This window comes from Streptomyces sp. NPDC050315, assembly GCF_040655775.1.
Classification (GTDB): Bacteria; Actinomycetota; Actinomycetes; order Streptomycetales; family Streptomycetaceae; genus Streptomyces.
Genome location: NZ_JBFAKN010000010.1, coordinates 230,045 through 333,990, shown reverse-complemented (window position 1 = coordinate 333,990; position 103,946 = coordinate 230,045). Strand labels below are relative to the sequence as shown.

The 103,946-nt window shown below is 72.1% G+C and carries 78 protein-coding genes and 1 tRNA gene (1 of these 79 cut by a window edge); 54 read left to right on the top strand and 25 right to left on the bottom strand.

Features of this window, described 5'->3' with window-relative positions:
• Positions 1 to 185 precede the first annotated feature (185 nt).
• Together AB0I82_RS32310 and AB0I82_RS32305 are read left to right on the top strand one after the other, a co-directional pair.
• Positions 186 to 872, top strand: a complete 687-nt coding sequence (locus AB0I82_RS32310; protein WP_363260984.1) for a DegT/DnrJ/EryC1/StrS family aminotransferase — start codon at positions 186 to 188, stop codon at positions 870 to 872.
• A gap of 116 nt (positions 873 to 988) precedes the next feature.
• A tRNA-Thr gene (locus tag AB0I82_RS32305) sits at positions 989 to 1,061 on the top strand.
• A gap of 110 nt (positions 1,062 to 1,171) precedes the next feature.
• On the opposite strand, the gene AB0I82_RS32300 is transcribed toward AB0I82_RS32305, so the two are convergent.
• Entirely contained in the window at positions 1,172 to 3,820 is a 2,649-nt protein-coding gene (locus tag AB0I82_RS32300) for a SpoIIE family protein phosphatase (protein WP_363260983.1), read from the bottom strand.
• A gap of 280 nt (positions 3,821 to 4,100) precedes the next feature.
• On the opposite strand from AB0I82_RS32300, the gene AB0I82_RS32295 reads away from it, so the two are divergent.
• The 10 genes from AB0I82_RS32295 (at position 4,101) to AB0I82_RS32250 (ending at position 19,309) form a co-directional block, all read left to right on the top strand.
• On the top strand, positions 4,101 to 9,599 hold the full coding sequence (locus AB0I82_RS32295; RefSeq protein WP_363260982.1) for a HAMP domain-containing protein: 5,499 nt from the start codon (positions 4,101 to 4,103) through the stop codon (positions 9,597 to 9,599).
• Between the two features lie 253 nt (positions 9,600 to 9,852).
• Positions 9,853 to 10,536 (top strand): response regulator, encoded by a 684-nt coding sequence (locus tag AB0I82_RS32290; protein WP_363260981.1) that lies wholly within the window; start codon positions 9,853 to 9,855, stop codon positions 10,534 to 10,536.
• 192 nt (positions 10,537 to 10,728) lie between these two features.
• On the top strand, positions 10,729 to 13,512 hold the full coding sequence (locus tag AB0I82_RS32285; RefSeq protein ID WP_363260980.1) for a DNA translocase FtsK: 2,784 nt from the start codon (positions 10,729 to 10,731) through the stop codon (positions 13,510 to 13,512).
• Positions 13,513 to 13,726: 214 nt separating this feature from the next.
• The gene (locus tag AB0I82_RS32280) at positions 13,727 to 14,530 is read left to right on the top strand and encodes a helix-turn-helix domain-containing protein (RefSeq protein ID WP_363260979.1); all 804 of its coding nucleotides are present in this window, start codon (positions 13,727 to 13,729) and stop codon (positions 14,528 to 14,530) included.
• A 149-nt stretch (positions 14,531 to 14,679) separates the two neighbouring features.
• Positions 14,680 to 16,176 carry a 30S ribosomal protein S12 methylthiotransferase RimO gene (gene rimO, locus AB0I82_RS32275; protein ID WP_363260978.1) on the top strand — a complete coding sequence of 499 codons (1,497 nt, stop codon included), beginning with the start codon at positions 14,680 to 14,682 and terminating at the stop codon, positions 16,174 to 16,176.
• Positions 16,173 to 16,865, top strand: coding sequence for a CDP-diacylglycerol--glycerol-3-phosphate 3-phosphatidyltransferase (gene pgsA, locus AB0I82_RS32270; protein ID WP_363260977.1), 693 nt, complete (start codon positions 16,173 to 16,175; stop codon positions 16,863 to 16,865). The genes rimO and pgsA overlap by 4 nt, the downstream gene beginning before the upstream one ends.
• Before the next feature lie 119 nt (positions 16,866 to 16,984).
• Positions 16,985 to 17,473, top strand: coding sequence for a nicotinamide-nucleotide amidohydrolase family protein (locus tag AB0I82_RS32265; protein WP_363261007.1), 489 nt, complete (start codon positions 16,985 to 16,987; stop codon positions 17,471 to 17,473).
• 109 nt (positions 17,474 to 17,582) lie between these two features.
• Positions 17,583 to 17,966 (top strand): helix-turn-helix transcriptional regulator, encoded by a 384-nt coding sequence (locus AB0I82_RS32260; protein WP_363260976.1) that lies wholly within the window; start codon positions 17,583 to 17,585, stop codon positions 17,964 to 17,966.
• Positions 17,967 to 18,151: 185 nt separating this feature from the next.
• Complete coding sequence (locus AB0I82_RS32255; RefSeq protein WP_363260975.1) at positions 18,152 to 18,622, top strand: DNA starvation/stationary phase protection protein; 471 nt, start codon at positions 18,152 to 18,154, stop codon at positions 18,620 to 18,622.
• A 378-nt stretch (positions 18,623 to 19,000) separates the two neighbouring features.
• A complete protein-coding gene (locus AB0I82_RS32250; RefSeq protein WP_363261006.1) occupies positions 19,001 to 19,309 on the top strand; it encodes a hypothetical protein in 309 nt (102 codons plus the stop codon).
• 55 nt (positions 19,310 to 19,364) lie between these two features.
• Here AB0I82_RS32250 and AB0I82_RS32245 read toward each other — a convergent pair whose 3' ends face one another.
• The gene (locus AB0I82_RS32245; protein ID WP_363260974.1) at positions 19,365 to 20,186 is read right to left on the bottom strand and encodes a DNA-formamidopyrimidine glycosylase family protein; all 822 of its coding nucleotides are present in this window, start codon (positions 20,184 to 20,186) and stop codon (positions 19,365 to 19,367) included.
• 136 nt (positions 20,187 to 20,322) lie between these two features.
• Entirely contained in the window at positions 20,323 to 25,032 is a 4,710-nt protein-coding gene (locus tag AB0I82_RS32240; RefSeq protein ID WP_363260973.1) for an ATP-dependent helicase, read from the bottom strand.
• Positions 25,033 to 25,132: 100 nt separating this feature from the next.
• On the opposite strand from AB0I82_RS32240, the gene AB0I82_RS32235 reads away from it, so the two are divergent.
• The 3 genes from AB0I82_RS32235 to AB0I82_RS32225 are packed head-to-tail and all read left to right on the top strand — an operon-like array spanning position 25,133 to position 27,115.
• A complete protein-coding gene (locus AB0I82_RS32235; RefSeq protein ID WP_363260972.1) occupies positions 25,133 to 26,023 on the top strand; it encodes an AraC family transcriptional regulator in 891 nt (296 codons plus the stop codon).
• A gap of 46 nt (positions 26,024 to 26,069) precedes the next feature.
• Positions 26,070 to 26,810 (top strand): AzlC family ABC transporter permease, encoded by a 741-nt coding sequence (locus AB0I82_RS32230; RefSeq protein WP_363261005.1) that lies wholly within the window; start codon positions 26,070 to 26,072, stop codon positions 26,808 to 26,810.
• Positions 26,807 to 27,115 (top strand): AzlD domain-containing protein, encoded by a 309-nt coding sequence (locus AB0I82_RS32225; protein ID WP_363260971.1) that lies wholly within the window; start codon positions 26,807 to 26,809, stop codon positions 27,113 to 27,115. The genes AB0I82_RS32230 and AB0I82_RS32225 overlap by 4 nt, the downstream gene beginning before the upstream one ends.
• 79 nt (positions 27,116 to 27,194) lie before the next feature.
• Here the strand turns inward: AB0I82_RS32225 and AB0I82_RS32220 are convergent, their stop codons facing one another.
• Together AB0I82_RS32220 and AB0I82_RS32215 are read right to left on the bottom strand one after the other, a co-directional pair.
• A complete protein-coding gene (locus AB0I82_RS32220; protein WP_363260970.1) occupies positions 27,195 to 28,535 on the bottom strand; it encodes an MFS transporter in 1,341 nt (446 codons plus the stop codon).
• On the bottom strand, positions 28,532 to 29,977 hold the full coding sequence (locus tag AB0I82_RS32215) for an alkyl sulfatase dimerization domain-containing protein (RefSeq protein WP_363260969.1): 1,446 nt from the start codon (positions 29,975 to 29,977) through the stop codon (positions 28,532 to 28,534). The genes AB0I82_RS32220 and AB0I82_RS32215 overlap by 4 nt, the downstream gene beginning before the upstream one ends.
• Before the next feature lie 200 nt (positions 29,978 to 30,177).
• Here AB0I82_RS32215 and AB0I82_RS32210 point away from each other — a divergent pair, with 200 nt between their 5' ends.
• Positions 30,178 to 31,428 carry a helix-turn-helix domain-containing protein gene (locus tag AB0I82_RS32210; protein WP_363260968.1) on the top strand — a complete coding sequence of 417 codons (1,251 nt, stop codon included), beginning with the start codon at positions 30,178 to 30,180 and terminating at the stop codon, positions 31,426 to 31,428.
• On the opposite strand, the gene AB0I82_RS32205 is transcribed toward AB0I82_RS32210, so the two are convergent.
• On the bottom strand, positions 31,407 to 32,330 hold the full coding sequence (locus tag AB0I82_RS32205; protein ID WP_363260967.1) for a hypothetical protein: 924 nt from the start codon (positions 32,328 to 32,330) through the stop codon (positions 31,407 to 31,409). The two genes, AB0I82_RS32210 and AB0I82_RS32205, sit on opposite strands and share 22 nt — an antisense overlap.
• A gap of 79 nt (positions 32,331 to 32,409) precedes the next feature.
• Between AB0I82_RS32205 and AB0I82_RS32200 the strand changes: the two genes are divergently transcribed.
• From AB0I82_RS32200 to recX, 4 genes are all read left to right on the top strand, one after another.
• Positions 32,410 to 32,604 carry a DUF3046 domain-containing protein gene (locus AB0I82_RS32200; RefSeq protein ID WP_030260651.1) on the top strand — a complete coding sequence of 65 codons (195 nt, stop codon included), beginning with the start codon at positions 32,410 to 32,412 and terminating at the stop codon, positions 32,602 to 32,604.
• 157 nt (positions 32,605 to 32,761) lie between these two features.
• Positions 32,762 to 34,003 (top strand): AI-2E family transporter, encoded by a 1,242-nt coding sequence (locus AB0I82_RS32195; RefSeq protein WP_363261004.1) that lies wholly within the window; start codon positions 32,762 to 32,764, stop codon positions 34,001 to 34,003.
• Between the two features lie 212 nt (positions 34,004 to 34,215).
• Positions 34,216 to 35,337 carry a recombinase RecA gene (recA, locus tag AB0I82_RS32190; protein WP_363260966.1) on the top strand — a complete coding sequence of 374 codons (1,122 nt, stop codon included), beginning with the start codon at positions 34,216 to 34,218 and terminating at the stop codon, positions 35,335 to 35,337.
• A gap of 75 nt (positions 35,338 to 35,412) precedes the next feature.
• Positions 35,413 to 35,994, top strand: coding sequence for a recombination regulator RecX (recX, locus tag AB0I82_RS32185; RefSeq protein WP_363261003.1), 582 nt, complete (start codon positions 35,413 to 35,415; stop codon positions 35,992 to 35,994).
• A 130-nt stretch (positions 35,995 to 36,124) separates the two neighbouring features.
• On the opposite strand, the gene AB0I82_RS32180 is transcribed toward recX, so the two are convergent.
• The 8 genes from AB0I82_RS32180 to AB0I82_RS32145 form a co-directional block, all read right to left on the bottom strand.
• Positions 36,125 to 36,508, bottom strand: coding sequence for a rhodanese-like domain-containing protein (locus AB0I82_RS32180; protein ID WP_363260965.1), 384 nt, complete (start codon positions 36,506 to 36,508; stop codon positions 36,125 to 36,127).
• Positions 36,505 to 36,978, bottom strand: coding sequence for a cysteine dioxygenase (locus tag AB0I82_RS32175; protein ID WP_363261002.1), 474 nt, complete (start codon positions 36,976 to 36,978; stop codon positions 36,505 to 36,507). The genes AB0I82_RS32180 and AB0I82_RS32175 overlap by 4 nt, the downstream gene beginning before the upstream one ends.
• Before the next feature lie 308 nt (positions 36,979 to 37,286).
• Positions 37,287 to 37,373, bottom strand: coding sequence for a putative leader peptide (locus AB0I82_RS32170; protein WP_351599523.1), 87 nt, complete (start codon positions 37,371 to 37,373; stop codon positions 37,287 to 37,289).
• A 71-nt stretch (positions 37,374 to 37,444) separates the two neighbouring features.
• Entirely contained in the window at positions 37,445 to 39,325 is a 1,881-nt protein-coding gene (locus tag AB0I82_RS32165) for an FAD-dependent monooxygenase (protein WP_363260964.1), read from the bottom strand.
• Positions 39,326 to 39,538: 213 nt separating this feature from the next.
• Complete coding sequence (locus AB0I82_RS32160; RefSeq protein WP_363260963.1) at positions 39,539 to 40,477, bottom strand: amino acid ABC transporter permease; 939 nt, start codon at positions 40,475 to 40,477, stop codon at positions 39,539 to 39,541.
• The gene (locus AB0I82_RS32155) at positions 40,474 to 41,121 is read right to left on the bottom strand and encodes an amino acid ABC transporter permease (protein ID WP_363260962.1); all 648 of its coding nucleotides are present in this window, start codon (positions 41,119 to 41,121) and stop codon (positions 40,474 to 40,476) included. The genes AB0I82_RS32160 and AB0I82_RS32155 overlap by 4 nt, the downstream gene beginning before the upstream one ends.
• 125 nt (positions 41,122 to 41,246) lie before the next feature.
• Entirely contained in the window at positions 41,247 to 42,155 is a 909-nt protein-coding gene (locus AB0I82_RS32150; protein ID WP_363260961.1) for a glutamate ABC transporter substrate-binding protein, read from the bottom strand.
• Positions 42,156 to 42,210: 55 nt separating this feature from the next.
• Positions 42,211 to 42,996 (bottom strand): amino acid ABC transporter ATP-binding protein, encoded by a 786-nt coding sequence (locus tag AB0I82_RS32145; RefSeq protein WP_363260960.1) that lies wholly within the window; start codon positions 42,994 to 42,996, stop codon positions 42,211 to 42,213.
• A gap of 309 nt (positions 42,997 to 43,305) precedes the next feature.
• Here AB0I82_RS32145 and AB0I82_RS32140 point away from each other — a divergent pair, with 309 nt between their 5' ends.
• Positions 43,306 to 44,025: a response regulator transcription factor gene (locus AB0I82_RS32140; RefSeq protein ID WP_363260959.1), complete on the top strand. Its 720-nt coding sequence runs from the start codon at positions 43,306 to 43,308 to the stop codon at positions 44,023 to 44,025.
• Between the two features lie 15 nt (positions 44,026 to 44,040).
• A complete protein-coding gene (locus tag AB0I82_RS32135; RefSeq protein WP_363260958.1) occupies positions 44,041 to 45,471 on the top strand; it encodes a HAMP domain-containing sensor histidine kinase in 1,431 nt (476 codons plus the stop codon).
• Between the two features lie 29 nt (positions 45,472 to 45,500).
• Here AB0I82_RS32135 and AB0I82_RS32130 read toward each other — a convergent pair whose 3' ends face one another.
• On the bottom strand, positions 45,501 to 46,496 hold the full coding sequence (locus AB0I82_RS32130; RefSeq protein ID WP_363260957.1) for a TAXI family TRAP transporter solute-binding subunit: 996 nt from the start codon (positions 46,494 to 46,496) through the stop codon (positions 45,501 to 45,503).
• A 116-nt stretch (positions 46,497 to 46,612) separates the two neighbouring features.
• Here AB0I82_RS32130 and AB0I82_RS32125 point away from each other — a divergent pair, with 116 nt between their 5' ends.
• The 4 genes from AB0I82_RS32125 (at position 46,613) to AB0I82_RS32110 (ending at position 52,303) form a co-directional block, all read left to right on the top strand.
• Positions 46,613 to 47,071 (top strand): MarR family transcriptional regulator, encoded by a 459-nt coding sequence (locus tag AB0I82_RS32125; RefSeq protein WP_351589861.1) that lies wholly within the window; start codon positions 46,613 to 46,615, stop codon positions 47,069 to 47,071.
• Positions 47,068 to 49,908, top strand: a complete 2,841-nt coding sequence (locus AB0I82_RS32120; protein ID WP_363260956.1) for an FUSC family protein — start codon at positions 47,068 to 47,070, stop codon at positions 49,906 to 49,908. Before AB0I82_RS32125 ends, AB0I82_RS32120 begins: the two co-directional genes overlap by 4 nt.
• Before the next feature lie 93 nt (positions 49,909 to 50,001).
• Positions 50,002 to 51,489, top strand: coding sequence for a tRNA (N6-isopentenyl adenosine(37)-C2)-methylthiotransferase MiaB (gene miaB, locus AB0I82_RS32115; protein ID WP_223735444.1), 1,488 nt, complete (start codon positions 50,002 to 50,004; stop codon positions 51,487 to 51,489).
• 94 nt (positions 51,490 to 51,583) lie between these two features.
• A complete protein-coding gene (locus tag AB0I82_RS32110; RefSeq protein WP_363260955.1) occupies positions 51,584 to 52,303 on the top strand; it encodes a class III extradiol dioxygenase subunit B-like domain-containing protein in 720 nt (239 codons plus the stop codon).
• A 97-nt stretch (positions 52,304 to 52,400) separates the two neighbouring features.
• On the opposite strand, the gene AB0I82_RS32105 is transcribed toward AB0I82_RS32110, so the two are convergent.
• Positions 52,401 to 52,688, bottom strand: a complete 288-nt coding sequence (locus tag AB0I82_RS32105) for an antitoxin (protein ID WP_363260954.1) — start codon at positions 52,686 to 52,688, stop codon at positions 52,401 to 52,403.
• 171 nt (positions 52,689 to 52,859) lie between these two features.
• Here AB0I82_RS32105 and miaA point away from each other — a divergent pair, with 171 nt between their 5' ends.
• From miaA to hflX, 6 genes are all read left to right on the top strand, one after another.
• Entirely contained in the window at positions 52,860 to 53,810 is a 951-nt protein-coding gene (gene miaA, locus AB0I82_RS32100) for a tRNA (adenosine(37)-N6)-dimethylallyltransferase MiaA (protein WP_363260952.1), read from the top strand.
• Positions 53,811 to 53,989: 179 nt separating this feature from the next.
• The gene (locus AB0I82_RS32095; protein ID WP_363260951.1) at positions 53,990 to 54,634 is read left to right on the top strand and encodes a hypothetical protein; all 645 of its coding nucleotides are present in this window, start codon (positions 53,990 to 53,992) and stop codon (positions 54,632 to 54,634) included.
• Positions 54,635 to 54,706: 72 nt separating this feature from the next.
• Complete coding sequence (gene dapF, locus AB0I82_RS32090) at positions 54,707 to 55,597, top strand: diaminopimelate epimerase (RefSeq protein ID WP_363260950.1); 891 nt, start codon at positions 54,707 to 54,709, stop codon at positions 55,595 to 55,597.
• Positions 55,598 to 55,812: 215 nt separating this feature from the next.
• Complete coding sequence (locus tag AB0I82_RS32085) at positions 55,813 to 58,158, top strand: HD domain-containing protein (protein WP_363260949.1); 2,346 nt, start codon at positions 55,813 to 55,815, stop codon at positions 58,156 to 58,158.
• A 158-nt stretch (positions 58,159 to 58,316) separates the two neighbouring features.
• Complete coding sequence (locus AB0I82_RS32080; RefSeq protein ID WP_363260948.1) at positions 58,317 to 59,864, top strand: M1 family metallopeptidase; 1,548 nt, start codon at positions 58,317 to 58,319, stop codon at positions 59,862 to 59,864.
• 205 nt (positions 59,865 to 60,069) lie between these two features.
• Entirely contained in the window at positions 60,070 to 61,569 is a 1,500-nt protein-coding gene (gene hflX / locus AB0I82_RS32075; protein ID WP_363260947.1) for a GTPase HflX, read from the top strand.
• 84 nt (positions 61,570 to 61,653) lie between these two features.
• On the opposite strand, the gene AB0I82_RS32070 is transcribed toward hflX, so the two are convergent.
• Positions 61,654 to 62,868, bottom strand: a complete 1,215-nt coding sequence (locus tag AB0I82_RS32070; protein ID WP_363260946.1) for a hypothetical protein — start codon at positions 62,866 to 62,868, stop codon at positions 61,654 to 61,656.
• 382 nt (positions 62,869 to 63,250) lie between these two features.
• Here AB0I82_RS32070 and AB0I82_RS32065 point away from each other — a divergent pair, with 382 nt between their 5' ends.
• The 5 genes from AB0I82_RS32065 to AB0I82_RS32045 all read left to right on the top strand — a co-directional run bounded on the left by AB0I82_RS32065 (position 63,251) and on the right by AB0I82_RS32045 (position 71,864).
• The gene (locus tag AB0I82_RS32065) at positions 63,251 to 64,657 is read left to right on the top strand and encodes a diaminobutyrate--2-oxoglutarate transaminase family protein (RefSeq protein ID WP_363261001.1); all 1,407 of its coding nucleotides are present in this window, start codon (positions 63,251 to 63,253) and stop codon (positions 64,655 to 64,657) included.
• Positions 64,658 to 65,055: 398 nt separating this feature from the next.
• On the top strand, positions 65,056 to 66,960 hold the full coding sequence (locus tag AB0I82_RS32060) for an IucA/IucC family protein (RefSeq protein ID WP_363260945.1): 1,905 nt from the start codon (positions 65,056 to 65,058) through the stop codon (positions 66,958 to 66,960).
• A 54-nt stretch (positions 66,961 to 67,014) separates the two neighbouring features.
• Positions 67,015 to 67,806, top strand: coding sequence for a GNAT family N-acetyltransferase (locus AB0I82_RS32055; protein ID WP_363260944.1), 792 nt, complete (start codon positions 67,015 to 67,017; stop codon positions 67,804 to 67,806).
• Between the two features lie 103 nt (positions 67,807 to 67,909).
• Positions 67,910 to 69,784 (top strand): IucA/IucC family siderophore biosynthesis protein, encoded by a 1,875-nt coding sequence (locus tag AB0I82_RS32050; RefSeq protein WP_363260943.1) that lies wholly within the window; start codon positions 67,910 to 67,912, stop codon positions 69,782 to 69,784.
• A 76-nt stretch (positions 69,785 to 69,860) separates the two neighbouring features.
• The gene (locus AB0I82_RS32045; protein ID WP_363260942.1) at positions 69,861 to 71,864 is read left to right on the top strand and encodes an ATP-dependent DNA helicase; all 2,004 of its coding nucleotides are present in this window, start codon (positions 69,861 to 69,863) and stop codon (positions 71,862 to 71,864) included.
• A gap of 154 nt (positions 71,865 to 72,018) precedes the next feature.
• Here AB0I82_RS32045 and lexA read toward each other — a convergent pair whose 3' ends face one another.
• Positions 72,019 to 72,810 carry a transcriptional repressor LexA gene (gene lexA, locus AB0I82_RS32040; protein WP_031057317.1) on the bottom strand — a complete coding sequence of 264 codons (792 nt, stop codon included), beginning with the start codon at positions 72,808 to 72,810 and terminating at the stop codon, positions 72,019 to 72,021.
• A gap of 540 nt (positions 72,811 to 73,350) precedes the next feature.
• Between lexA and nrdR the strand changes: the two genes are divergently transcribed.
• Together nrdR and AB0I82_RS32030 are read left to right on the top strand one after the other, a co-directional pair.
• Positions 73,351 to 73,872: a transcriptional regulator NrdR gene (gene nrdR / locus AB0I82_RS32035; RefSeq protein WP_030260734.1), complete on the top strand. Its 522-nt coding sequence runs from the start codon at positions 73,351 to 73,353 to the stop codon at positions 73,870 to 73,872.
• 120 nt (positions 73,873 to 73,992) lie between these two features.
• Entirely contained in the window at positions 73,993 to 76,869 is a 2,877-nt protein-coding gene (locus AB0I82_RS32030; protein ID WP_363260941.1) for a vitamin B12-dependent ribonucleotide reductase, read from the top strand.
• Positions 76,870 to 77,002: 133 nt separating this feature from the next.
• Here the strand turns inward: AB0I82_RS32030 and AB0I82_RS32025 are convergent, their stop codons facing one another.
• Entirely contained in the window at positions 77,003 to 77,539 is a 537-nt protein-coding gene (locus AB0I82_RS32025) for a TerD family protein (RefSeq protein ID WP_363260940.1), read from the bottom strand.
• Between the two features lie 185 nt (positions 77,540 to 77,724).
• On the opposite strand from AB0I82_RS32025, the gene AB0I82_RS32020 reads away from it, so the two are divergent.
• On the top strand, positions 77,725 to 78,330 hold the full coding sequence (locus tag AB0I82_RS32020) for a YdbC family protein (protein WP_363260939.1): 606 nt from the start codon (positions 77,725 to 77,727) through the stop codon (positions 78,328 to 78,330).
• 29 nt (positions 78,331 to 78,359) lie between these two features.
• Here the strand turns inward: AB0I82_RS32020 and AB0I82_RS32015 are convergent, their stop codons facing one another.
• Positions 78,360 to 79,016, bottom strand: a complete 657-nt coding sequence (locus AB0I82_RS32015) for a TetR/AcrR family transcriptional regulator (RefSeq protein ID WP_363260938.1) — start codon at positions 79,014 to 79,016, stop codon at positions 78,360 to 78,362.
• A 195-nt stretch (positions 79,017 to 79,211) separates the two neighbouring features.
• On the opposite strand from AB0I82_RS32015, the gene AB0I82_RS32010 reads away from it, so the two are divergent.
• From AB0I82_RS32010 to AB0I82_RS31995, 4 genes are all read left to right on the top strand, one after another.
• Complete coding sequence (locus AB0I82_RS32010; protein ID WP_363260937.1) at positions 79,212 to 79,871, top strand: histidine phosphatase family protein; 660 nt, start codon at positions 79,212 to 79,214, stop codon at positions 79,869 to 79,871.
• A 10-nt stretch (positions 79,872 to 79,881) separates the two neighbouring features.
• Positions 79,882 to 80,796 carry an ADP-ribosylglycohydrolase family protein gene (locus tag AB0I82_RS32005; RefSeq protein ID WP_363260936.1) on the top strand — a complete coding sequence of 305 codons (915 nt, stop codon included), beginning with the start codon at positions 79,882 to 79,884 and terminating at the stop codon, positions 80,794 to 80,796.
• Between the two features lie 329 nt (positions 80,797 to 81,125).
• Positions 81,126 to 81,827: a ribonuclease HII gene (locus AB0I82_RS32000; protein WP_363260935.1), complete on the top strand. Its 702-nt coding sequence runs from the start codon at positions 81,126 to 81,128 to the stop codon at positions 81,825 to 81,827.
• Positions 81,828 to 81,893: 66 nt separating this feature from the next.
• Positions 81,894 to 82,547 (top strand): hypothetical protein, encoded by a 654-nt coding sequence (locus AB0I82_RS31995; RefSeq protein ID WP_363260934.1) that lies wholly within the window; start codon positions 81,894 to 81,896, stop codon positions 82,545 to 82,547.
• Positions 82,548 to 82,667: 120 nt separating this feature from the next.
• Here AB0I82_RS31995 and AB0I82_RS31990 read toward each other — a convergent pair whose 3' ends face one another.
• The 4 genes from AB0I82_RS31990 to AB0I82_RS31975 form a co-directional block, all read right to left on the bottom strand.
• Positions 82,668 to 83,321, bottom strand: coding sequence for a hypothetical protein (locus AB0I82_RS31990; RefSeq protein WP_363260933.1), 654 nt, complete (start codon positions 83,319 to 83,321; stop codon positions 82,668 to 82,670).
• A gap of 375 nt (positions 83,322 to 83,696) precedes the next feature.
• Complete coding sequence (locus AB0I82_RS31985; protein ID WP_363260932.1) at positions 83,697 to 85,868, bottom strand: RecQ family ATP-dependent DNA helicase; 2,172 nt, start codon at positions 85,866 to 85,868, stop codon at positions 83,697 to 83,699.
• A 56-nt stretch (positions 85,869 to 85,924) separates the two neighbouring features.
• Positions 85,925 to 86,791, bottom strand: a complete 867-nt coding sequence (locus AB0I82_RS31980; RefSeq protein ID WP_363260931.1) for an isocitrate lyase/phosphoenolpyruvate mutase family protein — start codon at positions 86,789 to 86,791, stop codon at positions 85,925 to 85,927.
• A 93-nt stretch (positions 86,792 to 86,884) separates the two neighbouring features.
• Positions 86,885 to 87,874 (bottom strand): DMT family transporter, encoded by a 990-nt coding sequence (locus tag AB0I82_RS31975; RefSeq protein ID WP_363260930.1) that lies wholly within the window; start codon positions 87,872 to 87,874, stop codon positions 86,885 to 86,887.
• Between the two features lie 224 nt (positions 87,875 to 88,098).
• Between AB0I82_RS31975 and AB0I82_RS31970 the strand changes: the two genes are divergently transcribed.
• From AB0I82_RS31970 to AB0I82_RS31940, 7 genes are all read left to right on the top strand, one after another.
• Positions 88,099 to 89,559, top strand: coding sequence for a DUF4192 domain-containing protein (locus AB0I82_RS31970; protein ID WP_363260929.1), 1,461 nt, complete (start codon positions 88,099 to 88,101; stop codon positions 89,557 to 89,559).
• 113 nt (positions 89,560 to 89,672) lie between these two features.
• A complete protein-coding gene (locus tag AB0I82_RS31965; RefSeq protein WP_363261000.1) occupies positions 89,673 to 91,751 on the top strand; it encodes a glycogen debranching N-terminal domain-containing protein in 2,079 nt (692 codons plus the stop codon).
• A gap of 48 nt (positions 91,752 to 91,799) precedes the next feature.
• Positions 91,800 to 92,564: an NUDIX hydrolase gene (locus AB0I82_RS31960; protein WP_030260778.1), complete on the top strand. Its 765-nt coding sequence runs from the start codon at positions 91,800 to 91,802 to the stop codon at positions 92,562 to 92,564.
• Positions 92,565 to 92,898: 334 nt separating this feature from the next.
• Positions 92,899 to 95,157: an ATP-binding cassette domain-containing protein gene (locus AB0I82_RS31955; RefSeq protein ID WP_363260928.1), complete on the top strand. Its 2,259-nt coding sequence runs from the start codon at positions 92,899 to 92,901 to the stop codon at positions 95,155 to 95,157.
• A 230-nt stretch (positions 95,158 to 95,387) separates the two neighbouring features.
• Positions 95,388 to 96,362, top strand: a complete 975-nt coding sequence (locus tag AB0I82_RS31950) for an FCD domain-containing protein (protein ID WP_363260927.1) — start codon at positions 95,388 to 95,390, stop codon at positions 96,360 to 96,362.
• 661 nt (positions 96,363 to 97,023) lie between these two features.
• A complete protein-coding gene (locus AB0I82_RS31945) occupies positions 97,024 to 98,583 on the top strand; it encodes an RNA polymerase sigma factor (RefSeq protein WP_363260926.1) in 1,560 nt (519 codons plus the stop codon).
• Between the two features lie 136 nt (positions 98,584 to 98,719).
• Positions 98,720 to 99,547, top strand: coding sequence for a serine protease (locus tag AB0I82_RS31940; protein ID WP_363260925.1), 828 nt, complete (start codon positions 98,720 to 98,722; stop codon positions 99,545 to 99,547).
• A 248-nt stretch (positions 99,548 to 99,795) separates the two neighbouring features.
• Here AB0I82_RS31940 and AB0I82_RS31935 read toward each other — a convergent pair whose 3' ends face one another.
• On the bottom strand, positions 99,796 to 100,026 hold the full coding sequence (locus AB0I82_RS31935; RefSeq protein WP_003981845.1) for a hypothetical protein: 231 nt from the start codon (positions 100,024 to 100,026) through the stop codon (positions 99,796 to 99,798).
• Positions 100,027 to 100,459: 433 nt separating this feature from the next.
• On the opposite strand from AB0I82_RS31935, the gene AB0I82_RS31930 reads away from it, so the two are divergent.
• The 3 genes from AB0I82_RS31930 to AB0I82_RS31920 all read left to right on the top strand — a co-directional run.
• On the top strand, positions 100,460 to 102,580 hold the full coding sequence (locus tag AB0I82_RS31930; protein ID WP_363260924.1) for a DNA topoisomerase IV subunit B: 2,121 nt from the start codon (positions 100,460 to 100,462) through the stop codon (positions 102,578 to 102,580).
• A 239-nt stretch (positions 102,581 to 102,819) separates the two neighbouring features.
• On the top strand, positions 102,820 to 103,296 hold the full coding sequence (locus AB0I82_RS31925; protein WP_363260922.1) for a DUF485 domain-containing protein: 477 nt from the start codon (positions 102,820 to 102,822) through the stop codon (positions 103,294 to 103,296).
• Between the two features lie 32 nt (positions 103,297 to 103,328).
• Positions 103,329 to 103,946, top strand: partial view of a cation acetate symporter gene (locus AB0I82_RS31920; RefSeq protein WP_363260999.1) — the 5' portion only. Its footprint extends 999 nt past the window's final position; the window shows 618 of its 1,617 coding nt (coding positions 1-618); it begins with the start codon at positions 103,329 to 103,331; the stop codon falls past the right edge of the window.

Sequence of the window (103,946 nt, the reverse complement as noted above, 5' to 3'; positions counted from 1 at the left end):
GAAGCTAAGCCTTTCCGCGCCGATGGTACTGCAGGGGGGACCCTGTGGGAGAGTAGGACGCCGCCGAACAATTCTTCAGCTCCGGTCCCTGAACCTTCTGGTTCAGGGACCGGAGCTTTTTTGTTTTGCCGTTGCAGTGCAGCGCGTCACCTGCCGTTCACGTTCGGCCGCCAGCATCCGGAGGCATGGGGACAAGTGGAACGCTTGAGTCGCTCGAGTCGGCCGGTATCGGCACCGGCGACGAGGTCGTGGTGCCGGCGTTCGGCAACGCCGAGGTCACCGAGGCCGTCGTGCGCGCCGGAGCCGCACCGGTCTTCGCCGACATCGACCCGGACACCTACTGCATCGACCCGGCCGCCGTGGCCGACGTACTGACCTCCAGGACCGCCGCCGTCATCGCCGTGCACCGCTTCGGACAGCAGGCCGACCTGGCCAGGCTGCAGGAGCTGGGAGCGCGCCACGGGCTGCTGGTGCACGGCGCCGAGGAGCCCGGCGCGGCGCCCAGTGGGGCCGAGCAGCGGCGGGCGTACGCCACGTACTTCGACGGGCGGCTGCGCGGCGTCGTGACGCCCACGGAGCGGGCGCCGCACACGTACGAGCAGTACGTGGTCCGGGTCCCGGGCAACGGTCGGCCGGACCGCGACGCCTTCGCGCGGACGCTGCGGGCCAAGGGTGTGGCCTGCCGGGTGCCCGTGCCGGTGCCGGTGTACCGGATGCCGGCGCACCGGCGGGACCTGCTGCTGCCGCAGACGGAGCGGGCGTGCGACGAGACGCTGGCGCTGCCCGTAGCGGGAGCGCTGACCCGCCGTGAATTGCAGCGCGTCGTGAGCGCGTGCAATGCGCTCGGGGGGCTTCTCCAGCCGGCGTTCTGAGGCCGCCGCGAATACCCGGTGCCGGGTAATTCCGATTTATGCGGCGGGCTGGCCGGGGCGGCCAGCGGCGATTCGAACCATCGTCTGTGATCGGGTATAGTTAAACCCGTCGACGCGCCCCAATAGCTCAGTCGGCAGAGCGTCTCCATGGTAAGGAGAAGGTCTACGGTTCGATTCCGTATTGGGGCTCTGACGAGAAAAGGCCCCCGCCACTGGCGGGGGCCTTTTGCGTATCCGCGGCAGGGGCGAAAGGAGAGGGGCCGAGGAAAACCTCGGCCCCTGGGATTACGGCTCTGGGATTACGGCGTCACGCTCTCGTGCACCGCCTCCGGCACCCGCATGGCGAGGATGGCCATGTCGTCCGAGGCGGGCTCGGCGGCGAAGCGCTCCACGGTGCGCAGGATGCGGGCGGCGACGGCGCCGGCCGTGAGGCCCGTACAGGTCGTCAGGACGTCGGCCAGGCCGTCGTCGCCGAGCATCCTCGTGCCCTCGCGCCGCTCCGTGACGCCGTCGGTGACGCAGAGGAGGACGTCGCCCGGGTCGAGGGTGACGGTCTGTGCGTACAGCTCCAGGTCTTCCATGACGCCCAGCAGCGGCTGCGGTTCGGCGGCGGGTTCGACCGTGCCGTCCTGGCGCAGCCGCAGGGGCAGCGGATGGCCCGCGCAGACGACCTTCAGCACGGCGCTGCCGTCGCGCTGGGGCCACAGTTCGCCGTAGAGGAGCGTGAGGAAGCGGCTGCGGGCGCCCTCGTCGAGGATCGCGGCGTTCAGGCGCTCCAGGACGGCGGGGCCGCCGAAGCCCTCGCGGGCGAGCAGGCGCAGCGCGTGCCGGGCGAGGCCCGTGACGGCCGCGGCTTCCGGGCCCGTACCGCAGACGTCGCCGATGGCGAAGCCGTACGCGCCGTCGCGGATGGGGAAGAGGTCGTAGAAGTCGCCGCCGACCTCGTTGCCCTCGCCGGCCGCGCGGTAGATGACCTCGACCTCGACGCCGGGGACGTCGGGCAACTCCGGGGGCAGCAGGCTGCGCTGGAGGGACTGGCTGATGGCCGTGCGCTCCGAGTACAGGCGCGAGTTGTCCAGGGCGAGCGCGGCCCTTCGGGAGAGGTCCTCGGCGAGTTCGAGGATTTCCTGGCGGAAGTGTTCCTCGGTGGGCTTGCCGAGGGTGAGCATGCCGATGACGCGGTTACGGGCGACGAGCGGCAGTACGACGGTCTCGCCGCCGACCGCGGCGGCGGTGGCGAGCGTGGCACCGGGGCCGCTGGAGGGGCGTGCGGAGGCGCCCAGGCCGAGGCTGCGCAACGAGGTGCGCAGGGCGGCGTCGTGGGCCGCGTCTCCTGGGGCGCTCCATACGCGGGCCCCAGGGGTGGGCACCGGCTCCGGAGGTGCGACCTTCTGGAGCAGGGTCTTGAGGCCGTCGATGCGGTCCTCGTCCTCGTGCAGCACGAAGGAGAGTTCGGGCTCGGACGCCTGGTCGGCGACGGTGTACACGGCGCACCAGGCGGCGAGCGTGGGGACCGTCATCTGGGCCATGAGGGCCAGCGTCTGATTGCGGTCCAGGGTGCCGGCGAGCAGGTCGGAGGCCTCGACGAGGAAAGAGAGGGAGCCGCGGCGGAGCCGTTCGAGCTCGGTGAGACGGGCGCGTTCGACGGCGAGCGCGATGCGGTCGGCGGCGAACTGCAGGCGCAGCGCCTCTTCGTTGGTGTACCGGCCGGGGGCCTCGGCCGCGACGCCGAGGGAGCCGGTGAGCCGGCCCTCGACCTTGAGCGGGACCGTGACGACCGAGCGCATGCCCGTACCGGAGAGCAGCGGGACGGCGCCCTGTACGGCCGTCAGGTCCTCGTGGACGGCCGGCATACGGGCCGAGCCGTAGCGGCCGCTGCCGGCCTCCACGGGGACGCGAGCGAAGCGCTGACGGGCGGAGGGCAGCCCCGTGGAGGCGCGTACCTCCAGCTCGGTCTCGTCGTCGGTCGCCAGGAGGAGGTACGCGGCGTCGCCGTCGAGCATGTCGCGGGCGCGTTCGACCGTGCGCTGCAGGAGGCCGTCGAGGTCGTCGGGGGCGGGGGAGCCGATGAAGACTTCGAAGGGGTCGGCGGGGCCGTGGCCCTCGGACTGCTGGGCGGAGGAGTCCGCCGGGGTGCGCGGCGGGCTCTGGAGGACGGCGCGCTCGTGGTCGCGGACCAGGAGGCAGACCGTGGAGGGCTCGCCGTCGGCGTCGCGCACCCGTAGGTGCGAGGCGTACACGGGGACGACGCGGCCGTCGGCGCCCCTTATGCCGTAGCTGCCCTCCCAGCGGGAGAGCTGGAGGGCTTCGGCGATGCCGGTGCCCGTACCTGGGGTGTGCGGCCAGGCCGCGAAGTCGGTGAGGGGCTTGCCGATCACCTGTTCGGGCGCATAGGCGAAGAGTTCCTGTGCGTCCTCGTTCCAGGAGCTGAGGCAGCCGCCGCGGTCGATCTGGACGACGGCGACGCGGACCCGGTGCTCGGCGACGGGGAGCGCGTCCGCGGGGAGCGCGGGGCCGGCGGACCGGGTGCCGGCCGGGCGCTCGGGCAGGTCGAGCTGGAACCAGACGTGCTTCTGGGAGGGGGTGTACTCCACGCCCCAGCGCGTGGCCAGGGCGCCGCACAGGAGCAGTCCGCGGCCGCCCTCGCGGTCCGGGTGGGCGAGCGCCTGTCCGGAGCTCTGTACGGGCACCTCGCGCTCCGGATAGCGGTCGGCGACCTCGATCCGGACGCCGGTGTCGGTGCGGAGACAGAGCACGTCGGCGGCGGTGCCGGCGTGTACGACGGCATTGGTGACCAGCTCGCTGGTGAGGACGACGGCGTCGTCGATGATGTCGCCGTGGCCCCAGCCCTGGAGGGTGTCGCGCACGAAAGCCCGGGCCGTGGCGACCGAGCGCCCTACCGGCTCGAAGGTGGCAGCGGCCCGCGCGGTGATCACTGGTCTCCTCATGCGTGTGTCGGTGATCTGCTCCCCCATAGTCGCGGCGCCCCTCCGAATGCCCGTCGTGCTCGCGCCACCGCACCGGCCGTGCGGGTGGACAGCCGGAGCCCAGGGTACTTACCTTCGACGCCCGCATGGATGCCGGTCACGTGTGTTTCCCGCCCCGGGCTCGCCACGGACGGTATGCGATGCTGCCGAACTGTTATGGCCTGGTTGGGCCATGGTGAAACACTGGGAAGGCTTCAAGAGAAGGCCCGGGTAGAACGGTCGACCCTGCGGGAGGGACACGGTGGAGTCTGGCGGAGCGGCGCGGGGTGCAAGCACGCGCGCGAAAGGCGGACGCTCCCGCAACAACGGGACGACCGAGGTGGACACGGCGGCGCTGAACCGCCTGCTGTCCGCTCTCGTGTCGATGCGGGACGGGAACTTCCGCAAGCGGCTGACCGTCTCCGGCGACGGGATCATGGCGGAGGTGGCGGCCGTCTTCAACGAGGTCGCCGACCGGAATCTGCACCTCACGGGCGAGCTGGCCCGGGTGCGGAGGGTCGTGGGACGTGAGGGAAAGCTCACAGAGCGGCTGGAAGTGGGGGCCTGCGAGGGCTCCTGGGCAGCCGCGATCGACGCGTCCAACGCGCTCGTGGACGACCTCGTACGGCCGGTCTCCGAGGTGGGCCGGGTGCTGTCCGCGGTGTCCGAGGGCGACCTCGAGCAGCGCATGGACCTGCGGACGCGGAGCAGTGACGGGACGACGGCGCACCCGCTGCGGGGCGAGTTCCTGAAGGTCGGCCGCACGGTGAACGGGCTGGTGGACCAGCTCTCGGCGTTCACCGACGAGGTCACCAGGGTCGCCAGTGAGGTCGGTACGGAGGGCAAGCTCGGCGGTCAGGCCCGGGTACGCGGAATGTCCGGTTCGTGGAAGGACCTCACGGATTCGGTCAACACGATGGCCTCCCGGCTCACCGCTCAGGTACGTGACATTGCTCTCGTCACGACCGCGGTGGCCAAGGGTGATCTCTCCAGAAAGGTCACCGTCCACGTCGCGGGCGAGATGCTGGAGCTGAAGAACACCGTCAACACGATGGTGGACCAGCTCTCGTCCTTCGCCTCCGAGGTCACGAGGGTGGCCAGGGAGGTCGGTACGGAGGGCGAGCTCGGCGGCCAGGCGGGGGTGCCGGGCGTCGCGGGCGTCTGGAAGGACCTGACCGATTCGGTCAACCTGATGGCCGGCAACCTCACGGCCCAGGTGCGCGGGATCGCGCAGGTGACGACGGCGGTCGCCAACGGCGACCTGTCCCAGAAGGTCACGGTGAGCGCGCGCGGCGAGGTCGCGCAGCTGGCCGACACGATCAACACGATGACCGAGACGCTGCGCACGTTCGCGGACGAAGTGACGCGGGTGGCGAACGAGGTCGGCGCCGAGGGCCAGCTGGGCGGTCAGGCGCAGGTGCCGGGCGCGGCCGGTACGTGGAAGGACCTCACCGACTCGGTGAACAACGCGTTCCGCAACCTGACGGGTCAGGTGCGGGACATTGCGCAGGTCACGACGGCGGTGGCCAATGGTGATCTGTCGCAGAAGGTCACGGTCGACGTCTCCGGCGAGATGCTGGAGCTGAAGAACACCGTGAACACGATGGTGGACCAGCTGTCCTCCTTCGGTGCCGAGGTCACCAGGGTGGCCCGGGAGATCGGTGTCGAGGGTGAGCTGGGCGGTCAGGCCCAGGTGCCCGGTGCCGCCGGTACGTGGAAGGACCTCACCGACTCGGTGAACACGGCCTTCCGGAACCTCACCGGCCAGGTCCGCAACATCGCGCAGGTCACGACGGCGGTGGCCAATGGTGATCTGTCGCAGAAGGTCACCGTCGACGTCTCCGGCGAGATGCTCCAGCTGAAGAACACCGTGAACACCATGGTGGATCAGCTGTCCTCGTTCGCGGACCAGGTCACGCGGATGGCCAGGGACGTGGGTACGGAGGGCCGGCTGGGCGGTCAGGCCCAGGTTCCGGGTGTGAGCGGTACGTGGAAGGAACTGACCGACTCCGTCAACTTCATGGCGGGGAACCTCACATCGCAGGTGCGGCAGATCGCGCAGGTGACGACAGCGGTCGCCCGGGGTGACCTGTCGCAGAAGATCGACGTCGATGCGCGCGGCGAGATCCTGGAGCTGAAGAACACCATCAACACGATGGTCGACCAGCTCTCGGCGTTCGCGGAGCAGGTGACGAGAGTCGCCCGCGAGGTGGGTACGGACGGCCGGCTGGGCGGTCAGGCGCAGGTGCCGGGCGTGGCCGGTGTGTGGCGCGACCTGACCGATTCGGTGAACGGTATGGCGGGCAACCTGACCGCTCAGGTCCGTAACATCGCCCAGGTCGCGACCGCGGTGGCCCGCGGTGACCTCTCCCAGAAGATCGACGTGGACGCCCGCGGCGAGATCCTGGAGCTCAAGAACACCCTGAACACGATGGTGGACCAGCTGTCCTCCTTCGCCGAGCAGGTGACCCGGGTGGCCCGCGAGGTGGGTACCGAGGGCATCCTGGGCGGCCAGGCCGAGGTCCAGGGGGTGAGCGGTACCTGGAAGGACCTCACCCAGTCCGTGAACGGCATGGCGAACAACCTGACCTCTCAGGTGCGCAACATTGCCGAGGTCACCACCGCGGTGGCCCGCGGTGACCTGTCCAAGAAGATCACCGTTGACGCCAAGGGCGAGATCCTCGAACTGGTCACCACCGTGAACACCATGGTCGACCAGCTCTCCGACTTCGCCGAGCAGGTGACCCGGGTCGCCCGTGAGGTGGGTACGGAAGGCCAGCTGGGCGGCCAGGCCCGGGTGCGGGACGTCACCGGCATCTGGAAGGACCTCAGCGACAACGTCAACCTGATGGCCAACAACCTGACCAGCCAGGTGCGGAACATCTCCCAGGTCGCGACGGCGGTCGCCAACGGCGACCTGACCAAGAAGGTCACGGTCGAGGCGCGCGGCGAGGTCGCGACCCTGGCCGACACGGTCAACACGATGGTGACGACGCTGTCGTCGTTCGCCGACGAGGTGACGCGCGTCGCCCGTGAGGTGGGCACCGACGGCATCCTGGGCGGCCAGGCGCGGGTGCCGGGCGTCGCCGGTACGTGGAAGGACCTCACCGAGTCGGTGAACTCGATGGCGTCCAACCTGACGGGCCAGGTGCGGAACATCGCGATGGTCACGACGGCCATCGCCAAGGGTGATCTGACCAAGAAGATCGACATCGATGCCCGGGGCGAGATCCTGGAGCTGAAGACGACGATCAACACGATGGTCGACCAGCTGTCGTCCTTCGCCGAGCAGGTCACGCGGGTGGCCCGTGAGGTGGGTACGGACGGTCAGCTGGGCGGTCAGGCGCAGGTGCGTGGCGTGGCCGGTACCTGGAAGGACCTGACCGAATCGGTGAACGAAATGGCGGGGAACCTGACCCGTCAGGTGCGCGCGATCGCCGCCGTCGCCGCGGCGGTGACCCTCGGCGACCACAACGTCCGTATCGACGTGGACGCGGCCGGCGAGATCCTGGAGCTCCAGGACAACGTCAACACGATGATCGCCACGCTCCGCGAGACCACGCTCGCCAACGAGGAGCAGGACTGGCTGAAGGGCAACCTCGCCCGTATTTCCGGTCTGATGCAGGGCCGGCGCGACCTCAAGGATGTCGCGAAGCTCATCATGAGCGAGCTGTCGCCCGCGGTCTCCGCGCAGCACGGCGCGTTCTTCCTCGCGACGTCGGCCGACGACAACCAGGAGATCGGCGCGGACGGCGGCGAGGCGGGCGACTACGAACTGCGGCTGACGGGCTCGTACGGCTATTCGATGGGTGAGATGCCCACCACCTTCGTACCGGGCGAGACGCTCATCGGCACCGCGGCGGAGGAGAAGCGCACCATCCTGGTGGAGAACGTGCCGGCGGGATACCTGAAGATCTCCTCCGGGCTGGGCGAGGCGCCTCCGGCGAACGTGATCGTGCTGCCCGTGCTCTTCGAGGACAAGGTGCTGGGCGTCATCGAGCTGGCGTCGTTCCAGCCGTTCACGCAGATCCAGAAGGACTTCCTCAGCCAGATCGCGGAAATGATCGCGACCAGCGTCAACACGATCTCGGTCAACACCAAGACGGAGATCCTGCTGAGCCAGTCCCAGGAGCTGACCGAGCAGCTCAAGGAGCGCTCGGCGGAGCTGGAGAGCCGGCAGCGCGCGCTGGAGCTTTCCAACTCCGAGCTGGAGGAGAAGGCGGAGCAACTGCGCAAGCAGAACCGCGACATCGAGGTGAAGAACACCGAGATCGAGGAGGCGCGGCAGGTCCTGGAGGAGCGCGCCGAGCAGCTCGCGGTCTCGATGCGGTACAAGAGCGAGTTCCTCGCGAACATGTCGCACGAGCTGCGTACGCCGCTCAACTCCCTGTTGATTCTGGCCAAGTTGCTGGCCGACAACGCCGAGGGGAATCTTTCGCCGAAGCAGGTGGAGTTCGCCGAGACGATCCACGGCGCGGGCTCGGACCTGCTCCAGCTGATCAACGACATCCTGGACCTGTCGAAGGTCGAGGCGGGCAAGATGGACGTCAGCCCGACCCGGATCGCGCTGGTGCAGCTGGTGGACTACGTCGAGGCGACGTTCCGGCCGCTGACCGCGGAGAAGGGCCTGGACTTCTCGGTACGGGTCTCCCCGGAGCTGCCCGCGACGCTGCACACCGATGAACAGCGCCTCCTTCAGGTGCTGCGCAACCTGCTCTCCAATGCGGTGAAGTTCACCGACTCCGGAGCGGTGGAGCTGGTCATCAGGCCGGCCGGCGCGGACGTCCCGATGGCCATCCGCGAGCAGCTCCTGGAGCACGGCGCGCTGCGCGACGCGGACGCCGACATGATCGCCTTCTCGGTGACGGACACCGGCATCGGCATCGCGTCCAGCAAGATGCGGGTCATCTTCGAGGCGTTCAAGCAGGCGGACGGCACGACGAGCCGGAAGTACGGCGGTACGGGCCTGGGCCTGTCCATCAGCCGCGAGATCGCGCGGCTCCTGGGCGGCGAGATCCACGCGGCCAGTGAGCCGGGCCGCGGCTCGACCTTCACGCTGTACCTCCCGTACAACCCGGGCGGGCTGCCGCCGCAGGGCTACCCGCAGCTGGTCGCGGGCGGCTTCGCGATGGACGCGGAGGCGCACGACGCGGAGATCGCCGAGCAGGAGGCGGCGGCGCACCGTGCGGCGGAGGAGGAGGCGACCACTCCGGACGCCGCGGTCTCCGGCCTCAACCGCCGTCGCAGGCGCGGCCTTTCGGGTGCGGCGCCGCGGCCCGCGCTGCCCGGCGGGCCGACTGTCGCGCAGCCGCCGCAGTCCGCGGACGAACCGTGGCTGGGCAGCGGACAGGACCTGGTGGCGCAGCCCTCCGAGGGCGGCGCGTTCCAGGGCGAGAAGGTGCTGATCGTCGACGACGACATCCGCAACGTCTTCGCGCTCACCAGCGTCCTGGAGCAGCACGGCCTCTCGGTGCTGTACGCGGAGAACGGCCGTGAGGGCATCGAGGTGCTGGAGCAGCACGATGATGTGACAGTGGTGCTGATGGACATCATGATGCCGGAGATGGACGGTTACGCCACGACCGCGGCGATCCGCCGGATGCCGCAGTTCGCCGGCCTGCCGATCATCGCCCTGACGGCCAAGGCCATGAAGGGCGACCGGGAGAAGAGCATCGAGTCCGGGGCTTCCGACTATGTGACGAAGCCGGTGGACACCGACCATCTGCTCTCCGTGATGCAGCAATGGATGCGCGCGGAGTGACAGGGCGTGTACGGAGAGGCCGGATCTTCGCCCATATGCTGACTCCCTGTGGTCGTGCACGTGTGGGAGCACGGTATTCGGGGAACCTTCTGGTCTCCCGCTGCGTTTCTGCTACGTGCACGGTGACATAGCGGTGACAGGGTGTGGCGACAGGCGGGGTGCGGCTACCATGACCGGCACAAGTACGGGCGGCATGACGGAGCCGTCCCCTGGGGCGGCGTCCGGTGGAGTGCCGGGGCGAGGAGGACGGGCCATGGTGCAGAAGGCCAAGATCCTCCTGGTCGATGACCGGCCGGAGAATCTGCTGGCGCTGGAGGCGATCCTCTCTGCGCTCGATCAGACGCTGGTGCGGGCATCGTCCGGGGAGGAAGCGCTCAAGGCGCTGCTCACCGACGATTTCGCGGTGATTCTGCTCGATGTGCAGATGCCGGGGATGGACGGGTTCGAGACCGCGGCGCACATCAAGCGCCGTGAGCGGACGCGCGACATCCCGATCATCTTCCTCACGGCGATCAACCACGGCCCGCACCACACCTTCCGCGGCTATGCGGCGGGTGCGGTGGACTACATCTCCAAGCCGTTCGACCCCTGGGTGCTGCGCGCCAAGGTCTCGGTCTTCGTCGAGCTGTACATGAAGAACGTCAAGCTCCGGGAGCAGGCGTCGCTGCTGCGGCTGCAGCTGGAGGGCGGTCAGCCGGCCGGCGACGAGGACGCCAAGGAGGCGGCGGGGCTGCTCGCCGAGCTCTCCGCGCGGCTGGCGGCCGTCGAGGAGCAGGCCGAGGCGCTGTCCAAACAGCTGGACGAGTCGGCGGACGCCGCCGCCGTGGCGACGGCCGCGCATCTGGAGCGGAAGCTGACCGGACTGCGCCGCGCGCTGGACGCCCTGGAGCCGGGCACGGGCAACAGCGACACGCCGTCCGTCCCGTCGCAGAACTGACGGCGCGGCGCCGGGTGTACGGCGCCGGCGCCGCCCCGCCGCGGAGCTGACCCGGCAGCAGCTTCCCGCGCTGTCCCGGGTGTTGGGCCTCAGGGCGGGCCAACCGCCCATATGGCGCGTTGGTTACGACACGAACGGGTGAAGGCCCGAGCGCCCGTGTCACCCCGGGGTGTCGCCTGTAACCTCGTCACCATGGCCTCACGTACGTCCGGCAAGGGTTCCCAGAGCACGGCGGGCCCCTCGAAGCAGCGCGCCGGGCGCCCCGGGGGCGCCGCCAAGAAGACCGCGGCGAAGCCGCCCGCCGCCAAGAAGGCACCGGCGAAGAAGGCGCCGCCCAAGAAGGCCGCGGCCGCGAAGAAGGCCCCCGCGAAGAAGGCGGCGGCGAAGAAGCCCGCGCCGTCGCCGACAGGGGGCATCTACCGCGCGGTGCGCGCCCTGTGGCTGGGCCTCGCGCACACCGTCGGCTGGCTCTTCCGCGGCATGGGGCGCAGCGCGAAGAACCTCGACCCGGCCCACCGCAAGGACGGCCTGGCGCTGGCCCTGCTCGGCCTCGGCCTGGTGATCGCGGCGGGCACCTGGGCCAATCTGAACGGCCCCGTCGGTGACGTCGTCGAGCTGCTGGTGACCGGCGCGTTCGGCCGGCTGGACCTGCTCGTGCCGATACTGGTGGGCGGCATCGCCGCCCGGGTCTTCTTCCGCCCCGAACAGCCGGAGGCGAACGGACGGATCGTCATCGGGCTGTCGGCGCTGGTGGTCGGCGTGCTCGGACAGGTCGCGATCGCCTGCGGCTCGCCGGACCAGGACGATGTGGCGGGGGTGCGGGACGCCGGCGGCTATCTCGGCTGGGCCGTGTCCAAGCCGCTGCTCTTCATGGTCGGGCAGACCCTGTCGGTGGCGCTGCTGGCACTGGTGACCGTCTTCGGCCTGCTGGTGGTCACCGCGACCCCGGTGACCGCCATTCCGCGGCGCTTCAAGGCGCTCGGCATCCGGCTGGGCATCCTGGAGACGTACGAGCCGGACGCCGACGCGTTCGCCGACGAGCCGCGCGAGCAGTCCGCCCGCAAGGGCCGCCGGAGCCGCTCCGAGGGCCTGGAGACGTCCCCGGAGGCCGCGGAGGAGGCCGCGCTCGCCAAGCGCCGCAAAACGCGCCGTACGGCCGCTGAGCCGGCCGCGGAGCCGTCCGCCGAGTGGGAGCCCGCACGGTCCAAGGACGCGGTGGACGTGGCCGCCGGGTACGCCGCCAACCTGGACGGCGCGGTGCTGCACGGCATCCAGCCCTCGGCCCTGGTGGCCGACATCAGCAGCGGCATCAAGGGCGACCGCGACGACCACGAGGACAGCGGTACGGCGCAGGGCCTGCAGAGCTCGGTGCCGCCCGCGCGCGGTGCCGAGCCCGATCCGGCGCCGGAGCCGTCCTCGTCGACCGTTCCCGACTTCACCAAGCGCGCACCGGAGCCCGTCTCCGACCTGCCGCCGCGCGCCGAGCAGCTCCAGCTGGCCGGCGACATCACGTATGCGCTGCCCTCGCTGGACCTCCTGGAGCGCGGCGGGCCCGGCAAGACCCGCAGCGCGGCCAACGACGCGGTGGTCGAGTCGCTGACCAAGGTGTTCCAGGAGTTCAAGGTGGACGCCGCGGTCACCGGCTTCACCCGGGGGCCGACGGTCACCCGGTACGAGGTGGAGCTCGGTCCGGGCGTGAAGGTCGAGAAGATCACCGCGCTGGCGAAGAACATCGCGTACGCGGTGGCCAGTCCGGACGTGCGGATCATCAACCCGATCCCGGGCAAGTCCGCGGTCGGCATCGAGATCCCCAACAGCGACCGCGAGATGGTCAACCTCGGGGACGTGCTGCGCTCGGCGGCCTCGGTGGGCGACGACCACCCGATGGTGGTCGGGCTCGGCAAGGATGTCGAAGGCGGCTACGTCTCGGCGAACCTGGCGAAGATGCCGCACGTCCTGGTGGCGGGCGCCACCGGCTCCGGCAAGTCCTCCTGCATCAACTGCCTGATCACCTCGGTCATGGCCAGGGCCACGCCGGAGGACGTACGGATGGTCCTGATCGACCCCAAGCGGGTCGAGCTGACCGCGTACGAAGGCATCCCGCACCTGATCACGCCGATCATCACCAACCCGAAGCGGGCCGCCGAGGCGCTGCAGTGGGTGGTGCGCGAGATGGACCTCCGTTACGACGACCTCGCGGCCTACGGGTACCGGCACATCGACGACTTCAATGAGGCGGTGCGCAGCGGCAAGGCACAGGCCCCCGAGGGCAGCGAGCGCGAGCTGTCCCCGTATCCGTACCTGCTGGTGATCGTGGACGAGCTGGCGGACCTGATGATGGTCGCGCCGCGGGACGTGGAGGACTCCATCGTCCGCATCACCCAGCTGGCGCGCGCGGCCGGCATCCATCTGGTGCTGGCGACGCAGCGCCCTTCGGTCGACGTGGTCACGGGCCTGATCAAGGCGAACGTGCCCTCGCGGCTCGCCTTCGCGACCTCCTCGCTGGCCGACAGCCGGGTCATCCTGGACCAGCCGGGCGCGGAGAAGCTCATCGGAAAGGGCGACAGCCTGTTCCTGCCCATGGGGGCGAGCAAGCCGACCCGTATGCAGGGCGCCTTCGTGCAGGAGGCGGAGGTCGCCGCGGTGGTGCGGCACTGCAAGGAGCAGATGGCCCCGGTCTTCCGCGACGACGTCACGGTCGGGCAGAGCAAGAAGAAGGAGATCGACGAGGACATCGGCGACGACCTGGACCTGCTGTGCCAGGCCGCCGAACTGGTCGTCTCCACGCAGTTCGGGTCCACGTCGATGCTGCAGCGCAAGCTGCGGGTGGGGTTCGCGAAGGCCGGGCGGCTGATGGACCTGATGGAGTCGAGGGACATCGTGGGGCCCAGCGAGGGTTCCAAGGCGCGCGATGTTCTGGTGAAGCCGGAGGATCTGGAAGGAGTGCTTGCCGTGATTCGGGGGGAGGCTCACTGACAAGTCACTCGAAAGAGATCGCAAGCAACCGTTTCTTCTGCCGATACGTCAAGTTGAAGGAAGAGACGGAACGGCGCGCGACCGTCGGGCTCCCGGTGTGCATCGGGAGGCCTTCCGATGGCGTACAAAGTCCTCGCTCCCGCTTGCCCGACCCTTTCGGTACACCCCTAGACTGAACATCCAGCAGGTGGCTACACGCTCGAAAGGCGCCCCCGTGTCCATCGGCAACTCCCCTGAAGACGACCGGCCTTCCGTCGGTCGTGTCCTCCAGAAGGCCCGCGTCGACGCCGGACTGACCGTCGACGAGATCAGTACGACCACGCGGGTGCGCATCCCCATCGTGCACGCGATCGAGCAGGAAGATTTCTCGCGCTGCGGCGGGGACGTGTACGCCCGTGGTCACATTCGAACACTCGCACGTGCCGTGGGGCTGGATCCGGCCCCGTTGATCGCCCAGTTCGATGCCGAGCACGGCGGCCGGCCCGCGCCGACCCCGGCGGCGCCGCTCTTCGAAGCGGAGCGCATCCGTCCCGAGCGGCGGCGTCCGAACTGGACGGCCGCGATGGTCGCCGCGATCGTCGCCGTGATCGGTTTCGTCGGCTTCACGCTGTTCAGCGACGGCGGCAAGGGCCAGGAGGCATCCGTCGCCGACGGGCACGTCGGCGAGAGCCCGACCGTCAAGCCGTCCCCGACCAAGACCAAGCCCGCCGACCCCAAGCCCGACCCCTCCGACAGCGCCATCGCCGGCCTGCCGAAGGACAAGGTGACCATCAAGATCACCGCCCGTGACGGGCAGAGCTGGATCTCCGCCAAGGACGCCAATGGCAAGCTCCTGGAGGACGGCCTGCTCCAGAAGGGCGAGTCCAAGACCTTCACCGACAAGAAGCGGATCGATCTCGTCCTCGGTAACGCCGGAGCCGTACAGCTGTACGTCAACGGCAAGGAGGTCAAGGAGATCGGCGACAAGGGCTCCGTGGAGCGCCTGAGCTACACCCCGGGCGACCCGCAGGCCGGCTGAGCGCACGCCCGCCGGCTTCCGGGGAAACGCCGGGGAAACGCCCGCCGCCCCTCCAGTAGAGGCGGCGGGCGGCCGTACGCCGGGGCGCGGGGCGCTGCGGGGAACCCTCCCAGGCATGGGGACGTCCGGGACGAAGTAGGCTGGGCGCCATGCCCGAACGCCGTACCGTCGCCCTTGTCACTCTTGGCTGCGCCCGTAACGAGGTGGACTCGGAGGAGCTCGCAGGCCGCCTGGCAGCGGACGGCTGGGAGCTCGTCGAGGAAGCCGCCGAAGCCGATGTCGCCGTCGTCAACACCTGTGGTTTCGTCGAGGCCGCCAAGAAGGACTCCGTCGATGCCCTCCTGGAAGCCAACGATCTGAAGGACCACGGCCGCACCCAGGCCGTGGTGGCCGTGGGCTGCATGGCCGAGCGGTACGGCAAGGAGCTGGCCGAGGCGCTGCCCGAGGCCGACGGCGTGCTCGGGTTCGACGACTACACCGACATCTCCGGCCGCCTCCAGACCATCCTGAGCGGCGGCAATGTCGAGGCGCACGCGCCGCGCGACCGGCGCAAGCTGCTGCCGATCAGCCCCGCCGAGCGCCAGGACGCCGGGGTCGCACTCCCCGGCCACGGTGACGCTCTCGCCTCGGCCCCCACGGACCTGCCCGAAGGAGTGGCGCCCGCCTCCGGGCCGCGCGCCCCGCTCCGCCGCCGTCTGGGGAACAACCCCGTGGCCTCGGTGAAGCTCGCCTCCGGCTGCGACCGCCGCTGCTCCTTCTGTGCCATCCCGTCCTTCCGCGGCTCCTTCATCTCGCGCCGCCCCTCGGACGTGCTGGGGGAGACCCGCTGGCTGGCCGAGCAGGGCGTGAAGGAGATCATGCTGGTCTCCGAGAACAACACCTCGTACGGCAAGGACCTCGGTGACATCCGCCTCCTGGAGACGCTGCTGCCGGAGCTGGCCGCCGTCGACGGCATCGAGCGCGTCCGGGTCAGCTACCTCCAGCCCGCCGAGATGCGGCCCGGGCTGATCGACGTCCTGACCGGCACCGACAAGGTCGCCCCGTACTTCGACCTGTCCTTCCAGCACTCCGCCCCCGGTGTGCTGCGCGCCATGCGCCGCTTCGGGGACACCGAGCGCTTCCTGGGGCTGCTGGAGCAGATCCGCGCGAAGGTGCCGCAGGCCGGTGCCCGCTCCAACTTCATCGTCGGCTTCCCCGGGGAGACCGAGGAGGACTTCGCCGAGCTGGAACGCTTCATCAGCGAGGCGAGACTCGACGCCATCGGTGTCTTCGGGTACTCCGACGAGGACGGCACCGAGGCGGCCGGCTACGAGAACAAGCTCGACCCCGACGTGGTGGCCGAGCGCCTGGCCCACCTCTCCCGGCTCGCCGAGGAGCTGACCGCGCAGCGCGCCGAGGAGCGCCTGGGCGAGACCGTCTCCGTCATGGTCGACCGGGTCGACGACGAGGACGGCGTGGTCGGCCGCGCGGCGCACCAGGCCCCGGAGACCGACGGCGTCACCTACCTCACGACCGGCGAGGACCTGGTCCCGGGTCGTATGGTCGAAGCAAAGGTGGTGGCGACCGAGGGCGTGGACCTCGTGGCGGAGCCGCTGCCGCTCGGCGCCGAGCACGGTGCCGGCTGTCCCGAGGAGGCGGCCAGATGACCGGAGTCCCGGCTTCCGCCGCAGGTGCTTCCGCCGCCGGCGGGACCGGACGGCCGAAGACCGTCCGGCGGCAGGCCGGGCTGTGGAACATCGCCAACATCCTCACGATGCTGCGGCTGGTCCTGGTACCGGTCTTCGTGCTGCTCCTGATGCACGGCGGCGGGTACGACCCGGCCTGGCGCGCGTTCGCCTGGGCCGCGTTCGCCATCGCCATGATCACCGACCTGTTCGACGGTCACCTGGCACGCGCGTACGACCTGGTCACCGACTTCGGGAAGATCGCCGACCCGATAGCGGACAAGGCGATCATGGGCGCCGCGCTGATCTGCCTGTCGATCCTGGGCGACCTGCCCTGGTGGGTCACCGGAGTGATCCTCTTCCGGGAGCTCGGCATCACGCTGATGCGCTTCTGGGTGATCAGGCACGCGGTCATCCCGGCCAGCCGCGGCGGCAAGATGAAGACGCTCGCCCAGGGGACCGCGGTCGGCATGTACGTCCTCGTGCTCACCGGTCCGCTGGCCACGCTGCGCTGGTGGGTGATGGCGGTGGCCGTGGTGCTGACCGTCGTCACGGGCCTGGACTACGTGAAGCAGGCCGTCGTGCTGCGCCGGGCCGGGCTGGCCAAGTCGCGGGAGGCCCTCCGGGCGCGGTCCGGTGAGGAGCCTTCCGGTCGGGGGCCGGCGCGGTGAGTGGTGGTACGGACGCTGCGCAAGAGCCCCGGGAAAGCTCTGAGGCGCGCGCTGGCGCCCTCGCGGCACCGGCCGCGCCTTCTGCTGCCTCCGGCGCCGAGGAGGGCGCTGCGCGGGCGCTGGCGGCGCTGACGGAGCGCGGGCAGACGCTGGCCGTGGCCGAATCGCTGACCGGCGGCCTGGTCGCGGGCGTGCTCACCGCGATTCCCGGTGCCTCCCGGTGCTTCCGGGGCTCGGTCACGGCGTACGCGACCGAACTGAAGAGCCTCGTACTGGGTGTGGACGGCGCGCTTCTGGCCACCCGTGGTGCGGTGGACGCCGATGTCGCCCGGCAAATGGCACGGGGCGTACGACGCGTGCTCGGCGCCGACTGGGGTATTGCCACAACAGGGGTCGCCGGCCCCGACCCGCAGGACGGGCAGCCGGTCGGCACGGTCTACGTCGCGGTCACCGGACCCGGCGGTGAGGGAAAAGTGCGCCGGCTGACGTTGCACGGGGATCGCGACCGGATCCGCAGGGACAGCGTCACCGCAGTAGTGGATCTGCTGTTGAGCGAACTGACGGAAAATGCGCGGGCAAAGGATACGGAACATCACGGGGGTATCTGATGTTTACAGCCCTGAGTGAACACGAACTCGCTCCCGGCACGGCTGAGGCCCGAGGCGGTACGGTGGGGCGAGAAGGATCCGGATCCGAGGTCCGAGGAGGGAGCCAGCGATGATTCTGCTCCGTCGCCTGCTGGGTGACGTGCTGCGCCGACAGCGTCAGCGTCAAGGCCGCACCCTGCGCGAGGTCTCCTCCTCCGCCCGGGTGTCGCTCGGCTATTTGTCCGAGGTCGAGAGGGGGCAGAAGGAGGCTTCCTCCGAGCTGCTCTCGGCGATCTGCGATGCGCTGGACGTACGGATGTCCGAGCTCATGCGGGAGGTCAGCGACGAGCTGGCGCTCGCGGAGCTGGCCCGTTCCGCCGCCGCGAGCGAGCCGGTGCCGACGCCGGTGCGCCCCACGTTCAACGCCGTGTCCGTCACGCAGCTGACGGGCGTCCCCGAAGAGCGGGTGACGATCAAGGCTCCCGCGGAGGCCGTGGACGTCGTAGCGGCCTGACCGCGCGGCCCCGGAGGCCGCTTGCAGGCATGAAGAAAACCCTGGTGGGCACTCGCCCGCCGGGGTTTTCGTGTTGCCGGAGGGCAGCACGAAGACTCCCGTCCGAACTGCGGCTTTTTCTGTGATGAGGCATCGTTTGTACGATGGCCAAAACGGACCATTCGCTTTGAAGCGGGAGGAAATGCATGCCTGTCGTCAACAGCACGCTGTCCGAGAGCGACCGCAAGACGGTCGGTGACGCGCTCCAGGGCGCACTGGTGGACCTCGTCGATCTGTCGCTCGTCGCCAAGCAGGTCCACTGGAACGTCGTCGGCCCGCGCTTCCGGTCCGTCCACCTCCAGCTCGACGATGTCGTCGCCAGCGCGCGCGGCCACGCCGACACGGTGGCCGAGCGGGCCTCGGCGATCGGTGTGAACCCCGATGGCCGCGCGGAGACGGTCGCGAAGACGAGCGGGGTCGGCGCCGTCGACGCCGGCTGGATCAAGGACAACGACGCGGTGGCCACCCTCGTACGGGCGCTCGGCGCCGTCATCGAGCGGATGCGGGAACGCATCACCGCCACCGACGAGCCCGACCCCGTCACCCAGGATCTCCTGATCGGGCTCACCGCCGACCTGGAGAAGCACCACTGGATGTTCCAGGCCGAGGCGGTCTGATGGTGGCCTGACGGCGGCCCGGTAGGGCGCTCTTCGATGGCCCGAGCCGATCGCTTCCGCCCCGTACTGCCGGAGGCTGACTGCGGTCCGACGGCCGGTGACCGACTCTGGGGCAGGGCCGGACCGGTCGGGAACGGTTCCGTCCGAGCGCGTGTCGTGCGTTGCGGAACGCGCCGTTCGTGCCCCGGTGCGCCCTCCCGGCGGAGGGCCATGGCCGACTACCGTCGACCGGAGGAGGCAGTCATGGCATGGCGCGGCTTCTTCTCCCGGCATCCGGTCCGGGGCACGGGCGCCGAGCCGCCCGGGACACCGGGCCGCGGCAGGGTGGGGGCGCCGGGCCGCGGCCCGGCGGGCGGGGCGGTGGTGTTGCTCCGCCGGGTGCCGGGCCGCTGGGCCGCCGCGGTGCTCCTCGGAGCGCTGTGGTGGTGGGCCGTGCTGCGACTGCTCTTCTGGCCCGAGGGAGCGGGGGTCGTGGAAGGTGCGATGGCCGCAGGCGGCTGGGGGCTGAGCCTGCTGCCGGTGCACTGCGTACCGCGCCGGGCGCGCCGAGGTGGGGGGCGCGTCGGCGCGGCGGGCTGGCACACGCGCGGCGGCTGCGTGGGCGCCCCGAGCGACTCCGCTCTCACGGCGCGATGCATGAGGGCATGGCGGCACGGTCGCTGGGGCGGGGGGCCGGGGCGGTCGTGAGGGACGTCCGGGTGTCTTCCCGGGTGTGTTCTGGCCCGGGTTTCTTTTGGCCGCGTCAGGGAGCCGCTGCGCCGGGGAGTCGCGTCTCCGGAGGATCGGGCTGGCAGCGTGGGCACCAGTAGGTGACGCGGGCCTGTGGTCCGGGGGCCTGGTCCGCGACCCGGATCGGCGTCTCGCAGCGCAGACAGAGGCGGCCGGCGCGGCCGTAGACCCACAGGCGGCGGTCCGGGCGAGCACTGGGCGTCGTCGTACGGACGAGACGCCGCTTGTTCGCCTCCAGCAGCCGCTTCGCCAGCGAGACCGCGTGGTCGGGGCGCGGCAGCGCACCCACCGGCAGCCAGGGCGAGGCGCGCAGCAGAAAGCACAGCTCGCACTTGAAGACGTTCCCGATCCCGGCCAGATTGCGCTGGTCCAGCAGCGCCTCGCCGAGCGCCCGCTCCGGGTCGGCCAGCAGCCGCCGCAGCGCCTCGTCCGGGTCCCAGTCCGGGCCGAGCAGGTCCGGGCCGAGGTGGCCGACGACGCTGTCCTCGTCGGCGGTGCGCAGCAGCTCCAGTACGGGGAGGCGGTACCCGACAGCGGTGCGCTCCGCCGTGGCCAGCACGGCACGGATCTGGTGGTCGGGGCCGCCGCGCCAGCGCTCGCCCACGCCGTACACCCGCCAGGCGCCGTCCATCCGCAGGTGCGAGTGGAGCGTCAGGCCGCCGTCGATGCGGGTGAGGAGGTGCTTGCCGCGCGGCAGCACCTCCAGTACGGAGCGGCCGGCCAGGTCGGTCGTGGCCAGCTTGGGTACGCGCAGGTCGGTACGGGTCAGCCGCCGCCCGGCCAGCGCCTCGTGCAGCTCCGCGGCGACCCGCCAGACGGTGTCGCCTTCGGGCATGGCTCCATGATGCCGTGCGCGGCGCTTTCGGGAGGGCGGGTCGGCGCCGTGCGGCTGCTGTGGGCGGTGGCCCCGGGGCGGCCCTGCGCGGCCGTGGCTCCGTGCGGCCCCGGTGCGGTCGTCGCTTCGTGCGGGCTCATATCCGCAGTCGCAGCCCCCTCGGTGTCGCGTGGAAGCCCGCGGCCTCCAGCTCGGCGGCCAGCGGTGAGGTGAGCGCCGAGGAACCGTTGATCCGCTCGACGGTGAGCGCGCCCACGAAGCCGTTCCGCACCGCGGCCGCGAGCGCCTCCAGGGCGAGCCGCGCCCGGGTCCCGTCGCCGTCCTCCCCGGCCTGCCAGGCCAGCAGCGTCTTGCCGCCGCGCTCCATGTACACCGCCAGCTCGCCGTCGACCACGACGACCAGCGAGCCCGCTTTGCGGCCCGGCTTGTGGGACGAGCCCTCCGGCGGCTCCGGCCAGGGCAGCGCGGCGCCGTACGCGTTGGCCGGGTCCGCCGCGGCCAGTACGACGGCGCGCGGGGTGCCGCCGCCGCGGGCCGGTCCGGCCGGCTGCCAGGAGCCGCCGGTCGCGGTCTCCTCGGCCGTACGGTCCCGGCTCGTACTGACCGCGCGCAGCCGGTCCACCGCGCCGTCCATCGCGAACTGCGCCGCGCCCAGCCCCTCGACGACGTACCCGCGGCGGGCCTGGCCGGTCTCCTCGAAGGCGGACAGCACCCGATACGCCGCGGAGAAGCCGCCCTCGACGCCCTCGGCCGCCACCGCGCCCCGGGTGACGATGCCGTGCCGGTCCAGGAGCGTGTGGGCCAGCGCGTGCGCCCGGTGGGTGGGATCCGGCTCCAGTACGGGCAGCAGCGACCAGCGCCCGGCGACCGTGGGCGGCCCGGAGCGGGACGCGGTGGGGCGGCCCGTCCGGCCGGTGGCGGTGGTGAGGCCGCCGTACCGGCCGCGCGGGGTGGCCCGGCGGGCGCGGTGCGCGGTGGCCCCGGCCGTCCGGCCCGAGCCGAGCAGCGAGCGGAGCGGCGCGAGGGTGTCGTTGGTCAGCCGCCCGGACCAGGCCAGGTCCCAGACGGCGTCGGCCAGTTGGGGATCGGTGACCTCCGGGTGCGTCGTCGCCCGCACCTGGTCGGCGAGCTGACGGAAGAACAGGCCGTACCCGGGGGCGAGGGCGTCCAGTACGGACTGGTGAAGCGGCGTCACCTCGAAGGGGTGCGGCTGCGGCAACAGGAGCGGCGCGGTGTCGGCCGGATACAGGGCGATCCAGCCGTCCTTCCCGGGCAGCGCGCCGGCGCCCGCCCACAGGACCTCGCCCGTGGAGGTCAGCTCGTCCAGGAGGGCGGGGGAGTAGCCCGACACCCGGGAGGGCAGGACGAGCCGCTCCAGGGCCGAGGCGGGCACCGGCGCGCCCTGCAACTGCTCGACGGCGCGCAGCAGTCCGTCGATGCCGCGCAGCCCCCCATGGCCGCCGACGCCCTGCCACTGCGGCAGAAAGGCGGCCAGCGCGGGCGGCGGCACCGGCTCCAACTCGTGCCGCAGCGCGGCCAGCGACCGCCGCCGCAGCCGCCGCAGCACCTGCGCGTCGCACCACTCCTGGTGCACACCGGACGGCGCGAACTCGCCCTGGACGACCCGGCCGGCGCCCGCGAGGCGGTGCAGCGCCCCGTCGGTGACGGCCGTGCCGAGGCCGAAGCGGGCTGCGGCCTGCTCGGAGGTGAACGGGCCGTGCGTGCGCGCATACCGGGAGAGCAGGTCGCCGAGCGGGTCCTTGACCGGCTCCATGAAGGACTCCGGGACGCCCACGGGCAGCGCCGTACCGAGGGCGTCCCGCAGCCGTCCGGCGTCCTCGATCGCGGCCCAGTGCTCGGCACCCGCCACCCGCACCCGGATGGCGCGCCGGGCCGCGCCCAGCTCCGCCGCCCACGCCGGATCCGCGCCGCGCTCGGCCAGCTCGGCGTCGGTCAGCGGCCCGAGTAGCCGCAACAGGTCGGCGACGCCCTCGGCGTCCTTGACCTTGCGGTCGTCGGTCCGCCACTGCAGCTCGCGCTCCAGGTCGGCGAGGACCTCCGGGTCCAGCAGCTCGCGCAGGTCGGCCTGGCCCAGCAGTTCGGCGAGCAGCCGGGAGTCGAGCGAGAGGGCCGCGGCGCGGCGCTCGGCAAGGGGGGAGTCGCCCTCGTACAGGAACTGCGCCACGTACCCGAAGAGCAGCGACCGGGCGAACGGCGAGGGCTCCTGGGTGGTCACCTCCACGAGCCGGACGCGGCGCGACTCGATGTCCCCCATCAGCTCGGCCAGGCCGGGGACGTCGAACACGTCCTGAAGGCACTCGCGGATGGCTTCGAGGACGATCGGGAAGGACCCGAACTCGCTCGCCACCTGGAGCAGTTGCGCGGCGCGCTGGCGCTGCTGCCACAGGGGCGTGCGCTTGCCCGGATTGCGCCGCGGCAGCAGCAGTGCGCGCGCCGCGCACTCCCGGAAGCGCGCGGCGAACAGCGCCGAGCCGCCCACCTGGTCGGTCACGACTTGGTCGACCTCGCCCTTGTCGAACACGACATCGGCGGCGCCCACCGGCGACTGGTCGGGGTCGAACTCCGCGCCCGCCGCGTCCGGATCGGTGTCCAGCAGGTCCAGGCCCATCAGGTCGGCGTCCGGCAGCCGCAGCACGATGCCGTCGTCGGCGTGCATCACCTGCGCGTCCATGCCGTACCGCTCGGCCAGCCGGGCGCCCAGCGCCAGCGCCCAGGGGGCGTGCACCTGCGCGCCGAACGGGGAGTGCACCACCACCCGCCAGTCGCCCAGCTCGTCCCGGAAGCGCTCGACGACGATCGTGCGGTCGTCGGGGACGTGGCCGCACGCCTCGCGCTGCTCGGCGAGGTAACTCAGGACGTTCCCCGCGGCCCAGTCGTCCAGTCCGGCGGCGGACAGCCGGGCCCGGGCCGCCTCCGGATCCAGCGCGCCGATCTCCCGGAGGTACGCGCCGAGCGCCCGGCCCAGCTCCAGGGGACGGCCGAGCTGGTCGCCCTTCCAGAAGGGCAGCCGGCCGGGCACCCCGGGGGCCGGCGAGACCAGCACACGGTCCCGGGTGATGTCCTCGATGCGCCAGGAGGTCGTGCCGAGCGTGAAGACGTCGCCGACCCGCGACTCGTACACCATCTCCTCGTCCAGCTCCCCGACGCGGCCGCCGCCCTTCTTGGGGTCGGCGCCCGCCAGGAACACCCCGAAGAGGCCGCGGTCGGGGATCGTGCCGCCCGAGGTGACGGCCAGCCGCTGGGCGCCGGGCCGCCCCGTGACGGTGTTCGCCACCCGGTCCCACACGATGCGCGGCCGCAGCTCCGCGAACGCGTCGGAGGGATACCGGCCCGCCAGCATGTCCAGCACGCCGCTGTACGCCGACTCCGGGAGCGCCGCGAACGGCGCGGCCCGCCGCACCACCGCCAGCAGCTCCTCGACGTCCCAGGCGTCCATCGACACCATCGCCACCAGCTGCTGGGCCAGCACGTCCAGGGGGTTGGCCGGGACGCGCAGCGCCTCGATGGCGCCCTCGCGCATCCGCTCCGTGACGACCGCCGCCTGCACCAGGTCGCCGCGGTACTTCGGGAAGACGACGCCCGTGGACACCGCGCCCACCTGATGGCCCGCGCGGCCCACCCGCTGCAGCCCGGACGCGACCGACGGCGGCGACTCCACCTGGACCACCAGGTCCACCGCGCCCATGTCGATGCCCAGCTCCAGGCTGGAGGTGGCCACCACGGCCGGCAGCCGGCCCGCCTTCAGGTCCTCCTCGACCTGCGCGCGCTGCTCCTTCGACACCGAGCCGTGGTGCGCCCTGGCCAGCACCGGCGGTGCTCCCTTGGCGCCGCCGGACTGGGCCATCAGCTCGGCGGGCGAATGGTCCTCGGGCATCGGCTCGCCCGTGGCGCGCTCGTACGCGATCTCGTTCAGGCGGTTGCACAGGCGCTCGGCCAGGCGCCGGGAGTTCGCGAAGACGATCGTTGAACGATGCGCCTGTACGAGGTCGGCGATGCGCTCCTCGACGTGCGGCCAGATGGAGGGCTTGTCGCCGCCTGTATCACCGCCGTCGGGGCCGGTCTCCCGTACGGGCGAGCCGCCCAGCTCGCCGAGGTCCTCGACGGGCACGACGACCGAGAGGTCGAACTCCTTCCCCGAGGGCGGCTGCACGATCTCCACCCGGCGGCGCGGCGACAAATAGCGCGCGACCTCCTCCACGGGGCGGACCGTCGCCGAGAGGCCGATGCGGCGGGCCGGGCGGGGCAGCAGCTCGTCCAGGCGCTCCAGGGACAGTGCCAGATGCGCGCCGCGCTTCGTCCCCGCGACGGCGTGCACCTCGTCCAGGATCACCGTCTCCACGCCCGCCAGGGCGTCCCGCGCCTGCGAGGTCAGCATCAGGAACAGCGACTCGGGGGTGGTGATCAGAATGTCCGGCGGGCGGTTGGCGATCGAGCGGCGCTCGGCGGCGGGGGTGTCACCGGAGCGGATGCCCACCCGGATGTCGGGCTCCGGCAGGCCGAGCCGGACGGACTCCTGGCGGATGCCGGTCAGCGGGGAGCGCAGATTGCGCTCGACGTCGACGGCGAGGGCCTTGAGCGGGGAGACGTACAGCACCCGGCAGCGCTTCTTGGGCTCGGCGGGCGGCGGCGTGCTCGCGAGGGAGTCCAGGGAGGCGAGGAAGGCCGCGAGGGTCTTGCCGGAGCCGGTCGGCGCGACGACCAGCACGTCGGAGCCCTCGCCGATGGCCCGCCAGGCGCCGTCCTGGGCAGCGGTGGGCGCGTGGAAGGCCCCCGTGAACCAGCCTCTGGTCGCGGGGGAGAACGAATCGAGCGCGGTCCTCGCCATGACCCCATCGTGCCTCGGACCACTGACAATCGGCCGCCGCCGGCCGTTCCGCAGGTGGACACGCAGGTCAGCGAGGGCGCGCCCGGCGCAGAATGGGTGCATGGGGAGGACCGGCGGCGAGTGGGCGCGGCACTGGCGGTACGCCGGGCTGCCCGGACTCGATCTGCTCCGGGCCCGCTACGTACGGCACGCCTTCCCGCGCCACAGCCACGAGGGCTTCGTGCTCGGCGCGGTCAGCGGCGGCATCGAGGAGGTCGGGCTGCCCGAGGGCACCGTACGGGCAGGCCACGGCAGCGTCGTCATGATCAACCCGGAGGTACCGCACACCGCGCGGGCCGGTATCGACGACGGTTGGACGTACTCCACGCTCTACCCGTCCGCCGCCCTGATCGCGGAGATCGCCGCCGAGACCACCGCGCTCCGCGGCACCCCCGGCTTCACCGAGTCCGCCGTCGACGACCCGTGCACCTCCCGGCTCATCCACGAGGTGCACCGGGCGGCGGAGGCGGGCAACGCGCTGGCCGCCGACAGCGTGCTGCGGATCGCCGTGGCCCGGCTGCTGCACAGGTACGGAGGGCCGCTTCCGGCCCGTACGCCCCGCGTGGCGGGTGCGGCCGGGGCGGCGCGGGCGCGGGAGATCCTGGAGGAGCGGCTGGCGGACCCGCCGTCGCTCGAACAGCTCGCCGCGCAGCTGGGCACCAGCCCCTTCGCACTGCTGCGCGCCTTCAAGAAGGCGTACGGAATGCCGCCGCACGCCTGGCTCACCGATGCGCGGGTGCGCCGTGCCCGGCACCTCCTGGACCGCGGCACCGCGCCCGCCGAGGCCGCTGCCGCCGTCGGCTTCACCGACCAGCCGCATCTGAACCGGCACTTCACGAGGATCGTCGGGGTGCCGCCCGGTGCGTACCGGCGCGAGCGCGCGGGCAGCCCGGAGCGGGGGCGTCTCGCGGCGCGCAAGAACGTACAAGACCGCGGAGCGGCGCCTGCCTAGCGTGAGGCGGGTGGCAGAACAGATCGAAGACACCGCACCGCCCGGGATACCGGGCGAGACGGCGGCCGTGCCCGGTGACGCGCCGCCGCGCAAGCCCGACGCCGCCGTCATCAGGGACGCGCTCGGCGTCGGCGTTGCCGTCGGCCTCTCCGGCTTCGCCTTCGGGGTCACCTCGGCGGGCGCGGGCCTCAGCGTGCTGCAGAGCTGCGTGCTCAGCCTCCTCGTGTTCACCGGCGCCTCACAGTTCGCGCTGGTCGGCGCGCTCGGCGCGGGCGGCAACCCGTTGGCCGCCGCGGCCGGCGCCTTCTTCCTGGGCGCCCGCAACGCCTTCTACGGGCTGCGGCTGTCCGGGTTGCTCGGCTACCGGGCCCTCGTGAAGCCGCTCGCCGCCCACTGGATCATCGACGAGACGTCCGCCGTCACGCTCGCCCAGCCCGACCGGCGCAGCGCACGCCTCGGCTTCACCGTCACCGGACTGACGCTCTACGTCCTCTGGAACCTCACCACGCTGGCCGGCGCGCTGGGCGCCGAAGCGCTCGGGGACACCGCCGCCTGGGGCCTGGACGCGGCCGGTCCCGCCGTCTTCCTGGCGCTGCTCGCCCCGATGCTGACGACCGCCGTGGAGCGCGCCGCCGCGGGCCTCGCCGTCGTCCTGATGCTGGTCACCCTGCCGGTACTGCCCGCCGGCGTGCCGGTCCTGGTCTCCGCGCTCGCGGCCCCCACCGTACTACTGGTCCAGGGCGCCCGCTCCCGTAGGACAGTGCGCGCACAGGAGGAGAGCCGGTGAACACCTGGATCGCGATCGGTGCCACCGCCGTCGGCTGCTACCTGCTCAAGTACGCGGGCCTGCTGGTGCCTGCCGGCCTTCTGGAGCGGCCTCTTGTGAAGCGGCTCGCCGCGCTGCTTCCGGTGGCTCTGCTGGCCGCCCTCACCGCGCAGCAGACCCTCAGTGAGGGCAACCACCTCCTTCTGGACGCCAGGGTGGCCGGTGTCGGCGCGGCGGCCCTCGCCCTCGTACTGCGCGCGCCGTTCCTGTTGGTGGTCGCGGCCGCCGTGGTGGTCACGGCGGGGGTACGGGCGCTCGGCGGCTGAAACGGTGAGGGCGGGCGTACCCCCTCCGTACGCCCGCCCTCACCGGACGCACTCCCGTACGCCCGCCCTCACCGGGTCTCTACTCCGTGCCCAGCCGGCGCGCGTCCCGTTCCGGGCGGAGGAAGAGCGTGACCGCCACCCCCGCCACCGTCACCAGGCCGGCCTTCAGGGCGTACGCGCCGAAGTACCCGGAGGCGACGGTCGCGCCCGCGTCGACGATGCGCCCCATGACGAGCGGCGCCAGCACGCCTGCCAGGGCGAACACACACGTCAGGGCGCCCAGGGTGACGCCGCGTCGGTCGGCGGGGGAGATCCGGGAGACCGCGGTCGCCGCGACCGTGAGGACGATGTCCGTGACGGCCATCGGCCCGAGCAGCAGAACGATCTTCAACCACAGCACGTCCGTCGCGGCGAACCCCACCGTGGCCGCGCCCGACAGGATCATCACCAGCCCGGTCTTCACACCGGAGGGCCAGGGGAGGCGCGGCGGCAGCCCGGCCGCCGCCCGCTTGACCGACCACTGGACGAGCGCCCCGTGGATCAGCATCGCGGCCCCCTTGGACAGCGCGGACAGCATGATCAACAGGCTCGCGCCGCGCAACGAGAGCCCGCCCACCTCCTGGAAGTAGTCCGCCGACCAGGTCAGCCCGGCCGACAGCGTCCAGTACGCGGCGAACGAGCCCAGCGCCGCCGCCAGCCAGGTCCCCGACAGCAGCAGCTTCCGGTACGGGACCTTGATGGCGTCCCTCGTGGCCGCGCTCGCGGAAGCCCGCTCCGGTGTGCGTCGCCTGCCCACCGGAGGCGCCAGCGGTCCCTCCTTCCCGTACCGCAGCCACACCGCCGCCCATACGAGGCCGACGAGACCGACGACCCCGAAGGCCCACCGCCAGCCCCAGTGGTCGATCACCACGCCCAGGGTGGGCGCCGCGATCGCCACTCCGGCCGCCGCACCGGCCAGCAGCACCGCGGTCGGCAGCGTGCGGTCCTTCTGTTCGAACCAGCCGTACAGGTGGTGCAGCGCCACCGGGGACGCCGGGCCCTCCGCCGCGCCCAACAGGACGCGCGTGACCACCAGCACCCCGAAGCCGGCCGCGCCGATCAGCATCGGCAGCTGGGCGGCCGACCACAGGAGCGCCATGCCCAGCAGCAGTACGGACGTGCGCATGGTGCGGGTGAGGAACGACCCGGCCAGCGCCGCCAGGCTGAAGAGCGCGAAGAACGCCGAGGACGCCGTGCCGAACTGCTCCCGGGTGAGCCCGAGATCGTGCATCACCGGGTTGGCGGCCAGGCCCATGACCGTCTTGTCGGCGAAGTTCACCAGCATGAAGACCAGCAGCAGCCACGTGGTGCGCCAAGCCGGGCCCCGTTCGGCGACCGCGCCCGGTACGACGGCCGGCGCGGATTCGGCGGCGGACGTCACCGAAGGGCCTCCGGTGCCGTCCCGCTGTCCGGCGCCGAGCCGCACGCGCAGCCGTCCTCGTCCGCCACGACGCCGACCGAGATGCTGCCGGCCGCCCGCCGACGGCCCGCCTCGCTGCGCGTCAGCTCCGTGGTGAGGTCGGACCCCTCGACGACGGCTGCCGACTCCGCAGCGGCCCACCGGAAGACGCCCTGGGCCATCGTGGAGGACTCGGCGGCGGCCCGCTTCGCGTACACCTCCGCCCGGATCCGGGCCACTTCGTGGTCCTTCGGCGCCGCCAGTGCCGCGGTCTCGGCCAGGTGGGCGGCCAGCCGCAGCTCCCCGCGGCCCAGCAGGTCCGCCGCCCGGCGCGCCAGTACGACGGCGCCGCCCGCCGCCTCCGCCAGCTCGGCGGCCAGCTCCGCTTCGGGCGCGGGCTTGAGGTGCGCCGGGTTCTGGTCGTACCAGCCGCCCCACAGCCGCCACAGGTTGCGCACCACGAACTCCGGCTCGTCGTACGCGGGGTGGAGGTACGGTTTCGCCAGCAGCTCTGCCGGGACTTTGACGCCGTGCAGCACCTCGTCCAGGCGCAGCCCGGCGTTCATCAGCTCGCGCGTCTGGGTGCACAGCGACTCCAGCAGCTCGGCGCTGTCCCCGAGGGCCTGCGCGATCCGGGGCGCGCCGATGATCGGCACGCCGTGCCCGGGGAGCAGCACCTCGGCGCCCAGCTCCGCCATCGCGCGCAGCGCACGCGCCCAGTCCTCCGGGTAGCGCTGCACCTTCTGGGGGTTGCCGGCGTTCGGGGAGTTCCAGATGAACAGGTCACCCGTGCACAGCGTCTTCAGCTCCGGGATCCACACGTAGGTGGCGTCGTCCGTCTCGCCGCGCGCATGGAAGAGTTCGAACGTCAGGTCCCCGTGGCGCAGCGTGAGCCGGTCCCGGTAGGTGGTGTCGGGGTAGCGGTAACGGGTCGGCCAGTTGAGCGTCGGCACCCCGAACTGCCGCCGGTTGATCCAGGAGTTGTAGCCGGCCGTCTCCGTATAGCGGTCGAAGCGCGCGGCCACCGCCTCATGGGCGACCACCTCGGGAGCGGCCACGCCCCGCGCCCGTGCGTCCTCGTCGAACGGGCCGACCCCGAAGACGTGATCCACGTGCCCGTGCGTGTAGACGATGCTGCGCACTTCTTTACGCGGCGCCCTGTCCGTCGCCGCGCCGAACGCCGTCACCGCCGTGTGCAGCTGCCCGGCCGTGCGGACGTCCCCGGAATCCACCAGCACCAGCCCGTCCGATCCGGTGTCGAACACCGCCACGTTGGCGAACGCGGGCAGGAACCCGGTCCGCTCGCCGATGCGCACCAGAGCGTCCCCCGTGTACTTCCCGGAGAGGTGGGCGAGCAGGGTGTCCTGCCCCTGCCAGACACGGTCCACGTAGGCGAGGTAGTCGTCGAGGCTGTGCTGCGTCATAGAAAACGGCTCCTTACGAGGGGCGGATGCCGGCCGGTACGCCGCGGCCGTTCGCGGCCGGGCCACCGAGTCTGAGCCGCGTACGTACCTGACGACATCCGGCGGCGTCACATCGCTCCGGCGTCGGTACTGTGACGCGTCACAACCTCCGCTGCCCCTCTGGGAGCAGCGTGGGCCGCACCCGGAGGAAGGAGGCGCGCGTGCCGCTGTCCGACGCAGCCCGCGACCTGGCCCTGCGCTGCGAGACGCGGGTCAACGAAATGGCCCGCGAGATGTCCGGCGACCTGTTCGACCACATCCCGGGATACGCCGAGCTGCCCGACGACATGAAGGACGTCGAGATCGCCGCCACCGCACGGCACGGGCTGCGCCTCTTCATGCGGCGGGCACGCGGCGAGGACGGCCGCCACGGCGACCACGCGCTCTTCAGACAGCGCGCAGCGCAGCGCGCGGAGGAAGGGCTGCCGCTGCACCTGTTGCTGCGCACCCACGCGCTGGGCACCTATGCCCTCTGGCGGACGCTGCGCGACGAAGCCCGCCCCGGTGAGGAGGCCGCCCTCGCCGAACTGGCCGACTTCCTCCTCCGCAACCAGGACAGCGCCATCGGGGCGGTCGCCGAGACCTACCTCGACGAACGCGCCGCGCTGGACGCCGAACGGCGCGAGGAACGACGCACACTCGCGCGTGCTCTGATCGACGGCGCGCCCGCCGCCGACCGGGACGCGCTGGCGGAACTGGGCCTGGACGGCCCCGTCACGGTCCTCGCGCTGCGCCTCCCGCCGGCCGACGGCCCCGCCCCCGCACCGATCGCGGTCCGCCGCGGCCTGCGGCGCCTGCAGACCGCCCTGGAGCGCGAATTCGGCACCGACGTACTCCTCAGCCTGGACGCCGCGGGCGGCCACGCGCTCGTACCGGGCGCACCGGAACCCGCCGACGGCCTCGCCCGGCGGCTGGCCCGCGCGTGCGGCGGCCCGGTGCGCTGCGCCGCCGCACGGTCCGAGAGCCCCGGAGGCGTCCCGTACGCCGCCCGTACCGCCTCCGAGGTGATCCGCATCGCGCACGCCGCCGGACGGCCCCCGGGGCTCCACCGGCTCGCCGACGTCCTGCTCGAGTACCACCTCTCGCGCCGCGACGAGAGCAGCCCGATGATCGCCGCACTCCTCGACCCGCTCGACGGCCGCCCCGAACTGACCGACACCCTGCGCGCCCACCTGGAGACGCGCCAGGACCGCCGCGCGACCGCACGGGCGCTCGGGCTGCACCCGAATACCGTCGACAACCGCCTCGCCCGGATCGCCGAACTCACGGGCATCGACCTGGCCTCACCACGGGGCACCACCCTGGCCCTGTGCGCGCTGCTCCTCAGAGACAGCGCTCCGGAACCGCCCTCAGAGACGGCGCTCCCCGGCCACTCGCCCTCCGAGGCGGGTCATCCGATGTCGCGCCCGTAGGCGCGCAGCGTCCGCAGCGCCTTGAGGGTCACCATCGGGCGGCACTCCAATGTGGTGCTCGGCGCCCATGCCCGCCAGTTCACCGGCCAGCCGCCGTCCTCCTCCTGGAGGGCGGCGAGGTGGTCCAGTGCCCGGTCCATCTCCGCGTCCGTGAACCAGCCGCGCGCCGGGGACGCCGGCGTGGGCGCGTAGTCGTACGCGAAGTGGTGTTCACCGGGCGCGTACCCCTCCGCCACCGGGATCTCGTGCGCCCGCTCGGGCTCCACGACGACCAGCCCCTGCTCCCGTACGAGCCGGCCCAGACGCCCGGCGGCGGCAGCGGCGCGCGCCCGGTCCGGCACGCCCTCCAGGAACCCCAGTGCGGCCTCCGCGCCGTACGGGTGCGTCTTCTCCAGGGACTCCACCGCCTGCCAGCAGTAGTCCGTCGCCCGGAACAGCCAGGCGTGCCACACCTCGTTCCGGTGCAGCAGCCCGACCACCGGGCCGGTCGCCAGCAGATCGCTCGGCGGATCGTCCACCACCGGGATCCAGGGCGCCGCGGGATAGCCGCGCAACGAAGGGTGCAGGGCGGGCAGGGCGCCTTCGGGGGTGGAGATGTCCGTCAGATAGCGGCAGACCTGTTCCACCCGGCGGCCGTCGCAGCGCCCGATGGCATCCAGTACCCCGAGTGCGTGCGCGGTGTGCAGCGGCTGGCTCACCGGGCCGCGCAGGTCGGGCTCCAGGGCGTGCCCGTACCCGTTGTCGTCGTTGCGGTACGCGTCGAGCGCGGTCTCGACGGCGTCCGCGCTGCCGCCCAGGAAGTGATGTTCGAAGCGGCGCTGTTCCAGGACCCGCGCGGTGAGCCAGATGAAGCGCTCGGCGCGCGCCAGAGGGGTCGTCGGTGGGTTTGCGGTTTCGGCCATGGCCCGACGGTAGGGCGGAACCCGCGGCCGGTCAGCGGCTCGCGCACGGCTGCACTCTCAGGGGCGGGATACTGGGTCCATGCGGTTGACGGACTTCTGGCAGCGGATGGCGGATCACTTCGGGGCGGCGTACGCCGACTCCTTCGCGCGCGACTACGTGATGTCCGAGCTGGGCGGCCGGACCGTCCACGAGGCACTCGACGCGGGCTGGAGCGCCAAGGAGGTCTGGCGCGTGGTCTGCGCCGTCATGGACGTGCCGTACGAGAAGCGCTGAGCCGCACCACCCGGATCCGCCCCCGCGCCGATCCGACGTGACGTGGGTCAGGGCCCGCGTTGTCCGACCCGTACGCGAGACTTGAGCCGTGTCCGCGACTCCGAAGCCCACCGGCCCCGACGACCAACGACCGAACGCTCCGCGCACCGCTGCGCAGATGCCGCGCTGGCTGCCCCGCGCGATGGTGCTGGCACTCGCCCTGCTGGCCTGTTTCCAGCTGGCGAGCTGGGCGTTCCACCAGCTCATCTCGCTGCTGCTGAACATCCTCATCGCGTTCTTCCTGGCGCTGGCCGTCGAGCCTGCGGTCGACTGGATGGCGGCGCGCGGCATGCGGCGCGGCGCCGCCACCGGGCTGGTCTTCCTCGCCATCCTGGTCGTCGGAGTGGGCTTCGTGACGCTGCTCGGCTCCATGCTGGCGGGACAGATCGCCACCATGGTCGGCGAGTTCCCGCAGTACCTCGACTCCGTGATCAGCTGGACGAACGAGACCTTCCACACCCACCTCTCGCGCGTGGAGGTGCAGAACAACCTGCTGAAGTCCGACTGGCTGCAGAAGTACGTCCAGGACAGCGCCAACAACGTCCTCGCCGTCTCCGCGACCGTCCTGGGCTCGCTGTTCAACCTCCTCACCGTGGCGCTGTTCTCGTTCTACTTCGCGGCCGACGGCCCCCGGCTGCGCCGTGCGCTGTGCTCCGTACTGCCGCCCACCCGGCAGGCCGAGGTGCTGCGTGCCTGGGAGCTCGCGGTCGCCAAGACCGGCGGCTATCTGTACTCCCGCGGCCTGATGGCCCTGATCTCCGGCATTTCGCACTACGTTCTGCTGGAGATCCTCGGCGTGCCGTACGCACCCGCGCTGGCCATGTGGGTCGGCCTGGTCTCGCAGTTCATCCCGACGATCGGCACGTACCTCGCGGGCGCGCTGCCGATGCTGATCGCCTTCACGGTGAACCCCTGGTACGCGGTCTGGGTGCTCGGCTTCGTGGTCGTCTACCAGCAGCTGGAGAATTACCTCCTGCAGCCGCGGATCACCGCGCGGACCGTGAACATCCACCCGGCGGTCGCCTTCGGGTCGGTCGTCGCGGGCACGGCACTGCTGGGCGCGGTCGGCGCGCTGATCTCCATCCCCGCGACGGCGACGCTGCAGGGCTTCCTCGGCGCGTACGTCAAGCGGTACGAGGTCACGGACGACCCGCGGGTGCTGGGCCGCGGCCGTCGCAGACGAGGCGCCTCCCTCCTCGCCAAGGTGCGGCACATCCTCCACGCGGAGCAGACGAAGGCGCCGCTGGACGAGCGCCGGCGGTCCGAGGGGGAGGACCGGCCGGGGGAGCAGGGCCGGGGAGCGGACGGGGAGCCCGGCACCGACCGGCGTCGGGAGGACGACGGGCCCGCCGACGACTGAGCGGTTCGGGGGCCCGACCTGGGGCTCGGGCGGGGCGTGGTGCGCTTGACACCAAAATCGAACATCCATTCTTATGAGGGCTACGGCCCCTATTTTCTGGGGGTTCCCTGGAAGTTATCCACAGGTCGAGGCCGGGTCCGGGCGCATTGTCAGTGGCAGGCGTTAGCGTCATGGACGTGAAGCGATCGACTCAAGCGAACCGGGTGGAACCCATGGCAGGCACTGACCGCGAGAAGGCGCTGGACGCCGCGCTCGCACAGATTGAACGGCAATTCGGCAAGGGCGCAGTGATGCGCATGGGGGACCGGCCGAACGAGCCCATCGAGGTCATCCCGACGGGGTCGACCGCGCTCGACGTCGCCCTCGGCGTCGGCGGCCTCCCGCGCGGCCGCGTGGTCGAGGTGTACGGCCCGGAGTCCTCCGGTAAGACGACCCTGACCCTGCACGCCGTCGCGAACGCGCAGAAGGCCGGCGGCCAGGTGGCCTTCGTGGACGCCGAGCACGCCCTCGACCCCGAGTACGCCAAGAAGCTCGGCGTCGACACCGACGCCCTGATCCTCTCCCAGCCGGACAACGGCGAGCAGGCCCTGGAGATCACGGACATGCTGGTCCGCTCCGGTGCGCTGGACCTCATCGTGATCGACTCCGTCGCCGCCCTGGTGCCGCGGGCCGAGATCGAGGGCGAGATGGGCGACTCGCACGTCGGTCTCCAGGCCCGGCTGATGAGCCAGGCGCTGCGGAAGATCACCAGCGCGCTCAACCAGTCGAAGACCACCGCGATCTTCATCAACCAGCTCCGCGAGAAGATCGGCGTGATGTTCGGCTCGCCGGAGACCACGACCGGTGGCCGCGCCCTGAAGTTCTACGCCTCCGTGCGCATCGACATCCGCCGTATCGAAACCCTCAAGGACGGCACGGACGCGGTCGGCAACCGCACCCGCTGCAAGGTCGTGAAGAACAAGGTCGCCCCGCCCTTCAAGCAGGCGGAGTTCGACATCCTCTACGGCCAGGGCATCAGCCGCGAGGGCGGCCTGATCGACATGGGCGTGGAGCACGGCTTCATCCGCAAGTCCGGCGCCTGGTACACGTACGAGGGCGACCAGCTCGGCCAGGGCAAGGAGAACGCCCGCAACTTCCTCAAGGACAACCCCGACCTGGCCAACGAGGTCGAGAAGAAGATCAAGGAGAAGCTGGGCATCGGTGTGAAGCCCGAGGACCTGCCGGCGGAGCCCGGCGCGGACGCGGCCGGCACGCCGGCCGAGCCCGCCAAGGCCGCCCCGGCCCCCGCGGCCAAGGGTGCCAAGGCAGCCAAGACCGCAGCGGCCAAGAGCTAGTCCTCCGCCGTGACCCGCCGAACGCACTGGCCCGACAGCGGCGAGCACAACGCCGCGCCCGTCGCCGATGGCGGCATCCCGGACAGCGGTGGCCCGGCCTCGTCGAGGGCCGGGGACGGGCCACCGCGCACACCCGAGGAGCAGGCGCGGGCGATATGTCTGCGCCTGCTCACCGGAAACCCACGCACGAAGAAGCAGCTGGCGGACGCGCTGCAGAAGCGCGGCATCCCCGACGAGGCGGCCGAGGAAGTGCTCTCCCGCTTCGAGGAGGCCGGACTGATCAACGACGCGGCCTTCGCCGACGCGTGGGTGGAGTCCCGGCACCACAGCCGGGGCCTGGCCCGTCGCGCGCTCGCCCGGGAGCTGCGCACGAAGGGCGTGGAGTCGTCGCTGATCGACGAGGCCGTAGGACAGCTCGACCCGGAACAGGAGGAGCAGACCGCCCGAGAACTGGTCGACCGAAAGCTCCGGTCCACGCGGGGGCTGGACCGCGACAAGCGCCTGCGCCGCCTCGCGGGCATGCTCGCCCGCAAGGGCTACCCGGAGGGCCTCGCCCTCCGCGTCGTCCGCACGGCCCTCGAAGCGGAAGCAGCGGAGGACGAGGACGCGGACGCGGGGGCCGCGGATTTCCTCGATGAGTATGTGTCGGAGGGCTGAGAGCCGCTGAGTACGGGGGAGGGGTGGGGTGGGGGGGGAGGGACCCCCGGGGGAGACGAGGTGAGGAAGGGCCCCAACTTGAGGCGGCCCCAGCGCCCCAGGCCCCAGCCCAGTCCGGTGACGCCCCCGGTCACCCAGGTGGATCCACCGGCAGGTCGGCCGCCCGCCAGGACTGGAAGCCGCCGGTGAGGTCGGTGGCGTGGGGCAGGCCGAGTCGGCGGAGGGAGACGGCGGCGAGGCTGGAGGCGTACCCCTCGTTGCAGATCACGACGACACGGAGGTCGTGGCTCGTGGCCTCGGGCGCGCGGTGGGCGCCCGTCGGGTCGAGCCGCCACTCCAGCTCGTTGCGTTCCACGATCAGCGCGCCCGGGATCGTGCCGTCCCGCTCGCGCAGCGCCGCGTAACGGATGTCCACCAGCAGCCCGCCGTCCCGCTGGATGGCCGCGGCCTCGTGGGGCTCCACCCGGTCCAGCTCCGCGCGCGCCTGCGCCAGGAGGTCGTCGATAGCGCTCATACCCATTCCTCCGGACGCTCGATCTCCTCGAGCCGCAGTACGGCGCCGCTGCGACTGTAGCGTCGCATCAGGGGGAGCGGCGGGTAGTAGGCGTGTACGGACACGGCATGGGCGGCCGGTGAGGCGTTGAACACCTCGTGCACATGGTGGGGGCCGAAGGCCCGGCCGCGGCCGTCGCTGAGCCGCCGTTCGCGGTCCACGTCCTCCGCGAGTTCGAGCGTCTTCCAGCCCTCGGTGGGCAGCCGGACGGCGAGGGACTGTTCGGTCAGCTCGCCCGCCGCGGCGGCGAAGGCGCCCCGCGAACCGCCGTGATCATGCCAGCCGGTGCCCGTTCCGGGCGGCCAGCCGATGAGCCAGGCCTCGCTGCCGCCCGGCCCGTCCAGCCGGATCCAGGTACGGCCCTCGGGGTCGAGGGGGAGCGAGGCGATCAGGTCGGCGTCGGCGGCGGTGCGGCGGACGAAGTCGAGCAGGTCGGAGGCGCTGGGACCCCGGTCGTCGCCGGGGCCCGAGGTGCGCTGTTGGTGGAGGCCAGTGGCAGCTTGCGGGAAAGGTGAGTTACGTACGTCGGGCACGAGGACCGTCCTGGAGGTCGCAAGGGAGCGCGCGGCGGCGGCCGAATGGATACGCCTGCTCCGGCGTGAGCGTCTGCGCCGGCTGCACGTATGCACGTACGCCGTGAGGCAGGGACGTACGCCGGTACGCCGTGCGAAGGGAAACTGTGATCCGGGACCGGAATCAGAGATCCAGAAATCCAGAGAGCTCAGGGATCAAGGGCCGGTCAGCAGGACGGGCGACACACGCAGCCCGCGTAGCGGACCAGGTCCAGATGGACCCTCCGCCAGAAGTGCGAGTCGGTGTCTGTCACGCTCCGTACTGAAGCACGGGGTTCGGGAAACGGTCAATCGCAAGACAGCCCCAATGGCCGACCATGGCCGGCTATGGCCGGCGATCGGGCCCGCTCCCGGCCCTGTCCCCGATCCCGGACCCGGACGGCGGCGCACCCGAACTCTCCCCCTCACTCCCGCACAACGCCCGCGCACACTCCTGGAGTTCGGCAGGGCGGACGCCGGCCAGTGCGGTGATGAGGTGGCCGTCGGGGCGGATGAGCAGGACGGTGTGGGCGGCGGCGCCCGGGTAGTACTCCGCGACCAGGATCTCCGCGGTCAGCGGCAGCGCCGCCACCGCGTCGGCCAGCTGCGGCATCAAGCCCGCCGACATCCAGTGCCGACGGTCCCACACCCCCGTGCCCGGCGCGACCAGGACGACCAGCAGGCCGTGCCCCAGCCGGTCCCGCAGCCGTACGGTCGAGCCGTCGGGCGCCGTCACCGCGACGTCCGCGACCGGCCCGCCCGGCTCGGTACCCACCCGGACCGCGCCGACCGGCGGAGTGGCGGGCGCAAGCGGCGACCGGTCGTACACCGGGGGCGCGCCCAGCGGCCCGCGCCCCAGGTGCCCGTCCGTCAGCAGCGACGTCCGCCCGCGCCCGGCCGCCGTGACCGCACCCCGCAGCCGCCCCCGGGCGCCGCCGTCGCGCAGCAACGGCAATGCCTGGTCCGCGGCGCGCAGTCGGGCCGCGACGGCGGTCCTGCGCTCCGTCTGATAACTGTCCAGCAGCGTGTCGGAGGCGCTGCGGTGCCAGGCGAGCGCCAGCTTCCAGGCGAGGTTCTCGACGTCCCGCAGCCCCTCGTCCAGGCCCTGCGTGCCCAGCGCGCCGAGCAGGTGCGCGGCGTCCCCGGCGAGGAACGCCCGCCCGGAGCGCCAGCTCCGCGCGAGCCGGTGGTGGACGGTGTGGACCCCGGTGTCGAGCAGTTCGTAGGGCGGCACCAGGGAGCCGGCCCCCTGGCCGTCCGCACCGTCGCCCTTCCCCGAGCCGGCCCGCCCCGTGTCCGTACCGGCCGCCCAGCCCGCCAGCGTGTCCCGGATGCGTGCCACGAGTGCGTCCGGGGTGACCAGGTCGCGGCCCGGTGGCAGCAGCCAGTCCAGCCGCCAGACGCCGTCCGGAAGAGGGCGGGCCGTCACCTCTCCGGCCGGTCCGCCGATGATCCCGGACCGGCCCGTTCCGGTGGCGCCGCGGCGCGGGGGCGCGCGGTGCAGCAGGGCCTCGCCGGGCCAGGGGAGTTCGGTGCGCAGGGCGGCGACGGCGTGCCGTTCGACGGCGGTACGGCCGGGGAAGCGGATGTCCAGCAGCTTGCGTACGGTCGACCGCGGGCCGTCGCAGCCGATGAGGTAACTCCCGCGCCACCATGTGCCGTTGGGGCCGCGGGTGTGTACGCCGACGCCGTCGCGGTCCTGCGTCAGCTCGTCGACGCGGCTCTCGGTGACGACCTGTACGAGTGGTTCGTGGTCGAGGACGGTGCGGAGGGCGCGGGCGAGGGCGTGTTGGGGCACGTGTATGGGCGACAGGGAGGCGTGCGTGCCGTCGTCGGGCGCCGCGCGGCTGCTTTCCGCGCCATCCTCACCACCGCCGTGGTTCCAGCCGCCCTCGTCGACCCGGTCGCCCCCACCAGCCCATTCGTCCCGCTGCGCCGGAATCATCCCGGTCCCCCCAACCGGGAATTCCACCCGGTCCAGCAGCCGCCGGCGCTGCACCGTGCGCCAGGCCGCCCAGCGGGTGCCCTCGGCGCCCAGCGTTTCGCCGCAGCCCAGCCGGGTGAGGAAGGCGGCGGTGTCGGGCCGCAGTACGGCGGTACGGGCGAGCCTGACCTCCTCGCGGCCGTCGGTCTCGTCCAGGACGACGGAGGGGACGCCGAGCCGGGCGAGGGCGACGGAGAGGGAGAGGCCGACCGGGCCGGCCCCCGCCACGATCACCGGGTCCACGAAGCCCCTCCCCGGACCTGGAGGGACTTACGGGACGTACAGGAACTGGCAGTTGGGGCCCGGTGCGCGATCACACAGCGTATGCAACCTAGTGCGGGTGTGCCGCGTCAAGTGACAGAGGCAGCGGCGCCCGCGCCGCTGCCTCCTCACATGTCGGGCCGTCAGGTCCTTGCTCTCAAAAGGCAAGTGACGAACCGGGCGTTCTTCGTCGGCCTATTCCTTCGTCTTGTCCACCGGGCCCGGCGTGGTCGCCCCGTCGATGGGGGCCATCGCGTCACCCGCCGTCAGCGCCTGGCCCGCCTCCGCGACCGCGATTCCGGTCTTGGCGCGGCGGCCGCGGCGCTCGATCCAGTTGGCGAGCGAGGAGAGCAGCAGACACATGGCGACGTAGATGACGCCGCCGGCCACGATCAGGGGCAGGTAGGTGTCCTGCTCGTTGATGGTGGTGTTCTGTGCCATCAGGCGCAGCGTGTACAGCAGCTCTTCGTAGGTGATGACGAAGCCGAGCGAGGTGTCCTTCAGCGTCACCACGAGCTGGCTGATGATCGTCGGCAGCATCGCCCGGATCGCCTGCGGCATCAGGATCGTGGTCATGACCTGGGTCTTGCGCATACCGATCGCGTACGCGGCCTCGCGCTGGCCCTTCGGTACGGAGTTGATGCCTGCGCGCAGGACCTCGGCCTGCACCGAGCCGTTGTAGACGGTCAGACCGATGACCAGGGCCCAGAACTGGGTGCCCTCACCGGTGAACCCCAGCTCGGACTGGTAGCTGAGGAAGAGCACCCACAGGGCGTAAATGGTGATCAGGAGCGGGATGGCGCGGAAGAGCTCGATGAAGCCGGTGGCCAGCCAGCGGATCGGCTTGTGGTCGGAGAGGCGGCCGATGGCGAGCAGGACGCCGAGCACCAGCGACAGGACCGCGGCCACGGCGAAGACCTGGAGGGTGGTCAGGACACCGTTGAGGATGTTGGTGCGTACGTTCGCGTAGTTGAGGATGTCCCACAGTTCGGGGTTGAGCTGCCCCTTGGCGTCCAGTCGGAGCACGACGAAGACCAGCAGCCCGAGGATGGCGAGAGAGCCGGCGACGGCGTAGAGGCGATTGCGCACCTTGGCCTTGGGCCCGGGAGCGTCGTAGAGAACACTGGCGGTCATCGGGCCACCTCCAGGCGGCGCTCCAGCAGCCGGAAGACGCCGCTGATGGTGAAGGTGATCACGAGGTAGGCGAGGGCGATCCACAGGAAGATCCACCCGATCGCGAAGCCCTTGTCGCTCAGCAGCTTCGAGACGTTGAACAGCTCGGTGTTGCTGAACGCGCCGGCGATCGCGGAGTTCTTCGTCAGCGCGATGAAGATGCTGCTCAGCGGCGGGATGACGGTGCGGGTGGCCTGCGGCAGGACGATCATGCGCAGGGTCTGCATGAAGGTCATGCCGATGCTGCGGGCCGCTTCGGCCTGGCCCAGCGGCACGGTGCTGATGCCCGAGCGCACCGCCTCGCACACGAAGGACGAGGTGTAGAAGCCGAGCGCGAGCGTGGCGAGCACGAAGGGGCTGATGCCGGGGAAGAGGATCAGCGGTACGACGAAGAACGCGACCAGGAAGAGCAGCGTCAGCGGCGTATTCCGGAGCAGCGTGACCCAGGCGGTGCCGAATGCCCGCAACGGCGGTACGGGGGAGACGCGGAAGCCGGCTATGAGGACACCCAGAACGAGCGCGAGCGCCGCGCTGGCCGCGGTGAGCGCGAGGGTCCCCAGGAAGCCGTCGCGGAACTCTGGTAGGTGATCGAGGAGTACGTTCATGGGGTCTCCGCGGTTGCGGTCAGAAGGAGGCGGCGGACGGGCGCGCGGGACCGCGCCCCGTACACCCACCGCGGCGGGCGTACGGGGCGGTCGGCGAGGCGGTTGATGCGGGGGCGCGGGGCGCGTCAGTAACGGGGCAGCGGCGTCTTCGGCTCTTCGTACGAGGAGCCGGACTTGCCCAGCGTGCCTTCGTACGCCTTCTTGTAGTCGCCGTTCTTGATGTGCGCTTCGATGGCCTTCGAGATGGCCTCGCGCAGCGCCTTGTCGTTCTTGTTCATGCCGACGCCGTAGGGCTCCTCGGTGAACGGCTTGCCGACGACCTTCAGCTTGCTCGGGCGCTCGGCGGCGTAGCCCTTGAGAATCGCGTCGTCGGTGGTGACCGCGTCGACCTGGCCGTCCAGCAGCGACTTGACGCAGTCGGAGTACTTGCCGAGCTCGGTGGTCTCGGCGCCGTACTTCGCCTTCTTGATCTCCTGCAGCGGAGTGGAGCCGACGATCGAGCAGACCTTCTTGCCCTTGACCTTGTCCGGTCCGGTGATCGCCTTCTCGTCCTTGCGTACGAGGAGGTCGGCGCCGGCGGTCATGTATGGGCCGGCGAAGCCGACCTGCTTCTTGCGCTCGTCGTTGATCGTGTACGTGCCGACGTAGTAGTCGACCTGGCCCTTGGAGATCGAGGTCTCGCGGACGTTGGAGTCGACCGTCTTGAACTCGATCTGCTTGGGGGAGAAGCCGAGGTCGGCGGCGACCATCTTGGCGATCTCGATGTCGAAGCCCGTGCGCTTGCCGTCGGAGTCCTGGAAGCCGAGGAACGGCTGGTCCGCCTTCGCGCCAATGATGATCTTGCCCCGCTGCTGCGCCTTCTTCAGCGTCGGCGAGTCGATCTTCACGTCCTTGGCGATCTTGTAGTCGCCGCTGAAGACCTGCTCGCCCTTGGGCTTGTCACCGGCCGTACCGGACTTGCCGCCGCACGCCGTCGCCGTCGCGGCCAGCGCGAGCACCACAGTGGCCGCAGTGGCCGTCTTACGCATCCTCATGGTGAAGTTCCTTCGGTTCAGCAGGGGTGGGCAGTCATCGTGGGCCACTGCGGGCTCAGTGGTGCAGGATCTTGGAGAGAAAGTCCTTGGCACGGTCGCTGCGCGGGTTGTTGAAGAACTGCGTCGGCTCGGCCTCTTCGACGATCCGGCCGTCCGCCATGAAGACGACGCGGTTCGCCGCCGAGCGCGCGAAACCCATCTCGTGCGTGACGACGACCATGGTCATGCCGTCCCGGGCGAGCTGCTGCATGACCTCCAGCACCTCGTTGATCATCTCCGGGTCCAGCGCCGAGGTGGGCTCGTCGAAGAGCATCACCTTCGGGTCCATCGCCAGCGCCCGGGCGATCGCCACGCGCTGCTGCTGGCCGCCGGAGAGCTGCGCGGGGTACTTGTCCGCCTGGGTGCCCACGCCGACCCGGTCCAGCAGCGCACGGGCCTTCTGTTCGGCCGCCTTCTTGTCCGCCTTGCGGACCTTCAGCTGGCCCAGCGTCACGTTCTCCAGCACCGTCTTGTGCGCGAAGAGGTTGAACGACTGGAAGACCATGCCGACGTCGGCCCGCAGCCGCGCCAGCTCCCGGCCCTCCTGGGGCAGCGGCTTGCCGTCGATGGCGATGCTTCCGGAATCGACGGTCTCCAGGCGGTTGATCGTGCGGCACAGCGTCGACTTGCCGGACCCGGACGGACCGATCACGACGACGACCTCGCCGCGCTTGATCGTCAGATCGATGTCCTGGAGCACGTGCAGCGCGCCGAAATGCTTGTTGACCCCTGTCAGCACGACCAGATCGTCCACCGCCGGGGCGGGGCCCCCGGGGTCCTTGGTCACCGATACTTCGCTCATCGGCGGGTAGCTCCGTCCTCCTCGGTTGAGAGGACAGTAGTGACGCACTGCGATCAGCGTCAGTACATCTGAGCGGAAATTGAGCATAACGATCCGGCTGCAAAGCGACACTCTGGGTGAACGGGGCGCACGGTGCGTGGACGGCGCCCGGCGACCGGTTTGCGGAGGGCAATGGCCCTCTTCGTGCGGGCCGGTACCGGCTGGGTAACAGATGTCCGTACCGGACCGGCTCCCTCTTGACGGGCCCGCCGCCGATCGCGGTAGATGCCCTGATGGCCTGCGACGCGAGCGGTGAGAGGGGGAGGGCCGATGCGGCTGCTGCTGGTGGAGGACGACAACCATGTCGCCGCGGCGCTCTCCGCTGTGCTCGCCAAGCACGGCTTCGAGGTGGTGCACGCCCGTAGTGGCGAGGAGGCGCTGCACGCGCTCGTACCGGACGCGGCGGAGTCCTTCGCGGTGGTACTGCTCGACCTGGGCCTGCCCGACCAGGACGGATTCGAGGTCTGCGGCCGGATACGGAAGCTCACGAGCACCCCGGTGATCATGGTGACCGCGCGCTCCGACGTCCGCTCGCGCATCCACGGTTTGAACCTCGGCGCGGACGACTACGTGGTCAAGCCGTACGACACCGGGGAGCTGCTGGCCCGTATCCATGCGGTGAGCCGGCGCACCGTGCACGGCCCCGGGGAGCAGGCGGCCGAGGACGGGGGCGGCGAGCACCTGCTGCGCCTCGGTGCCGTCACGATCGAACTGGCCACCCGCCAGGTCCTGGTCAACGGGGGCGCGGTTCCGCTGACCCGTAAGGAGTTCGACCTGCTCGCCCTTCTTGCGCAGCGCCCCGGGGTGGTCTTCCGCAGGGAGCAGATCATCAGCGAGGTGTGGCGGACGAGCTGGGAGGGCACCGGGCGCACTCTGGAGGTGCACATCGCCTCGCTCCGTTCCAAGCTGCGGATGCCCGCGCTGATCGAGACGGTGCGCGGCGTCGGTTACCGGCTCGTGGCGCCCGCCCCCGCGCCCCCGGCTTCCTGACGGCCGTACGGCACCGTGCGCACCCGCCTCCTCCCGCTCCTCATCGTGCTGCTGGCCGGTGTGCTGCTCGCGCTCGGCTTCCCGCTGGCCGGCAGCCAGGCGGCGCGCGAGCAGCAGCGGGTGGTGGTGGACCGGATCGACGACGCGGCGCGCTTCGCCTCCCTGGCGCAGTTCGTCACCGCCCGGCCCGGCGCCGACGGCCGGGCTCCCGCCGAGGACGAACGGCTGAGCACGCTCCGTACGGAGCTTCAGCGGTACCACGACCTCTACCGCATCCGCGCCGGTGTCTTCTACCGTGATCGCACCCCCATGGCCGCCGCGCCCGCGCACTGGCGGATACCGAGTTCGGGGGAGGGGCGGCAGGCATTCGACGAGGCGCTCGCCGGGCGGCGCAGCCACGACCCGCATCAGGCATGGCCCTGGGACGACCGCCGGCTGCCGGTCGCCTCGCCGGTCATCCGGGACGGCGACGTCGTCGCGGTGGTCTTCACCGACTCGCCCACGAAGCAGCTGCGTTCGCGGATCCTGCACGGCTGGCTGTGGCTGGTGGCGGGGGAGGCGCTGGCCATGCTGGTCGCGGTCGGCGCCGCGTTCCGGCTCACGGGGTGGGTGCTGCTGCCCGTACGGACACTGGACGCGGCCACCCACGACATCGCCACCGGGCGGATGAAGTCCCGGGTGGTCGCCGGTTCCGGGCCGCCCGAACTCCGCCGGCTGGCCCGGTCGTTCAACGAGATGGCGGACAACGTCGAGGATGTACTGGAGCAGCAGCGCGCCTTCGTCGCCGATGCCTCCCACCAGCTCCGCAATCCGCTCTCCGCCCTGCTCCTCCGCATCGAACTGCTCGCGCTCGAACTCCCCGAGGACAACGAGGAGATCGCCTCCGTCCGTACGGAGGGAAAGCGCCTGGCCCGGGTCCTGGACGGCCTGCTGGACCTGGCGCTGGCCGAGCACACCCCCGCCGACCTGCAGCTCACCGACGTCGCCGCGCTCGCTGCGGAGCGGGCCGACGCCTGGCGCCCGCTGGCCGACGACAAGGGTGTGACGCTGCGGTACGACGGGCACGGCGCGGTCACGGGCTGGGCGGACCCGGTGGCACTGTCCAGCGCCCTGGACGCGGTCGTCGACAACGCCCTCAAATTCACCCCGGCCGGCGAGGAGGTCACGGTCGCCGCGGCCCCCGAGGGCGAGCGCGTCCGGATCACCGTCGCCGACCACGGCCCCGGTCTCACGGAGGAGGAACTGGAACGGATCGGTGACCGCTTCTGGCGCAGCGGCCGCCACCAGAACGTCTCCGGATCCGGCCTGGGCCTGTCCATCACCCGCGCCATGCTCGCCGCGGGCGGCGCGGAGATCTCCTACGCCCCGAACGCGCCACGCGGCCTGTGCGTCACCGTCACGGTCCCGCGCGACCGCCCGCACCAAGACCTGCCGGCGGCGCCCTGACGGCCCTGTGAGGGGCCTTCACGGGTCCGCTACGGCTTGGCGGAGACGTAGTACCGCCGGGCTCCCTCGTGCAGCGGCAGCGGGTCGGTGAAGACGGCGGTGCGCAGGTCGACCTTCTGCGCGTCGTGCACCTCGCGGCCGATGCGGTCGCGGCTGTCTATCACCGTCCGCGTCATGGCCCGGGTCAGGTCCGGGTCCTCGCGGTCGGTGGTCACGAGCAGGTTCGCCACCGCGATGGTCTTCACGGCCCGGTCGTCCTGCGCCTCCGGATACGCGTCCGCCGGCATCACCGCCGCACGGTAATAGCGGCTGCCCCGGCCCTGCGCGTGCAGCGGTTTCACCAGGTCGCCGAGTTGTACCAGCCGTACGGGGAAGCGGTCGGCCAGCCGCTTCACGGCCGTGGTGGGCAGCCCGCCGGACCAGAAGAACGCATCGAGCTTCCCGCTCTCCAGCAGCCGCGGCATCGTGTCGATGCCGACCCGCTCCGCGTGGATGTCCCGGTCGAAGTCCAGTTTCGCCGCGCGCATCAGCCGGCGGGTGATCAGCTGTACTCCGGAGCCGTCGGCGCCGACCCCGACCCGCAGCCCCTTCAGGTCACGCGTCGAGCGGACCTTGGACCCCTTCGGAACGACCAGCTGCATGTAGTCGTCGTAGAGGCGTGCACACGCGCGCAGCCCGGTGGCGCCCGGCCCGCCGGCCACCTGGTACGTGGCGACCGCGTCGGCCGCCGCGATGGTGAACTCGGCGCGCCCGGAGACGAGTTTGCGGATGTTGTCGACGGAGCCCTCGCTGCGGGACAGGGTGACGTCGAGGTCCGGGAGGTCGTGCGCGAGGTCCTGCTTCAGCAGCTCCCCGTAGCGCGCGTACACCCCGGTCGGCACCCCCGTGGCCAGCGTCACCCGCCCGCCGGGGGCCTGCGGCCCGCCCGGCGGCAGGCACCACAGCAGCAGCCCGGCGACGGCCGCCGCGGCGACCGCCAGCTGCAGCGCCCGGCGGCCGCAGGGCAGGGGAAGGCTGTGGACCATGGCCGGAATCCTGCCAGCCGCGGCCCCCGAAAGGGAGGGGCCCACAGCGACAGCCCTTGATGCGGCGCGCAGCACCACGTGACGCCGGATGCATACCCCTGTTATATAATTGCTATATGCATTCATCGTCGACGTCCGACGAACAGCGCATCGAGAACGCCGCTCGCGGGCTCCTCCGGGGCATCGGCAGGCTCTCCCAGGCACTCTTCCGGCTCGGTGAATTCGGCCTGCCGCGTACGCACGTCTCGCTCCTGGACGCCCTGGAGGGCGGCCCCCTGCGGGTCACCGGACTCGCCGCGCGCACCGGCATCGCGCAGCCCCGGGTCACCGTGGTCCTGCAGGAGCTGGAGGAGCGCGGACTCGTCCAGCGCGAGCGCAGCGCCCACGACCGGCGCTGCATCGAGACCTCGCTCACGCCCGCCGGCCGGGAGCTGCTGGAGCGCGCGCGACAGCGGATGGCCGCGGCGCTCCTCGAAGGGCTGCGCTCGAACGTCGACGAACCGGAGCGCGCCGTGGGCGCCGCCCGGGATGCCGTAACGACCGTGCTGCACGCCATCGAACCGGAGGTCAGTTGACCACGCCAGCCACCGAAACCCCGGACATCACCGACGGCCGTACCGGCCGCGATCCGGCCCGCGACAGCGCCGTGGCACCACGGCGCGTCGGCGGGCCGAGACGCTGGTGGGACTGGGTGCTCGCCGCCGACCCCGGACTCGGCCAGCTGCAGGCCGGGTGGCGGACGCTGGTCGCCATGGTCACCGGGCTCGCGACCGGTTACGGGATGTCCGTGGCGCTCGGCCTGCCCGCCATGCTGGGCATGATGGCCGGCGGCATGATGGGCCTGATGAGCGCGTTCGCCGTCGCCGAGAACACCTGGCAGCGGCTGACCAAGGCCATCGTGTGGATGCCGTTCCCGTTCTCCGCGGCGCTGCCGCTCGCCGCCTGGCTGCACCAGTACCGCGTGCTCGAACTCACCATCATGGTGGCCGCGCTCGCCGTGACGTTCTTCCTCGCCCGGTTCGGCACCCTCGCGCTGCTGGGCGGCATGCTGCTCTTCAACGCCTTCATGGTCGGCATGATGGCGAACGTCCCACTGAACCTCTGTGGCGAGATGTTCGTCGTCGCCCTGGTCTCCAGCGTCGCCGTCCTCCTGACCCGCCTCGCGCTGTGCTACCCGATGCCGCGCGAGGACCTCCTTCGTACGCAGCGCGCCTTCGTCGTCGAGGCCCGGCGGGTCGCCGACGCCGCCACCGACGCGCTGGACCCCGACGCCGACCACGAGGTCGCCGTCAAGCGGATGCGGCGCAGCCTGCGCCGGCTGAACGTCACCACCGTCACCATCGACGGCCGCCTCGCCCAGCCCGAGGTCGCCGCCGATCCCGACACCGCCGAGCTCCTCCACCGCCACCTCTTCGACGCCGAGCTGGCCCTGAAGGGCATCGGCCAGTGCGTCCAGCAGCTCACCCGCCTCCAGGCGCCGGCGCACCTCCGGGAGGCCATGGTCGTCGGCCTCGTCATCACCCGGGACACCCCGCTCGGCCGGGCCGACGCGCTGCGCCCGGCAGCACAGCTCATCCAGCAGCAGGCCACCGCCGTACTGGAGACCGCCGACGCGGGCTCCGAAGAGGCCGAGGCCGCCGCGCTGGCCCGCCGGGTCGGCCACCTCCTGGACTCGCTCGCCGACTCCCTCGCCCACTGGCTCGACCTCGGCTGGAACGCGCCGACAGCGCGCGCCAAGGTGCCCTTCCAGCCCACCGTCGCGCTGGAGCAGAACCGCCCGGCCGGCACCGGCGCGGTCGCCCGCCGGGTCATCGCCGCGCAGAGCGAGAAGGGCTGGCGGCGGGCGGTCCCGTACCTGCGCGCCCCCGTGCACGCCGGGCTCGCCGCGGCCATCGTGTGCCCCATCACCGATGCCATCGATCCGCAGCGCTTCTACTGGGGCCTGGTCGGCGTGATGATCACGCTGTTCGGCACCAACACCACCCACGAGAGGCTGCGCAAGCTCGGCCACCGTATGGCGGGCACCATCGTCGGCGCCGTCGTCGGTGTCGTACTGCTCCGCCTGATCGGTCCGGGGCACATCTACTGGACGCTCGCCGTCATCGTGGCCGGACTGACCGTTGGCGCCTGGGGGATGCAGCGCCAGTACGCCTACTGGGTCGCCGGGCTGGTCACCGCCCTGGTCCAGCTCTACGGCTTGTCCACCCCGTACACCGGCATGGAGAAGCTGCTCGGCGAGCGGCTGCTCGACAACGGGCTCGGCATCGTCATCGCCACCGCCTGCGCCGCGCTGATCTTCCCCGTCTCCACCCGCAAGATCACCCAGGAGGCCGAGCGCGGCTACGTCTCGGCGCTGGAACACCTGCTCTCCCAGGTCGCCGAGCGCTGGCAGGACCCCGCGGCCCCGGTACGGCTGCGCGGCGCCGCCCGTGGGGTGGACGCGGCGCTGTACCAGGTACGCGGCGTGGCCCGGCCGCTGGTCCGGATGCCGGCCGGCGTCCGCGGCCGCGGCGCCGAGAACCGCCTCGCGCTGCTCACCGCCGCCACCGGGCACGCCCGCTCCCTCGCCGCCGCGGCCGACATCGACATCGACCTCGCCCCGGAGCCGGCCCGGCGCGTCGAGCGGATCACCACCACCTTCGTGGAGTCCCTGCACGCCCTCGACCGGCGCTTCGCCACGGGGGAGCCCGGCGGCACCTGGGTACGCGTCAGCCCGCTCATCCGGGAACTGGAGGAGGTGCTGCGCGCACCGGCCGGGCCCCGCGCCGACCGCCTCCACCTGGCGCTGCGGGAGCTGGCCGCGCTGGACGAGGCGCTGGCCGGTTACGCAGAGGACCGCGGCCTGACCGTCACGACCGCGTCCCCCGAGCCGGCGGCGGCCACCGAGTCCCCCTCGGCGCGGAAGGCCGGCACGGCCGCGCAGCACGGCGCCGCCACGCTGGACCGCCGTACCCAGGCAGCCCTGGCCGCCTGGCTGGCACACACCCGGCACGACGGCGAGCCGGGCGCGAAGCAGGTCCCGGTGGCCTCTGGCGCCACGGCGGCAGCAGCGCCACAGCAGGCCGCCACGGCCGCTCAGACGCCCGCTGCCGCGCCCCGCGGCCGCACGGCGTCCTCCGCCGCCCGTACGGCCTCCTCGGCCGGCACGTGCGCCGTCAGCGGCTCGCTGCACTGCCCGGACCACCCCGGCGGCTGCGAGGCGTGGATCACGGTCGTCAGCGACCGCGGCAAGCGCCGCGCGGGCGTCCGGGCGACCGGCGGCCGGTACCGCATCACGGGCCTGGAGCCCGGCGGCTACACCGTGATCGCCTCCGGCTCGGCGCACGCCCCGACGGCGCGCTTCCTGGCGGTGGACCCCTCCCGGGGCGACATCCACCACGACATCGAGCTGAAGCCCGCCCAGCGCCCCTGACCCGCTGAGCCCGCCCCCTGCCCGTCCGCCCCCTCCGGGATGCCCCCGGCGGGGGCGGACGGCCTTCGGGAACACGTACCCTGGTCGATTGAGATGAGTGCGAAGACATACGAGGTGCGCACCCACGGGTGCCAGATGAACGTCCATGACTCCGAGCGGCTGGCCGGCCTGCTGGAGGACGCCGGGTACGTGCCCGCGCCCGAGGGCGCCGACGGTGCGGACGTCGTCGTCTTCAACACCTGCGCGGTGCGCGAGAACGCCGACAACAAGCTCTACGGCAACCTCGGCCAGCTCGCCCCGAAGAAGGCCTCGCGGCCCGGTATGCAGATCGCCGTCGGCGGCTGTCTGGCACAGAAGGACCGCGACACCATCGTCAAGAAGGCGCCCTGGGTGGACGTCGTCTTCGGTACGCACAACATCGGCAAGCTGCCGGTCCTCCTGGAGCGCGCCCGCGTCCAGGAAGAGGCGCAGGTCGAGATCGCGGAGTCGCTGGAGGCGTTCCCCTCCACGCTGCCGACCCGCCGCGAGAGCGCGTACGCGGCCTGGGTCTCCATCTCCGTCGGCTGCAACAACACCTGCACCTTCTGCATCGTCCCCGCGCTGCGCGGCAAGGAGAAGGACCGCCGGCCCGGCGACATCCTCGCCGAGATCGAGACCCTGGTCTCCGAGGGCGTCTCCGAGATCACCCTGCTCGGCCAGAACGTCAACGCCTACGGCTCCGACATCGGCGACCGCGAGGCGTTCTCCAAGCTGCTGCGCGCCTGCGGGAAGATCGAGGGCCTGGAGCGGGTCCGCTTCACCTCCCCGCACCCCCGCGACTTCACGGACGACGTGATCGCCGCCATGGCCGAGACGCCGAACGTCATGCCGCAGCTCCACATGCCGCTGCAGTCCGGCTCGGACACCGTCCTGAAGGCCATGCGCCGCTCGTACCGTCAGGAGCGCTTCCTCGGGATCATCGAGAAGGTCCGCGCGGCCATGCCGGACGCGGCCATCTCCACCGACATCATCGTGGGCTTCCCCGGCGAGACCGAGGAGGACTTCGAGCAGACGCTGCACACCGTGCGCGAGTCCCGCTTCGCGCAGGCGTTCACCTTCCAGTACTCCAAGCGCCCCGGCACTCCGGCCGCGACCATGGAGGGGCAGATCCCCAAGGAGGTCGTCCAGGCCCGCTACGAGCGGCTGGTCGCCCTCCAGGAGGAGATCTCCTGGGAGGAGAACAAGAAGCAGGTCGGCCGCACCGTCGAGGTCATGGTCGCCGAGGGCGAGGGCCGTAAGGACGGTGCCACGCACCGCCTCTCGGGGCGCGCGCCCGACAACCGCCTCGTGCACTTCACCAAGCCGGCCACCGAGGTGCGTCCTGGCGACATGGTGACGGTCGAGATCACGTACGCGGCCCCGCACCACCTGCTTGCCGAGGGCGAGGCCGTCGCGGTCCGCCGGACCCGCTCGGGCGACGCCTGGGAGCGCCGCAACGCCGCTCCGGCGCAGCCCGCCGGGGTCATGCTCGGCCTGCCGACGGTCGGCGCCCCGGCGCCCGCTCCGGCGGAGCCGGCGGGCGGCTGCTGCCCGACCTCCTGAGCTCCCGTCCCGGCCCCGTTCCCGCACCGGCCCCGCGTGCCGGGCACGGGGCCGCGGCCCGACGCCCCAGGACGGCGGGGATACGCTGCGGACCATGCTCGTAGCTGCTGCTCTGTGTCCCTGTCCGCCGCTGCTCGTCCCCGAGGTCGCCGGTGGCGCCGCGGCCGAACTGGACGGCCTGCGGGCCGCCTGTTCGGACGCGGTCGGCGTGCTCGCGGCCGCGCGGGCCGACCGGCTGGTCGTCGTCGGCCCCGCCGAGCCCGAAGGCCAAGGGGCGTTCAAGGAGGGCACCCCGGGGTCCTTCGCCGGATTCGGTGTGGACCTCTCCGTACGGCTCGGCGCACCGGACGGCGACGGCGCAGCGGAGGGCAGGCAACTGCCGCCCTCCTTGGCCATCGGAGCGTGGCTCCTGGAGCGCGCGGACTGGCGCGGCGTTCCCGTGACCGCACTCGGGGTGGGCGAACCGCTCGAACCGGAGAAGTGCCTCGGCGCCGGACGCCAGCTCGCGGCATCGGCCGAGCGCGTGGCCCTGCTGGTGATGGGCGACGGCAGCGCCTGCCGTACGGTCAAGGCGCCCGGCTACTTCGACGAGCGCGCCGAGGCGTTCGACGCGGAGCTGGCCCGCATGCTGGGCGGCGCGGACGCCGCCGCACTGGGGGCGCTGGACGAGGAGCCCGCGCAGTCGCTCAAGGTCTCCGGCCGCGCCTGCTGGCAGGTCCTGGCCGGGGCCGCGGAAGGGGCCGGGCTGGGCGGCGAGCTCCTCCACGAGGAGGCGCCGTACGGGGTCGGGTACATCGTGGCCGCCTGGTCCTGACCGGCCCGTCACGGGCCTCACACGCGCGACACCGGCGGACGACGATGGCCGGGGACCACTCGGATCCCCGGCCACCGGTCTGTGGGCCCCGCCCGCCTCACATCGGGTCGCCCGGCCGCTTCTCCGGGCCCGGGCCCTCGGCGGTCCCGCCGCCCGTGCCGTGGGGGTGCTTGCCCTGGTGCTCCGACATCCGGCGCAGGGCTTCCTTCGCCTTGGTCGTGCCGGTGCCGATGTGGCCGCTGTACTTGCCCTTCGTCCTGGTGTCCGCTGCCCTCCCGGCCTTGTCCAGACCCTGATCGATCTTGTCCCCGTGCTGGTGCGCGAAGTCGCCGGCCTTGCCCTTGAGGAGGCCGGCCTTGGCCTTGAGATTGTCCAGCAGGCCCATGAGCCACCTTCCTTGGTCGGAGGACGCATGGTTCAAAACGCCCATACCTGGGCTTTACCCTACTCTTCTGGGCTAAACCCCGCCTGCGCTCGCGCTACAACGGGCCCTTCGGGGAACGGGCCGCACGGCGCCTCGTTCGAAACCGCCCGCGCGGTTTGACAGACTGGCGCGGTGAACAACGCAGTTCCCGCACCGCGGGTCATCGCCGTCGTCGGCCCCACCGCGGCCGGCAAGTCCGACCTGGGCGTCGCCCTCGCCCAGCGCTTCGGCGGCGAGGTCGTCAACGCCGACTCCATGCAGCTGTACCGGGGCATGGACATCGGTACCGCCAAGCTCACCCAGGAGGAGCGGAGCGGCGTACCGCACCACCTCCTGGACATCTGGGACGTCACCCAGGCGGCGAGCGTCGCGGAGTACCAGCGGCTGGCCCGCGCCGAGATCGACCGGCTGCTCGCCCAGGGGCGCACCGCCGTCCTGGTGGGCGGCTCCGGCCTCTACGTGCGCGGCGCGCTGGACAACCTGGAGTTCCCCGGGACCGACCCCGAGGTGCGCGCCCGGCTGGAGGCCGAGCTGGAGCAGGAGGGCAGCGGCGTACTGCACGCCCGGCTGGCGGCCGCCGACCCCGAGGCGGCGCGCGCGATCCTGCCGAGCAACGGGCGCCGCGTCGTCCGCGCCCTTGAGGTCATCGAGATCACTGGCCGCCCTTTCACGGCGAACCTGCCCGGCCCCGGTGACCAGCGCGAGGTCTACGCCGACACTGTGCAGATCGGCGTCGACGTGGCCCGCCCCGAACTGGACGAGCGGATCACCGTACGAGTGGACCGCATGTGGGAGGCGGGGCTCGTAGCGGAGGTGCGCGCTCTGGAGGAGCAGGGCCTGCGCGAGGGGCGTACGGCGTCCCGCGCGCTCGGGTACCAGCAGGTGCTGTCGTACCTCGCGGGGGAGTGCACCGAGGACGAGGCGCGGGCCGAGACCGTACGCGCCACCAAACGCTTCGCGCGCCGCCAGGACTCGTGGTTCCGGCGGGACCCGCGGGTCCACTGGCTCAGCGGTGCCGCCGAGGTCCGGGGGGAACTTCCGGAGCGCGCGCTGGCGTTGCTCGAACGACCGGTCACAGCCTGATCACGTCCTGGCATCGGGACGCTCCGGCCGTCATCGGGCCCCCTGAGGGCGTGTCATTATCGACCATCGACCGAGCCGTGGCGTCTGGAACTGGGAGGGCATTGGCGATGGAGGCCCGCCCTCGCAGCAGAGCGCAGCAGCCGGAAGCACCGCGCGAACAGCGCGGCGGAGGGGAACCGATGACCGGTCACGGACCGGGCCGGGCGCCGGCGCTCGACGACGCCGGACCGGCCGCCGACGCCGGACTGCCGCGGGGCGACAGCGCCGCCGCCGAGGGCCGTCCCGCCGAGGACGCCCCGCTCCCGGACCAGGACCTGTTCCCGGACGACGGCCTGCTCACCGATGAGGAGCGCCCGGGGGGCGACGAGGGGCTGACGGCCGACGACGGGCCGGCGGGCGACGCGGCCCTGGAGGACGCGACCGCGCTGGACGGTTCCGACGGGCCCGACGCGCAGCCGGAGGACGACCGGCCCGCCGAGGACGCCGCGTCCTTCCGGGAGCTGCGGCCGCCGCGCCGCCTCCGTCTGTGGCAGCTCGCCCCCATCGTGGGCCTGGGCGCGGTCGGCTCACTGATGTTCGCGTTTCCGCTGGCGTTCGAATTCAGCGGGGACGGCGGCGCCGTGTTCGCGATGCTCGGGCTGCTGCTGTGCTGCTGCGCGGCGGGCTGGGGCATGATGGCCGCCCGCCGGGTCGGCCACACCTGGCCGGGCCTGGCGGCCCGCGGTTCGGGCCGGCGCACGGACTGGCGGGTGGTGGCCGTGTACGTCGCGGTCGTCCTGGTGCTCGCGGCCCTCGCGATCTGGCGCGTGGCCCGGCTGCGCTGAGCGCTCGCTCCGCCTCGATGCGCGGCGCGCCCGGATGCGGCCGCTGTCGGTGGTGGCCCGTACGATTCAAGGGTGAGCAACGAGCGCATCGCCTTCCTCAAGGGCCACGGCACCGAGAACGACTTCGTGATCGTCCCCGACCCGGACGGGCGGCTGGAGCTGCCCGCGTCCCTGGTCGCGCGGCTCTGCGACCGCCGGGCCGGCATCGGCGGCGACGGCGTGCTGCACGTCGTACGGTCCGCGGCGCATCCCGAGGCGCGTGCCATGGCCGACGAGGCCGAGTGGTTCATGGACTACCGCAACGGCGACGGCTCGATCGCCGAGATGTGCGGCAACGGCGTCCGGGTGTTCGCGCGCTACTTGGAGCACGCCGGGCTGGTCGAGCCCGGCGATCTGGCCATCGCCACCCGGGCGGGCGTGCGCCGCGTCCACCTCGCCAAGGACACCGCGGGCCCCGGGACGGGCGAGGTCACCGTCACCATGGGTCGCGCCGAGCTCCCCGAGGAGCAGGTCACGGTCACGGTCGGCGGCCGCAGCTGGCCCGCGCGCAACGTGAACATGGGCAATCCGCACGCCGTCGCCTTCGTCGAGGACCTCGACCACGCCGGGGACCTGCTCACCGCTCCGCCGTTCAGCCCCGCCGCGGTCTACCCGGACGGCGTCAATGTCGAGTTCGTCGTCGACCGCGGCCCGCGCCACGTCGCGATGCGGGTCCACGAGCGCGGCTCCGGCGAGACCCGTTCCTGCGGCACGGGCGCCTGCGCCGTCGCCGTCGCCGCCGCCCGCCGGGACGGCGACGACCCCGCGATCACGGGCAGCCCCGTCTCGTACACCGTCGACGTCCCCGGCGGCCGGCTCGTGATCACCGAGCTGCCGGACGGCACGGTCGAGATGACGGGCTCCGCGGTGATCGTCGCCGAGGGCACGATCGACCCCGCCTGGCTGGCCGCAGCCACCGCCTGAGACCGGCCTCCGGCCGGCTCCGGGGCCACCCCGGAGCGGCCCTCGTACGGTCACGGGGCACCGCCGAAGATTCGCTCGAATGGGTGATCCGTTTCACTCTGGGCGAGAGGCGGTGAGCGGTGCGTGATGGGCTCGGTAGCATCAAGCACCGGCCCGGACACCGCCGTCACCGCCGATCGCGTCCGGCCGCCGGTCGATGCTGCCGGAGGTGCCCCATGAGCGCAGAGGCCACTGAACCCAGCGGTGCGCCCGCAGAGCTTCACCCGGCAGGGGTTCCGGCCCGCAAACGCGGCCGCCCCCGTCTGGAGCTGAGAGGTCTGCGCCGGTTCAGCCGCGCGGCGCTGCTGGGCCCCATGCCGCGCGACGGCCTGCCGGACGCCCTGGAGCACGTCGCCAAGGTCCACCGCGCCCACCATCCGGACGCCGACCTGGCGGTCCTCAGCAAGGCGTACGTCCTCGCCGAGTCCTCGCACCGGGGGCAGATGCGCAAGAGCGGCGAGCCGTACATCACGCATCCCCTCGCCGTGACGCTGATCCTCGCCGAACTGGGCGCGGAGACCACGTCGTTGACCGCCTCCCTGCTCCACGACACGGTCGAGGACACGGAAGTGACGCTCGATCAGGTGGGCGCGGAGTTCGGCGAGGAGGTGCGCTTCCTGGTCGACGGCGTCACCAAACTGGAGAAGGTCGACTACGGCGCGGCGGCCGAGCCGGAGACCTTCCGCAAGATGCTGCTGGCCACGGGCAACGACGTCCGGGTGATGACGATCAAGCTCGCCGACCGGCTGCACAACATGCGCACCCTCGGTGTGATGCGCCCCGAGAAGCAGGCCAGGATCGCCAAGGTCACCCGTGACGTGCTGATCCCGCTCGCCGAACGCCTCGGTGTCCAGGCGCTCAAGACCGAGTTGGAGGACCTGGTCTTCGCGATCCTGCATCCGGAGGAGTACGCCGCCACCCGCACCCTCGTACGGCAGCACGCCGAGCGCCCCGATCCGCTCGCGGCCGTCGCCGAGCGGATGCGCGCGGTCCTGCACGACGCGGGCATCGACGCCGAAGTCCTCGTCCGGCCGCGGCACTTCGTCTCGGTGCACCGGGTGCGGATAGGGCGCGGCGAGCTGACCGGCGCGGACCTGGGGCGGCTGCTCGTCCTGGTCACCGAGGACGCGGACTGTTACGCCGTACTGGGCGAGCTGCACACGTGCTTCACGCCGGTCGTCTCGGAGTTCAAGGACTTCATCGCGGCGCCCAAGTTCAACCTGTACCAGTCCCTGCACACCGCCGTGACGAGCGAGCACGGCGAGATTGCCGAAACGCTTATCCGCACCCACCGGATGCACCGGGTGGCCGAGGCCGGGGTGATCGCGCTCGGCAACCCGCACGTCCCCGCCGAGGGCGGCCCGTACGGCCCGTCGGAGGCCCCTGAGGCGCCCGACGGGGAGCGGGTGGACCCGACCCGCCCCGGCTGGCTCTCACGGCTCCTGGAGTGGCAGCGGGTCGCCCCGGACCCGGACACGTTCTGGACCTCGCTCCGGGACGACCTGGCCGAGGACCGGGAGATCACGGTCTTCCGCGCGGACGGCGGCTTCGGCGGGGGAGCGGAGGCGGCGCGCGAGGCGGCCGCTGATGCCTCGGGCGACCGCGGCGCGATCCGGCTGCCGGCGGGCGCGAGCTGCGTGGACGCCGCGTACGCACTCCATGGTGCCGGGGCGCACTGTTGCATCGGCGCGCGCGTGAACGGCCGCCTGGCGACCCTCTCGACGATCCTCCGCGACGGCGACAGCCTGCACCTCCTGATGGCCCCGGACTCAGCGGCGGGTCCCTCCCCGCAGTGGCTGGAGTACGCGCGCACGCCCGCGGCCCGCCTCGCCATCTCCCGCTGGCTCACCGCGCATCCGGGGGCGGAGCGCGGGGAACGGGACGCGGGCGCCGAGACCGCGGAGGCCCCGGAGAGCGGCACTGCCGACGAGGGGACGGACGAGCGGAGTCCCGCCCTCGAAGCGCGCAACGCGGACCCCGAAGAAGCAGGCAACGCCGACCCCGAGGACGCCGACGAGGCCCCCGGGGCACGTCGCCCCCGCCCGCCCGTCCCCGCCGTCGCCGACCTCCCCGACGCGACGGTCCGGCTGGCCGGCTGCTGCACCCCCGTGCCGCCCGACAAGGTCACCGGCTTCGCCGTACGGGGCGGCATCGTGACCGTGCACCGCGCCCTGTGTCCGGCCGTGGCCCGGATGGCGGCGGCCGGGCGGGCACCCGTAGGGGTGCACTGGCGACGCTCGGCCGCTCCGGACCAGGGCTGCCGCGTCACGCTGCTCGCCGAGGCGTTCAGCAGGCCCCGGCTGCTGGCCGATCTCACCGAAGCCATCGCCGCGCAGGGCGCCGCCGTCGTCTCCGCCGATGTGGAGCCGCCGCACGAGCAGCGCGTACGGCACACGTACACGCTGCACCTCCCGGACGCCGCCGAACTGCCCTCCCTGATGCGGGCGATGCGCCAGGTACCGGGCGTCTTCGACGTCCTGCGTGCGGGCCGCAGCCGCCCGGCCGCGACCATCCGCCTCTGAGGCGCGCGACTACGAAGTGCCCTGAGGCGCACGTCCACAGGGGCGGCCCCGGACGCGGCGTACGGCGACGCGCCCGGGAAGCGACCGGAACCGCTCATTCGGGTGCCGCCCTGCCGTGCCGCCGTTCACGAGCGCGGCCGTACTGGTAGCGGTAACGCATGCCCTCTATGTCCCGCCGTACCGCGTCCTCCACCCGCCAGGCGCCGGACCTGCCGCGCCCCTCCGCGCCGCGCCGCCTCAAGGCCCATCGCCGCGCCGTCCCGGCGGTACTGGCCGTCGGCGCCCTCCTGGCGGCGGGCGCGCCGGAGCCCGGCCCCCAGGGGCTCGGCGACCGCCTCTACCCGCACCTCGGCAACCCCGGCTACGACGTCGGCGCGTACGACATCGCCATGAAGTACTCCGGACGCAACGACGCCCCGCTGGACGCCGTCACCACGATCACCGCCCGGGCCACCGGCCACCTGGACCGCTTCAACCTCGACTTCGCCCGCGGCGCCGTACGGTCCGTGCAGGTCAACGGCGTCCCCGCGCGGTACGCCACGCACGACGAGGACCTCGTGGTCACCCCGGCCCGACCCGTGGAGCCGGGTCAGAGCATGCGGATCGTCGTCCGGCACACCAGCAACCCCAAGGGCGGCAAGGACGGCGGCTGGGTCCGCACGGGCGACGGACTGGTCATGGCCAACCAGGCGGACGCCGCGCACCGCGTCTTCCCGGGCAACGACCACCCCTCCGACAAGGCCGACTTCACCTTCCGGATCACCGCGCCGCGTGGCATTACGGCCGTCGCGAACGGCCTGTCCCTAGGGCGCAGCGCCCGCGGCCCGGCCACCACCTGGACGTACCGCTCGCAGCACCCGATGGCCACCGAACTGGTCCAGGTCTCCCTGGGGAAATCCGCCGTCGTCCGCCGCCAGGGCCCGCACGGGCTGCCCCTGAGGGACGTCGTGCCGGCCGCCGAGCAGAAGAAGCTGGAGCCCTGGCTCGCCAAGACGCCTGGGCAGATCGCCTGGCTGGAGCGCCAGGTGGGCCAGTATCCCTTCGAGACCTACGGGGTGCTGATGGCCGACGCCTCGACCGGCTTCGAGCTGGAGACACAGACGCTCTCCCTGTTCGAGAAGCACCTCTTCGCCACCGACCGGCTGCCGTCCTGGTACGTGGAGTCACTGATGGTGCACGAGCTGGCACACCAGTGGTTCGGCGACAGCGTCAGTCCGCGCACCTGGTCCGACCTGTGGCTGAACGAGTCGCACGCCACCTGGTACGAAGCGCTCTACGCGGACCGCGCGAGCAAGGGCAAGGCGTCCATGGAGGCCCGTATGAAGCGCGCCTACCAGGAGTCCGACGGCTGGCGCGCGGCCGGCGGGCCCCCGGCGGCCCCCAAGCCCCCCGAGAAGGGCCAGAAGATCGGCATCTTCCGGCCGGTGGTCTACGACGGCAGCGCGCTCGTCCTGTATGCGCTGCGCGAGCGGATCGGCGCCGCGAAGTTCGACCGCCTGGAGCGCGCCTGGTACGCGCAGCACCGCGACGGCGTCGCCAGTACCGCCGACTTCGTGGCGCTGGCCTCCCGCATCCACGGCCAGGACCTCTCCGCCTTCCTGCGCGCCTGGCTGTACGACACCCGTACGCCGCCGATGCCCGGCCACCCGGACTGGCGCGTCGAGAAGGAGCAGCCGAAGCCCGGCCCGAAAGGCCGCGCATCCTGACCCCGGGCCCACCCCCGCCGCGCTCACCAGGGACAATGGCAGGGCAGGAAAACTCGCGTGACGGGCGTCACCGGCCGTGCGACCATCGACGGACCGACGCCGGGACCGCCGGGAATCTCCCGGGGCGTCCGGACGTTGTCACGATCGAGAGTCCCGAGGCCCCTCAGGGGCCTCCGAGGGACGTCCCAACGACACAAAGGATCAAATGACCTCCTCTTCTTCCCTTCCTCAGCAGGACCGACAGCGCCTCCACGAGAGCCTTCGGGCCGACGCCCTGATGGAAGAGGACGTCGCCTGGAGCCACGAGATCGACGGGGCGCGTGACGGCGACCAGTACGACCGTTCCGAGCGCGCGGCCCTGCGCCGCGTGGCGGGCCTGTCCACCGAGCTCGAGGACGTCACCGAGGTCGAGTACCGGCAGCTGCGCCTGGAGCGCGTGGTGCTGGTGGGCGTGTGGACCTCCGGGACGGTCCTCGACGCGGAGAATTCCCTCGCGGAGCTGGCGGCGCTGGCCGAGACCGCGGGCGCGCTGGTGCTGGACGGTGTGATCCAGCGCCGTGACAAGCCGGACCCGGCGACGTACATCGGCTCGGGCAAGGCCCAGGAGCTGCGCGACATCGTGCTGGAGTCCGGCGCCGACACCGTCGTCTGCGACGGTGAGCTGAGCCCCGGCCAGCTGATCCACCTGGAGGACGTCGTCAAGGTCAAGGTGGTCGACCGGACCGCCCTGATCCTCGACATCTTCGCCCAGCACGCCAAGTCCCGAGAGGGCAAGGCGCAGGTCGCGCTGGCACAGATGCAGTACATGCTGCCCCGGCTGCGCGGCTGGGGTCAGTCGCTGTCCCGGCAGATGGGTGGCGGTGGCTCCGGTTCGGCGGGCGGCGGCATGGCCACCCGTGGTCCCGGTGAGACCAAGATCGAGACCGACCGGCGGCGGATCCGCGAGAAGATGGCGAAGATGCGCCGGGAGATCGCGGAGATGAAGACCGGGCGCGACATCAAGCGCCAGGAACGCCGGCGCAACAAGGTCCCCTCGGTAGCCATCGCGGGGTACACGAACGCGGGCAAGTCCTCGCTGCTCAACCGCCTCACCGGCGCCGGTGTCCTGGTGGAGAACGCCCTGTTCGCCACCCTGGACCCGACCGTCCGGCGGGCCGAGACGCCCAGCGGGCGGCTCTACACCCTGGCCGACACGGTCGGATTCGTCCGGCACCTCCCGCACCACCTCGTCGAGGCGTTCCGCTCCACGATGGAGGAGGTCGGCGACTCCGACCTCATCCTGCACGTGGTCGACGGCTCGCACCCGGTGCCCGAGGAGCAGCTGGCGGCCGTCCGCGAGGTGATCCGCGACGTCGGCGCGACCGACGTACCGGAGATCGTGGTCGTCAACAAGGCGGACGCGGCCGACCCGCTCGTACTGCAGCGCCTGCTGCGCCAGGAGAAGCACGCCATGCTGGTGTCGGCCCGTACGGGCCAGGGCATCGAGGAGCTGCTCGCCCTGATCGACGAGGAGCTGCCGCGGCCCAGCGTCGAGATCGAGGCGCTGGTCCCGTACACCCACGGCCAGCTGGTCTCGCGGACGCACGCCGAGGGCGAGGTGATCTCCGAGGAGCACACCGCGGAGGGCACGGTCCTCAAGGCCCGCGTCCATGAGGAGCTGGCGGCGGAGCTCCAGCCGTACGTACCGGCGGCAGCGGGCGGCTGACCCGTAGCACTGGCGCACGAAGGGCCCGCTCCCCACCAGGGGAGCGGGCCCTCACGCATGTCCGCTACGGGTGCGCCGTGCCGGCTACTGGTTCGCGAACTTCTCGCTGACGCCCTCGTACACGCCCTTGGCCTCCGCGCCCAGGTGCGGCCCGGCCAGCCAGTCGGCCGTCACCGGCCCGATCGAGGTGTTGGACACCAGCGCCGTCCGGCCCTGCTGGTCGTTGGTGAACCAGGGCCCGCCGGACGAACCGGCCGTCATCGTGCAGCCGATGCGGTACATCGTGGGCTGCGCGGTCTCCAGCGAGAGCCGGCCGGGCTTCCCGGGGCACTGCTGCAGCGTCTGGCCGTCGAAGGGCTTGGCGGCCGGGTAGCCCTGCGCGGTCATCGACGCGATCTTCGGCACGGCCGGCGCGTTGAACTGCACCGGATAGGCCGTCCCGACCGTCTCCTCCAGCGACTTGGTGTTGCCCGCCTCCGGCTTCACGTGCAGCACGGCGAAGTCGTACGGCGCGCCCTCGCCACCGGTCTTCGCACCCCCGTCGATCCACTGCTGCGAGGTCTGCGCCGCATCGGCCCAGAACACGCCCTTCGGAGCCAGCTGCTCCTTCGTCGCGCCCTGCAGCTCGGCGGCGGACCTGCCGCCGTCGTTGTACGAGGGCACGAAGGCGATGTTGCGGTACCAGCCGCCGCTCTTGCCGGCGTGCACGCAGTGGCCAGCCGTCCACACCATGTTCGACTTGCCCGGGTGCGCCGGGTCCTCGACCACCGCGCCCGAGCAGACCATCGAGCCCTCGGGGCTGTCGAAGAAGACCTTGCCGACGCCGGGCGCATTGGCGCTGTACGGGGCGCTCACCGGCTGCGCCCGCACCGGGGTCGGCTCGGGGTCGGTGACGCCCTGGTCACCGGAGATGTCCTCCGGCTCGACCGGCTCGGCGGGCTGCTCGGCGTCCTTCATCCGGTCCGGGTCCCACAGCCCCTTGATGTACGGGTTCACGAACTGGCCGGCCTCGCGCAGCCACTTCTTCTTGTCCCAGTTCTTCCACTCGCCGTGCTTCCAGTCGTCCAGGTTCACGCCGAGGTCCTTGAGCTTGTCCTGCAGCTCCTTGGGGATCTTCAGCTCGCCGCCGCCCGGCTGGTCCACGGCCGACTGGTCCGGCTGCGAACCGGCGCTGTCGTCCGAGGGGCCGCAGGCGGTGGCGGTCAGCGCCAGCGCGCCGACCAGCGCGGCGGCGGCGACACCGCGCGTGGTGCGGCGGCCGGCACGTGGCCGGGCGGCGGACAGGCGGATGGATCGCATGACTGGATTCCCCCTGGGTGTGTTCGGTGACCGCTGCGACGATCGTCCGGCGAGCGCATTCGCGACCGTCCGGCGGCTGTCGGCGATCGATATGGACTTGTTCGGACCGTTCCACCGGTTCTGGTGGCCGGTCCGGAATGCAGAGCCCCACTATGCCGGTGCCGTGGGGGACGGCACCGGGCGGGTCCGCGGTTCCGGTCGCCAAGGATCTTTGCCGAGGCCGTGATCCGGTGCTCGTGACGTCGTTGGTACGTACGGGGGACGGCCGGTCCGTGTTCACGGGGCGGCCCACAGAGCCGGCGACCGGCGCCGACGAGCGCGCCGGGAGCCCGTGGAACAGCAGGAGGACAGCAACGCCGTGGCCTTGACCCAGCCTTCGCCGATGGCACCGCCGCTGGACTGTGAACAGATCCTGCGGAGGCAGTCGCTGCGCGAATCCGCCGCGCGCACGTATGCGCGTTCGCTGCCCATCGTCCCGGTCCGCGCCCGCGGGCTGACGATCGAGGGGGCGGACGGCCGCCGCTACCTCGACTGCCTCTCCGGCGCCGGCACGCTCGCGCTCGGGCACAACCACCCCGTGGTGCTCGAAGCGATTCGCGCCGTCCTGGACTCCGGTGCGCCCCTGCACGTGCTGGATCTCGCCACGCCCGTCAAGGACGCCTTCACCACCGAGCTGTTCGCCACCCTGCCGCGGGAGCTGGCCGAGCACGGGAAGGTGCAGTTCTGCGGCCCGGCCGGCACGGACGCGGTCGAGGCCGCCCTGACGCTCGTACGGACCGCGACCGGACGCGACGGGCTGATGGCGTTCACCGGCGCGTACCACGGCATGACGGCGGGGGCGCTCGCCGCGTCCGGGGCCGCGCGGGACATCTCCGTGACTCGGCTCCCGTATCCGTACGCCTATCGCTGCCCCTTCGGGACCGGCGCCGCGCAGGACACGGAGAGCGGAGGCGCGCACACCGCCGAGCACGGCGCGGAACTGGCCGCGCGCTGGGCGGAGAACGCCCTCGCCGACCCCAAGAGCGGGGTGCCGCGCCCGGCCGGCATGATCCTGGAGCCCGTCCAGGGCGAGGGCGGGGTGATCCCCGCGCCCGACAGCTGGCTGCGCCGGATGCGTGAGCTCACCGCCGCGCACGACGTGCCGCTCATCGTGGACGAGGTGCAGACCGGCGTCGGCCGCACCGGCGCCTTCTGGGCGATCGACCACAGCGGCATCGTCCCGGACGTCCTCGTCCTCTCCAAGGCCATCGGCGGCAGCCTGCCGCTCGCGGTGATCGTCTACCGCGAGGAGCTGGACACTTGGCGCCCCGGCGCGCACGCCGGCACCTTCCGCGGCAACCAGCTCGCGATGGCGGCCGGCGCCGCGACGCTCGCGTACGTACGCGAGAACGGCCTCGCCGCACACGCCGCCGAGCTGGGCGCACGGATGCTCGCCCGGTTGCGCGGCCTGGCCGCGCACCACGACTGCATCGGCGACGTCCGCGGCCGCGGCCTGATGCTCGGCGTCGAACTGGTCGACCCGGAAGGGCCGGTGGGGCCGGACGGCGCCCCGCCGCCCGGCTCGCGGCTGGCCGCCGAGGTCCAGCAGCAGTGCCTGGACCGCGGGCTGATCGTGGAGCTCGGCGGCCGCGGCTCCGCCGTCGTACGCCTGCTGCCGCCGCTCACGCTCACCGACGAACAGGCCGACGCCGTACTCGACCGCCTCGCCGACGCCATCGCGGCGGCGGTCAGCCCCACCCCCGGACCGACGGGTTCCCCCCTCCCCACCATGCGAGGCACCACCCCATGACCGAACGCCTTGGCCCTGCGACGAACGGGCCGGCCGGCCCCGCCCCGGACGCCCCACCCGCGGCGGAGCCCCCGGCCGACGCGGCGAATGGCTGCCGTGAGGTGGCCGACGCCGGGGGAGGCGCCGGTCTGGCGCCGGAGGTGCGGTCCGGTAGCGGTGAGGGCGTGGCGGCCAGTGCGATGGCGTCCGGCACATCAGAGCCATCGGACTCGTCGGACTCGTCCGAAGAGTCGTCGGAGCCGTCCCGGACCTCAGAGGCGTCCGGGGCGCTCGAACCATCCGCACCATCCGAATCGTCTGGCCCGTCTGGCCCGTCCGAACCGGCCGACGAACCCAGCGTCCCGCGCCAGGCGCGTCGTATCGGCCACGTATGTGAGCCGGGGACGCTCGATTCCCGGATGGCCGTCGGGATCGCCTTCGGCGTCGGGGCGGCGATGCGGGACAGGCGGCAGCCGCTCGGTACGGAGCGGGACGCCGACCTCGATCCGTCGAAGTGCCCCGACCCGTTGGAGCACCCCGACCCGGCGGCGGCCGCGGACGCGGCGGGTGTCGAGAACCTGCTGCGCTGCTGGGTCCGGGAGCGCGGCACGCCGCGCCCGTCCGGCGCCCACCTCCGGCTCCCGCTCGACGCCGCCGGCACCGCGCTGAGCGTCCCCGTCCGCTACTGGTCGGCCACCGGCGTGCACCGCTTCGGCCCGCCTGTACTGGAGCAGGCTCCGGCGGATGCGCCCCCTGTGGACGCCGTCACCTTGGCCGCTCTGCTGCGCCGCGAGGCGGCGTTCGCCGAGGGGGCCACGGAGCGAGCCGCGGAGGGAGCTACGGAAGGGGCTGCAGAGGGCGCCGTTGAAGGCTCCCCCGAGGGCGCCGCCGAGCTGATCGGCCGCGTGGCCAACTCCGTACGCTGTACCGCAGCCATCCTCGCCGAGCGGCGGGCCCGTCCCGACGGCCCGCACGGCGACCGCTTCCTCGAAGGCGAGCAGTCCCTGATCCTGGGGCATCCGCTGCACCCCACCCCGAAGAGCCGCGAGGGCCTGTCCGAGGGGGACCTCCGCGCGTACTCCCCGGAGCTGCGCGGCTCCTTCCCGCTGCACTGGCTGGCCGTGCACCGCTCCGTACTGGCCGCGGACTCGGCGTGGACCGCGCGCGGCCGCGCCGTACCGTCCGACCGGCTCGCCGCCGATCTCGCCGGCGACGGCCTCGAACCGCCCGCCGACACCGCTCTGTTGCCGCTGCACCCCTGGCAGGCCCGTGAGGTACGGCACCGCCCCGATGTGGCCGCGCTCCTGGACGCCGGGCTGCTGCACGACCTCGGCCCGCACGGCAAGCACTGGCACCCCACCTCCTCCGTACGGACGGTCCACTGCCCCGGCGCGGACGCCATGCTCAAGCTCTCCCTCGGGCTTCGCATCACCAACTCGCGCCGGGAGAACCTCCGCAAGGAGCTGCAGCGCGGCGTCGAGGTGCACCGCCTCCTCCGCAGCGGCCTCGCCGCACAGTGGCGCGCGGCCCACCCGGGCTTCGACATCGTCCGCGACCCGGCCTGGCTCGCCGTCACGGGCACCGACGGCGAGCCGGTCCGCGGTCTCGACGTCGTCTTCCGGCACAACCCCTTCGGGCCGGAAGACGACGCCGTGTGCGTCGCCGGTCTTACCTCGCCCCGGCCCTGGCCGGGCCACGAGGGCCTGCGCTCCCGCCTCGCCGACCTCATCGGCACGCTGACAGCGCGCACCGGCCGGCCCGCCGGAGCGGTCGCCGCCGAGTGGTTCCTGCGGTACCTCCACGCCGTCGTACGACCCGTCCTGTGGCTCGACGGCACCGCGGGCGTCGCCCTGGAGGCCCACCAGCAGAACACCCTCGTACTGATCGACGCGGACGGCTGGCCGAGCGGCGGGCGGTACCGCGACAACCAGGGCTACTACTTCCGCGAGTCCCGACGCGCGGAGCTGGACCGGCGGCTGCCCGGCATCGGCGTCGAGAGCGACACGTTCGTGCCCGACGACGTCACCGACGAGCGCTTCGCCTACTACCTCGGCATCAACAACGTCCTCGGGCTGATCGGCGCGTTCGGCGCGCAGGGGCTCGCGGACGAGGGCGTACTCCTCGCCGCCTTCCGGCGGTTCCTGACCGCCGCGGCCGCCGAGCCCGCCGCCCACCGCTCGCCGCTCCCTGAACGCCTCCTCGCCGCCCGGACCCTGCGGTGCAAGGCCAACCTCCTCACCCGGCTGCACGGCCTGGACGAGCTCGTCGGCCCGGTCGACACCCAGTCCGTCTACGTCACCCTTCCCAACCCCCTCAATCCGTGAGCCATGAGGCCACCGAACCGTGCCCCCTTGAGCCCACGAGAGGAGCACCCCGCCGTGCCCCCCACCGAGCCACCGGCCTCCCTGGCCACCGCTCCGGAGCAGGCCCCGGCCGCCGCCCCGGCCCCCTCGGCCTCGGCCCCCGAGGGGACCGATCAGGCCCTCGCCTCCGTCGACGCTCTCCGTGACACGCTCGACCTCCGGCTGCCCACCGAACTGACCGTCCTCGGGGCCGAGGACACCGTGCCCCAGCTGCGCCCCGGTGACCCGGCGGCCGGCCCGCTTCTCGACGCGCTCGCCGGATGGGGGCCCGCCGAGACGCCGGCCGGGCCGTTCCAGCTCGTACCCGTCCGGCTGGAGCGCGACCTCGCGCTGATCGCGGGCTGGATGAACGACCCGGCCGTGGCCGCGTTCTGGGAGCTGGCCGGACCGCCCGGGACCACCGAAGCGCATCTGCGGAACCAGCTCGACGGCGACGGCCGCAGTGTGCCCTGCCTGGGCGTGCTGGCCGGTGTCCCCATGAGCTACTGGGAGATTTACCGCGCCGACCTCGACCCGCTCGCCCGCTACTACCCGGCCCGTCCGCACGACACCGGCATCCACCTCCTCATCGGCGGCGTCGCCGACCGCGGCCGCGGCCTGGGCACCACCCTCCTGCGCGCCACCGCCGACCTCGTCCTGGACCACCGCCCCCAGTGCGGTCGGGTCGTCGCCGAGCCCGACCTGCGCAACACCCCCTCCATCGCCGCCTTCCTCAGCGCCGGCTTCCGCTTCGCCGCGGAGACCGACCTGCCCGACAAGCGCGCCGCCCTGATGATCCGCGACCGCGCTCTGCGCACCGTCCTGTGACCCGCCAGCGGCCCCGGACCCCGGCCCACCCCGGTCACGCCCTCCCCGTATCCCCTCCTCCTGCCCACTCCTTTCCTCTCAACAATCCGCTGCTCATTCCCTTATGCCGCTCATCCAGAGCACCAAGGAGTCAGCCTTGCCTCCCTCCGCCTCCCCCCGGCCCGCCCATACCGACGGCCCCAACGACCCGAGCGGCCCGGCCGGCCCGGGCCCCACGCCCCCCTGCGGCCCCGCCGACGCAGCCTGGCAGCGCGCCGCGCGCCGCCTCCTCGCCAAGACGCTCGCGGAGCTGGCGTACGAAGAGGTCCTCACCCCCGAGCCGGACGGCACCGCCTCCTGCGGCACCCCGCGCTACCGCCTCCCCCTCACCCCCGATGTCACCTACCGCTTCCACGCCCGCCGCGGCGCATACGGGCACTGGCGCGTCGATCCGGACTCCGTCACACCCACCGGCGACCCCCTGCACTTCCTCTTCCACGCCCACGACACCGTCCTGGGCCTGAGCGGCGACACCACCGGCCACCTGATCCGCGAGCTGACCGCGACGCTCGCCGCCGACACCCGGCTGGACACCACCGCCCTCACCGCCGCCGAGCTGGCCGATCTCGACTACGCGGCCCTCGAAGGCCACCAGACCGGCCACCCCTGGCTGATCGCCAACAAAGGGCGGCTGGGCTTCTCCGCCGCCGACGCCGAGCGCTGGGCCCCCGAAGCCCGCACCCCCTGCCGCCTGCCGTGGATCGCCGCCCACCGCGACCTGGCGCGCTACCGCGGTACCGGCCCGCTGGCCACCCCCGACCGCCTCTACTCCGAAGAACTCACCCCCGAACTCCGCGACACCTTCGCCCGCACCCTCACCGACCAGGGCCTCGACCCCGCCGACTACCTCTACCTCCCCGTCCACCCCTGGCAGTGGGACGAGACCATCGCCCCGCTCTACGCCCCCCAAATCGCCGGCAAATTCATCGTCCCACTCACCACTGACAACGACCTCCGGCTGCCGCAGCAGTCGATCCGGACCTTCCTCAACACCAGCCGCCCGCACGCCCGCACGGTCAAGCTCCCGCTGTCCGTGCTGAACACGCTCGTCTGGCGCGGCCTGCCCACCGAGCGCACCCTCGCGGCCCCCGCCGTCACCGCCTGGGTCCAGGGCCTGCGCGACGCCGACCCGTACCTCCGCGACGAGACGCGCGTGATCCTCCTCGGCGAGACCGCGTCCGTCACCGTCGAACACCCCCTGTACGACCGCATCCCCGGCGTCCCGTACCAGTACAAGGAGCTGCTCGGCTGCATCTGGCGCGAGCCGGTCGCCCCGCTGCTCGACCCGGGAGAGCGCGCCCGCACCCTCGCCTCGCTCCTGTGGACCGACCCGCACGGCCGCGCGCTGACCGCCGAGCTGGTCCACCGCTCCGGGCTCGCGCCGCACACCTGGCTGCGCCGCCTCTTCGCCGCCCTGTTGCCGCCGCTGCTGCACTTCCTCTACCAGTACGGCACCGTCTTCTCCCCGCACGGCGAGAACGCCATCGTCTGCTTCGACGCGCACGACGTGCCCACCCGCCTCGCGGTCAAGGACTTCGTGGACGATGTGAACACCACGGACGGCGCGCTGCCCGAACTGGCCGCCATGCCCGAGGACGTACGCGAGATCCTGCTCACCGAACCGCCCGCGTTCCTGACCCAGTTCATCCATTCCGGGCTGTTCGTCGGCGTGTTCCGCTATCTGGCGCCGCTGTGCGAGGAACAACTCGGCGTCCCCGAGGGCGACTTCTGGTCGCTCGTACGGGCCGAGATCCTGCGCCACCACGAGCGCTTCCCGCACCTCAAGGAGCGCCACACGATGTTCGACCTGCTCACCCCGGAGATCGAGCGCCTCTGCCTCAACCGCAACCGTCTCCACATGGACGGTTACCGTGATCGCCCGGAGCGCCCGCACGCCGCTGTGCACGGCATGATCCCGAACCCGCTGCACGCCCCCTGACGCGCCCGTGCGACCGGTCACGGACCGGCCGGGACGCGGCGGAGTGTCAGTGGGCCCGCGTAGGGTGGCAAACGCTATGACGAAGCCCTCCCTCCCCGAACTGCTCCATGCCGCCGTCACCGCCGTCGGCGGCACCGAGCGCCCCGGCCAGGTCGCCATGGCCGAGGCGGTCGCCGAGGCCGTCGACGACGGCACCCACCTGCTCGCCCAGGCCGGCACCGGCACCGGAAAGTCGATCGGCTATCTGGTCCCGGCGCTGGCGCACGGCGAGCGGACGGTGATCGCGACGGCCACCCTGGCGCTGCAGCGTCAGCTGGTCGAGCGGGACCTGCCGCGTACGGTCGAGTCGCTGCATCCGCTGCTCCGCCGCCGGCCGCAGTTCGCCACGCTCAAGGGCCGGTCGAACTATCTCTGCCTGCACCGCCTCCATGAGGGCGTGCCGCAGGAAGAGGAGGAGGGCCTGTTCGACCCCTTCGAGCAGGCCACGGCGACGAGCAAGCTCGGCAAGGACCTGCTGCGGCTGCGGGACTGGGCGGACGAGACGGAGACGGGCGACCGGGACGCGCTGACGCCGGGCGTCTCCGACCGGGCGTGGGGCCAGGTCTCGGTGTCCTCCCGGGAGTGCCTGGGCGCATCGAAGTGCGCGTACGGCGCGGAGTGCTTCGCGGAAGCCGCCCGCGAGCGGGCCAAGCTCGCCGACGTGGTCGTCACGAACCACGCGCTGCTCGCGATCGACGCCATCGAGGGCGCGCCGGTCCTGCCGCAGCACGAAGTGCTGATCATCGACGAGGCGCACGAGCTGGTCTCCCGGGTCACCGGCGTGGCCACGGGTGAGCTCACTCCGGGCCAGGTCAACCGTGCGGTGCGGCGCGCCGCCAAGCTGGTCAACGAGAAGGCCGCCGATCAGCTGCAGACCGCCTCCGAGACCTTCGAGCGGCTGATGGAGCTGGCGCTGCCGGGCCGCCTGGAGGAGATCCCGGAGGACCTGGGGTACTGCCTGATGGCGCTGCGCGACGCCGCCCGTACGGTGATCTCCGCGCTCGGTTCGACCCGCGACAAGTCCGTCCAGGACGAGGACGCCGTACGCAAGCAGGCGCTGGCCTCCGTGGAGAACGTGCACGCGGTCGCCGAGCGGATCGCGAACGGCTCCGAGTACGACGTGGTCTGGTACGAGCGCCACGACCGCTTCGGCGCCTCGCTGCGCGTCGCCCCGCTGTCGGTGTCCGGGCTGCTGCGCGAGAAGCTCTTCGAGGACCGCTCGGTCGTGCTGACCTCCGCGACCCTCAAGCTCGGCGGCGACTTCAACGGGGTGGCGGCCTCGCTGGGCCTGGCCCCCGAGGGCACGCAGGGCGAGGACGTGCCCCCGTGGAAGGGCCTGGACGTCGGCTCGCCGTTCGATTACGCGAAGCAGGGCATTCTGTACGTCGCCAAGCATCTGAACCAGCCGGGGCGCGAGGGCACCCGTACGGACATGCTGGACGAGCTGGCGGAGCTAGTGGAGGCGGCCGGCGGGCGCACGCTGGGGCTGTTCTCCTCGATGCGCGCCGCGCAGGCGGCCGCGGAGGAGCTGCGCGGCCGGCTGGACGTGCCCATCCTGCTGCAGGGCGAGGAGACGCTCGGCGAGCTGATCCGGGCCTTCGCGGCGGATCCGCGTACGTGCCTGTTCGGGACGCTCTCGCTGTGGCAGGGCGTGGATGTGCCGGGGGCGAGCTGCCAGCTGGTGGTGATGGACCGGGTGCCGTTCCCGCGCCCCGACGACCCGCTGATGAGCGCCCGCCAGAAGGCCGTGGAGGAGGCCGGCGGCAATGGCTTCATGGCGGTCGCGGCGACGCACGCGGCGCTGCTGATGGCCCAGGGCGCGGGCCGCCTGGTCCGGGCCTCCGGGGACCGCGGCGTGGTCGCCTGCCTGGACCCCCGGGTCGAGCGGGCGCGGTACGGCTCGTTCCTGCGCGCCTCGATGCCCGGCTTCTGGTACACCACCGACCGCAATCAGGTCCGTCGCTCGCTGGCGGCGATCGACGCGGCCGCTCAGGCGGCCGAGAAGGCTGCTGAGGAGCCCGAGACGGCGGACGCGCAGTAGTACCGCCAGGGCCCCCGCGGCGGGCCGCTACGGACCCGCACACGTGCGCGGGCCTCGTACGCCGATCGGCATACGAGGCCCGTAGCGTTTGACCGCGGTCGTCTCCTCGGGAGCGGTGGCTCCGTGCGGGTCGGCGCCGGGTCGGCCGTGGCACTCAGACCCGGCGGAGCACCGCCACCACCTTGCCGAGGATGGTCGCCTCGTCGCCGGGGATGGGCTGGTACGCGGCGTTGTGCGGGAGCAGCCAGACGTGGCCGTCCTCGCGCTTGAAGCGCTTCACCGTGGCCTCGCCGTCGAGCATCGCGGCGACGATGTCGCCGTTCTCCGCGACCGGCTGGCGGCGGACCGTGACCCAGTCGCCGTCGCAGATCGCGGCCTCGACCATGGAGTCACCGACGACCTTCAGCACGAACAGCTCGCCGTCACCCACCAGCTGCCGGGGCAGCGGGAAGACGTCCTCGACGGACTCCTCCGCGAGGATCGGGCCACCGGCGGCGATCCGGCCCACCAGCGGGACGTACGACGCCGCGGGCTTGCCCGTGGTGTCGGCGGGGGCAGAGGCGGGCTGGTCGGAGCCGCGGACCTCGTACGCGCGCGGGCGGTGCGGGTCGCGGCGCAGGAAGCCCTTGCGCTCCAGCGCCATCAGCTGATGTGCCACCGACGACGTGCTCGACAGGCCCACCGCCTGGCCGATCTCGCGCATGGACGGGGGGTACCCGCGTCGTTGGACGGAGTCCCGGATGACCTCGATGACCCGTCGCTGCCGGTCGGTGAGGCCCGAGCTGTCCGCGCGGATTCCAGGAGGGCGCCCGGGCAGCGAGCGCGCCGGCTTCTGGCCCTCCGGGCTCACCGTGGCGTCGTCCATCGGCGGTTTCTGGGTCGGCTCGAAACGGCCCTGGGAGTGGCTCTGTGCGGCAATGATCGCGCTGTCTGCGGTGGTGGTCACGTCGGCTGCCCCTCTCGGAATGTTCTCCCTAGTTAGCCAACGGTAGTTGCTTTCGAAAGGTTGCGCCAAACACACGTTCGAGTGAAAATCCGCGGATTAGCTGACCTGATCAGGGCATCGGGTGTATGGCCACGAGCGACCAAAAGGCGATAACGGGCATTACGGTGCCGTTCCCGCCGGCAATTTCCGGCGCCGGGTCCACGTTCTGCCGCGTTTCCGCGACGATCATGGCGGGCCCGTCGTGACCTGCCCAAGTCTGTCATTGCCGCCCCGCCGCAGCGGTCACCGGGGGGCCTCACGTAGTCTCGTGGCTGCCGCGCCGCCGCGACACGCGGTACGTGCATTTTCTCGCCCGGCACCACATGTAGTGCTTGGATGGGCGACAGCCACCAGACGTTGTGGTCCATGGTCTTCTTCGGCCCGTGGATCGCCTATGCTTGTGGTCGCTCCGGAGGCCCCGTTCGGGCCCTGTCCGGGCTATCAGCCGTACGCCGGATCGGGTTGGCGTACGTCCGTTTTCGAGGGTGAGGAGGGCAAGCCATGCACTGCCCCTTCTGCAGGCACCCCGACAGCCGGGTGGTGGACAGCCGCACCACCGACGACGGCACCTCGATCCGCCGCCGCCGGCAGTGCCCCGACTGCTCCCGGCGGTTCACGACGATCGAGACGGCGTCACTCACGGTGATCAAGCGGAGCGGGGTCACCGAGCCCTTCAGCCGTGACAAGGTCATCGCCGGCGTGCGCAAGGCGTGCCAGGGCCGGCCGGTCACCGAGGACGCGCTCGCCAAGCTCGGCCAGCGGGTCGAGGAGGCGGTCCGCGCGACCGGCAGCGCCGAGCTGTCCACGCATGACGTCGGGCTCGCCATACTGGGCCCGCTCCAGGAGCTGGACCTCGTGGCGTACCTGCGCTTCGCGAGCGTGTACCGGGCGTTCGACTCGCTCGAAGATTTTGAGGCGGCCATCGCGGAGCTGCGTGAGCAGCGGCCGCCCTCGCATCACTGCGGGAACTGCGGGGAGGCCGAGAATTCGGCGGTCCCCGTGCCCGCCCCCGCCGCCGACTGAGCTCGGCGCGCGACCAGACCTCGCCGGAGCTGAGCAGGAGCCCCGGCGCAGCAAGACATACACCGTGCCACGGGAAGAAGTGCGCACATCAGGGCGTTTACGCCCGTACAGGGAGGCGGCATGACAGAGACGACGAGCGGCCCGGCGCGAGGCTCCCGAAAGGGCAGCAAGGCGAGCAAGGGTCTGCGTATCGAGCGCATCCACACCACCCCCGGCGTGCATCCGTACGACGAGGTGGCGTGGGAGAGCCGTGACGTCGTCATGACCAATTGGCGCGACGGCTCGGTCAATTTCGAGCAGCGTGGCGTCGAGTTCCCCGACTTCTGGTCGGTGAACGCGGTCAACATCGTCACAAGCAAGTACTTCCGTGGCGCGGTCGGCTCCCCGGAGCGCGAGAAGAGCCTCAAGCAGCTCATCGACCGTGTGGTGAAGACGTACCGCAAGTCCGGTGAGGAGAACGGTTACTTCGCCTCCCCGGCCGACGCGGAGATCTTCGAGCACGAGCTGGCGTACGCGCTGCTCCACCAGGTCTTCAGCTTCAACTCGCCGGTCTGGTTCAACGTCGGCACCAAGCAGCCGCAGCAGGTCAGCGCCTGCTTCATCCTCTCCGTCGACGACTCCATGGAGTCGATCCTCGACTGGTACAAGGAAGAGGGGATGATCTTCAAGGGCGGCTCCGGCGCCGGCCTGAACCTCTCCCGCATCCGCTCCTCCAAGGAGCTGCTCTCCTCCGGCGGCAACGCCTCCGGCCCGGTCTCCTTCATGCGCGGCGCCGACGCGTCCGCCGGCACCATCAAGTCGGGCGGCGCCACCCGCCGCGCCGCCAAGATGGTCGTCCTGGACGTGGACCACCCGGACGTCGAGGCGTTCATCGAGACCAAGGTCTCCGAGGAGGAGAAGATCCGCGCGCTGCGCGACGCGGGCTTCGACATGGACCTGGGCGGCGACGACATCGCCTCCGTCCAGTACCAGAACGCCAACAACTCGGTCCGCGTGAACGACGAGTTCATGAAGGCCGTGGAGACCGGTTCGAAGTTCGGCCTGCGCGGCCGGCTGAACGGCGAGGTCATCGAGGAGGTCGACGCCAAGGGCCTGTTCCGCAAGATGGCCGAGGCCGCCTGGGCCTGCGCCGACCCCGGCATCCAGTACGACGACACCATCAACCACTGGCACACCTCGCCGGAGTCGGGCCGGATCACCGCCTCGAACCCGTGCAGCGAGTACATGCACCTGGACAACTCCTCGTGCAACCTCGCCTCGCTCAACCTCATGAAGTTCCTGCGCGACGACGACAAGGGCAACCAGTCGTTCGACGCGGAGCGCTTCGCCAAGGTCGTCGAGCTGGTCATCACCGCGATGGACATCTCCATCTGCTTCGCGGACTTCCCGACCGAGAAGATCGGTGAGACCACCCGCGCCTTCCGTCAGCTGGGCATCGGTTACGCCAACCTCGGCGCCCTGCTCATGGCCACGGGTCACGCGTACGACTCCGACGGCGGCCGCGCGCTCGCCGGTGCCATCACCTCCCTGATGACCGGTACCTCGTACAAGCGCTCCGCCGAGCTGGCCGCGGTCGTCGGCCCGTACGACGGTTACGCCCGCAACGCCGACGCCCACAAGCGCGTCATGAAGCAGCACGCGGACGCCAACGGTGCCGCCACGCGCATGGACGACCTGGACACCCCGGTGTGGGCCGCGGCCACCGAGGCGTGGCAGGACGTCGTCCGCCTCGGCGAGAAGAACGGCTTCCGCAACGCGCAGGCCTCCGTGCTGGCCCCCACCGGCACCATCGGCCTGATGATGGACTGCGACACCACGGGCGTCGAGCCGGACCTGGCCCTGGTCAAGTTCAAGAAGCTCGTCGGCGGCGGCTCGATGCAGATCGTGAACAACACGGTCCCGAAGGCCCTGAAGCGCCTGGGCTACCAGCCCGAGCAGGTCGAGGCGATCGTCGCCCACATCGCCGAGCACGGCAACGTGGTCGACGCGCCGGCCCTGAAGGCCGAGCACTACGAGGTCTTCGACTGCGCCATGGGCGAGCGCTCCATCTCCCCGATGGGTCACGTCCGCATGATGGCCGCGGCGCAGCCCTTCCTCTCCGGCGCGATCTCCAAGACGGTCAACGTCCCGGAGAGCGCCACGGTCGAGGAGATCGAGGACGTCTACTTCCAGGGCTGGAAGCTCGGCCTGAAGGCGCTCGCGATCTACCGCGACAACTGCAAGGTCGGCCAGCCGCTCTCCGCCAAGAAGAAGGAGGAGGAGAAGAAGGCTGAGCCGGTCGCCGAGAAGAAGGTCGTCGAGTACCGCCCGGTCCGCAAGCGTCTCCCGAAGGGCCGTCCCGGTATCACCACCTCCTTCACCGTCGGCGGCGCCGAGGGTTACATGACCGCGAACTCCTACCCGGACGACGGTCTGGGCGAGGTGTTCCTGAAGATGTCCAAGCAGGGCTCGACCCTCGCGGGCATGATGGACGCCTTCTCCATCGCGGTCTCGGTCGGCCTCCAGTACGGCGTGCCGCTGGAGACCTACGTCTCGAAGTTCACCAACATGCGCTTCGAGCCGGCCGGTATGACGGACGACCCGGACGTGCGGATGGCGCAGTCGATCGTCGACTACATCTTCCGCCGCCTGGCGCTGGACTTCCTGCCCTTCGAGACCCGCTCGGCGCTCGGCATCCACTCCGTCGAGGAGCGCCAGCGTCACCTGGAGACCGGTTCGTACGAGCCGGCCGAGGACGAGGTCGACATCCAGGGCCTGGCCCAGTCGGCCCCGCTGACCCCGGCGACCCAGAACTCCGCGCCGGCCTCCACTCAGGAGGTCGTCGAGGAGACCGCGGCGCCGGCCCCGAAGCAGGCGCACACCAACGCGGAGCTGGTCGAGATGCAGCTCGGCATCAACGCCGACGCCCCGCTGTGCTTCTCCTGCGGTACGAAGATGCAGCGCGCCGGCAGCTGCTACCTCTGCGAGGGCTGCGGCTCCACCAGCGGCTGCAGCTGACAGTGCGCCCCTCGGGGCGTGAATGAGCCGCTCAGGGCGGTGGAGGCGGGATCCGCCTCCACCGCCCTCGGTGTTGACTGCGGGCCTCGCGCCCGGGGGAGTCCGGTCTCGCGCCGCGTCCGTGTCGTGGCTGTCAGCCGGCGGCGGGTCGTCGCCCCATCCACGAGGCGAAGTCGTCGGCGTCGCCGTCGAATCCGCGGACGCCGCTGATGAACTGCCACTTCCCGTCACCGTCCCGGACGAACTCCGCGACCACCGCGGCCGTGGCGTCGGGGATACGGGAGAAGTCGTCCCTCGCCAGCTCGTCGTAGCCTTCGACGACGCGGACCAGCGTCTGCGGTATGTCGCCGAAGGTCCGCCGCCCGCCTCGCTGTTGGATGACGACGCCCACCACTACGCGTCCGTACCTCTCCGCCAGCCGCGAGAACTCCAGCGTCATCACCTCGTCGTCGCCGAATCCCTGGCCGGTCTTGCTGTCCCGCTTCAAGGTGATGGTGCCGTCGGGGGAGCGGCTGTCGAAGTGCACCTGGTACGCGGGCTCGCCGTACAGCGCGTCCGTGGTGTACGGCGCGGCGATGATGTCGAGGTCGTTGGCGGGCTCGCCCTGGGGGCTCGGTTCCCATTTCAGCGTGACCTCGGCCTTGTCGATCCCCTTGTTGAGACTGCTCACCAGACTTCCCTTCTTCGGCCCCGGAGCACCGTGGCCGGGCGCTTCCCGTGAATCACCATGCTGCCACGAGGGTGTGACATGCGGTGTCTGCCCGCCCTCATCCGCCGTATACGGCACATGAGTTGAAGTGTGCGTACTGTGACGCGCAGTGACGCGAGGGACGCCAGGGGCCGTACGATGGCGCGGTGCTGGTCAAATGGATTCGCTGCACTGTTGTGGACCGCGGGGGGTTCGAACGGGGGCAGCGCAAATGGGCGGGGCTGCCCGGGGAGCCGGGCTTCCGGGGGCAGGGCGGCGGCTGGAGCCGCACCCGCCCCGGCGTCGCGCATCTCGTGGCCTTCTGGGAGAGCAGGGCGTTCTACGACTCGTTCATGGCGAGATCGCACGACCGCCTGGCCGCCGCGCAGATCGGCACGTACAAGAACGGTCAGACCCGCCTCTTCGAACACGAGCTGGACGTGAAGGTCGGCTTCCGTCCCGTCTTCGAGGACGCCGATGTGCTGCGGCTGGCGTACTGCCAGGTCAAGGCGGACCGGGTCGACCATTACAAGCTGATGCAGGAGAAGATCTGGAACCCCGCGATGGCGGGCTCCCCCGGGATGCTGCGCGGCATGCTGGGGCGCGCCCCGGGGGAGGAGTTCCTGGTCCTCTCGATGTGGCAGTCGGCGGCCGAACGCGGCAAGTACCGCCCGGAACGCCTCGAACGCCTGGCCCTACGGGCGCAGACGGCGGCGGACATCATGGGCGTCACGGGCGACGTGGTCGAGCTGGAGCCTTCGTGGACGGTGTGACCTTCGTGGCCGGCCGACATCCTTCGCGTTCAGGCGTCCCTCCTGAACGTTCCCGCGTGTGCTGCTGCCAGAGCGACGGCGACGGCCTGGTCGGCGGCCCGCTCGTCCAGGCCCTCGCGGGTGATGAACAGGCGGAAAAACAGTGGGGCCGCTGCCGCGCGTACCAGTGCTCCGCCGTCGACGGCCGACCGCGGGCCGGGCAGCTCGCCGCGTTCGACGGCGCGGTCCACGATCACCTCGCAGTGCGTGAACCGTTCGGCGTAGAACGCGCGCAGCGCCTGCGCGGCCGGCTCGGACTGGAAGGCGGCGGCGATCACCGCCGAGCTGGGCGCGGCGGTCGCCGGGTCGGCGAAGGAGTGCACGACCTCCAGCGCGAGCGCGTGCAGGTCGCCGTGGAGCGAACCGGTGTCGGGCGGTGTCCAGCTGTCCTCGCCGGCCAGGTCGAGGATGTCGGCGACCAGCCCGTCGACACCGCCCCAGCGGCGGTAGAGCGTCGTCTTGTGCACGCCGGAGTGCTCGGCGACGTACTCGACGGTCAGGCCGGAGTAGCCGTGCTCGATGAGGCCGGCCAGGACGGCGTCGTGGACGGCCGCCCGCGTGCGTGCGGTACGGCCGCCGGGCCGGAGGGTGCCCGGGCGGGCGGCGCCGGTTCCGCCTGCGGCCTGCACGGTCTGCTCGTTGTCCACAGGTAAAAGCAACTCCATTGCGTTAGGTGCTGGATCGTGTCATCATCGTCAGCGTAACGCTACAACCGTCGCGTTTTGGTTCGGTCGGCTGCCGGTGCGGCCGCGGGGGAGGTCACCAGTGTTCACTCAGGTCTTCGGGTCCGGTGTCCGGGAGCGCCCCGGGCGTGGGGCGGCACCTCGTTCTAGGCTGGCGGCATGGCACGCCCCCGACGCATCGTCCTCATCAGACACGGAGAGTCCGACGGAAATATCGATGACACGGTGTACGAGCGGGAGCCGGACCACGCCCTGAGTCTGACGGAGCGCGGCGTCAAGCAGGCCGAGGAGGCCGGTGTACAGCTGCGGACGATGTTCGGGGACGAGCGAATATCCGCGTACGTCTCTCCGTACCGCCGCACGCACCAGACGTTCCAGGCGCTCGGTCTGGACAGGGAGCGGGTCCGGGTCCGCGAGGAGCCGCGGCTGCGCGAGCAGGACTGGGGGAACTGGCAGGACCGGGACGACGTACGGCTCCAGAAGGCGTACCGCGACGCCTACGGCCACTTCTTCTACCGCTTCGCCCAGGGGGAGTCGGGTGCGGACGTCTACGACCGGGTGGGCGCGTTCCTGGAGAGCCTGTGGCGCAGCTTCGAGGCCCCCGATCATCCGCCGAACGTACTGATCGTCACGCACGGGCTGACCATGCGCTTGTTCTGTATGAGGTGGTTCCACTGGACCGTCGCCGAATTTGAATCGCTGTCCAATCCCCACAACGCCGATCACCGTACTCTGCTGCTCGGTCCGGACGGGCGGTACCGCCTTGACCGGCCGTTCGAGAGCTGGTGTACACCGCAGTCCTACGGGGTCACCGGCTAAAGTGCAGATGATGACCGCCGATCACCGTGACAGTGACGCACAGCGCTTCGCGCGGGCCCTGGAGAGCCTGCGGGGGCTCGCCGTGGGCGACGCCCTGGGGTCCCAGTTCTTCGTGCCCGCCCATTACCCCGCGCTGAAGAGCCGCGTCCTGCCGCCGGCGCCCTGGCGGTGGACCGATGACACCGAGATGGCCGCCTCCGTGCTGGCCGTACTGACCGAGTACGGCCGCATCGACCAGGACGCGCTCGCCCGCTCCTTCGCGGAGCACCACGACGTCGACCGCGCCTACGGTCCCGCCGTGGACCGCCTGCTCCGGCAGGTGCGGGAGGGGCGGGACTGGCGCGAACTGGCCTCGGCGCTCTTCAAGGGGCACGGGTCGTGGGGCAACGGTGCCGCCATGCGCATCGCCCCGCTGGGTGCCTGGTACGCCGACGACCCCGAGCAGGCCACGCACCAGGCGGAGATCTCGGCGTACGTCACGCACCAGCACCGTGAGGCGGTCGTCGGGGCGATGGCGGTGGCTGCCGCCGCCGCGCTCGTCGCCGCACCGGGCCGCGTCACCGGTCCGGAAGCGCTGCTGGACGCCGTCATGGAGCTCATCCCGCGCAGCGCGGTCCAGGCGGGGCTGCGCCGCGCCCGCGACATGCTCGACTACGCCGACGCGAGCACGGTCGCGGCGGTGCTCGGCTGCGGCCGTCGGACCACCGCGCACGACACCGTGCCGTTCACGCTGTGGGCCGCCGCCCGCAACCTCGGCAATTACGAGCAGGCGTTCTGGACCACCGCCCGGGCGGGTGGTGACGTGGACACCACGTGCGCGATCGTCGGCGCCATCGTCGCGGCCGGCCCGGAGGGCGCACCGCCGGAGGAGTGGCTGGCGGGCACGGAGGACCTCCCGTCCTGGATGCCGAACGGCGTGGGCTGAGGTCCGTAGGGGGCGCCTGGCGCGTACGGCGTGCCCAGGGCTCCTCGGGCTGGGCGATGGGCGGCGTAGCCTTGATATCGGGCCCCGCGGGGCGCTGCTGGGGCCTTGGGCAATTCGGTCGCTCGGTGAAGGTCGGGAGCATGCGTACCACCCACTCTCGGGGAGCCGGGTACAGAGGGCCCGCAAGCCCCTTGTCGGATGGCGGTGCTCCGGACCGTGTTTCGCGCCCCGGTTCCCGGGGTGACAACACCGGCTGTGGGGGACGAATCGAGCGTGGGGGACCCGCGGTGCGAGGCCGGGAGGGGCGGGGGCGTACTCTGTCTGGCGCCATGCCCTACGAGCCCCCTACTCATACCGTCGAGCGATCGCTGCGCGCCACGACGGGCGCCAAGATCATCGCAGGAGTGGACGAGGTCGGGCGCGGAGCCTGGGCCGGCCCGGTGAGCGTCTGCGCCGCCGTGACCGGACTGCGCCGCCCGCCCGCCGGACTCACCGACTCCAAGCTGCTGACCCCCAAGCGCCGCGACGAACTCGCCGCCGTGCTCAGCGACTGGGTCACCTGTCACGCCCTCGGCCACGCCAGCCCCGAGGAGATCGACGAACTGGGCATGACCGCCGCTCTCCGGCTGGCCGCCGTCCGCGCGCTGGAAGCCCTTCCGGTCCGGCCCGACGCGGTCATCCTCGACGGCAAGCACGACTACCTCGGTGCCCCTTGGAGGGTCCGTACGGTCATCAAGGGCGACCAGTCCTGTGTCGCCGTCGCCGCCGCCTCGGTGATAGCGAAGGTGCGGCGCGACGCGATGATGGCCGAACTGGGCCTGGAACACGAGCACTTCGGCTTCGCGGACAATGCCGGCTACCCCTCGCCGGTGCACCGCGCGGCCCTGGAGGAGTGGGGCCCGACCCCGTACCACCGGCTGTCGTGGTCCTACATGGACGCGCTGCCGCGCTGGCAGCACCTGAAGAAGGTGCGCCTCACCCCAGAATCAGCCGCTCTGGAGGCCGGTGGCCAACTCGGCTTCGACTTCTGAGCGGTACGGATGTGAATCCGGTACCCGCTGACATGTCCCGTACCTACGTTTGATAGACATCACTTCATGCCTCTCATCCCCGAGGAGCCTCAGATTCACGAGAGTGTCCCGGGTCCCCGCGCAACTCCGGCCGCCGGCCGCACCGCGCCGACCCCCCGTCCCGTACCTGGTCCCGGTCCCCGCCCCGCGCCTCCGCGCGGCGCCCCCGCGTCCAGCGCCCGTCCCGGCAAGCCCGGTCCGTCCCGCGGTCCGGCTCCCACGCCGCCCGCGCAGCGCACGGCTCCCAAGCCGTCCGCGGCGGCCGGTGCCGGCACCGCCCCCGCCGCTGCCTCCGGAGCGCAGCTGCAGCTGATCCCCGCGCCGGCCGACGGTGCCGTGGACGCCGCCGACGAGGCGGTCGACCTGCTGCTGGACTCCGGACGCGCCCCGAGCGAGGTGCTCGTCCTGACCACCGGCGACCCGCACCCGTGGGCCACGCACGAGCTGTCCTTCGGCGAGGCGTCCTACTGGGCGCAGCACGACGCCGCTGACGACGTGTTCTACGCGGACGCCGTCGCCGAGCGCGCCAAGGGCCGCCCCGTGGTGGTCGTCGCGGTCAACGGCGGCTCGGACGAGACCGTCGCCAAGGCCCTGCCCGCCGCCATGGCCCGGGCCGGCGCCCTGCTGATCGTCTGCGGCGATCCCCAGCGGATCAACGCCCTCATCGGGGCGTCGGCGTAAGCGAGCCGGCTCGGAGGGGCCCGGACCGGCCATGACGGCCGCCGGGCTCGCTCCGTACGGCCGGACTCGCCCGTTACCGCTGGGCTCGCTCCGTACCGCCCGCCTCTCGCGGCGTTGCGATCAGCGGGCCGCAGTACGTCGGCGGGCCTCCGGTGCGCCGCCGCCCGTGCGCCGCGGCGGTCCCGCGGCCATGCCGCCGTCGTGCCGCTCGCGGGTCGCGTCCGACAGCTGAGGACGTTCCGGCCGTGCGCCGGTGTACGGCCGGCGCCCGCCGCGGCCTTCCCCGAGCACCTGCCAGCCGTCGCGCGTCAGCGTGATGTACGCGCCGCAGCGCAGCCCGTGCAAGGTGCAGGCGTCGCGCAGCCCCCACATCCACGCGCCGTCCGCCTCCGTCCACAGCGGCCCGCCGTCGCGGCAGTACAGCAGCACGGCCGTCCGCACCGGTGCGCGCAGCCGCAGATCGTGCGGGACCACCCGGCGCAACTGCGAAAGCAGTGCGTTGCGGAAGTCCCAGCCGTCGGGCGCGTCCGTACGCAGTACGAAGGACGCGCTGGCGGTCACCCGTTCCTCCGGATCGAGCACTGCGACCACGGCGGTGGACGGGCCGGGCAGATGCCGGTCGTGCAGGCCGGTGACGACCTCACGAGGGTTGCGCAGCAGGGGAATTCCCGCCGAGGCCCACTCGGAGGGCTCCAGCATCCGGCCCAGCCTGGCGGCCGACGCGGTGGCGGAGGGCTGGGTCGTGGTCAGGGGCGGAGCGATGCCGAAGGTCACGGTCCTCCCTTCGTCGACGCGACGGAAGCCGGGGCGGCCGGGCGCAGCGTCGCACCAGGACACACCCCTGCTGAGCCGCGGACGGCTGGAATGGGGAAGCACTACGATTCTCGCGGTCGTACACGCTTGCGGCAATGAGCAATTCGCCGCAGCGTTCCGGAATCGATGGGTGCGTCTTCCTTTTTCCTTCCCGCTCAACCGCCCGCCGAAGCGCGTCCCGCCGCACGGTTCCGCCCCGCACGGCGCGGACCAGCGGAAACACCGCTCCCGCAGAGCCCTGCCCGGCGCGCCCCGCCCGCCGCGCCCCGACTCCGGGCGTCGCACAGCCCGTTGAGCCCCCCCGAGCCCGCCGGGCCGCCCGCTCCCGCCCCGTGATCAGCTCTGTACAGCCAGCACCAGCGGCAGCACACCCCCCGCCCCCGCCCGGCGGAGCAGTCGCGCAGCGACCGCGAGCGTCCAGCCGGTCTCGGTCGCATCGTCCACCAGGAGGACCGGGCCGTCCGCGGCGCGCAACGCCTCGGCCAGCTGCGGCGGCACCGTCAGCGCCCCGTCGAGGGCGCGCAGCCGCTGCGCACTGTTGGAGCGCGGCAGCTGCGTCCCGTCAGCGTCCGCCGCGTACGCGATCGACCCCAGCAGCGGCATCCTGCCGATCTCGGCGACCCGGGCACCGAGGGACTGGACCAGCTGGGGGCGGGTGTGGGACGCCATGGTGACGACGCCCACCGGCCGGGCGGGCGCCTCCGGATCGCCGCTCGCCCAGCCGCCCGGCCCCTTCGCCCAGTCGGCCAGCACCCCGACCACGGCGTCGAGCACGTCGGCCGGCACCGGACCGTCCGGGGCCTGCGGCGTCAGGAGCGGGCGCAGCCGATTGCCCCAGCCGATGTCCGAGAGCCGGCCGAGGGCCCGCCCCGCACCGGCCTGCTCGCCCACCGGGATGCGTCCCTTGAGATCGACCCCGATGGCAGGCAGCCCCGTCGGCCACATCCGGCGCGGCTCCACGACGACGCCCGCGCGGTCCAGCTCACCGCGCGCCGCGTCCAGCGCGGCGGGGGAGACCTCGGCGGTGAAGCGCGCCCCCGCGCAGTTGTCGCAGCGGCCGCACGGCGCCGCGCCCTCGTCGTCCAGCTGCCGCTGCAGGAACTCCATCCGGCAGCCGTCCGTCGTGGCGTACTCGCGCATCGCCTGCTGCTCGGCCTCGCGCTGCTTCGCCACCCAGGCGTACCGCTCCGCGTCGTACGTCCACGGCTGCCCCGTGGCGGTCCAGCCGCCCTTCACCCGCCGGACCGCGCCGTCCACGTCCAGGACCTTGAGCATCGTCTCCAGGCGGGAGCGGCGCAGCTCCACGAGCGGCTCCAGCGCGGGCAGCGAAAGCGGCCGCTCCGCACCGGCGAGCACGTCGATCGTCCGTCGCACGAGCTCCTCGGGCGGGAAGGCGATGGAGGCGAAGTACGCCCAGATCGCTTCATCCTCCCGGCCGGGCAGCAGCAGGACCTCGGCGTGCTCCACTCCGCGGCCGGCGCGGCCCACCTGCTGGTAGTAGGCGATGGACGAGGAGGGCGAGCCGAGATGGACGACGAAGCCGAGGTCGGGCTTGTCGAAGCCCATGCCGAGCGCGGAGGTGGCGACCAGCGCCTTGACGCGGTTGCCGAGCAGGTCCTCCTCGGCCTGCTGGCGGTCGGCGTTCTCGGTCTTGCCGGTGTACGAGGCGACCGTGTGCCCGCACTGCCGCAGGAAGGCCGTGACCTCCTCGGCGGCGGCCACCGTGAGGGTGTAGATGATCCCGGAGCCCGGCAGATCGTTCAGATGCTCGGCGAGCCACGCCATGCGGTGGGCCGCGTCGGGCAGCCGGAGCACGCCGAGGCTCAGGCTCTCCCGGTCCAGCGGGCCGCGCAGCACCAGGGCGTCCGAGCTGCCGCCCGTGCCGAGCTGCTCGGCCACGTCGGCCGTCACCCGGGCGTTGGCCGTCGCCGTCGTGGCCAGTACGGGCACGCCCGGCGGCAGGTCGGCGAGCATCGTGCGCAGCCGGCGGTAGTCGGGCCGGAAGTCGTGGCCCCAGTCCGAGATGCAGTGTGCCTCGTCCACCACCAGCAGGCCGGTCGCCGCGGCGAGCTTGGGCAGCACCTGGTCGCGGAAGTCCGGGTTGTTCAGCCGCTCGGGGCTGACCAGCAGTACGTCCACCTCGCCGGCCGCCACCTCGGCCTGGACGGTGTCCCACTCCTCGGTGTTGGAGGAATTGATCGTGCGCGCGCGGATGCCCGCCCGCGCTGCCGCCTCGACCTGGTTCCGCATCAGTGCCAGCAGCGGCGAGACGATCACCGTCGGGCCGCTGCCGCGCTGCCGCAGCAGGGCGGTCGCGACGAAGTACACGGCCGACTTGCCCCAGCCCGTGCGCTGCACCACCAGCGCCCGGCGGTGCTCGGCGACCAGCGCCTCGATTGCCCGCCACTGGTCCTCGCGCAGCCGGGCCGCGCCCGCCGGGGCGCCGACGAGGCGGGCCAGCACCGCGTCGGCCGCCTGCCGCAGGGTTCCGTCGTTCGTGTCGTCCATGCGTCCATGCAAGCGCATACCACTGACAACGGGCGAACCGGCGGCCGGTGCGGTGTTCACGACGCGGGGTCACCTGCCGGCCCGCCCGGCGCCAGCATCGCGTTGGCCTCGGCATACGGGACGGCGTCCGCCCCGAAGCCGAAGGTGCCCTGATCACGGATTTCCTGGGCCGCGCGGACGACGGCGCCGAGCGAGGCCCGGGAGAGCGCCGAGCCGACGCTGACCCGCCGTACGCCCAGGGCGCCGAGATCGGTGACGGACAGCCGTAGCGCGGGCGAGCCCATGAGGACGTTGACGGGCGCCGAGACGGCGGAGCACACCGCGCGGATGGCGTCCGCGTCGGGCAGGGCCGGCGCGTAGAGCACGTCGGCGCCCGCGGCCTCGTACGCCTGGAGGCGGCGGATGGTGTCGTCGAGGTCGGGCCTGCCCTGGAAGAAGTTCTCCGCGCGTGCGGTCACCGTGAAGGGGAAGTCGAGCTCCTTGGCCGCGGCGACGGCCGCCGCCACGCGCTCCACTGCCTCCTCCAGCGGTCGTACGGGGTCCTCGGCCCGGCCAGTGGAGTCCTCGACCGACCCGCCGACCAGCCCCACCGCGGCGGCGCGCCGGATGGTTTCGGCGACCTCCTCCGGGCTGTCGCCGAAACCGCTCTCCAGGTCGGCGGTGACCGGCAGCGGGGTCGCGGCGGCGATCGCCGCCGCGTTGTCCAGGATCTCCGTCCGGCCGATGGGGCCGGCGCCGTCGGGCAGGCCCATGGCGTACGCCAGGCCGGCGCCGGTGGTGGCCAGCGCGGCGAACCCCATCCCGGTCAGGACGCGGGCGGTCCCCGCGTCCCACGGATTGGGCACAACGAAGGGCTGCGGGCCTTCGTGGAGCTGCTGAAACGCGACGGCACGGCGGTGCTGCGCTGCGGTGGAGCGGTTCATTCCGGGAGTCTCCTCTGTGGTGGTCGGGAGATGGGCGTGAAGCCCTCTCAAGCAAACCCAACGCGCTCATCAAGACGCGCGTTCGCGCCAGAGTCAGTGCCGCGTCTCCGCTGCCGCTGTTCCCGAATCGACCGGCGGAGCGGAATCGGCCGGAGTCGACGGCCGGGCCGCGGAGTCGGGCGACGCCTGTGGCGCGCGGACGCCGCGCCTCCGGGAGACCGCGACCCCGCCGAGGCAGATGGCGCCTCCGAGGAGGGTGAGCCAACCCGGTACCTCCCGCAGGAAGATCCAGGAAATGAGGACCACCACGGCGGGCACCGCGTAGGTCGTCGCCCCCATCTTGCCCGCGGTCGTCCGGGACAGCGCGTAGGCCCAGGTGCTGAAGGCCAGGGCGGTCGGGAAGAGCCCCAGGTAGACGACGTTGAGGGTCGCCGAGAGCGGCGCCTCGGACAGCTGCGAGACCAACTGCCCGCTGAACGGCAGGCAGGCGACCGTGCCGATGAGGCAGCCGAACGTCGTGGTCTGCATCGGGGTCGCGTACCGCAGGGCGGGTTTCTGCGACACCACTCCGGCCCCGTAGGCCACCGCCGCCAGCAGGCAGAGCAGTACGCCCCATACGGAGGACGAGCCCTCGCCGGACGTGGAGAAGCCCACCACGAGCGCGCCGACGAACGACACCGCCATGCCGAGCATCAGCAGGGGTGGGAAGCCCTCCTTGAGCAGCCAGCCGCCCAGCAGGGCAATCACCATCGGTCCGATGTTGACGACCATGGACGCGGTGCCGGCGTCGACTTTCTGCTCTCCCCAGTTCAGGGCCACCATGTAGACCCCGAACCACAGCACTCCGGATACGACAATGCCCGGCCATGCCTTACGTGGCGGTAAACCGCCCCGCTTGACCAGCAATACGCAGACCAAAGCGAGGGAACCGGTCACGAGCCGGCCGAGTGCGAGCGCTCCGGGGCTGAAGTGGTCGGCCGAGGCGCGAATGGAGACGAACGCCGAAGCCCAGAGAACAACGGTGACCGATGCCGCAATGAGCGCACTACGGTCGGTTCCGGAAGTATTTGTCGATCGAATCACGCAGGCAATGTAATCACCCGCATACCTCGTGAACAGATCGTCGCACGGTTCGTCGTCACCGCCCAACTCACCGCGAGAACAAGCTATTTGGTGAGGCATGCCGACGCTGCGCCACGGGGACTCCGGTGGGGCTGACCGCCGCCGCGGATTGTGGAAAACCTTCGTCACCCGGGAGTTATCCACAGGGGTCGCGGAGGCCGGCTCGGCCGCGGGATCTTCGAGCCATGAACCAGCACATCGAGCCGGCGAACCCGGCAGAGCACCCGTCCACCACGTCCCCGAAGACCTCCGAGACCCAGGTCACCCTGCGCAGCCCCGCCGAACTGGCGGACGCCCTCCCGTACTTGCTCGGCTTCTACCCCGACGACAGCATCGTCCTCGTCACTCTCCACGGCGAGCGGAGCCGCTTCGGCGGCCGCGTCCGGCTCGGCATCCCCGCCGACACCGACCAGTGGCCCGCCGTCGCCGACCAGCTCGCCGACTGCCTGATCACCTCGGGCCGGGAGCGCGGCACACCGCCCCGCGGCATCATCGCCTTCCTCTGCCAGGACCCCTCGGCCGCCGAGACCGGCCGGGAGGTGAAGGACCGCCTCAGGCCGCTCGCCCAGCGGCTGCGCACGGCCTGCGGCAGCCGGGACGTCCCCGTCATGGAAGCCCTCTGTCTCTCCAACGGGCGCTACTGGTCCTACGTCTGCCCGGACGAGCGCTGCTGCCCGGCCGACGGCACCCCGCTCGCCCTCCCCGGCACGTCCGTCATGGCGGCGGCCGCCGCTTACGCCGGCGTCCAGGTCCGCGGGTCGCTGAAGGAGATGGAGGCCCGGCTGGCCCCGCTCACCGGACGCCGCGCCGACGACCAGATCAAGGCCCTCGACGCGGCGGCGGCCGCCCTCGTCCCGCGCATGTTGTCCGGTCAGGACCCGCACACGGTCCGCGAGGAGACCTGCGCCCTCCTGACGCGCACGCTCCGTACCTTCCGGGACGACCCGCCCTCCGGCAGTCACCGCGCCAAGGACGCCTGCGACGACGCACTCCTCGGCAACGGCGAGGCCGCCGAGCTGATCCTCGGCCTCCAGGACCGTCTCACCCGCGACCGTGCCGCCGCGTGGCTGGAAGGACCCGACGCCGCACCGGCGCTGCGACTGTGGCGCGCGCTGGCCCGCCGCTGCCCCGGGGCGTACGAGAGCCATGCCGCCGCACCGCTCACGCTGGCCGGCTGGGTCGCCTGGGCGAGCGGTGACGCCGCGTCCGCCCGTGTGGCCCTGGGCCGCGCCCTCACCCTCGACCCCGACTACCTCTTCGCGCAGCTCCTCCACCGCGGCCTCAACGAGGGACTCGACCTGGAGAAGCTCCGCGACTGCCTCCGTTCCACACCCAACCCGGCCGAGAGCTCCGCGACCTCTACGACCTCGGAGGACGCCCACTCGGCGGATACCGCGTGTGCCCCCGCCGCCCCTGCTGAAGCGCCTCAGTTGCCTGCCGAGGCGCCCCCGCTCCCCGCCGAAGCCCCGGTAGGGACCGCCGCGAACGTCTCCCGCGCCGGCCGCGTGCCGAGCCGCCGTCCCCGTGCCGACCGGCCCGCGGGCCCCCGGGCACGCACCCGCCCGGCAGCGCGTCCGCGCACGGGGCGACCCCACCCTCGTACGGGCCCCACGGGCGGCCGCCGGGACGACCGGAGCCCCCGATGAGCCCGCACGCCCTGACATTCCGGCGTTACCTGCGCATCGGCCGCGGCGTTCCCCTAGGTGGCGCAGACCGTACGGAATCCCTTTTACGTCAGGGAGCACTCCCCATGGCAGGCATGTTCCCCACCACCCCGCCGGCCCACCCGGCCCCCGCACGGCAGCGCGCCGCGCCCTCGCCCCGGCCTTCCGGGCCGCAACCCGTCCATACGGCGCTGATCTGCGTCGCGCTGCCCGCGCTCGCGATCTCCGACACCGCCGACGGCCAGCTCACCGGCCGGGGCATGGAGGGCTTCTACCGCTCCGGCAGACGCGTGCTCGCCCGCTGCGTCCTGCGGGTGGCCGGCGCTCAGCCGCTGACCGTGCAGGCCAGGCCGCTCGCCGCCGACCGTGCCCGCTTCACCGGCACGCTCCGCACATCCCACGACCCCGGGCCCGACCCCGGCCTCCTGGTCGAGCGCCTCCGGCACGCCGACGGCACCGAACGGATCACGCTGCACAACCACACCCGTCGGGCGCTGCGTCTGCCCCTCGAAATCACCTTCGCCACCGACCTTGCCGAGCTGGGCGCCGTCGCCGGTGGACTCCCCGGGCCCGATCTGCCCGCCACCGTCCATGGCGCCGGCCTCCGTTGGGCCACCGACACGGTCCACGCCACCGTGGCCGCGGACCCACCGCCCGACGACGCGCTCGCGGCGGCCGGGCTGCTGCGCTGGGGACTGCACCTGCCACCCGGCGCCCACCGCACCATCGAGCTCCGCATCCGCAGCGGCACCACCGCACCGGCGCGCCCCGCCTCCCGCGGCAGCGCCACCCCCGCCGCCCCCGGACCGAGCGCCGACCGCCCGCCGCGCCCCTGGTCCGCCGCCCGGCTCCAGTGCGGCGACGCACGAGCCGGTACGTTGCTCGCCACCGCACTGGACGATCTCAACGGCCTCCTGATCCGGGACCCCGCGGTGCCCGCCGACGCCTGCCTCGCCGCCGGCGTCCCCTGGCGCTGCATCCTGGCACCGGCCGAGTCCCTGTCCGCCGCCCGCATGCTCCTCCCGCTGGGCACCGGACTAGCGGCGAGCACCCTGCGCGTCCTCGCCCGGACCCAGCACGCCGATCCAGGACCGGAATTCGGACGAATTCCCGGCCCGTTGCGCGACGCGGGCCCCCTTTCGCCGCCCAGCTGCAGCGGTATCGAGGCGACCCTGCTGTTCCCCACTGTCCTCGCCGAAGCCCGCCGGTGGGGCCTGCCGACGCCCGAAGTGGAACGCCTGTTGCCTGCCGCCGAGCGGTGCCTCACCTGGCTGCGTCGTACGACGGAGCAGGCCGCCGACTCCCCGGTCACCGGCGGTTGCGTACCCGATCCGGCGCCCACCGGCCCGTACCGCTGCGAAACGCAGGCCCATGCCCATCGCGCCGCAGTGCTGGGCGCCGATCTCCTCGATGCCTGCAACCGTCCCGGAGGCGACGCGCTCCGCGACCGGGCCGCCGCACTGCGCCGGCGCTTCCGCGACGGGTTCTGGATCGACGACGCGGGCGGCGGCCGCCCCGCGGCCCTGTGCGCCCCCGACGGCCGGCCGCTCACGCGCCTCGTCGCCGGCGCGGCGCACCTCCTCGACACCGGCCTGCTCGGCGCCGGCACCTTCGCGCCCGGTCTGCTCGACAGCACTCGCGCGGATCAGGTGGCGAGGTTGCTGAACAGCCCTGCGCTGGACACCGGGTGGGGCCTGCGCGGCCTCGGCGCCAAGGAGGACGGCTACAACCCCTTCGGCCACCGCAGCGGAGCGGTCCGCGTGCAGGACACCGCTGTCGCCGCCTCGGGCCTGGCCGCCGCCGGCCACGAAGCGGCGGCGACCTCCTTGATCCGAGGGCTGCTGGACGCCGCGGAGACCTTCGCGTACCGCCTCCCGGAGATGTACTCGGGACAGCAGCGCACGGGCGACGGCGCTCCCGTGGCGCACCCCACGGCCTGTCGCCCGGCGGCGGTGGCGGCGGCCGGCGCGGTGCACGCCCTGGTCGCGCTCGCGGGCATCCGCCCCGATGTCCCCGGGGGCACGCTCTCCGTGCGGCCCGTCGCCGGCACGCCCCTGGGCGCCCTGCACTTCACCGGCCTGACCGTCGCGGAGCGGCCTTTCGCCGTACATGTCAGCGGCCGTGGCCTGGGAATGGTGGAGGAGGCGGCGGATGGCCTGCAACTGGGGGCGTGAAGCAGCGGACGGCCTGTTTATCGTCAGGCGGACGACTATGATCGCGGCATGCCTCCCTACGACCCGTCGGCCTTCCCTCCGTTCGCCGTCACCGTCGACCTGGTCGTGCTCACCGTGCGCAGGCACGCGTTGTGCGCGTTGGCCGTGCGTCGCGGTGAGCCACCGTTCCCGGGGCGGTGGGCCCTGCCCGGCGGATTCGTGCGGGCCGACGAGGACCTGGAGACCGCGGCGGCCAGGGAGCTCGCCGAGGAAACCGGCCTGCATGCCCACGGTCCGGCGGGCCCGCAGCTGTTCCCCGGTGCCCACCTCGAACAGCTCGCCACGTACGGAGATCCGAAGCGGGACCCGCGGATGCGGGTGGTCAGCGTGGCTCATCTGGTGCTCGCTCCCGACCTGCCGGCACCGCGCGCGGGCGGCGATGCGCACAGCGCGCGCTGGGCTCCGGTCGAGACGCTGCTCGGCCAGGAGAACGGCCTCGCCCGCGACGGCGAACCGACCGCCTCCCTGGCCTTCGACCACGCGCGCATTCTCGGGGACGGCGTGGAGCGGGCCCGCTCCAAGATCGAGTACTCCTCGCTCGCCACCGCGTTCTGCCCGCCGGAGTTCACGGTGGGGGAGCTGCGCCGGGTGTACGAGGCGGTCTGGGGCGTGGCCCTGGACCCGCGGAACTTCCACCGCAAGGTGACCGGCACCCCCGGCTTCCTCGTCCCGACCGGCGGCACGACGACCCGTCAGGGCGGCCGCCCGGCCCAGCTCTTCAGGGCAGGCGGCGCGACCCTCCTGAACCCGCCGATGCTCCGCCCGGAGGTGTGATCCCGGGCGCCTGCTCCTGGACCTGCTGCCCCGGGGCGGGCGCGGGTCGGCTTCCGCGAGGACACGAGCAGCGCGATGGACTCGGCATTACGGGCAAATAGGGCATTACGGGTTACCTTGGCGAGGTGAGTCCTTCAGTCCCCGCAGCACTCGCAACTGCCGCCGCCCACGCCCCCGCGTCCCCCCGCGCCGCCACGCCCCGCCGCGCGCTCGGCGCCCCCCGCGCTGCTGCTCTCCGCAGTCCCGTCCGCGTGCTCCCTCCCGCCGCCCTTCGCAGCCCAACTGCCGCTCCGAGGGCCGAAGCCCCAGCGACGCGTACGGGGCGAGGCGCGCGATGATCCAGGCCGTCGGACTGACCAGCGAAGCCCGGCGCGGACTGCCGCCGGCCGTGGACGACCTGACCTTCGAAGCGCCGGCCGGCGCGGTCACCGTCCTCCTCGGCGCCCGGGGCGCGGGCAAGACGACGGCCCTGCGCCTGATGCTGCGGCTGGAGCGCGGGCGGGGCATCACCCTCTTCCGCGGCCGCCCCCTGCACCGCCTGCCGAACCCGGCGCGGGAACTGGGCGTGCTGCTCGGCGACGTACCCGGCCACCCCGCCCGTACGGCCCGCTCGCACCTGCGGATGCTCACCGCCGCGGCCGGCGTCTCCCCGGACCGCGCCGAGGACGTCCTGGCGGCCGTCGGCCTCGGCGGCCTCGCGGACCAGCGCCTGGGCGAGTTCTCGCGCGGCATGGACCGCCGGCTGGGCATGGCGGCCGCCCTGCTCGGCGACCCGTACGCGCTGCTCCTCGACGAGCCGGACGACGGCCTGTCGCCGCGCGAGAGGGCCTGGCTGTACGGGCTGCTGCGGGGATTCGCCGAGCGCGGCGGCAGCGTGCTCGTCACCGCGTCCGACCCCAAGGCGGCCGCCCGGCTGGGCGACCGGATCGTCACGATCGAGGGCGGCAGGCTGCTCGCCGACCAGGAGGCCGGGGACTTCACGCACACGCGACTGCGGCCCCGGGTCAGCGTGCGGTCGCCGCACGCCGACCGGCTGGCGGCGCTCCTGGTCGACGAGTGGCAGCGCGCCGACCCCGCGGTGGACCCGCGCGCGGAACAGCCGCTGGAGGTCGTACGGGAGAGCGGCAACCGCCTCGCCGTGTACGGGAGCAGCTGTGCCCTGGTGGGCGATACGGCGTTCCGGCACGGGATCTTGGTGCACCAGCTCGCGGACGAGACGGGGGACGCCCGGCCGGCCGTGCCGCTCAACCGGGCCGACGACCGGCCGGCGGCGCGGCTGACGGCCGGTCATGGCGCGGTGGTGGCCGCGGAGCCGGCCAAGGCCGAGGCGGACACAGAGAAGGACGACGCCCGGTATGCCGGAGCGGCGCACGGGAATCCGGACAAGCCGCACGCGGAGGTACGCGGTGAAGGGCGTGCCGAGGCGCACGCCGACGCACGGGGCGCCGGCGAGGAGCGCGCGCACGCCGGCGAACTGGTACGCAAGGACGCCGGAGGTCATTGCGCCGTGATCTCCGGCCCCGTGGCCACGGGCAGTACGGACGGGGCCGACGGCCTCCCGGTGTCGGGCCGGACGGTCACCGCGTCGTCGTCCCCCCGGCCTCTTTCGCTCACGAAGGACCCCGACGGCACACTCGCCTCCACCCTGGAACTCACGCCCGTGCCCGCCGCTCATGGGGCCAGCGGGGCGGCTGCGGTCGGCCCGACCGGCACCCCGCCCCATGGCACAGCGGTCCCCCTCGCGGCCCCTCGAACGCCGCGCACCTCCCCGCCCTCTGGTGGCAAGGTGCCGGCGGCGCACCTGGTGCTGCCGCGACTGTCCACATCGGGGCCCGCCTGGCCGGTCCGTTATGAGTTGCGGCGAGCGGCCAGTGACCGTACGGGAATCGTCGTAGGCGTTCTGGTACTGGTGACCTCGCTCGTCCTGACGTGGGTACTGGCGCGCACCGGTGGCACACCGGCGGCCCGCGTACTGATGGGCTGGCCGGACCGGCTGCCGTTCCCGCCCGCCGCGGTGGGGGCAGGGCTGATCGGCGCGCTCGCCTTCGGACAGGAGTTCCGGTACCCGGCGCTCGCACCCGAGCAGGGTTCCGTGCCCCGCCGTATGCGGCTGCTGGGCGCCAAGTTGCTGGTCGGCGCGGCGAGCGCGGCCATGCTGGCACTGGCTTCGCTCGTCATCGACGGCCTCCTCGTGGGCTATGTCTTCGGCACGGAGGCGTTGCCCGCGGTCGCCGACTGGCCGCTGCTGTCGCTCGGTTGGGGCGCGCTGCTCATCGGGTCCGCGTGGGCCGGCCTCCTGGCGGCGGGCATCTTCCGGTCGACGGCGCTGGGACTGGCGACCGTACTGGCGGTACCTGTCGCCGTGGTCCCGCTGATCCAGGGATTGTTGAGCGATCCGACCGCGCGTTCGATGGTCGGCTTCCCGGCGCGGGCCCGGACGACGGCCGCGGTCGGCTGGCCCTCCGGCGTCGACCGGCTGACCGAGGCCGCCTGGCGGCTGGCGACGCACCCGGTGGCCGGCGCGCTGACGCTGTCGCTCGCGGCCCTGCTGTGCGCGTACGCCCTGACCGCCCTGAACAGAAGGGCGCGTTGAGGGCATGAGCGACCCATGAACGAAGAGGTGAAAGAGAGGGGAAGGCCGATGGTGCAGGTGAGGGAGGAGCGAAAGACGAGGTGAGCGGAGGGGCGGAACAGTGCGGTACTCACGAGGCTCCGCCGCTTCCCGCGTCCCGGTCAGCGCGAACTGTCCTGAACTCCGCGCGATGCGTCTGCTTCCTTCCGATAAAGCGTCAATTGTAGGGTGATGGGCGATCACCCTTTCGTGTGCTTTTCACCAAAGACCTCAAGGCGCTCCGGCACGTTGCCGACAAAGGATGCGTGAGTACCCTTGCGCACACCATGATGACCGCGACTCGCCCCGCCGACACCGGCCTGACCGGCCCGGGCGAGCTCGACCGCTACCCCTACGCCGACGCCGCCGCCGGCGAGCGCACCGACCGCGTGGCTCCCGTGTGGGACGGCCACGAGAGCGAGCTGGGCCGGGTCGGCCGCCGCGCCGCCGGCAGCCGGGGCCGTGGCCTGCACGGCCAACTCGTCCAGCAGCTCGGCCAGATGATCGTCTCCGGCGACCTCGGAGCTGACCGTCCGCTCGTCCCCGAAGAGATCGGCCAGCGCTTCGAGGTCTCCCGCACCGTCGTCCGTGAATCGCTGCGCGTCCTGGAGGCCAAGGGCCTGGTCAGCGCGCGCCCGAACGTCGGCACCCGAGTCCGCCCGGTCAGCGACTGGAACCTCCTCGACCCCGACATCATCGAGTGGCGGGCGTACGGCCCGCAGCGCGACGACCAGCGCCGCGAGCTGTGCGAGCTGCGCTGGACCATCGAACCCCTCGCCGCGCGCCTCGCTGCCGGGCACGGCCGCGAGGACGTACAGCAGCGCCTCGCCGACATGGCCGAGATCATGGGCCACTCCGCGGCCCAGGGCGACTCGCTGACCTTCGCCCGCGCGGACGCCGAGTTCCACTCGCTGCTCCTCCAGCTCACCGGCAACCGCATGCTGGAGCACCTCTCCGGCATCGTCTCCGCAGCGCTCCAGGTGTCCGGCGGCTCGCCTCTCGGCTGCGAGCACCCCGCCGAGACGTCCGTCGGCCAGCACATGAAGATCGTCGACGCGATCGGCGCGGGCGACGCGGCAGGCGCCGAGGTCGCGATGCGTCAGCTCCTCGCGGTCGACGGTGAGGCCGGGGAGCCCGTCGGGAGCGGCGCGGCGGACCGCGTGGTGCCCGCGCCCCGCGAGCACTGACAGCCCCCGAACCGCCTCACTCCCAGGCGCCCCGCCCTGAAGAAACCGTACGCCGCACCCCTGCGCGACCGGCCGCCTCCCGGCGGCGGCGCACCCGCCTCCGTGAAGAGGGCGGCGAGGCGGCGCGGACAAGGTACGCACCCGTACGCGCACATCAAGGAACGCAACCCACGCAGTCGACGCAACCGAGGCAGCACATGCGGCCGACGTGGCCGGCGCGACGAATACCGCGACGAATACGCGACGAAGCAATGCAGCGCACGCAAGGAAGAGGACCCCGTACGTGCCGGCGGGCCGTACGGGCCAGTGGGGCGGTCGCCGAGCCGCACGTCTCCGTGCGGGGCGGCCGCCTGGTCGGCCGAGTCCCTCGTGGCCGCCGAGGCTCCCTTCTCGCCTCCTTCTCTCCGGTACGCCCCCAGATCGAGCAAAATGTGTCGTTATGGGGTGTGACTCGGGCCACGCGGATTGGGCGTAACGCTCTGCGGGGAAGCGCGATGACTTAAGAGGTGATAGCCGAGGAGGGAATACGGCGGCCGCTTGCGGCGCTGTCTCAACTCCCTGGTTGCCCCTGCGCCGTCGGCCCACCCCCGTCGACGGTCGTCGGCTCCGGTCCACAGTGGACGGGGCCGGAAGCCGTTTCCATCGTTCCGAGAGGTTGTTCGTGTCGGCCAGCACATCCCGTACGCTCCCGCCGGAGATCGCCGAGTCCGAGTCTGTGATGGCGCTCATCGAGCGGGGAAAGGCTGATGGGCAGATCGCCGGCGATGACGTGCGTCGGGCCTTCGAGGCTGACCAGATTCCGCCAACCCAGTGGAAGAACGTTCTGCGCAGCCTCAACCAGATCCTCGACGAGGAGGGTGTGACGCTGATGGTCAGTGCCGCAGAGGCGCCCAAGCGCACCCGCAAGAGCGTCGCAGCGAAGAGTCCGGCGAAGCGCACCGCCACCAAGACCGTCGCGGCCAAGGCCGCCGCGGTCAAGAAGACCACCGCGGCAGCGGCCGCGTCCGTCTCCCCGGCGTCGGACGGCCCGGGCGCCGAGGCGGAGCCCTCGCCGGTGAAGAAGGCGGCGGCCAAGAAGGCCACCGCGAAGAAGGCCACGGCCAAGAAGACGGCCGCCAAGAAGACCACGGCCAAGAAGACCAAGAAGGACGCCGTCGACGAGATCCTCGAAGAGGACACCGTCGAGGAGACCCCGGCGGCGCCGGGCAAGGGCGATGCGCCCGAGCCGGCCGAGGGCACCGAGGCCGCGGGCTTCGTGCTGTCGGACGAGGACGAGGACGACGCCCCCGCGCAGCAGGTCGCCGCGGCCGGCGCCACCGCCGACCCGGTCAAGGACTACCTCAAGCAGATCGGCAAGGTCCCGCTGCTCAACGCCGAGCAGGAGGTCGAGCTCGCGAAGCGCATCGAGGCCGGCCTGTTCGCCGAGGACAAGCTGGCGAACTCCGACAAGCTCGCGCCGAAGCTCAAGCGTGAGCTGGAGATCATCGCCGAGGACGGCCGCCGCGCCAAGAACCACCTGCTGGAGGCCAACCTCCGCCTCGTGGTCTCGCTGGCCAAGCGCTACACCGGCCGCGGCATGCTCTTCCTGGACCTGATCCAGGAGGGCAACCTCGGTCTGATCCGTGCGGTCGAGAAGTTCGACTACACCAAGGGGTACAAGTTCTCCACGTACGCGACGTGGTGGATCCGTCAGGCGATCACCCGCGCCATGGCCGACCAGGCCCGTACGATCCGTATCCCTGTCCACATGGTCGAGGTCATCAACAAGCTCGCCCGTGTGCAGCGCCAGATGCTCCAGGACCTGGGCCGCGAGCCCACTCCGGAGGAGCTGGCCAAGGAGCTCGACATGACCCCCGAGAAGGTCATCGAGGTCCAGAAGTACGGCCGCGAGCCCATCTCGCTGCACACCCCGCTGGGCGAGGACGGCGACAGCGAGTTCGGTGACCTCATCGAGGACTCCGAGGCCGTCGTGCCGGCCGACGCGGTCAGCTTCACTCTTCTGCAGGAACAGCTCCACTCGGTCCTTGACACGCTCTCGGAGCGCGAGGCGGGCGTGGTCTCGATGCGCTTCGGCCTCACCGACGGCCAGCCCAAGACGCTGGACGAGATCGGCAAGGTCTACGGCGTCACGCGCGAGCGTATCCGCCAGATCGAGTCCAAGACGATGTCCAAGCTGCGGCACCCCTCGCGTTCTCAGGTGCTGCGCGACTACCTGGACTGATATCCCAGGTCAGCGGGCATGTGGGCCCGGTCGCTCCGCCCGTGGAGTGGCCGGGCTCCGGCGTGTCCGGGGTGCGGCACTCCGCCAACTGACTCACTGTGGGTGTACGAATGCTCCCCCAGAGTCAGGAGTCGGTATGGGCATCCGCACCCGCGCTGTCACCACGGTCCTCGCCGCCCTCGCGCCGGCCGTCGCCGCACTCGGAGTGCCGGGTCCGGCCGCCGCCGACAGCGTCATCGTCGGGGGACGGCAGGTGCAGAGCTCGTCCAGCCCCTGGGTGGTCGCGCTGGCGAGCCGTGAGCGCTTCGGGAACGAACGCTCCGGGCAGTTCTGCGGGGGCGTCCTGGTGGGGCCCTCGACGGTCCTCACGGCGGCACACTGCATGGGCAAGGACGTGCTGGGCGCGTCCCCGGACCAGGTGAAGGACCTGCGCGTGATCGTCGGGCGCACCGACCTGCGCGGCCGTGCGGGCCGGGAGATGGCGACGAGCAAGATCTGGATCAACCCGCAGTACGACGCCACGACGAACGCGGGGGACTTCGCCATCCTGAAGCTGCGCGGCATGACGCCGGGCAATTACGCGCTGCCGATGGCGAGCCTGGGCGATCGCTCGTACCAGCCGGGCACGGGCGCCTCGGTCTACGGCTGGGGCGACACGACCGGCAACGGTACGTACTCGTCGGTGCTGCGCGCGGCACGGGTGCAGGTCATGCAGGACTCGGCCTGCAAGCGTGCGTACCCGAAGAGCGTGGACGGCACGTACGACGGTGGCTCGATGCTCTGCGCGGGCACGCAGCAGGGCGGCCACGACGCCTGCCAGGGCGACAGCGGCGGACCGCTCGTGGCGAACGGGCAGCTCGTGGGGCTGGTCTCCTGGGGCACCGGCTGCGGGGAGCCGGGGAAGCCGGGCGTCTACACGCGCGTCTCGGCCGCCAAGCAGGCGGTGATGGCCCAGGGCGGCTGAGAGCGGCCGCGGCGGGCGGCCGGGGCCAGGGGGTGGGGGAGTGGCTCAAGAGCCGTTCAGCACCCCGGGAAATCCTCTGTGGGGGCAGTGTCGGACGGGGCGTCCCGGTCCTCGTGACGGATCACGAAGGCCGGACGCCGAGGGACACCGATGCGAGTACGAGTGCGGGCGGTCCCCCCGGTGGGTACCGGGTGAAACCGCCCGCGCACGGCTCGTAGCCGTTACTCGCTCGTCGTCGGTGCGATGTGTCAGCGTTCCTCATCGGACGCAGACGCCGGAGAGGCGGTCAGCCGCTCCGTCTCGTCCTGTATCTCCGCGGCGATCTTCTTGAGTTCTGGCTCGAACTTGCGCCCGTGGTGGGCGCAGAAGAGCAGTTCGCCGCCGGACATCAGGACGACGCGCAGGTATGCCTGTGCGCCGCAGCGGTCGCAGCGGTCAGCGGCCGTCAGCGGGCTCGCGGGGGTCAGAACAGTAGTCACGTCGCCTCTTCTCTAGCTCGACGAGCTGTCGTACCAGGGTCAACATCCAACCAGGCCGAAAACGTTCCCGCTCGTGGCTTTTCCTCGAAAAATTTTTTTCGAGGTGGCCGGGTGCTGCCGGGTGGCGGCGAATGAGCCGTATTGCGTGGTGGTCTGATTCAAGTGTCGGTCGGGCCTGTCCTCCCGGCTGGGTTGCCGGTCGTTGATGAGGACGTGCCCGGAGCCTAAATGGTTCATGCCTCGAAGGGAACGTGATGTTCACGTCACCCACACGAGGAATAGAACGTACGAACGAAACTCTACTAGCATGGGCCCGCTTACGGGTGGCGTCACATCGGCTCTACCGGGCCTCGGTACCCTCTGACCGGCGACACCGCCACATACAGGGTCCGCGGAACGCGGACCGCCAGAAATTCAGCGAGGAGCGAACCGCGTGACCGCCGAGATGTCCGTGCCGTCCACCGCCGTGCTGACCGGGGCAGACCGGGACGGATCCAACTACACCGCGCGGCATCTGCTCGTCCTGGAGGGCCTGGAGGCCGTCCGCAAGCGCCCCGGCATGTACATCGGGTCCACCGACAGCCGCGGTCTGATGCACTGCCTGTGGGAAATCATCGACAATTCCGTCGACGAGGCGCTGGGCGGCTACTGCGACCGCATCGAGGTCGTCCTGCACGAGGACGGCTCCGTAGAGGTCCAGGACAACGGCCGCGGCATTCCCGTCGATGTCGAGCCCAAAACCGGCCTCAGCGGCGTCGAGGTCGTCATGACCAAGCTGCACGCCGGCGGCAAGTTCGGCGGCGGCTCCTACGCGGCCTCCGGCGGCCTGCACGGCGTCGGTGCGTCCGTGGTCAACGCCCTCTCCGCCCGCCTGGACGTCGAGGTCGACCGCAACTCCAAGACCCACTCCATCAGCTTCCGGCGCGGCGTCCCCGGCATCTTCACCGAGTCGGGCCCCGAGGCCCCCTTCGACCCCACCGGCGGCCTCGTCAAGGGCAAGCGCATCCCGAAGACCCGCACGGGCACCCGGGTGCGCTACTGGGCGGACCGCCAGATCTTCCTGAAGGACGCCCGGCTCTCCCTGGAGAACCTGCACGCCCGCGCCCGCCAGACCGCCTTCCTCGTGCCCGGCCTCACGCTGGTCGTACGGGACGAGCGCGGCATCGAGAGCGAGGGGCCGAGCGAGGAGACCTTCCACTACGACGGCGGCATCAGCGAGTTCTGCGAGTACCTCGCCCAGGACAAGGCCGTCTGCGACGTGCTGCGCCTCTCGGGGCAGGGCACCTTCAAGGAGACGGTGCCGGTCCTGGACGACCGTGGGCACATGACGCCCACCGAGGTCACCCGCGAGCTGGGCGTGGACATCGCGCTGCGCTGGGGCACCGGGTACGACACGACCATCAAGTCGTTCGTGAACATCATCGCCACCCCGAAGGGCGGCACCCACGTCAGCGGCTTCGAGCGCTCCGTGACCAGAACGGTCAATGAAGTGCTGCGCTCGGCCAAGCTGCTGCGCGTCGCCGAGGACGACATCGTCAAGGATGACGCCCTCGAAGGGCTCACGGCGGTCGTCACCGTAAGGCTGGCCGAGCCCCAGTTCGAGGGCCAGACCAAGGAAGTACTCGGCACGTCGGCGGCCAACCGCATCGTCGCCAACGTGGTGGCCAAGGAGCTGAAGGCGTTCCTGACCTCCACCAAGCGTGACGCGAAGGCGCAGGCCCGCGCCGTACTGGACAAGGCCGTCGCGGCCGCCCGTACACGTATCGCCGCCCGGCAGCACAAGGAGGCGCAGCGCAGGAAGACCGCGCTGGAGTCCTCCTCGCTGCCCGCGAAGCTCGCCGACTGCCGCAGCGACAACGTGGACCGCAGCGAACTGTTCATCGTCGAGGGCGACTCGGCGCTCGGTACGGCCAAGCTCGCGCGCAATTCCGAGTTCCAGGCGCTGCTGCCGATCCGCGGAAAGATCCTGAACGTTCAGAAGTCCTCCGTCTCGGACATGCTGAAGAACGCCGAATGCGGCGCGATCATCCAGGTCATAGGGGCCGGTTCGGGCCGCACCTTCGACATCGACGCGGCCCGTTACGGCAAGGTGATCTTCCTCGCCGACGCCGATGTCGACGGCGCGCACATCCGTACGCTGCTGCTCACGCTCTTCCAGCGGTACATGCGCCCGATGATCGAACAGGGCCGGGTCTTCTCCGCCGTGCCGCCGCTGCACCGCGTGGAGCTGATCAACCCCAAGAAGGGCCAGGACAAGTACATCTACACCTACTCGGACAACGAGCTGCGGCAGACCCTGCTGGAACTCCAGCGCAAGAACGTCCGTTTCAAGGACAGCATCCAGCGCTACAAGGGCCTGGGCGAGATGGACGCCGACCAGCTCGCCGAGACCACGATGGACCCGCGCCACCGCACCCTGCGCCGGATCAACATCAGCGACCTCGAGGCCGCCGAGAAGGCGTTCGACCTGCTCATGGGCAATGAGGTCGCGCCGCGCAAGGGGTTCATCACCGACTCCGCCGCGTCCCTGGACCGCTCGCGCATCGACACCTGATCCCTGCTGTCGCGCGAGGGCCGTCCACCTCCGGGTGGACGGCCCTCGCGCGTATCTCCGTGCCGGGGCGAGCCGGGAGTGTGGCACCCGCTCCTTTCGGCGCGCAGCAAGGCCTGGAAACCTCCCGGTAGGTCCGTCACCTGATGGGGTGAAGGATTCGCAATGGATGTCCGGGAACCACCGAGTCTGTCCATCCTTGGGCGCACGGCCAGACAGGCCGCGGAACAAGGAGATGCCCGGTGGAGAAGCGCGACGGCCGCCCGGCCGGAGCCGTACGGCTCGACGACGACGACACGGAGCGCGGGACGGCCGACGCCGCGGTGGAGGACGGCCCCGATCTGTCGTGGCCGAGCCTCCCTGCGCAGCGCACGGACGCCCCCGGAGAGCCGACGCACGCCGAGGTGTATCTCACCGTCCAGCGCAGCGCCGCCTTCCAGGAAGTGCGCCGCCGTTACCGCAGCTTCGTCATGCCCGCCACCGCCCTCTTCCTGACCTGGTACCTCGCGTACGTCATCACGTCCGTCACCGCACCCGGCCTGATGGCCCGCCAGGTGATCGGCCCGCTCAACGTCGCCATGCTCGCCGGACTCGGGCAGTTCGTCACGACCTTCGTGCTCACCTGGGCGTACGCCCGCCACGCTCGCCTGCGCCGGGACCGGGCCGCGCTCGATCTGCGGTGGGAGACCCAGGAGATGACAGGGGGCAACGTCCGTTGACCGGCCGTCCGTACGCCCTCGCCGCCTCCGCGGTGACCGATGACCACCAGATCCTGGCCCTCGTCCTCTTCAGCGCCTTCGTGGCCGCGACGCTCGCGGTCACGGCCTGGGCCGGCCGCCGACGGCATGGTTCCGCGGAGGAGTTCTACGCCGGGGGCAGGCTGTTCTCGCCCATGGAGAACGGTTTCGCCATCGCCGGTGACTACATGTCGGCGGCATCCTTCCTCGGCATCTCCGGCCTCATCGCCCTCTTCGGGTACGACGGCCTGCTGTACTCCGTGGGCTTCCTCGTCGCCTGGCTCCTCGTGCTCTTCCTCGTCGCCGAACTGGTGCGCAACTGCGGCCGCTTCACCCTCGCCGACGTGGTTGCCGCCCGTATGCGCCGCCGCCCCGTCCGGATCGCCGCAGGCGTCTCCTCCGTCACCGTCTCCGTGCTCTACCTCGTCGCCCAGATGGTCGGCGCGGGCAGCCTGGTCGCTCTCCTGCTCGGCGGAACGAGCCAACTGGCCCGTACGTGGACGGTCGTCGGCGTCGGCGCCCTGATGGTCTTCTACGTCATCTGCGGCGGCATGCGGGCCACGACCTGGATCCAGATCATCAAGGCCGTGCTCCTCATGGGCGGCGCCATCGCCCTGACCGTCCTCGTGCTG

What these genes read in the sequence shown, in the direction of transcription:
- AB0I82_RS31985 (WP_363260932.1), bottom strand. Translation starts at nt 85,868, where the DNA reads ATGGACGACACGAACGACGGAACCCTGCGGCAGGCGGCCGACGCGGTG.
- pgsA (WP_363260977.1), top strand. Translation starts at nt 16,173, where the DNA reads ATGACCGGAGTCCCGGCTTCCGCCGCAGGTGCTTCCGCCGCCGGCGGG.
- AB0I82_RS32180 (WP_363260965.1), bottom strand. Translation starts at nt 36,508, where the DNA reads ATGAGCGCTATCGACGACCTCCTGGCGCAGGCGCGCGCGGAGCTGGAC.
- AB0I82_RS32010 (WP_363260937.1), top strand. Translation starts at nt 79,212, where the DNA reads ATGGCACGCCCCCGACGCATCGTCCTCATCAGACACGGAGAGTCCGAC.
- AB0I82_RS32235 (WP_363260972.1), top strand. Translation starts at nt 25,133, where the DNA reads ATGGGGAGGACCGGCGGCGAGTGGGCGCGGCACTGGCGGTACGCCGGG.
- AB0I82_RS32145 (WP_363260960.1), bottom strand. Translation starts at nt 42,996, where the DNA reads ATGAGCGAAGTATCGGTGACCAAGGACCCCGGGGGCCCCGCCCCGGCG.
- rimO (WP_363260978.1), top strand. Translation starts at nt 14,680, where the DNA reads ATGCCCGAACGCCGTACCGTCGCCCTTGTCACTCTTGGCTGCGCCCGT.
- miaB (WP_223735444.1), top strand. Translation starts at nt 50,002, where the DNA reads ATGAGTGCGAAGACATACGAGGTGCGCACCCACGGGTGCCAGATGAAC.
- AB0I82_RS32030 (WP_363260941.1), top strand. Translation starts at nt 73,993, where the DNA reads ATGACAGAGACGACGAGCGGCCCGGCGCGAGGCTCCCGAAAGGGCAGC.
- recA (WP_363260966.1), top strand. Translation starts at nt 34,216, where the DNA reads ATGGCAGGCACTGACCGCGAGAAGGCGCTGGACGCCGCGCTCGCACAG.
- AB0I82_RS31970 (WP_363260929.1), top strand. Translation starts at nt 88,099, where the DNA reads ATGAACCAGCACATCGAGCCGGCGAACCCGGCAGAGCACCCGTCCACC.
- AB0I82_RS31960 (WP_030260778.1), top strand. Translation starts at nt 91,800, where the DNA reads ATGCCTCCCTACGACCCGTCGGCCTTCCCTCCGTTCGCCGTCACCGTC.
- AB0I82_RS31940 (WP_363260925.1), top strand. Translation starts at nt 98,720, where the DNA reads ATGGGCATCCGCACCCGCGCTGTCACCACGGTCCTCGCCGCCCTCGCG.
- AB0I82_RS31965 (WP_363261000.1), top strand. Translation starts at nt 89,673, where the DNA reads ATGTTCCCCACCACCCCGCCGGCCCACCCGGCCCCCGCACGGCAGCGC.
- AB0I82_RS32285 (WP_363260980.1), top strand. Translation starts at nt 10,729, where the DNA reads ATGGCCTCACGTACGTCCGGCAAGGGTTCCCAGAGCACGGCGGGCCCC.
- AB0I82_RS31955 (WP_363260928.1), top strand. Translation starts at nt 92,899, where the DNA reads ATGATCCAGGCCGTCGGACTGACCAGCGAAGCCCGGCGCGGACTGCCG.
- AB0I82_RS32155 (WP_363260962.1), bottom strand. Translation starts at nt 41,121, where the DNA reads ATGAACGTACTCCTCGATCACCTACCAGAGTTCCGCGACGGCTTCCTG.
- AB0I82_RS32240 (WP_363260973.1), bottom strand. Translation starts at nt 25,032, where the DNA reads ATGGCGAGGACCGCGCTCGATTCGTTCTCCCCCGCGACCAGAGGCTGG.
- AB0I82_RS32215 (WP_363260969.1), bottom strand. Translation starts at nt 29,977, where the DNA reads ATGACGCAGCACAGCCTCGACGACTACCTCGCCTACGTGGACCGTGTC.
- AB0I82_RS32045 (WP_363260942.1), top strand. Translation starts at nt 69,861, where the DNA reads ATGACGAAGCCCTCCCTCCCCGAACTGCTCCATGCCGCCGTCACCGCC.
- AB0I82_RS32130 (WP_363260957.1), bottom strand. Translation starts at nt 46,496, where the DNA reads ATGGTCCACAGCCTTCCCCTGCCCTGCGGCCGCCGGGCGCTGCAGCTG.
- AB0I82_RS32125 (WP_351589861.1), top strand. Translation starts at nt 46,613, where the DNA reads ATGCATTCATCGTCGACGTCCGACGAACAGCGCATCGAGAACGCCGCT.
- AB0I82_RS32300 (WP_363260983.1), bottom strand. Translation starts at nt 3,820, where the DNA reads ATGAGGAGACCAGTGATCACCGCGCGGGCCGCTGCCACCTTCGAGCCG.
- AB0I82_RS31980 (WP_363260931.1), bottom strand. Translation starts at nt 86,791, where the DNA reads ATGAACCGCTCCACCGCAGCGCAGCACCGCCGTGCCGTCGCGTTTCAG.
- AB0I82_RS32110 (WP_363260955.1), top strand. Translation starts at nt 51,584, where the DNA reads ATGCTCGTAGCTGCTGCTCTGTGTCCCTGTCCGCCGCTGCTCGTCCCC.
- AB0I82_RS32260 (WP_363260976.1), top strand. Translation starts at nt 17,583, where the DNA reads ATGATTCTGCTCCGTCGCCTGCTGGGTGACGTGCTGCGCCGACAGCGT.
- AB0I82_RS32310 (WP_363260984.1), top strand. Translation starts at nt 186, where the DNA reads ATGGGGACAAGTGGAACGCTTGAGTCGCTCGAGTCGGCCGGTATCGGC.
- AB0I82_RS32160 (WP_363260963.1), bottom strand. Translation starts at nt 40,477, where the DNA reads ATGACCGCCAGTGTTCTCTACGACGCTCCCGGGCCCAAGGCCAAGGTG.
- AB0I82_RS32085 (WP_363260949.1), top strand. Translation starts at nt 55,813, where the DNA reads ATGAGCGCAGAGGCCACTGAACCCAGCGGTGCGCCCGCAGAGCTTCAC.
- AB0I82_RS32200 (WP_030260651.1), top strand. Translation starts at nt 32,410, where the DNA reads ATGCGGTTGACGGACTTCTGGCAGCGGATGGCGGATCACTTCGGGGCG.
- AB0I82_RS32290 (WP_363260981.1), top strand. Translation starts at nt 9,853, where the DNA reads ATGGTGCAGAAGGCCAAGATCCTCCTGGTCGATGACCGGCCGGAGAAT.
- AB0I82_RS32140 (WP_363260959.1), top strand. Translation starts at nt 43,306, where the DNA reads ATGCGGCTGCTGCTGGTGGAGGACGACAACCATGTCGCCGCGGCGCTC.
- AB0I82_RS31995 (WP_363260934.1), top strand. Translation starts at nt 81,894, where the DNA reads ATGCCTCTCATCCCCGAGGAGCCTCAGATTCACGAGAGTGTCCCGGGT.
- AB0I82_RS32105 (WP_363260954.1), bottom strand. Translation starts at nt 52,688, where the DNA reads ATGGGCCTGCTGGACAATCTCAAGGCCAAGGCCGGCCTCCTCAAGGGC.
- AB0I82_RS32245 (WP_363260974.1), bottom strand. Translation starts at nt 20,186, where the DNA reads ATGCCCGAAGGCGACACCGTCTGGCGGGTCGCCGCGGAGCTGCACGAG.
- AB0I82_RS32095 (WP_363260951.1), top strand. Translation starts at nt 53,990, where the DNA reads ATGACCGGTCACGGACCGGGCCGGGCGCCGGCGCTCGACGACGCCGGA.
- AB0I82_RS32150 (WP_363260961.1), bottom strand. Translation starts at nt 42,155, where the DNA reads ATGAGGATGCGTAAGACGGCCACTGCGGCCACTGTGGTGCTCGCGCTG.
- AB0I82_RS32205 (WP_363260967.1), bottom strand. Translation starts at nt 32,330, where the DNA reads ATGGCCGAAACCGCAAACCCACCGACGACCCCTCTGGCGCGCGCCGAG.
- AB0I82_RS32065 (WP_363261001.1), top strand. Translation starts at nt 63,251, where the DNA reads ATGGCACCGCCGCTGGACTGTGAACAGATCCTGCGGAGGCAGTCGCTG.
- AB0I82_RS32060 (WP_363260945.1), top strand. Translation starts at nt 65,056, where the DNA reads ATGGCCGTCGGGATCGCCTTCGGCGTCGGGGCGGCGATGCGGGACAGG.
- AB0I82_RS32050 (WP_363260943.1), top strand. Translation starts at nt 67,910, where the DNA reads ATGCCGCTCATCCAGAGCACCAAGGAGTCAGCCTTGCCTCCCTCCGCC.
- AB0I82_RS32195 (WP_363261004.1), top strand. Translation starts at nt 32,762, where the DNA reads ATGCCGCGCTGGCTGCCCCGCGCGATGGTGCTGGCACTCGCCCTGCTG.
- AB0I82_RS32255 (WP_363260975.1), top strand. Translation starts at nt 18,152, where the DNA reads ATGCCTGTCGTCAACAGCACGCTGTCCGAGAGCGACCGCAAGACGGTC.
- AB0I82_RS32080 (WP_363260948.1), top strand. Translation starts at nt 58,317, where the DNA reads ATGCCCTCTATGTCCCGCCGTACCGCGTCCTCCACCCGCCAGGCGCCG.
- hflX (WP_363260947.1), top strand. Translation starts at nt 60,070, where the DNA reads ATGACCTCCTCTTCTTCCCTTCCTCAGCAGGACCGACAGCGCCTCCAC.
- AB0I82_RS32005 (WP_363260936.1), top strand. Translation starts at nt 79,882, where the DNA reads ATGACCGCCGATCACCGTGACAGTGACGCACAGCGCTTCGCGCGGGCC.
- nrdR (WP_030260734.1), top strand. Translation starts at nt 73,351, where the DNA reads ATGCACTGCCCCTTCTGCAGGCACCCCGACAGCCGGGTGGTGGACAGC.
- AB0I82_RS32000 (WP_363260935.1), top strand. Translation starts at nt 81,126, where the DNA reads ATGCCCTACGAGCCCCCTACTCATACCGTCGAGCGATCGCTGCGCGCC.
- AB0I82_RS32070 (WP_363260946.1), bottom strand. Translation starts at nt 62,868, where the DNA reads ATGCGATCCATCCGCCTGTCCGCCGCCCGGCCACGTGCCGGCCGCCGC.